Below are 101,488 nucleotides of genomic sequence, written 5' to 3'. Positions count from 1 at the left end.
TCGAGGATGGTCAGCTCGATGTCGAGCTCTCCTCTCCAGAGTTCATCGTGGTCGCACTCGGCCAGCGGTTTACGAAACGAGTTGATGTGATTACGTCCGGTGTGCCAGGCTTTGTCGCCAGCGTCGATTGTGATGCCTTGGTTAACGAACCAGGCGCGGATGGTGTTTTTGGTCTTGTTAATTCTCCGGTCAAGCGTCTTGCGATATTTGACGAGAGAACGGAATTCCCGGTGTTTATGCGACGGAGTGTGGACGGCTTTGAGTTCTCCCATGGCAGCCATGCGAGCGAGTTTGAAGGCGTCGTCACGATCGGTTTTGCGTTAGACGTTGGCCCACCGCCAAGCTTCCTCGTTGGTGCTGCAGACGAGTGTTTTCAGTCCGTGACTTTGAGCCAAGTCATTGATCCAGCCCGAAGGGGCACAAGCTTCCATGACGATGAGGTCAGCTTTCGCATCCTTGAAGATACTGGCGATGGATTCCCGGTTGGTGGGCGTGGTGAGGAACTTGGATTTTCTGGTTTTGGAGTTGAAGAAGCAGGCAACGGAGTTGAATTTGCCGAGGTCCAATGCGAGAATCTTCATTGTTGAATGTCCGTGGTTTTGGTGGGTGGAGTGAATGTGACCGGCAGCCGCACGCCGCCGAGATCACGGGTCCGAGTCGCCAGTCATTTTGAACGAATGGCTCCCACCCATCAAACCTCGGACTTACATGGATTCTTTCGCCGACTGAAATCATGAGATCCCGTTGGTTTTACCTTGCCGGCATTGCGTGCCTTGGCGGCCTCACCATATATCTCGCCCAACCGCCGAGCGAGACGGTGATTGTCGACCGACCAAACACCGAATTCGACCGTGATGCAATGATGTCATCGCCACATCCCGTCGTGCATGCATTACGCTCAAGCACATTGCAGATCGGAAGCTCCGAAGAACAACTTTTGGCGATTCAAGATCCGCTTTGGCAACAACACTACGGACGGTACCGCATCTTCGGCTACGATCCTGAACGTTCATACGACTACACGGTCGTTTGCACGTTGGATGGCAAGGTTGCATCTGCCGGCACCGGCAGCTGCCTCTGGCGTTGGCAGTTCTTCGACAACATACCTTTGGACATAATTCATGCACGCCGCGCACTTGATCGCTACCGAGCAATTGTCGCGGACGACCCCGCGATGGCTGAACCATTGGCATCCAGCTTTGATTCGGTGTACGGTACACTCAGGATGGACCTTGATGCCCAAGGCGGCGAACCAAGCGTTCGACCGGAGACCTCGAAAACGTCTTCTGGTGATGGTTGATCGTCCGCTCGGTCCCGGTCAACGCCGCCGTTATTCGACTTACTGCATCAGACCTCATCGACGCGACAGCTGGAACATATGCCAATCGTTTTACCCGAATCGAATGACAGCGAATCGGAATTCCACGCATTCCGTAAGAAGGTGTTCTGCGCGGCAGAAGATTCAATCGGTCTTTTTACGCTGCCAATCAGTCACCACGAGAACGGCAAACTACAGGAAATCCGGACAGGATTTCTCTTGAGGCTCGGAGACATGCGGTTTCTAATAACTGCGGGGCACGATATGCGTGAGCACTACGAGGCCGGCAAACCGCCTTACGCTGTTTTTCCAGATGAAAAGATCCAACCGGCTCTGATACTCGCTGAAGACCCTGGTTTTTTAACCACAAAAGATTCCCGCGAGGATCTTACTGTCGTTCGATTGCGCGACGAAACCGTGAAGTCATTGGAAGGTCACTACGATTTCTGTCGGCTCGATCAAATTGATGCCCACCACATCAGCCAGAGACCGCCTAGCTTGTATCTCCTTTATGGCTACCCGGTAGCTCGGATTCAAAAAGACGCTAATGATAAACTGGTTGCAAACACGTGGAAATATTTAACTATCCCGTACCAGCACGAGATCCCTGAGATTGCTAACGAAAACCCCGAGTATCATGAGTTCTACTCCTACGATCGCGTCACAAGAAGCGACGAAGGCGTCCAGGTTGACCCCAACGGACTTTCCGGATGTGGGATATATTTCTGTGGTATGCCACAGACTCACCAGCCCTTCTCTCACGAGTACTTTCGCTTGGTCGCCGTGCAAACGTCTTGGAATCGCACACGGCAGTATGTGAAGTCAACTTCTGTCAGGGTGGTTCTCACGATAATCTGGAAGTACTTCTCTGATTCTAGAGACATACTGAGGATGCACGGTTACCAGTTTTGATTTCCCCGCTTTCTCGACGCGCTGCACACATGCGAATAACAATACCGTGCACTGGAGCGGCGTGTCAGGAGTTTTGACAATGGTTAATTTCCCGTCGCCGCCCAGTGACGGCTAGCGTTCTGCCAATCATGACCAAAGTATTCGTACTTCAGCACGAGCATGAAATTTGCGGTCGCGAGCACGCCAAATTCATCGGAGTGTACGCGACGAATGACGATGCGGAAGACGCTATCGTTAGACTGCGTATGCAACCAGGTTTCCGCGACTGGCCTGATGGGTTCTCGATTGGTGAATACGAACTTGGGGTTGATCACTGGGTTGAGGGATTCATTACGGCCGTAAATATACTGATTCCTTCTCGAACGAGTGCCGGAGAGTACTACACCGCTGGTTCGGTTTGGTACCCTGGGGATGTTTACGAGATTACCGACATTGACGCTCCTCAACGAGCCAAGTTTGACGTCGGCGATTTCGTGCGATGCATCGAAAAAGCTGTGCCTGAAATTGGCGATCGCGTGCTTGTGGCCTACGAGGCTGTCGAGGAAAAGGCAGAACCAAGGGATGCACGTGAGTCGCCGAGTTGAGTTTATTGAAGTGGTTGATCGTTCGCGGCGACCACGTGATCCCAAACGTTATCCGACTGAAACGCCACGAATGTCATGTCGTTACGCCCCGATAAAGTGTCCGGCACAATCACGTGCGTATTTGGCATCGCTCTCATCTGCTTCGCGTCGTTTGGCTTGATGATCGTCGCACTGCAACGCGTGATGATATCTGCCATGCCACCGATGCCTCAAAACCCCAATGGGGCATCGGTTGCCGACGCAATGCGTGCGATCCACGGCGTTTGGTTCATCTATCTCCCAATCATGATCGTGGGCGGAATCGTTTACGCTGTGTCCGGTTTTTACGTTCGGCGCGGATCTTTTGCCGCACGACGCGTCGCTCAGGCCAATGCGATCGTCGGCTATATTTGGGTCGTCGCGTATTCAATCAGTTGCTACCAAATCATTGGCCCACCGCCGGATGTACTGCCCGAACCTGCAAGCACGGTATTCCAATGGTTTTCGATTATCGTCGGCGCATTGATCGGCGCGGCATTTCCAACCGGCTTGCTCTACCTCCTCAGCCGTCCTCAAAATCAAGGCGCGAAGATGGCACCTGAACCCGCCAAACAGGCATAAGGATGAGAATCAACGAATGGATAGTGAAGAGTCTACTTGAATGGAACGCGGATTGCCGGATAACCAATCGGTGAACGTGCGGACTGGCAAGGTCTTGAAGACTAGCGGGTGTGAATCCCGCCTGAGTAACTGTTAGCCACAGGCTCAGTATCGAGTTTTGCAGGCGACGTATAGACATCATCGGTTGAAGTCGTCGCTTGAAGCGTACACAGAAAGGTAGTGAGGATGAAGCGATCGTAGGTGGCCCTGCGACGCTGAATGGATGTTAGCCTCGAAATTTGGTAACTGTCGGATTCTGCCCAAGGCTTGTGCATTCCTGAAGGCAACATCGCTCGCAGCGCTATCGGCAAGCTGCTAGCGGAGACCCGGGGTCGGCGGCCCATTCGCACTACACATCAAGTCAATCAGGCAACCAGTGAGACCCTGAAGTTCTTGACCGTTTTAAGCCTTCCAACTTGAGCGATCGAGTATGTCCTAGAAGTGGAATAAGCGACGAAGAAAAATGACATTCAGGGAGTCGGATGACCGAAAAGTACCGTTGAAACTTGAACACCAATCAAGTGGAATGAAGCCGGGTAATACCGGTGCAGGGAAGGCGGTCAGGATTTCACGCGATCTAGACTAGGCATCGACCGTACTCAGTGACGGCCCCTCGGTGTTAACTCGGCTGTATCGCAGTTTTTCTCGTGTGATGGGAGTTCGGAATCGCACAGCGATGTTTTCTCTACGCGCATGCCCCCGCGTGGATCGACAACGATTGAGTGTTACTGCCCGTTTTCATGGGTGATACCAAGTGAGATCTGGGAGCCGGATGCTAGAAAGTGGCACGTCCGGATCTGAGAGGGGCCGAGGGTCAATGCGGCAGGGTTAGAATATTGTGACACCACCGCAGGAAACTGGTGGCGAACAGGGAACACAAACCCTAACCTAAACCAAAGAGACCTCGGTCTACTCGCCCGAAGTCGCGGAGCCGGGCGTTTTGAAGTGGAGGATCAACCGTCGCCGCCGGCTGATCGGTAACGTTCTGGCATTGAAGAAATCGTACTCGTACTCAAGCGAAGCCGGTACTCGTACTCGAAATGGGGCACCGATGACCGAACCAATCTTCGACCACGATCGACTTGATGTTTACCGACTGTCGATCGAATACGTCGCTTCATCGTTCGCCATCGCGAAGGAGTTAAACGGACTTCATCGTCATGCCCGCGACCAATGGCTTCGCGCCGCACAATCGATTCCGCTGAACATTGCCGAAGGCAATGGCAAACGCAGCCTCAAGGATCGAAATCGATTTCTCTATATTGCCCGCGGATCGGCATTAGAAGGCGCTTCGATTCAGGATGTGCTCTTCGCAACGGACGGGCTTGGTGGCGAACAACACGGTGAATTGAAACGAACGCTCAAACGGATTGTTTCGATGCTGACGCGACTGATCACCCGCGCTGACGCTGTCTCCGAATCCAGCGCACAGTACAATGCTGCTGCTGAGTACGAGTACCGCGATGCTGAGTACGAGTACGAGTACGAGCACGAAGTACAGCCAGAACCAAGAATTGCACCGAAAAACGCGGCGCAGTTGTTCTCCGAATCAATGTCCACCGCGCGTCCTCGGTGAATTCAAACGTTATCCGACTGGCGATGATGACTTGATGCAATCGTGCCGGCGATTCACACGGTTTGCACGCGTGATGGAACCGGCGTTTGTTTTCCAGCGTTCCTTGTTGAGGCAAGCTTCAAATCGCTGTCGCAAATGCATACGTGGTTGACCAAATGGCAGAATGATTAGGTGGCAAAATGATTGACGCGAGCTGATTTGTCATTTTGCCTCACATCATTTTGCCTACAAATTTCTTCTTTGTTTTTGCGGTAATCAACGGATTTGCCGGCGGTCGTTGCGCTCGCTATGATTGGATCAACGTCAACCGTCGTGGTTAGCGACATCCCACTACCGCAAACCGGGGAACCATGCGATGGTGACGGAGCGGCGGCATCGTTTTTCCAGAGTGGTCCGTCACCGTTCGCCGCCAGAATATCGCTCCCGTTACCCGGCTGAAGCCATCGCATGACAATTCATGACTCTTGCCGTGCGGGCGACGTTAAAGCTGTCCGATCAATGGTCTTGAGCGACCCTTCGCTGGTCGATGCAGACGACGCCCACAACTGGCGACCAATCTTTCATGCCGCGATTGGGAAGCACGCGGATGTGGTCCGATTTCTACTCGAATCTGGTGCCGATATTTCCGCCCACGACGGTGACGCACTACACTACGCTGCGGAAGTTCCGGAGAATACCGACGTCGTTTCCCTACTTGTGTCGTATGGCGCGCTCGATCCACACGTTCGCCCGTCTTGCGATGTGTCACGCCAACTTTTGGCGGCGATCTTTCTTCGCGATGCCAACCGTGTTCGCTCTTTACTCAAGCGTCATCCTGGCATCGCGACTTGCCCCGATGGACGTGGCGATTCCCCGATCCACCACGCCGCGCGAAACGGAGACGTTAGAATTGTGCGACTACTCATTGAATACGGTGCTGGCACCAACGAAAATAACACACGCGGGCATACTGTACTTTACTGTGCTGGTGGACATGGCCATCTAGAAACTGTTCGATTGCTGATTCACTTTGGGGCTGACCCAAGTGTTCGCTTCACACATGACGGCAAGAACTTAGCCGAATGGCTCGCGCAGTATCCGGATGACGAACGTCTCGTTCCCATTGCTGAATTGCTCGCTAAAATGCCGGAAAGCGGATAACCATGCGATGGTGACGCAGCGGCGTGGCCGCCGTTTTCGTCTGCTTGCAAGTTCACTCCCGCCGCCCTGTGATCGGCGACGTTATGGCAATCGAAGATGCCTCATACCCTTTCGCCGTTCAGTTTGTCACTTTTGGTCTACGCGGTTGGTTGCATGGAACACACACCACCTTCGGATTCATTTCGCGTAGCGATTGTCACCTCTGAGAGCATCGACATCGCGAAAAGTGAGGCATCCTCGCGACTGAAACCGGCGTTTGTTTTCCAGCGTTCCTTGTTGAGGGAACCGTCAATTCGCTGTCGCAATTGCCCCCGCGGTCGATCGATTGGCAGAATGATTAGGTGGCAAAATGATTGACGCTCGCTGATTTATCATTCTGCCTCACATCATTCTGGCAACACATTTCTTCTTTGTTTTTGCCGCTACAGGCGGATTTGTTGGCAGTCGTTGCGCTCGCTATGATTGGATCAACGTCAACCGTGGTGGTTAGCGACATCCCACTACAGCAAACCGGGGAACGATGGGGTGTTACGGAGCGGAGGTGGCACGCCGTTTGGTCTGCTTGCAAGTCAATCGCCGCCGCCCGCAAAACTCTAGCGTTATTGCTGCCTGTGGTTGCTCGGTTGATCGCCAAGCTTCGTGATACTTGCAATCGGTCGATTACAGGGCTCCGTGTCTGCCGCGTAATCGCTTGCCGCTGTCAAGCGACGCTGGGCGAAGCCTCACGGCAAAGGCATTCGTGTGTGATTAGCGAAGATTAGTGTTCTTTCTTGCTGGAACACTAATCGCCACTCATAAACACTAATCGTTGCGCGGTCTTGCCAACGCAGGAATTCCAACACAGCGCGATGCGCCTGCAAATAACGCCGACTCATGAACCTGCTCGGTCAATTGTTGCTCGGTCTCGCTTGGGGCAGTATTCTGAACGTGCGCGAGATCGGTTCGATTGGCGAATCGTCTATCGAACAAGCCCATCGCAAGAACCAAGGGGCGAACCAAAGATGACGCTCTGACGTTGCTGAATTGGTAAATTTTGGGCAGCAACTTGGTTAACCCAGCATTCTGCTATTGAGGTACACAGCCATTGTCATTCGCCAAAGTCGCCCAGCTAATTTGGGCCGCATTCTTCGTTGCTACGATTGGTCTTCGAGCGTTTGCATCGGGCAGCTTCATGGGTGTCGCGTTTGGCGCGATCTCCATCGCATACCTTGCCGCAGCCTTGGCCTGCTTGACGAACTCAAAAGCCGGCTGGATCGTCGCACTCGCCGTACCGATTCTGCCGTTGCTTCGATGGACACCAATGGTTGTAATGAACTTTTGGATGTACTTTACCGGTCACGAGCTATACAAGGATTCGCCCGCGACGATCTTCATTGTCGCAATCAATGCGATCATGTTTGTGCTTCCGGGTTTGCTGATCTACCTATGTCTGTTTCTTGATCGGAAACGATTGCTTTCCGTGATTTTCCCGTCGGTTACAATCGATGAAGGTGGCGAATCGCCAGCCTCGATTGCAATCGAGCCGATCGGTCCGGTCGATCCGAATCCCTACGCTCCACCCCACACGTAGCGCCGTGCAATGAGCAAAACCAAACGGTGCACCGCAGATACGGCCGTGCTAAACTTGGCCATCACCGCGTTAACCGCCCGATCGCGGTGACCATCAACGTGCTGCGACTCACGACAACGCAACCGAGTTGTGCAATCGCATGAGAATCAGGCCGCAGTTTTCCCTTCGATCTGTTTTAGCCGCGACATTGATTATCGCTGTGCTGATTGCGTCGTGGCGAACTTATGAAAACTGGGGTTACGAGCGTCATCTTGCGGTTGAAGCCGTCCCATCCCCAAGTGCGATCATGGACTCGACATTCCAGATTGCGATCGAATACCGAAAGCGATTCTGGTTTCTGCCCGGGGCCGAATCCGTCTTAGTCCCCGTGGACCGTGACTCCATCCAACGCATCCGGGGCGATGCGTTGGCTGCTTACGACTGGTCAGTCGATGACCTTGCGGGAACGACTTACTATTTCAGCTCCGACCATACTCCTCCGCCGGGATGGGACGGGAGTGATCCGTTCGACTTTCACATCCCTGAGGACGGATGAGAGAGCAGGGCGGGCGGACAATCATCGGTTGTTGCTGAGTGGCGTCAGCGAGGCAATCTCTGCTTGCAAGTCGACCGTCGCCACCGCAAAAGCGTCTCGCTATCCCATTCAAGTCGTTGCCATTGACCCACAGCCGAATCCGTGCGATCCACCGCGTCCTATTTATGACGCAGCCACCAGGCCAATGGCGAGGCGATTCTTCTCGCCCAAACGCGGCCCTTCGATCGTCATTGCCGTTTCCGCATTGCTGGGTGGCATCAAAATGATGGGTAGGTGGCACGATCAGGTTAGCATCAAGCACAGCTCCGTGACGGGCATGTCTTGGGAACGGGCACGTCTTGCGAACGGGCACGTCTTGCGAACGGGCGACAGTCAAAAAGCATCGATGGAAAGGATTACGATTATGAAATGGGCCTGCGAAACGAGGGCCGAGGTGCAGTCCCGCGTGGGGTGCGGTTCTTTGGGCGGTGGCGCGTCAATCGTCACTTCTAAGAAAATCGGCAGGAAATGGAACGCGGTCGCATTTGGTGACTTCTGGCTATGCTAGAATCGCAGCGAACAACGGGATGCACCAGTGCGACGGTGGCCCGCGTCAATGAATGGCAGAGACGAATGCCGTCGCTTGGTGAACTTTGTCGTTTCGGCCTTGAGTCTAATCCAATGATCAATCGCACACTTCGTCTCGCTGTTTTCCTCGTGCTTCTTAGTGCCGTGCCAGTGTACGCTCAGGAACGCTCAGTGCTCGATCAACATTTCGTCTTCGGCAACTTTCGAGTTCTCGATACAACCACGGGACCGTCATCGATTCCCGATGACGACATCGATTCGTCTGGCGTACCTGACCGCGCTGAAGATATCGTCAAGCAGATGGACGCGACACACAAGCTGTTTTGCGCTGTTTTCGGATACACGATCCACTGAATTGCGAACGCGACGCGGGGGTAAACTGCATTCAGGTTTCGATTCGCAATCGCGAGGAATGTGACATCGGCAATGGCAAGGTGTATGACGAGGCTGAGCGAGCAAGGAAAATCCCTGAAGGTCGTCCAGATGGTCGCGCACTCATCGTTGCGATTGGCAGCCACATTGACGCGAAGGCGAATATCCCCCCTTCACACGAAATATATTACTTAATCCAATACGCCTCAACCTATTTCAAGAACCGATGGTTTCTCGAAGGCCCGGCACGCTGGGCGGAACACGCGTTAGGCGCCGATGGGTTCGGAGAGTGCAAATACTCGCCACGTGGCCCTTGGACTCAGGCCGAACAGCACTTTCGGGTACTGTTCGAGCAATCCTATGACGCCGAACACGTATTGTGGAATCCCATTGCGGTCGCGACCGATTCAAAGAGGATTTTGCCACGAAGTAAAGAACTACGAGAAATCGCCTCGATGCGATACTCGCATGGACAGCCGATTTTGCGAGACATGAATCTGAACGGCATCAAAGTGATGAGGGACATTCTCGAAGAACTTGGTCGAATGGATGACATTGCCTTTGAGAAACTTGGCTACGAGAGTTGGAGCGAAGACAACCAGCGATCTGACAGTAATTCGCGTTTTGCTTATGAGGCAGTGATGGAGCCCTTCGCCGCCACAATCGACGCGTAGGCCCGTTCTCGGCACAGTAGAATGAAGCGAGCGGAACGATGCCACGCAGCAAAGCGCGTCGTCGCGCGTTCACATACAGAAACTCAATCTGCCGTCCATCGGTGATGGCGCACGTTATTGCAATTAGATGCTCTGGCCTATTGTCCTGCCGTTTAAGATTACAGCGTGCGTCTTGCTTGCGGTGGTCTTTCTTGCAACGCTTGCTGCCCCGCTTGCAAAATGGCGACGTGTACCAACATTCATTGGCATCACGCTAATATCGCTTCTCGCCTTCGTTCCATCATGTACGGGGATCATGGAAGTTCTCGACACCAAACGTTTTGGTGTCTTCGACTACGAAACGTTCGATGAAGTTGATGACTTTCGCGTCGAACGTTACTTGCCACCCGATGCCACAAACATCACGGTCGACAAGTATGCTCAAGGATTCAGAGCACGGTTCAAAATTTCACAAACGAATCTTGACGCCTACTTGGACCAAGTATGGCGTTCGTACGGTGACCAATCGGTTGTAGAGCGTGGTGAGATGTCGGCGATGAGAGTTGTGGACGAGGAGTCTCATGATCTTTACTACGGTGATCTTGGTTGGGCCCACCTTGGTGACGCGACCGAGGTTTACGGCCCAATGGCTCGAAACGGAGCGGGTTTTACCGTATGGTTTAGCCCTTCGAAAGGCATCGCGTACCAGCGTGGAAGCTATTGGTGATGCACTGTCACCCTGCGATGGTGCCAGTGCGGTGGTGGGCGCCGGGATTGATCCTTCGCTTTTTTTACCTGACCACTTTTTGCCCTCCATGACGCTCCGTTTGTTCGGGTTGAACAGGAGGGCACAGAGGGCACAGAGGACACGGAGACGCTGGTCAATTCTGCTCCGTTCCCTCCGTTTTCTCCTGTTCATTCAATTCTTCTTGCGGCGAACAGCCCGTGCTCGAACGTGCGCGCACAAACATTGCGCTGCCGATCGAACTCGGGTGTCCATTTGGTGTGCACTTGTTCTGGCGGTGGCTCGCCTGCTCGGACCGTGTGACCACCGAAGTTCACGCTGTCCATTGAGTGGAACGGGGGCTGAGATTAGTGTTCATTAGTGCCGATTAGCGATTCGTGTTTCCGGATGATTTGCACCACTAATGAACACTGGTAATCACTAATGGCTGCGCCCGAACTTGGCCCATCTGAATTGATCAGGCCTCGGTTTCTTGAGGTTCTTATTTGAAGTCACGGTTTGATTGGTGCTTATTCGGATTGAACAGGAGGGCACAGAGGACACGGAGACGCTGGTCAATTCTGCTCCGTTCCCTCCGTTTTCTCCTGTTCATTCAATTCTTCTTGCGGCGAACAGCCCGTGCTCGAACGTGCGCGCACAAACATTGCGCTGCCGATCGAACTCGGGTGTCCATTTGGTGTGCACTTGTTCTGGCGGTGGCTCGCCCGCTCGGACCGTGTGATTACCGCCGTTGACGCTGTCCATTGAGTGGAACGGGGGCTGAGATTAGTGTTCATTAGTGCCGATTAGCGGTTCGTGTTTCCGGATGATTTGCACCACTAATGAACACTGATAATCACTAATGGCTGCGCCCGAACTTGGCCCGTCTGAATTGATCAGGCCTCGGTTTCTTGAGGTTCTTATTTGAAGTCACGGTTTGATTGGTGCTTATTCGGATTGAACGGGAGGGCACAGAGGACACGGAGACGCTGGTCAATTCTGCTCCGTTCCCTCCGTTTTCTCCTGTTCATTCAATTCTTCTTGCAGCGAACAGCCCGTGCTCGAACGTGCCCGCACCACGGTTGCGCCGGAGCCTGATTTGCCTACCACTGCTGGGCAATCGCCGCTCTGGGCGCTCCGGCGGCGGTTGATTGCAAGAATGGTCGACGCGGTATCGGCGATGACGTGAAGGGCTGCGGGAAATGGAATGGAGTGAGTGGCGAGATGTGGGGCTGCCGCCGCCAACGGTTCTCGGCGTGCTACTTCAGTTTTTCACGCAGCTTGACTAGGCCATCGAGGTTTTCCTTGAGTGCAACTTCCGCGTCCACTCCGCTGCGATGGTCGATGATTCCGATCGGGCCACGATAGCCCGATTCGGCGAGTTGTCGCATCATCGTCAACTCGTAATCGCCGCTGCCAAGGGGCAAGATGCGTGCCCCGCCGCCATCGTAGTCGGCATCTTTCCAGTTCATGCCGTTGAGGTTAACGGCATACAGATGAGGCATCATTTGCTCGAGAACCTGAGGGAAGTCTTTCATGTGCTGATGTCCGCGATGGAAATTCAGCACGGTTCCGATCTTGATCCCCGTGTTCTGACGGACACCCTCGATGACAGCCAATTGAACGTCGAGCGTCCCGAACCACGATCCGTAGTTGTAAAGGGCCAATTCGCAGCCCGCTTTGTCGACATATTTCGCGAGGTCGGAGAACGCGGCGATCAGTTTTTTGTTGCGTTCTTCATCCGTGGTGCTCTGGAATGATCCACGGCCGAACATGGCCCAGATCTGAGGTGTTTCTCCCCGTCGCTGCAGCACGTCGAGGATCTGTTTCACATGTGCTTCTTCGGAAGGTGTTTCCGTTTCAACGACGACGTAGACCGAGGTCACTTTGATGTTGCGTTTGGCATACGCGTCCATCTGCTGTTCTAGAATGGGAACGTATTTCTTGAACGCTTCGAATCCCGCCTTCTTAAATCCAAATTGTGCCACCATCTCGGCGCGTTCGTCGGGAGTTCGCTTGACCGAATCGGTGAACATGACCAACCATGCGGTCAAGTTGTCAGTCGCGTAAAGCGATTCGGCCGCCGTCGATGAGGAGGCTCTCGATTCAGCGGGCTTGGCACTGGCGGGCTGTTCTTGCGCATTCGCTACTCCTTGATACACAAACAGGCAGAGCGTCATCGTGGCTGCGAAGCGGAGTCGGTCGTTCATCATTCGAGAATCTTTCAATGGGTGCGTAGCAGGGTGGTGGGGGGAGCGAACTTGCCGAATTCAGCGAGACGTCCGATCGTAACATCCGCTATTTGTCGTCTTCCTTTGCTTGCAGTTGCGCGATCCACTGAGTAAGTGCAGCGACGGCATGGTCGTCGGTCTTCAGTCGACCGATCGGTGGCATGCGATAGCCGCGTTTGTCGGACGTGACTCGCAACAGCATCACCGAACGGTCTGGCTTGCCCGGCGCGATCAGCTTGACGTCCGAGAGCCCCATATGGTTCAGAGGCTTCGCATCGAGAACGCCCAGGTCGGAGAGTTCGGCAGCATAGTCGGCAAACCAGTTGGCGTTGACGCCTCCGGTCGTGTGGCACTGGCTACAATTGCTGGCTAGATAGGAACGAACGCGTTTGTCCAACGACACCGATTGATCATCGAGCGGGTACAGCCGATCGTAGTTGTCGATCGTGTCTTCGTGCAGCGGGGTACTAAACAGACCGAGCTGGTTGAGCGTGCGTAATTGGTTGTCTGACTTGCCCGTCGATGGGTAGTGGAACTCGCGATTGAGTTGTCGCGTGTTGGGGCCCAACACATACCCGGAGGCATGCGTATGGCAGGTCATACAGTCCTGGGGGCCGGGAAAGAACCATGGCTGTCGATTGCCATCGTCGAATTCCAGCTCCGCCTCTTGCCCCATCGCAACGAGGTCGGCGTCGTCGTTTGACTCACGCCAGCGATAGGTGACGCCATAGATCGTGTGATCCTGTTTGACGACGGTCAACCGCGTCTCGACCCGTTTGCGTTGTTCGCCAAGGGCGAAGTGCTTCACGAAGACCGTTCCCGCCGGGTAGGTCCACGGCTCGCTCGGATCAAATTCGATGGTCGTCCCCTCAGGGACAAAGACCCAACGCTGCTTCAACGCACCGTCGGACCAGAGTGGCGAATTGACGTCGTATCCAATCGCTCCGGGGGCCAACGTCATCGAGGCGACGTCTTGAAACGCTCCCGTTTGGGAGAGCGTTTGCGGCAGGAAATCGCGTTCGTTACGCGGCATCTTCAGGTAAGGCTCTGCTCCGCCGCGACCATTGAGGCCGTACGCCTTGGCGTGGCGATAGAGCGCCGACTTTGGTACCGGCGCGAGGGAGGAGGCGTCTGGACTACGCATCTGTAGGCTGCACGAGCCCGGCTCGCCACGTTCATCGAGCTTAAGTGTGAACGCATGTTTGCCCGGTTCTAGTGGGATAAAGCCTGTGCTTGAACTTGCGCTGTTGAACACCTGCGATCCGCCGATCGAGAAGGTCGCGGACATGGGGGCCGATGCGATCGCTGACTCAGGATCCGACGCGGAGAATTCATAGACGCCCGGTTCGTCCACATCGAGATAGCCGCTGAAGACAATGGCGGCATTGGATGGCGGGACCAACTCAAACGCGGGGGCAGTGCCAGATTTTGCCGACTGATTTTCGAGTGAAGTTGTATATTCGACTCCCGCAACGAAACCGTCGATGACTCCGGGTTGGTAGTCCGCAGGACGGGAGGCGAGCGTCTTGACTTGGAACTTCCGCTCCGCGGGAGGCTGTGTTCCGTTGTCGGCGATCACAGTGGCGGTGAATGTGCCGGCATGACTGGGGCGCCATCGGATTTGGCCCGTTTGGCGATCGATCTGCATCCCTTCGGGAGCGTCCCGCAGGGCGAAGCGGACATTCGACTGGCTATCAGTGCGAACGCTTGAGTGATAGTCGGCGCCGATGAATGCAACGGAGGTCGGCATCTCGGTAATCACGGCGGGATGCGCATCCGCATCGACTTGAAGAAACAATGGTTGGGTCGTGACCGATTTGCCATCGTTGTCGGTTGCCCGCGCTTGCACCTCGTATCGACCTGCGGCTGGTCGTTTCCAACTCGCACTCCACAGCGTCTTGTCGCTAGCTGACTTTGCACAGCGTTGGGCTTTGCCGTTAACCAAGAGTTCGACCTTAGAGACGTCGCCATCGTAATCTTGTGCATCGATGCGGAAGTCGACTGTCGCATTGCGTCCATAGACCGCACGGTTCTCCGGAGTTTGGATCACGATCGAAGGCGGGATGTTTCCCCCCAACGGCTTGAGCAACTCGATGCCCCCTTTGATTCCACCGTCTCCGCGGCGGCGGCCAAAGTTGGCGACGTAGATCCAGCCCTGCTTGGTGACAAACAGATCCATGACGCCCTGGAAAACGATCGGCTCGTTGTCCTCGCCCTTGAGAAACTCATGAAAGCCTGTGAAGTTTCCATCTTTGTCTAATACAAAACGTTCGATGCCGGCCAGATTCACTCCCTCAGCCCCCTGGGCGTAGAGGTAGCCAGCAACGAGGTCGCCGTTGAGGTATTCGTCGATTCCACTGATACAGTGATTGCGCCGCGTCCCGATCATCAAACTGAGATCAAAGTTCGGCAAGGGCATCGTGCCGACCGGGTACTCAGGGATCTCAAACGGATCGACCTCGGCCGTTGGGTTGCCGCCATAAGAGACCCATTCCTTGCGAAGTGGGTTGGCGTGGCCGTAGTAGGCGCCTGGTTTCAGACGGGCAACCAAGTCCGGCGGGCCGTCGGAGACCACTTCCTTTTTGATCGGACCGCCGACCAAGAGAGGCCCGCGGGGCGGATCGTGAATGGTTACGTAGTATTCACCATTGGTGTGGTGGACGATGCCGTGAGGGTTGCGTAGTCCAGTAGCAACCAGCTGAATCGGTGCATCGCCCCCCTGCATTTGTGCCAACGTGTAATCGCGTGGTGAAACCGCTCCCTTCGAGAAATCGGGATGTTGCAGATCGATCTCCAACACGGCTGCGGATTGGTTGTCCTCGGTGGTTCCCCAGAATGTCCGCCCACCTTGATTGGCGTATAGTTTCCCCTCGGGCGTGAAGACAAGGTTATTCATTCCATGGTTGCCACCGCGCCCGAGAAAGTCGAGAACGATCGTGTTTTCGATCACGGGATCGGGTGCGCCGATTGGTTTGACACGAATGCGATTGAGATGGCCGCGGTCATTCAGAACGGTGATGTAGAACGTGAGTTGGTCGGGCGTCGATGATGGATCAAAGACGAAACCATTCACCGGTCCGGGAAGCATCAGCAAGCGTTCTTCGCCAACGACATGTCCTGTGACGGGATCCAGTTGGTATCGCCAAACTTCACCGAGATGTTCCTTGACCATCTTGCCTGTGCCATTGTCACGCATCTCACGGCCACCGGAATTGGTCGTCGTCGCATACAGATGGCCGTCGGGGCCGATCGTCACGGTGCTGTGACTGTCGCGTTGCACGAGATTCTCAACGGAGAACCGGGGGAAAAACTCGTTTGCATTGGCTAAGCCCTCAAGTAGCAGCAGGATGATCGTTGCCAGTCCAGGAATGAGGGCGGGACGCAAGCGATCGAGTAGAGTTTGCATGATGACGTACCGTGATGGTTCAGTTGATCATTTGTCGAGTGCAGGGACGCATCGCGTTAAGACATGTTAAATCGAACCGTTGGCGTACGCCAATTTTGTAATTCAAGAGTGTCAGGGCAAATGCGTGTTTGACTTTGAGGTATCCGCCGCACCGCATTAGCGTCCGGTTTCGCTGGGAACCGTGAGCGATCGTTCCGCGGTTGATTTACAATGTTCAGGTTATCCAAAGGATCAGGGCGGAGGGCGGAGTTCTACCCTGATCGCAAAGTCAACATCGGGTTCACGACTACCCTTGGTTAGGGAGCGGGAATTCGTAGTTGATGGTGTAGCTGTCCTCGGTGATTTCCACTTCATCCTTATGGACAGGGAACAGCCGTTCTCCTTCCGGTACAAAGGGGATTTCGACGCCGGTGTAGCCCGATACCTTCACGGTGTGATGGCCAAAGACTGGCCCCTTACCGTCGGAATCGTAATAGCCATCTTTAATCACGAGGAACACCTGCGGGCCGCTGGTTCCTTTTTCGGAATTCGGCCTGTACTCGATCGTGCCCACCGGTACGGGTTCGCCTTGGAAGGTTACATACCCGGACACATCGGCACGCTCAGGACCGCTGTTGCCACCGCAGCCCAAACAGGTCAGCCCCAGCAAGGCCAATGCAACCGCCTGAGCTGGCATGATTCTTTCTAGTCGTATCATTCTGAGGCACCTCCAACTGGCAACCCGTCCGCTCGCGTTCCCGTCGTTTGATACAGAGTGATGTCCATGTTTTCCGACCGGAAACTGACCGATCCGTCGACCATCGTAAACAGACATCCTCCGGGATGGTAACTGCCAAACACACGTTGCATGTGGGCGTGTGATGGCGTTTGACCCGGCGCCATCGAAGGATAGAAGGTGTTGATCTGGTCGCGGGCGGTGGCACAGATCGCGGTCTGCGGCACCGAGTTCCAAGCCATCCCAGCGGAGCCCCAACCTAGATAGTTGTCTTGGCCTGGATCTTGGCCTCGGGAACGTGGGTATTTGGTCTCTCCTAACAGAAACGTATTGGAGGTTCCGTCGAGGACGTGCCCGATATTGGTTTTCGAACCGAGATACAGCACGCCGTCGTTATCCAGACCACGGACACCCACGCTGTCCAGATCGCCGAGGTTCCAACACGTGTACTCGACACCGCCGGAGACTCCTAGGTAGTTCAGCAAGTTGTCTTGCTCGGAATTCCGTGGGTCCGAGGGGCATTTAAATGCATCGACCGACGTCAACCAGACCGCTTCGTTCTCGCGTCCGCCAGCCCAACTCGAGTGCAAGGCCCAGTTGATCGCATAGTTTGAGTCGAACTTTTCATAGAGGGCGCCCTGTTCCAGGAACGGCAGAATCATTGCTGTCCACGGACTGCGACCAATCCGGTCACCCGCTCCGTGATTCGTCGTGAAGCAGTTGCCTCGGCCGGTTCCGGTCAACCTGTCTTCGATGTGGTGTGCCCAGCCCATGGGGAACTTACGATGCGTATCGTGGTAGTTGTGCAGCGCCAAGCCAAGTTGCTTCATATTGTTCATGCAACTCATTCGCCGGGCGGCCTCGCGTGCCGATTGCACCGCGGGCAGTAACAAACCGACCAGGACTCCAATAATCGCGATCACAACCAATAGCTCGACGAGCGTGAACCCTCTTTTTCTAGGGCGTAAGCGACACATCATTGATCTCCCTCTATGTTAACAGAACAGAAAAAATAGCGTGCGATCGACACTAGCGGCGATCGCAAATTATCGTGGGGCTTGGGGCGAGCGGATTAGCCGAAACTCGCGGGGTGCTTGCCGTTCGCAATGCGATGCCTCGGCTTGCCGCTAGTGAACGATTCACTTTGGCTGCTAAGTTGCAGTTGCGAGAATCGCTCGATCATTTCCGTGATGGCGGTTTCCGACGGCAATCGCTCCATCGAACTGGCGCCATAGAATCCGTGTATTTCGGGAATTCGGTCCAACACGTACTGAGCGTCTTCGGGAGTTGCAATTGGACCTCCATGACAAAGCACGATGACATCATCGCGAACCGATCGACATGCCGCGGCAATCTCTCGCACCAGAGGCACACACGAATCGAGGGTTTTCGCGGTCCTGGCTCCGATCGTGCCATTGGTGGTCAGCCCCATATGAGCGACAACAATATCGGCCCCCGCCTCCGTCAAATGGCGCGCTTGCTGAGCGTCAAACGCATAGGGCGTTGTCAACATGTCCTGTTCGTTGGCGGCGGCGATCAAATCCACCTCCAAACTGAAGCTCATGCCTGTCTCTTCGAGGTTTTCGCGAAACACACCATCGATCAACCCGACGGTGGGAAAGTTTTGGATCCCCGCGAACCCCATCTCGCGAAGCTCTTTCAAAAACGGATCTCGCAACAGAAACGGATCGGTTCCGCAAACGCCCGCGAGAACCGGCGTCTGCTGAACAATCGTTAGCACCTCGCAGGCCATCTCCTTAACGATTTGATTGGCGTTGCCGAACGGGAGCAGACCGGCCAGCGAGCCACGTCCGGCCATTCGGAAACGCCCGGAGTTGTAGATCACGATCAGGTCGGCCCCGCCGGCTTCTGCGCATTTGGCCGAGATCCCGGTGCCAGCTCCGCTGCCGATGATTGCTTGGCCGGCGGCAATTTTGTTTCGCATGCGGGCGAGAACGGTCTTTCTTGTGTATGTCATCATGAGTGTGAGTTTCCAGATAGACGAGAGGTGTAAATGAAAAAATGGGCTTAGCTGACCCGCCCGCAGTCAGGTCGGAGCGACTCTCAAAAGGGAATCAGTGACGAAGGTTTCTCCGCTGACATCCCTGAGTTTGTAGACAGAGAGAAACAAAAACTCTGTCGATCCAAGGGTGTAGCAAGAGCTGTACCATTTGCGAGCAGAAGTCGCACGGTGCTTGTTTCGTCCGTAAAAACGAACGCGATTCATCGAAAAAAAACAAAACACCTCTTCGGTGGACTTCTGGTTGGATACTTGAGTGTGTAATGTAACCACCATGTATCCAGTTCGCGGTCGAGGTGTTTGATGTCCGACTTTCGAAGCAGGCTTGAAGAATCACGAACCGGCGCACCGCTCTTGATGGTTGTGCCTGGGTCGGGATTGATTGCACGGTGTGCTGTGGAATCGGAGGCCGATGCGCTGATGGTGCTCAATGCGGGGATCTACCGCTCGATGGGGACGGGAACGCTCGCGGCCTTCCTACCCTATGGCAATGCTAACGATCAGACGGTGGAGCTGCTGAAAGGGCAGATGTTGCCTCGCTCGGGCGATCTTCCGATCATTGCGGGAGTATTTGGCGTCGATCCGACTCGTCCGATTCGCGACCGTTTGCGAGAACTACAGGATCTAGGCGTGATCGGCGTCGTGAATTGGCCCGCGATTGGTTTCATCGACGGCGAATTTCGCGACCAACTGGAGCGCGAGGGCCTCGGTGTCGAGGCGGAGGCGGAGATGCTGGGTATTGCCCGCGAGATGGGGTTCGTCACCTTTGGGTTTTCTCTTTCGGTCCAAGAGGTCCAACGCTTCGTGGCCGCCGGCGTGGACGGTTTGATTCTTGACGTCGGTTTAACGCGATCCAGCGACGATTTCCGTGCCAAGCGGGATGACGTTCATCGAGCGATTTCGGAGCTCAACAAGCTCTCGGCAGCCGCGGATACCCGTCCCGAATGTGTCAGGGTTGCATTTGGTGGTCCGATCACTGCGCCAACGGAATTGAGCGAAGTTTTCCGCCACTGCTCGATCCACGGCTTTGCGGGTGGATCGGTCTTTGAACGGTTGCCAGTACAAGACATCGTCAATACCACGCTGCGCCGGTTCAAAGGTGTTGCTTCGAGCGCCCGCGCCGGGGGTGCGAAAACATTTGGTGGCATGGTGGGGCAAAGTCCCGCGATGCGTCAGGTGTTCGACATCATCAATCGCGTGGGGCACCAGGACGTTACCGTCTGTGTCGAAGGTGAAACAGGAACCGGCAAAGAACTGGTCGCCGGAATGCTGCACCGACTGAGTTCGCGGGCCAACCATCCGTTGGTCACACTCAATTGCGGTGCGATTCCCTCGACGTTGTTGGAAAGCGAGTTGTTCGGGCACGAGCGTGGCGCGTTCACCGGAGCGGAGCGGCAGCGTCCGGGGAAGTTCGAGCTGGCACATGGTGGCGTGCTCTTTCTCGACGAGATCGCCGACCTCAGCCCGCAAGGGCAGGTGGCGTTGTTGCGTGTGCTTCAGCAGAACGAGGTGGTCCGCGTCGGGGGCGATACGACCATCCCCGTGGACGTGCGGATCGTCACCGCATCGAACCGCCCGCTCTCCGCGATGGTCGACGCAGGGGACTTTCGCGCCGATCTGTACTATCGGCTGAGTACAATTACGGTTCGGCTGCCTGCACTCCGCGAACGCCTGGATGATATTCCGTTGCTGGTCGAGGCCTTTTTGGCAATTCTGCGAACCCAACTCAATCGGCCGATCGCGGGCATCTCGTCTCGATTCGAAAAGAAGCTGCGTCAACATTCCTGGCCGGGCAACGTTCGCGAATTGGAACATGTGCTCAATCGTTGTGCGATTCTCGAAGACGGAACGCATCTGGAGGGATGGTCCTTTGAACCCCATCCACATCTACGTTCGACAGCGGACGACGCGGACGGTCCGCTCCCATCAAAACAGGAGCAAGCCCAACGTGCACTCCGAGATGCCGACGGGAACGTGACGCGGGCCGCAGCGGCGCTCAACGTGACCCGCAAGACGCTCTACCGTTGGTTGGACCGCAGTAGCAAGTCCTCCGCACCGCCGACGCCCTAGAACACTCCGCTGGCAGCTGCAGCTTCTGACTCGGCTCCGAGACCCGCATAAAGCTCAACCAATTGTTCACAAAACCGGGTGTCGTTGATGTGGTGCGGCAAACGCACGATACGACAATTCGGATTCGGTTCCAGGCGGGTTTCCAATTCTTCGAATAAGGCCGCATCGGCTTGCGGATCGTAGAACGGTTGTCCCGGCGAATCCAGCATCGACAATCCCTGCTCGGGGATTGCCAGGATCAACGGCGCCGTGGCGTGAATGAACTTTGCGGCCATCCAGCGGGCGATTTTCCGATTCTCCTCTACGGTCGTCCGCATCAATGTGACCTGTTCGTTGTGAACGTGCAGCCGACGGTCTCGGAACTGAGTCGGCACGGTCTCCTGGGAACCGAAGTTCACCATATCGAGCGCCCCCAGGCTGACGACGTACGGGATACGTTTTTCGATGATCGCATCGAAGCGTTTGGGACCCGCCGCAAACACGCCGCCGACCACTTCATCGGCGACCTCGGTGGTGGTCACGTCTAGAACGCCTTGAATCATGCCGTTTTCGACTAGCCGCTCCATTGCCCGCCCGCCCGTACCCGTCGCGTGAAACACGAGACAATCGACCCCGCACTGCTCCATCCGCTGCCTCACATCGGTCACGCAGGGCGTCGTCACTCCAAACATCGTCATCCCTACGGTCGGGCCCGCGTCGAAGCTTGTCGTAGCGGATTGAACCATCCCGGAGATGGCATGCGCTGCATTGGCCAAGATTTTTCGCGAAACCACATTCAATCCGGCCACATCGACGACCGAATACATCATCGTGATGTCGCTGCAATCGACGTAAGGTGCCGTGTTGCCGCTGGCCACCGTCGAAACCATCACCTTCGGTAGCCCGATCGGCAAGGCACGCATCGCCCTGGTGACAATCGAGGTCCCTCCGCTGCCTCCAATGCCAATGACACCACTGACTCGCCCGGCAGCGCATTGAGTCGCCAGAAACTCTTGTAACGCAAAGCCCATTGCCGCAACCGCTTGCCCGCGATCGCTGTGTTGAGAAACCAATCCCGACTCCGCGGTGACCTCGTCACGCGTGATGTCTGGCGTAATCGTCGGCGACAACTGCGTCCCCACATCGACCATTTTCACTTCGATGCCAACCGACCGCAGGCACTCTTTGACGTAAGCCAACTCCTCTCCTTTCGTGTCCATCGTTCCAACAGCATAGACAGCAGCAGTCATGATCGGCTCCATAAAATGGCAACATGAAATTGCGTTCAAATCAAACAAATAAGAATGAATCAGCTGGCAGGCCCCCACCACAAGTCCGTTAATTCGCTGCAATGCGTTAATTCGCTGCAACGCAATGTTTGGATGAATCGAAGCTGTGAAACCAGGTATCCAAACAGACGATTGCACCCAACTAGACAAGAAACACTAGTGGTTGCATTCGGAGTCCACACGATTGAGGGGAACCACAGCCTAGCGGTTCTGAATCCACATTCAAGCATTTTTGTTGACTTCATTGCACAGCTAACAGGTATGACGCCGAGGTTCAAATCGTTGGAGAGACACTCGCCGAGTGAGTGAATGAGCTTGGGAGTGAAAAGAGGATGGGAGCTGAATGGCGCGTAGGTAAGCGGCGCAATTGAACCTGGTGTGGCAATCGCTTGTATCTGGTTCAACCGGTAGCGATGGTAAATGCCAGTGGTTTGCGATCAGCACCTAAAACGTCAACATGAGTTTGAAATCACAGTGAAGTTCCGTTGAAAGGGTGTTTGAGAACATCTCTTTTTCAAGGAGACGGCACCGTGGATGGCGAGTATGCCGATATTCCAAACGACCTGCACTGAAAATTGCTGTTCTCGAACGCCGCTGAACGGGATCTACGGTTGTTGTCGGCGGAAGTTTTGGAGATCAGGCGGCGTGCTGTCTCTTGCCGTTTAGGTTCGTCGTCGGATTGGGCAAGTGGAATTACGTTCATCAAGAACGGCTCGCGTTCCGGGACGCAGCGACGGAGTGTAAATCTCAGCCACACTCAGCTTCCCTGATCCAATTCCCTGATCCAAATCCGACAGCCTAGCCTGACTGCTGCGAAGCGTGTTTCCAACACCCTTGCCATTTCCTAAGCTTCTCATTCGGTGCCGGGCTCTTTTGATTGGTGCGAAGAGCCTAACAGCGAGAGCGGGTTCACACGCGTTTGTAACGGTAGATCCACGGGACCGCCCAAGCGTTGAGATTCAAACACGGCCGCAATCATTTCGATGATGTTGCGACCGTCTTCCGCTGAACAACGAGTTTTGGATTCGGTTTCGATACTCTGAATCAGATCCTTGATCGCGGCGATGTGGCCGCCTTCGTAGTTGCCGTCGGTTCGAGGTTCCGGTTTACCGATTCCCGCGGACGTAATCGTTTCCCAAGACTTGCCCGTGCGAGCAGGTGACCAGCTTCCGTCTCGCAGAACGTAAGCCGGTTTCAGATAGCCGCTGTACATTTCTAGAATGCCGCGCGAACCGAATACCTGTAACCCAAATCGCGATGGTTGCGTGCCCATGCCTTGGCGAGACGCGAAGTGGCCGTAGACTCCTCCGGGATACTGAAAACGCGCCTGCACGTTGTCACCCGCCAACAGACCCACGCCCTCTTTGCCTTCGACGGTATCCGCTTTTGTCACGGCGTGGTCCTTCGTTGTGACCACCGCCGAACAGGACACGGCAGTGTTTCTAGCCAGGCTGTTCATCAGACCGAAGAGATGCGACCCCAACACCCAGAGGTCTTCACCGCCGCCACGATGGTCTTCTTTTCCACGTCCGCGAATTTCCAATATGTCACCGATCGCGCCTGCTTTGATCGCGGCCAGCGATGCGTCTAGCACGGGGGAATACTGACTGACATGAGCAATCCCAAGTTTCAAACGCCGTGTCTGCATCGCTTGCACGACTGCGTCACATTGAGCCAGTGTGGCGCAGAACGGTTTTTCCATATACACGTGGCAGCCCGCTTCGGACGCAGCCATTAGCATTTCGTGACGCTGGTCAATCCAGCGCGGGCAGATGCCGACAATGTCCGGTTTTTCTTTGGCCAGCATTTCGTGGTAATCGGCGTAGTCGTGTGGAGCCGACAGTCGTTTTTGAGCCGCCGCGCGACCGGCGTCGTTGGCATCGGCTACGGCGACGATTTTGATGCCGGGAACTTTCGTGAACGCGACATCGAGACCATGCCCATAGTCGCCTCGGCCTGTGGCCCCGATGATCGCGGCTCGGTAGGTTTTCATCGGTCGGCTGGGCTGAGCGGCGACTCCGTGGATGGCAGTGGTCGCGATGTTGCTTGCCAGCGTTGTGGCAACGGCTGTGGAAGTACGCTGCAGGAACGTGCGACGAGACGGATGAAGCATAAGGATTCTCCGGCGGGTGATTCAGGTGTGAGATCGATGATGCGTCCAAGCTACCAGTAGGTACCGGTGGGTTCCATGGCTGCGGGGGTGGTCTTGCCCTGTGCGATCGAATCGGCAAGACCCTGTAAGTTATCAGGAAAACAACCGAAATTGCGGACATTCGTGTCAGCGTCACTTTCCTCCGGCACCGCAACAAAGGGTGCGTTTGCGTTAACATTGGGCTTCAACACTATGCCTCCCATCGCCCAGAGGAAATTCCCTTTTGAAGCATAACCACCAGGGCGGTCGACGACGCGATTGAACGTGCGCGCGATTTCGCATTAGCTCATTGCGTGGAATTTTATTACACAGCCAAGCACGGCAGTGGGCTAATGTTGCCGAGATCGAGCTAAGCAGCATGACACAACCGTGCGTCACAGGTCGGCGCAGCGGAGACGTCGAAACGCTACAAAGTGAAACAACGACGTGGGCACACGATGCCAGTGTCCAACAGCGCTCGGTCGATAGGCAAATGCGAGACGACGACGACCGCTGCAAACCCAACAACGTGTACCCTGAACTCCACCCCCTGCAATCCTAAACTCGAATTTGAACAATGCCCTCGGCATCAATGACGCGGTAGGGCTTACGACGACTTGGACGTCGGGGCGTTTAGTGAAGGTGACGATCGAGATCGTGGCCATCGGCGCCTCGACCTGGACCTCCGATGATCACGACGCGATAGGTTTTCATCGGTTCACTTACGTTAGTGGCATCAAACGGTCGGTAGCGTCCACGGTTCGCGATATTCGGGACGTGTTCGCAAAGCATTCGCTTCATCGTCGTTGACGAACGTTTCGGTTGTGGCGTCCATTTGCAGAGTCCGTCCGACACGTGCGGCGATATTTCCCGCATGGCACAGTACCGACGCAGGATGCCCGACGGTTTCCAGATCGCAGTATGGTTTTTCGCGTGATTTGATACAGTCGATGAAATTTTGTACGTGCGGCTTCTCGTGGCTGTCGCCGGTGCCTTCGGCCAGCACTTTGCCACCACGACCATGAGCCACCCAACTGCGGTTTCCAATCGTGATCGAACCCTGGTCGCCAAACACCATGGCCCCTTCGGATTGTCCCAGATAATGATACGGCACCCAGACTCGCATTTCGTACGTCAGCATTTTTGAATTTCGTCCATTGTCGCCATCCGCAAATTCGTACGTTACCTGCATGGTGTCGGGGAACTGCTGAGCATCATCGAAATACCACTTGCCGCCATGAGCCGACACTGACGTCGGAAGTCCCACAGGCCGTTCCTTTTGAGCGCGACAGGCGGCATTCAGCAGAGCGACCGCCATGTCGAGTCGATGCACGCCGTCGTTGCCCAGATCGCCTGTGCCATAATCGTATAACCAGCGCCAAGTTCCGTGAAAGCGATTGCGATTGAACGGACGTTTGGGAGCCGATCCCATCCACATGTCATAGTCGACTCCGGCCGGGGGCGTTCCATCCGGCGGAAAACCGATGTTGCCCTGCTTGCTGCTCTCCCATGCTTTGGCGACCAAGCAGCGCCCGAGTGCTCCGGTTTCGACAAATTCAATGGCGGATTGCAGTCGCTCGGTAGAACGATGTTGAGATCCCATTTGCACGATGCGGTTGTGCTTCTTCATCGCGGCCACCATCGTCATGCCCTCGACGATGTTATGACTGTCGGGCTTTTCGACGTACACATCTTTGCCGGCCTGACAAGCCAGAATGGTGGGGATCGCGTGCCAGTGATCAGGCGTGCCGATGACCAGAGCATCAATGGAATCATCGTCGATCAATCGTCGGAAATCACTTTCGGTGCGAATCGATCGACCCTGGTTCTTTTCAGCCGTGGCCAGGCCTTTGGGGATGCGCGACGGATCGAGATCCGCGATGGCCACGACTTCCACATTGGGGTTCGAAGAAAATGTGCTGATCAATGAGTACGCTCGCCCACCAGCACCCATGATGCCGACACGAACGCGTTCGCTAGCCTGAGCGGTGCCGCCGTGCGTGGAAGTGGTCGCCAGCGTTGTGGCAATGGCTGCGGTACTACTCTGCAGGAAGGTGCGGCGAGACGGTTGCGGCATAATAATTCTCCGGCGGATGATTCAGCGGTGCTGTTGGCGATGTAAACATGCTAACAATGGGACTGTTGCCGCCGCAACCAGAAAGAGGGGGGCGGGAGCTAAAGAAAGCAAAGTCCCCGGGCCAAACGAGTTGTGACCCAGAGACACCGCTGTGAGCTGGGGAGGGATCTCTTCGCCGGGGGCAGGTTTTTAGTTCTCAGGGTCCGCGTGCATGCGATGCTGCCGATTGCTTGACATGATTGTCTTGATCGTTCGCGGCGAGACATTGCCCGACAAGACATTGCCCGGCGAGCTAAGTTCGACGCGCTGTCACGGTGGGTAAGGCCGAACCGAGTGGAGTGATTCGCCACTAAGGGACTCGAAGTAGCCAGAGTCCTCGTCGCCGGAGTCCTCGTTCAAGCCTGAGACTTCGACGCAAAACGAATGTGACAACGACTTTGTGCTTGCCTCTATTTGATTCTCCGGGAACAACACGCATCGCGTCGCTCCCGTGCCATGCGGTGATGGGGCAAAACGATGAGCCTGTCCTCAATCGTTTACGACAATATCTTGTCGCTTTTTAAGCCTTCCATACCTGTTTTCGCCAATCAACCACACCTGCACCTTGCCTGCGTCCTGAATCAGATCGGCGGGAATCACAATTTTCCCATTCTGCTGGTCTTGCTCGGAAACGAAGACATTATGTTCATCATATCCGTTTGTTTCGTTTTTCAGGTACACAATAATGACCTTCATGTTGACCGCACTGAATTTTATCTCCCACGGTTTCCTCTTGGAAACCTGTTCGGCTGGCATGCTGAAATCGAGATCGCAAACGGAAAACTCACACGCCTCGCTCAGTGAACCGTCTTGCATCACGCAGTGGGCCGTGTAATCGGCGCACGTCTCAAACGAACGCTCGATCACACCCTTGCCGGGATGGTTGATTTCTTCAACAACCGTGTCTCCCCGCTTGATCACAAGCGACTTGACGCCGAGTGCGTCTTTGTCGATGACGTTGAACTTAACCGGCTGGCCTTTGTGGTAGGCAACCCAATCCCCACGGTCGAGAAGTAAGACGCGGTTGATGACCGGCGTCGCGGAATCGTCATCGTAGTTTGGAAACAAGAATGACTCGGCTTTGTTGTTTTCACGCCAAGCGTCGAGGTTAGTGATTCGATACAGCTCTCGTCCACGTGCAGCGATATGAGAATTAAATTTATTAGCAGAGCGATTGATCTCTCTGGTGGTTTGAGGCCAACTGTCTTCAACCCGGACGTGGGTCACTTTGCCATCGCGATTCTTGGTGATGCCCGTTACGAGTTCGATGTGAGACCCGCCCGAAGGTGTTGAAGGTGGCGTGTAGATGAGGTCTCCTGCCTTGGCGAATTGAGCCGACTGCGGTTCCACCAAGGAGATGCCATCGCGAAACGGCGGACCATGAAGGCGGCTGACATACCAATTGCCGCATTGCAACGCATAGCTGGTATATGAGGAGCACACCGCTCCGTAGTAGCACTCTGCATTGGTTACCTTACCGGACAGGTTCTCGGTATACAGCACGCTCTGAGGATTCTCGACGGCGGCCAAGAATGTTTTCAGGAAGATGTCAAATCCGATGTAACGGCCTTCCGCCTTGACGCTCGAATACGGGATTCCGGTGTACTCAGTGCCTTTCTCGAAAAATCCTGCCCTCTTCGGCATGCCTTCGACAACAGGCGTCCATTTAACTCGCGACATAATCTGTGCATATTCAACCGCCTTTTCCTGCCAGACCGGTGAAGAGCTCTCCGTTCTCGGCTCTCGGGTGGTTTCATCCGCGGATGAAGAACCTGATAGGCCGACAATACCGACCAATGACATGAGCAACCAAGCATGACGACCGTGGACCGTGTTCATTGAGTCAATCCTCTCATCTTTCTAATGCGCTAAATTACGTTAAACAGTGCGACGGGAGATCGGAGCAAGACTTTGGATGGGGTGAGCCTCACTGAGTCTTATTCCCCTGGCGGTTGCTCACTCGTCCCCGCGACGCATGCAACCTGATGGCAAGCGATGTCGCATTGGGGGATGTCGCATTCGACTTCGAGTTGAACCGAGCCACGCTCGCGTCCATTGTAACTCAATGCGTAAGCGAGTGAGCCCCCCGGGGGCGTTCAGTGAGAACTCCGTTGTGAACCTCAGAGTTTAACACGGCGCCGCATCAAAAATTTGATTCTGCCGAGTAAGATTTGTAACTGCCCCATGCACACCGAGGCTTCGAATGCAGGTCAAGCGGTTTGGTCTGAGTCAGGTGCACTGTCATCGATGATGGTTTGTCGGTCTGGCGAAAATATTAGGCGGACGTCCGAATCTTTGCCTTCGTTTTTGGGCCTCGGCGCCCTTTGTGTTGAAACAAGAACACCGTTAGCGCAGAATGCTGCGGAGAGAGGGAGCGAAGAGTTACGCGATCGAGGATTTGCTGGTATGCTGACGGACGGCAAACACAATTGGGAGAGGCCGAGTTGGTAACTTCCGTAAAATGACGGGCCAGTCGTATGCACCCGAGCGGCGAATTTGGGTGTTTTGAGTTGGAAGGGCAATTGTCGCCGCCGGTTGACCGGTAACGCTACTTAGCAGGAATCATCGCGTGAACGACTGGCGGGAATGGTTGCGATCACTAGTGTCCATGGGCGACTGCGATACGTTTCCTCTGCTGGTATTCCATGCCAATCCACCCGCCAACGAGCCGTGGCCGTCAGATCTGCCAGCGTCGCCAGCGATCCGTGATCTTTTCGCGATATGTGATGGCGGCTTTTTCGGCGACTTTAACTGGTTTGGGCTCTCGCCTCAGTTGCCCGAAAGAGAACGTCTAACGCTGCAAAATGCATACTGGCATGAACAGCTTTCGGGTTACTATCCCGATGGAACGTCGCCGCTAACGAGTGGCCAACATTTGATTCTTGGCAACGATGCTTCAGGATCTCCGCTGATTTGGGATCAGATAAACGATCGCGTGTCGACCTTTTACTTCAAAGGGGGAGACTGGGAACCGATCGAATCATCATTCGAAGAATTCATGGTGGGGCTGTTCTTCCCCGAAACCGTTGAAGAGAACGACTTTTGGCACGAAGCGTTATCGCAATTGAAAGAACAAGCAAAATAGTGATGCGGTCAGCCATAGCGGCCGACGACGCGGGTTGGGGAATCAATGGTTCAATTGGCGGCGGCCTGGTTACCGTGTTTCGTTCGGGCTGAGGATAAGTTTCGTGATCCAGTCGTGGCGTTTGAGGTGCGTGCATCGCTGATGCGTTGGCGACATCGACGGACCGCTCGAACGATTTGCTTCGGTACCATTTCCTTCCTCAGGATCGGGCACCGCGATGTTTGCGGTTCACACTGCATGTGGCCGAGTCCGATTTGCCGCTGCAAATCATCGGCATGATCGATTGGCGAATCGGCATTTTCGGTCGAACCAATCGATTCGCAGCATCAATCGTCGAAACGGTATCGGGAACGATCGCTGCGAGCGAGCTGAACAGGAAAAAGCAGCGTCAGCTGAGCTTGTTCGGCGAACTCCACTCGGCGGTCTTTGTTTGTTGCGGTTCAAAGCGGTGGGCGAAACGCCGTGCGGCGGTTGTTGCGCGGTCGATGATCCGGTGGTATGCTAATGGGCGACGAGACCGGACGCGAATAGCCGACTCTGTTCACTCCGCGAAGGCCAGCACCACGTCATGCCCAGGAGGGCGGTTTGCTGTGTTTTCTCCAATGGAAAGTCAACTATCGGTCCCCGCTGAACCGGGGCATGGGCCGGGGCATTCTCCGATTGAGATTGTATGACGGATAACCCGTTCGCTCCGCCAAGCGATGACACAGACCGCGGGTCGATCCCAGCGCCGGCTCGCATTCCCAAGACTCGACTGGAGCTTGCTGGTCAAGCGAGCGTTTGCGGGTGCCTCGGTGGCGCGTTGGTCGGAACCTTCGGGTTTTTGCTCGCTGTCGCTGCGATCGAACTTCTGCTGACACCACCTTTCAAATCGCCGCCGAACTACGGGCAATTCTTCATTGTCGTGATCGGCGTTGGGTTTTACGCCTCGCTTTTCGGTGTCTGCCTGGGGGTGGTTCCCTATGTGACCTGGCTGGGCTACCTACCATTACACTTCCTTGGGCTCTGGCTGATTTGGATGATCGACAAGCAATTCTTTCTGGAGGTGGAATGGACCGAGGCACCGATGGTCGCGATGTTCTGTGTCTTTCTGCTCCCGACACCGGTCGCCGTGTGTGTTGGTGGATGGGCCGGGCGTTACGCTCGCATCCCAGGCAGTGGGACTCAAGCAGCGACACTTAAGTGAAGGTTGGCTTGCATCGGGGGACACTCGGGGTGGAATTTGTAATGAGGGGTGTTTGGTCGCGTGGTGAGGGCCGTAAGTCTCGCTTCAGCCAGCGGCGACGCAGGGCAGGGTGCCGACAGTGGCGTTTTCGTGATGGGAAGGTGAAGACCGCCTGAGTGCCGATCACTTCAGCACCCAACGTCCCCTCTTGATCAAAAGAGTTTTTCCAAATGCAAACCAAGGTTTCACCAAAGCGTGAGTCATTGGTGACCCCGTCAACGCACCGGGTAAAGGGTTCGGCGGGTCGACATGGAGAGTCTGCTTGAGCAGGTGACCACATGTACGAAGATCGTGGCGCAAGCAACCGCCGTCTTCGCAGCGACGCAGCGCGAGTTGGTGCGGCTTGGTTTCGGTCTGGCCCTGCTAGCGGTTGCTACCTCCACCGCACCCGATCCCGAATTCTTCGAACGCTCACTGAACGGGAGCTTCGCCAAAGTCCCGGTCCGGCTGATCCGCCGACGGGGTGCCCAACTGCCACCGGCAGCCGAGGATTTACATGCGACTCGTGCTCGGAAGGTTCCGTTCGGATTAATCGTGCTCCGGGTAACAGGATGAGGCTGCGGCGGGGATCGCGGTAGGGATGGCCGTCGCTGGCGCAGCCTCCGCACCGATCCGTACGCGAAGGATTGTTTTATCCGGATGCTGATGACCGTTCAGCGTAAAAACGATCTTTTGGATAGGGTGCAGAATCTTCGGCTGCGGTCAGTAGCGATCAACGATCCGGTTGCTTCGCTGCCAAGTCCATGCCGCCCGACCCTTTTGAGTGCGACGACGCAGTCCGTGAAGCCTGAGTTTGGTAACCCCGGTAACGAATGGATCCAACCGAGTTTCGTTGTGAGGCATGGTGTGGGAAGCCAGCCACGAATTGGCGTCCGTCAGGGTTGTTGTGCTGCGGTTATCCGATTGGGTGGCCGGTACCAAATTTCGCGGGTAGAATCTTTGCGGGTGTTGATTGGCGTTCGATTTAAATCAACAAGACCCAAAGCGGTCACGTTTGAGCGCACGGTCGATCCGACGATTAAGAAGTCGGAGCGATCGCATTTGGTTATCCCGCGTCGCTTGCGACCACTGCATTGGCTTTACCATGGCTTACGTTGCCGTTTTTCTATACATCGTCTCCATCATCACGACTGCGGGCGTGACATCATTGGCCGTGGACGGTGCGATTCCAAGCCTTGGTTTTAACGCCGTGATGTGGAGCCTGATTATGATTCCCGAGCACTTCTGGATGATTCCGCATTACGAAAATACGCCAGACATCGGTGACCGCCCCTTGCCTTGGACCTTTCGACTTGGCTTGTCGCCTTCGTCCACTGTCTTTGTTCTCTCCTGTGCTCTAGGGTTGGTGCATACACTGGTAACGTACTTCCTGTTTCGCACGTTCACTACGGCGCTGCAGTGGGCAGTGCCTAACGTCATCTGCAGCGTGATTGTGTTTGCCATGCTGATCGTCATTGGCATCATCATTGGGCAATCCTCGGCGATTGCGAATCGAGAAATTGAAACGGAGTCGGAAGCACCACATTCACCGAAGCGTCGACGCATGCGATAAGCCCGTGATCTCGCTACGATTGGTGAGATTGTTGTCCGTTTGAAGATCTCGATCGACGGTGCTGTCTGACGTTATCTTTGGTGCCGTCGCAATCAGGCGTTTGCGTCAGTTAAATTTGGGAACCGTGGCTAACGCCAATACGGCTAATTTGCAGAAAAGAAGGTTGCCGATTTGCTTCGGATTCGCGTTGCAATAGCCGTACTGCAACGGTTGCTACGAGGGCGATGTTGGCGCGTTTGAAGGCGGGCGTAGCCGTTTACCTTGCAGCCAGATTCCGATCGCCGCCAGGGCGATGAACGCAGCTGCGGATACGGTGGGTGATAGGCCTAATGCCGTGATGATCGCTCCTGCACCTACCAGGCTGGACAAGATGATCACGGCCCAGTCCATCAATGCCGCAGCGAGGATCGCGCCAATCAAACCGCCGATACCAAACCAAAGCAAGGGGTTGTCCAAGCTACCCGTCGCCGCCGCTAGGCTCAGTGCGAGGTAGCCGCCGGCGTAGAGTCCTGCCAACGCGAATCCGACTCGTTGCGCCAACATGGCTAACAACGCTCCCAAAATCCCGGTCGCAACCGCCGCCAAGACCCGTATGATTTCGGTTTGCTCCGATAACATCGCAGCGCTCAATTGGGCTCCGACGAGAAATCCTGCAATCGCCACAAATAACCAATACAGTCTGCGACCCCAAAACAGTAACACTGTTCCGAACAGGATATGGATGGCGGGCATGTGATTGACTCTCATATTGGGTTGGATCGGTGCAGGAACCGCGAGTCGAGCTGGGCAACTGGCGTTACGAAGGCAAATTCCGCGTCTACAAACATTGCTGGCCGGAGCGGATCATTCCTAAGGAGTTCAGGCGGTCCTAGGGACGCGATGATCGTGATGGTCCATTTTGTCACATGTAATCAAAACACGCCCGATTTGTGACCAGCATCGCTCGCGGTGAAAGGGGAGGCGAGAGTCATTCGAGGTGATCCGCTTTCGCTTGATTAGGCGTTGCGACGGTTGTATCGACCTAACGCGGGAACCATGGCGAATGCGAACTGGCTTAGCGACGCAAAAATGAGCTAGTTGAAGCAATCGACGCGTTTGGTACGAGCGTTGCTTCCAAAATAGAACGTCATTCTTTGAAGTTGCGTTGCTGTCACGTGTTTAAGCAAATCATAACCCGAAGCGTCAGGGAGGGGCTGAGTCAAGAGCGAGATTCACTCTGTTAAGCTTCTCGCAATGAGGAGCTTACGCTTCGGGCCATGATGAACGGGCAACTTCAAAGACAGCAGCCCAGGGCATGGACATGGCCCGAGTTCACGTTGGCCAAAGTTCACGTGGGCCCGAGTTTCTACTGCCCCCGAGTATTGTGATTTGCAGGTTCTCGTTTCGAAGGCAACGCGACTACGAGAGAGCATTTTTCGTATCGCAAAAACGACAAGTGCGTTGCCGACTACCGGCGAGTAATTGCAGGGACGACGGTCGGGCACCGAGGGATCACCATGAGCTGAGTTTTTTCCCGTTTCACCCTTTTTGTCTGCAAAGCACCAATACCATGAATGAGTCCACTTCCACACCCACGACGTCACATTCAAGCCGAGGCACAAACGAGATTGGAGAATTAATCGTTCACGAACTGCAGCACCTACGTACGACGTGGTACCTACTGTTTTTGCTGGGAATCGTCTTGATCCTTTGTGGTTTGCTTGCGGTGACGTTTCCCATGTTCTCGACGCTAGGTGTCGTGATGGCGCTAGGCATCGTACTGCTGTTTGCGGGATTGGCGACCATCATCACTTCGTTCATCACCGGGAAGTGGAGTGCGTTTTTGGTGCAATTGTTGATGGGGATTTTCTATACCGTGATCGGTTTGATGATGGCGGAGTCCCCGCTTAACAGCGCGGCGGCGTTGACTTTGTTGGTCGCCTCGTTTGCCATCGTGGGTGGGGCGTTTCGCGTCATTGCGGCTCTGAATTATCGTTTTTCGCAATGGGGGTGGATGTTGTTAAGCGGGTTGGTTTCGGTGTTGTTCGGAGTGGTCGTCATTCGCCATTTCCCCGAAGCCTCGCTGTGGTTGATCGGTTTGATGCTTGGGCTCGATTTGATCTTCAGCGGCATCCACTGGTTGATGCTGTCGCTAACGATCCGGTCCTTACCAGCCGAACATGATCGTCTGCTTTAAGGCGAGTGTGTCGTAACGCCAAAGGTGCATTTTGTTCATGGGATCCCTTGGGCTCGGTTTCTCTAGAGCATTTTAGATAGATTGTAGGGCTGATTCTCACCGGCCGGCTTGTGATTGGCGAGCTTGTGGTTGGCCGCTGGGAACCAGCCCTACATCTCAATTCAATGATTAATCTGCTCTAGAGATCGGCTCTATCGCCGTTGCGCCACGCACGGGTTTCGCTCCGCGCTGCAAAAAAAAAACGCCACCGCTAGGGTGGCGTTGAGAATGGCACTTTTCGCGTGGATCACACGTGGATAGGTCGCAGAGACCGAGTCGTTCGCTCAGTTCTTAGCCGCTTTGACTTGCCGATGCACTTCGTTAACGATGTTGTTTTCGATTTCCGGCGCCCAATGAGCGGGCAGACCGTAGTAGACCATCGATCCGCCCCCCTCGTAGCCCCCTTCGGCAAGAACGCGCCGCGAAGGGATGTAGGCCATCACGTCATTGGCGTACCCAGCGACCCAGGTTTGTGTGCCGCCCAGCTCGAACTTCAGTCGATTGGCGTAGTCGACGACCACTTCGCCGCCCAGCGAAACGAATTGGACCGCATCGCCAATCGACCACACGCCGACGGGATAAGGGTACGTCGGACTGAGTGGTGTTCCACCATCGATTTGCTTCAACAGCATCTTCGCTCGTGAAACCTCGTACTTATTGGACGATTCCGCGTTGCGTTGGATTTCTTCACGGTTGGGTAACTCGGCCAAGGGCAGGTCGATTTCCTTCAGTGCCGTGGTTAACGTTCCCGCAACCGGCTGCATCTGGGAGGTCAGTAGAACGGCATCGACTGCGTTCGCAAGCCGTTGGCCATAGTGCTGTGCCAATTCAACCGTTCGGCGTGGCAGTGGGTTCTGGTCCGCGCCACAACCGGCAAAGAAGAGAGCCACACAATCGGGGTGATTCTCTTCCAATGCCATTTGAGCGAAACCAGGGTAATCGCCCGACCATTGATTGAAACTCAAGACGGTCGCATGGCAAGCGTAGCCGAACAGGACTGCGGTCAATTTGCCTTCGGCGTTGCGAGCGGCCAAGACGGGGACATCATGGTCCGACGGACCTTTTAAGGTTCCCGCGACGCGCGATTGTGGCACGGTGGCTTCCGGGACATTTTCACGACGATTGACCGCGAAGGTTGCCGTCCCACTGCCCCACGACAATTGGCTGGGTTCAAGTTTATCGATCGCTTCGCCAACGGCGGTCACCATTTTGGTTTGCAGTTTCTCGACCCATGCGTCAACCGCTTGCTGTTGTGGCGGGCTAATGGCCAGGTAGTGCAAGGGGGCCAAGTTGAGTCCGACGACGGGGCCGGTGTGCGTGTGAGAACAGCAGATTGTAATTTGTTCGCGTGACAGGCCGTACGCTTTTTGTAATGAGTTGCAAACGGTTTCGCTCAGCGTGCGATCGATGCCGACGAGGTCCAACGTCAGCACGACGCCGCGTTGTCCGTTGGCATCCTCTAGGACCAGCGCCTTGGCCCACAGGTCCGTCAATTTTCCTTCGGATGGCTTGTTGCGACCGCCATAGCCGGCCATCCAAAGAGGCTCGTCAGGAGTAATCGTGATTTTCGCGGCGCCGACCTTCCAAGTGGGTTCGCCGGAGTTGGCCGTGCCAACAAACTCGCTCCCACTGAACAATACCGCAATCGCCGCCGCAAAAAAAAGAAGTCTATGCATGAATTCATTCCAAGGTTGGGTTCTGGTTACTGCTGCACTCGACCTGATCTCACGGCGCGTTTGGCGAGCTCGCTCGAGTTTGGATCAGGCGAGGGGGAAACGCAGCAAGAGATTGGTTTCCCCGACAGTATAAACAGATTTCAGCGAGACGTTTTCATTGGGAGTTCCGCTTGTGCGTTTTGGAGCTGCGCAATCTTGGTTGCTCAGGAACTCACATCCCGTCGCGCCCGTGAGGGACTGAGTCAAGCGGGGGGATTCCCTCGCTTATACGTTGGGTCATGAAAAACACGCAACTTTAAAACGGATGCGTCGCGATGGAGATGACGTTCAACGATCCCCAGAATTTAGCGAGCGGAGCGACGTATCCGTGCACCGGGTGTCGTGTTAGGAGACGCCGTAAGCCAGCATGGCGTCGGCGACCTTGATGAATCCGGCGATGTTCGAGCCTTGGACGTAGTTGACGATGTCATCGTTTTGGCCATGCATCACACACTTGGCGTGGATATCACGCATGATGGTCTTCAACTTGGTGTCGACCTCTTCGTGGTTCCAGGACAGACGTAACGCGTTTTGGCTCAGCTCTAATCCCGAAACCGCGACGCCGCCGGCATTGGCTGCCTTGGACGGACCGTACAGGATCTTGGCCTTCAAGAAGGCGTGAGTCCCGTCGAGTTCGGTCGGCATGTTGGCACCCTCGCTGACCGCCTTGACGCCGTTTGCGATCAACACCTTGGCGTCATCCAAGTTGATCTCGTTTTGGGTGGCACAGGGAAAGGCGACGTCACAAGGCACCGACCAAGGGCGCTCATTGGCATGAAAGGTGACGCCTTTGAAGTGCTCGGCGTACTCCGAGATGCGGCCACGGCGCACCTCTTTCAGATCCTTGATGAACGCAAGCTTTTCAGCGTCGATCCCCGCTGGGTCGTGCACAAAGCCCGACGAATCCGACATCGTGATCACCTTGGCGCCCAATTCGTTGGCCTTTTCGACGGTGTAGATCGCGACGTTACCCGAACCGGAGACGGTACAGATTTTTCCTGTCAAACTATCGCCGATATGGTTGAACATGTTTTCACAGAAGTAGACGCATCCGTAACCGGTCGCTTCGGTTCGGACGAGGCTGCCGCCAAACGTCAGTCCCTTGCCAGTCAGAATTCCGGCAAAGCGATTCTCTAGTCGGATATATTGGCCAAACAGATAGCTGATCTCTCGTCCGCCCACCCCGATATCACCGGCTGGGACGTCGGTATCTTCGCCGATATGGCGATGCAACTCGAGCATCATCGCTTGGCAAAATCGCATCACCTCGCGATCGCTTTTTCCTTTCGGGTTGAAGTTCGCCCCTCCTTTTGCGCCACCCATCGGGAGGCCCGTCAGGCTGTTTTTAAAGACTTGCTCAAAACCGAGAAACTTCAGCACGCTAAGCGTTACGTTGGAGTGGAATCGCAATCCACCCTTGTAGGGACCAATCGAATTGTTGAATTGAACTCGCCATGCTCGGTTGGCGCGAATGTTGCCTCGGTCGTCTTCCCAGGTCACGCGAAAGGTAATGATTCGGTCGGGCTCGGTCATCCGTTCAAGGATTTGAGCGTCGCGGTACTTGCGATTTTCCAAGACGTACGGCATCAACGTTTCGACGAATTCATTAACCGCTTGTTGGAATTCGATTTCCCCTGGATTGCGGCGTGCAAGCCCTTTCATGAAGCGATTGGTTTCTTCGCACGATTTAGTCGGCAATACGTTGTTGGTCATTTTGTTGGGATCTCGGTGAGGTTGTCTTGTGTGAATGGAGTTGGCCGATCTTTGTGCGTCTTATTCCGAACCCGTTTCGTCTACGTCCATTCTCTGATCGCTGCGGAGGAGCATGCGGATAATCGGCTCGACGGTGAAGGGAGGTCGAGCGGGACTCAAACTTCACGAGGTGATCGGAGATCATGACCGACGCGGGATGGGGGTGGCTACGAATGGGGCTCTGGGATCGCCAGCCGCCTGCGTCCGGCGGATCTCAGTGTTCTCCAGCACCGACGCAGCGGAGATCGGGAGTGATCGGGCGGAAATGCGAGTTTCCTGCCAATACCGGTCTTGTTCGGTGGAGCGCTCTCGACGGCGGGAAACTCATTTCGCATTAGCTCGTTAGGTTCGTTAGGGAGGTCGGGAAGCGATGATTCTCTCGCTCTTTGGAGTTGCAACGTCAAGTATCGAGGCGGCCCAGGTATCGAGGCGGCCCAGGTATCAAGGCGACCCAGAAAGCGAGCATCAAACCAGTTGAAATTTGCCGCGAGCCCAGGTTTTTCATCACCCGCAGTGTAAGCGAGGGACGCTTCCTAAAACTCCTCGCTTACGCTTCGGCGTTATGATTTTGATTTCGCACATCATGCAAACGTGGTAACGCTTTTCGGAGTAAACGCTTCAGACGATTCTGGATCATTCGGATGCCATATCCGGGCTAGCCACCGTTACGGAAATCCATTTAGCGGATTCCAATCGGGACTGACTCTTTCATCGTTCCAGCGTCTCCCGTCGGAGCAAAAACAACGTTAGCCGCGATAAGTCTTCGTCACAAAACGAGTTAACGCCAGTCCAATGATAGAAATCAGGGGGGCGAATGGGGTGATCGCGATCGGATTGTGCCGATCGTCGAGCTTGCGTGTGGCGGAGGGCGATGTCGTCGAGTGAAAAAGAGAGAGGGGGCTGCGGCAAGTCGTTGTGGGGAGGCAAAAAAAAACGCCACCGCGAGGGTGGCGTTGGGAATCGTTCATTGCGAATCGTTTATTGCGATGGCGAAGCTACGCGTGGGAAGCTTCCGGCGTCTCTCGCTTTGTCAGCAGAGAAACCACGACCAAGGCAACAAATGCTAACGGGATCGTGACGATGCCGGGTTGAGCGAACGGCACGATTGCATCCGCGCCGTCCCATCCGAAGACCTTCTCGTAGGTGTCCGCCGATAGCAGAATCCACCCCAGCGAGCTGAGCATGCCGACGATCACGCTGGAGATGATGCCTTCCTTGGTCGTGCGTTTCCAGAACAACAGCATCACGAGTGCGGGCAAGTTAGCACTGGCAGCGACGCTGAACGCCCAACCGACCAGATAGCTGACGTTCATTTCTTTGAATGCGATACCGAGTAGGATCGCAATCAAGCCCACGAACACGGCTGCCAGCTTCGCGACGCGAACTTGCGTGTGTCCGCTCAATTCGATGCCCAACACGCCGCCGATCAAATCGTGAGCCACCGCACCACTACTGGCCAAGATCAATCCGCTGACCGTCCCAAGTACGGTGGTGAACGCGATTGCCGAGATGATGGCGAACAACCATTGGCTTATACTGCGTGCCAAGAGTGGGGCAGCCATATTGGTGTCGGTCAAATCGAGTGCATTGCTGGTCATCGCTCCGAGACCGAGATAGAGCGTCAAGACATAGAAGAATCCGATGCTGGCGATTCCCACAATCGTGCTTTTACGAGCCGCCGATCCATCTTTGACCGTGTAGTAACGAATCAAAATGTGGGGTAGCGATGCGGTTCCGCAGAACAGCGCCAACATCAACGACAAAAAGTTAATGCGGTCGGTCGGTTGGCCTCCGCGAATCCCGGAAAACATCGGGTGCTCTCCCGGTCGCAGAACTTGCGTGCCCGCGGTCGGCTTTTGAAAGTAGACCTTGGTCGTCGCTCCGTCGGGATGACGGATCACCTCGTTGCCCCACAGCACAATCTCACTTTTAGAGAGGGTCGTGAAAAACGAAATGGGACCGAGGGGAGTCGAGGCTTCGTAGTCCGACGGAAGTTTGGAGATATGTCCAATCGGTAACAGTTGACGTTGTCCTTCGCTCGCACCGAACGGCAATCCATCGACGAATTGTTCTCCATTGACGGAGGTGGAAATCGCTTGAGCCTGACGCAACATCACTTGATTGGGGTTCTCGGCGGAGGCTTCGACACGAAAGATCGTGAATCCGCCTTCGGAGTTCGCAAGTCGTACGAACTCGGGGTGCTCAGCCCATGCGTCGGTTGCCGGAATCGTATCGCGGCCCTCAATCTGGGGCGCTGAAACAGTCGCCGAATCGATCGGCCCGATTGATTGCAGTCCGCCATCGGACTCCACGAAGCCTTGCCTCAACAGCATCACCACCAAAATCGCACTGAAGAAGACCAACAGCGATCCTTTGAGGAATTGAACCCAGGTGGTCGAAACCATGCCCGCCGTCACGACGATCACGATTACAACGACGCCGACCATCACGACGCCGACCCAATGCGGAAATCCTAGCAGTGGTTGGATTAACGAACCGGCCCCGACCATTTGCGGGATCAGATAAAAAATGCTGACGGCCAACGTGCTGATGCCGGCGGCAAGTTTAATTCCGCGTGAATTGAATTGGGCATCCAGGGCGTCGGCAAACGTGAATCGACCGAGTCGTTTCATCGGCTCGGCGATTACAAAGAGGGCCACGATCCAACCGGCTAAGTAACCGATGGAATATAGAAAACCGTCGTAGCCATAGGCGGCGATCATCCCGCAAATGCCTAGAAACGACGCGGCAGACAAATAATCGCCCGCAAACGCGACCCCGTTGATGAACCAGGGGATTTGTCCGTGTGCGGCAAAGTAACCTTCACTGGAGGTTGCTTTACGCCCCAGAAAGAAACTAAGTCCGACGGTGACGACGACGAAGGCGAGGAAAACGAAGACTGCGATCCAGGAAGGGTCATAAATCATTTCGACGCTCCTTCGCTTGATTCGTTGTTGGCGGTTTGGTCGGTTGCAGCGTCAACGATCGGTTCATTGCGACACATCACTCCGTAAAGCAGTGCCATCAAGATCGCTGCGATGATCAAACCAAATCCGTAAACGATCGCCAGGTTCAGTCCTGCGACGACAATCGTTTCCATTTGGGACGCGTTAAATGCATTGATGAACACGAACCCGGCATAGAGAACCAAGTAAATAACGAACAACACGATGCCGAGTCGTGAGTTGTACTGGCGCGCCTCAGTGGGCACGTCCGGCTTGGGCAAAGGATGAGGCATGGGCTAAGAAATTCAAGAATGAAGAATGAAGAGTGAAGGAGGGGGGGAAACGCTGCCGCAGTGGAATTCGCGAGGCCCATCTTAACCGCTCCTTCATCGCGTGTGTGGTCGCGGGTGGGCATTTGCAACCGAACTCCACTGCAACTCAATCAAAATTAATCTTCACGCGTAAACCGTCGTAGCTCATCGCCACGCCTGCGGGCAACTGACTCGTTGTTTTTTCGTGGTCCAGATCGTGCGAGATATGGGTTAAGTAGGTTTGCGCGGCACCGACCTTGGTCGCCATGTCGATCGCCTCCTGCAAACTGAAGTGCGTCGGATGAGGCGTATGGCGAAGCGCTCCAACCACGAACGTTCGGACCCCGCGCAGCCGCTCGAGCGAAGAATCGGGAATACCATTGGTATCGGTACAATAGGCAAAATCACCGATGCGGAATCCCAGCACATGGAATCGGGGCCCGTGGGTCATGGGGATCGGCGTCACGCGGACCCCCAACACCTCGAACGGAGCCTCGTCGATGTTGCAAAACTCCAGCTGGGGAACCGCGCCAGGGTGGGTGGGCTCGCGATGGGAGAAGGCGTAATCAAACGAATGCCGAATCCGCTGTTCGACGCGGGTTTGGCAGTATAGGGGGACTGGGTGCCCAAGCCGGAACGGGAAAAGTCGCAGGTCGTCCAAGCCAAACAGGTGATCGGCGTGTTCGTGGGTAAACAAAACGGCGTGGATGAGGGAGATTTTTTCCCTCAACAATTGGGTCCGCAGGTCGGGCGGGGTATCGATCAAGATGGTTCGCGAGCCGTGCTGAGGAGCGTTGGGATCGACCGCCGGATCGTGGTCCGCGATGGCCGCGGGTAAATGGACGGCAATGGCACATCGGGTGCGGTTATTGCGGGGTGAATCGCTTGTGCAGACGGCGCATTGGCAGCCCAATGCAGGCACGCCGACGCTGGTTCCGGTGCCAAGAAAAACGACTTCGGCTTGACGCGGATTTTGGCTAGCATGCCGGGGCGGAGTCGCTTGCTGCGAGGTGTCGTTAGAGGGGGTCGGCGGGTGGGAAGGATTGGCCATAGTGGCTGAACTTCTCAGCGATTCGGAAAGCTGTCAATAAGCCCCTTGGCTGGAGAGGGCTGTTTCTGCGATACTCTCATGCTTGGCTGATAGAAATCAATGTGTTTTCGTGAGCCGCAGGCGATCGCCTCGGACCTTCCTACACAATCTTGGTGCCTCGTCGAGGCCCGTGGCTAACGCCATCGGCTCCGTTTTTTATCAGCTCAATATTGAGCCAATCACGTTAATCGTCATCAAAAAAGCAGGAAGACTGAATGTTCAAGAATTTTTCTCCTTGGTTACTTGGAATCAACGGCCGTCAAAGTGAATTAATCGAGTTGGCGTTGACCTACGGGTTCCGTGGAATGGATGTCGATATGGCCGACATGCTCCGTCGCTCGCAACGGACCAGCTTGGAAGACGCGACCAAGTATCTGCGTGCAGCCGACATTAAAATTGGTGGCTTCGATCTCGGTGTCAATTTGGACGCGGACGACGACACGTTTACCGCCCAAGTCGCGACGCTTCACCCGATGGCTGAAATCGCCAAGGAATTGTTGGTCAAGCGAGCGTACCTGCGTTTGCCCGTGGCTACCGACCGCTTGCCGTACCCAGAGTACTTCGAGACTCAACGTGCTCGTTTGAACCAAATCGCGGAAGTTTTGGCTCCTCGCGAAATCCGTTTAGGCGTTTCGTTCTCCGCGGGCAAGGAATTGGCCGAAGGCAAAGAGTTCGAATTCATTCGCGATGTCGAAGGCTTTATCGCGTTGGTCAGCAGCATTCCTGCTGCGAACATCGGCTACATCATCGACACGTTCGATTGGGTCGTGGGCAAGGGCACGCTTGAGCAATTGACCAGCATCGATGCCGAGAAGATTGTTGCGGTACGTTTGGGATCGGTTGCCAGTGACGCCACCGTCGAAACCGCCAAGACGACCGATCGCGTGTTGCCAGAAAAAGAAGGCGCATTGGCTCACGTCAGCGTGGTCAGCCATCTGAAGTCGGTTAGCTACAGTGGTCCGGTTTGCCCGACCGCCTCGTCGTCGCGTTACAAAGGGCAAACCCGTGAAAACACGGTTCAGAAGGGCCAAGAAGCGATCGATTCGATCTCCAAGGACGCGGGCGTTCACGTCGCACCGTTGCCAATGGATTTGATCGAAGACGTTCCTTACGAGCCAACGCCAGCGATCTAAGTGTGGCATTCGGGCGGTTTAGCAATCGCTCCGCCACATCAAAACGTCATCGAACAAGGCCAGAATTCGCATCCGCGGTTCTGGCCTTGTTTCGTTTTGCCAAGAGTGTCTTCGAAATGGATGTGGGATGTAGGGCCCGTTCCCACCGGCCAATCACAAACGGTTCGGCCCGAACCGGCCCTGCGATCTACTCGCGGCCCTGCGACCTATCTTAAAATGCTCGCTGCCGCGTCGTTTTCAGTGCCGCCTCTCGGATCACGTTACCCGTCATTCTCCGTCTTCGCCGCTGTCGGTCTTCGGCGCTTGCGCTCGCTTCTGCAACACCTCTTCGCTTGGAGCAACGTTCGGATCTTGCTGAGGGGTTAGTTTCGGTGTGGGCGCGTCGGTCGGCACGGGGATCGGTACCAAGATCAATCGTACCGGGGTGCCGCGTTCGGGCACCCGGCCCTGGAATGGTTGGAACATCAAGGAGTCGGCATCGGCGCTGCTCGCCAGCGAAAGGTCCATCATCGCGGTGCTGAAGTTCGACACACAAATCATGTCGCCACCGTCGGCGCGATAATATTCGCGGCCATCCTCTTCATCTTTGTAGAATCCGCTGCCTGCGAAGACCCAATCCGCTTCGACCGCTTCCTTGGTGTCCACGTTTTGAACCCAACGACGGGCATCGGTGACGTGAAATTTGCCCTGCTTGTCATGCCAACATGCCCAAACGCGAATGGTTTGACCGGTCGGAGGCACGAAACTGGGATTGAACATCGCCGTCGTTCCGGATTGGGCCCCGATGGCGAGCAGTGCGGCGTGGACTTCACTTGATTTGGCAACCACTGCGACAATCGATTCGTGTTCCTTGCTTCCCACCGGACAGGCAAACATTTCCAAGGCGCCGCGATCCATCGCGATATACCCATCGATGTAGACGCGATTCAAATTGCGGTCGACCCACAGCAATGATTCCTTGCTTAACCGTTTCGCTCCGGCGGGCGGCAATAATTGTTCGCTCAAATATTGCCTTGGTGACTTTTCTTCCTCTTCGGCCACTGGCTCGGCCGCGTCGGCGGGCGATGGGGACCGGTTCGCCTCGTCATCGGGAGGGCTTGTGGACATCACGGAATCGTCCTGCTTCGCTTTCGTGTCGACCCTTGGCAATTGCCGGGGCTCGGTCGGCGGCGGTGCCTGTGCCTGGGGCTGTGCCTGGGGCTGGGGCGTCGTGGAGGGAGCAGGGGGCGAAGTGGGCGGTGGGGTAACCTTAGGGGCGGGGGAAGGCACCGCACTGAGCTCCGGATTTGCCGTGTTTTCAACGGTTGCCGTGTTTTCAACGCTGGTGACGCCCGTGGTAGGATGGGGTTGCGGTGCGGGCACGGCGTTGGGGGATTCCGCATTGCGGCTGCACCCGACCCCCATCGTGATGGCCAACAAGAAGAAGGGAGTCAATCTGCGGGAGAACATAGCGATTACAGTCATGCGGCGTCGGTCGAGTCGATTGGGAAGTGCTAGCGTCAAACGGCTGAATGAGTAAGGTATACAGCAGCCGAATCGAGGCATGAAAAACGATACTTCTAGCCAACGCATTATACCCCATGTCGACGAAAATCACGGAGGCCGAAAACGCCTTGAACAAGAAACCAGCCCCCCGCGGTCAAGCGGCCTTGAACCAAGCCGAGGCTCAAACGAAGTCATCGTCCATGACCAAGATAGCTGTACCGGACGACGTCGTCAGGGGTGTCGATCATGACGGCGGCGAGAGGCTGCCAAATGGGGATCGTGTATCAGAGGCGAATTGGGAAACACTCTGCAAAAAGTTCGCCGAGCGTGGTGAAACGAAGTCGGCAAAAAAGGTGTTCGGCCCCGCCGCGGTGGCTGGAACCGTCTATCGATGGGGGCTCGCCACGTCGATCGAAACTGCGGTCGATCCGGTGCGCCAAGGGCTGAGCCAAATGGCGTGTGACCAACCGCCTCGGCGTCGCGGTTCGACTCGCCCGGTCGATTGGGTTGCGGCCACGGCGGAAATGATTGTCCAACTTGATCATGGGGATCGGTCCGTGATCTCGTGCCACGATGCGATCCTTTGGGCTGGCGCGATGCCCATGCTGAGTCAACATCTTGAGCCCGCACTTTGGTGGGAGTTGCTCGGATCGTTGCAACAGTTCCGCGAAGGGGTGCTCCAGACGCACCGGCCCGATTCGCCCGCCCATTTGATCGTCGGCGCGGAGCTTGGTTTGACGCTCGCCTGGAGACTAGCCGATTTGCCGTCGTGCAAACGGGCTCAAAAATCGGCCATCGATGCGCTCGCGCTGTGGTGTGATCACGAGGATGAAGCGATCCCCGCGGTGTTGGCCAAACCCGCCGCGACGCGACTGGTCCTCGGTTCGCTACTCCGTTGTCAAGAACTATTGAAAGCGACTACGAAGAAGACCTTTTTGAAGTCGTGGACGTCCATTGGCGACCAATTGGCCACTTGGGTCGCCGCGATGACGACGCATCACGGTACGTCTGCGTTCAGCCCGCTGACGCGTAAAGAGGTCAAAGACGATCGGGGCCAAGGCGGCTTGCTCGAGTATGCCATGGCGTTTGATCCCGAGACCCTTCGCCCGGCGACTGAAGCCGCACTCGGGCTCAGTCATAGCGGTGGACGGTTGGCTTGGGAGGTTTGTTTGCCTGATGCATTTCATCACTGCGAAGATGCCAAGCTTGCGATCATGCTGCCCGAATGGGATGTGCGTCGTGGGCGTACTCACCTGAGTTACCGTGGCGAACATAACGAGCTCGAGATCTATGCGGGGCGAACGCGAGTGGTATCGGGGACCGTGCAAACGTCGATCGAGATCGACGGAGTCGACCAACAACCCTCGGGCGATTGGTCGCTGGTTTGCGAGTACACCGATGACGACGTGCACTTCATTGAAATCGAGCAACCGTGGACAGGCGGCGTTGTGCTGCAGCGGCAGCTGATGTTGATTCGGGACGATCGTTGTTTGATGATGGCCGATGGGGTGCTGCCGTGTCAGGACTCGGAATCGGATGCCGCAACTCCGCTAAAGTCGATCCGCTACTCGACTCGGATTCCGGTCGCTGCGGGCATCTCGGCCGAGCTCGAAAATGAGACTCGCGAACTGTTTTTGAGTGACGGCCAGCCTCGCGCGTTGGTGATGCCTTTGTCGGCATCGGAATGGCGTATTGGTCCGACGACGACGAAGCTTTCGGCAAGCGAAGATGACCACTTGGTCTGGACGGCTCAGGGCAATGGGGCGCTCTACATGCCACTTTGGTTTGATTTGCAACAGCGGCGATTCCGGCGCAAGCGGACGTGGCGACAATTGACGGTCGGCGACGAGCGTCGCTTGTGCGATCGGCATGAAGCGGTGGGATTCCGCGTCCAGGTCGGGTCCGAACAGTGGATGATTTATCGTTCGCTCGGCCAACGCCGCTGCCGAACGGTTCTAGGCAAGCATTTGATCGCAGATTTCTTTGCCGCACGCTTTGACACCGGCGAGGGAGACTACGACGAATTGGTAACGGTGGACGATAGCGAGGCGAACGATGATTGAGGACCAAATGCGTACGCGTCTGGCGGAAAATTGGAAATCGGTTGTCGATGACGTGCAAGCCGCAACGACGGCTGCGAAGCGGCCGTCCGACTCGGTCCAAATCATTGGCGTTAGCAAGTACGTTGACGCGGAAACGACTCTCGCCCTGGTCGAGGCGGGATGCCATCAGCTCGGAGAAAACCGTCCGCAAGTGCTGTGGAAAAAGGCGGCCGAAGTGGAGTTTCCCGATCAGGTCCAATGGCACTTGATTGGCCATCTGCAACGCAACAAGCTGCGGCGATCGATGCCATTTCGGCCGTGGATTCACTCGGTCGACAGTGAACGATTGCTCCATGCGATTGTCGAAGAAGCAAGCGTTCTCAAGCAGCCGACTGAGGTGTTGTTAGAGGTAAATATCAGCGGCGAGCCCGATAAGACGGGTTTGATGCCCGAGGCGATCGAGCCGATCCTAGAGCGTCACCTTGCCGAGCCAGGCAATGACGTTGTCAAAGTGCGGGGGTTGATGGCGATGGCCGGTTGGGGCACGGATTCCGAGTCGGCCCGCCGCCAATTCGCCGAGACGCGCCAACTTCGTGACGAATTGCAACTTCACACCGGTGTGGCACTGCCTGAGTTGTCGATGGGGATGAGCGGCGATTTTGCTGTCGCGATCGCCGAAGGGGCGACCATGGTACGGATCGGGTCCCGATTATTCGAAGGGGTGCTAAACGCCTAGTCAGGCGTCTTGCCTAACCCGATGCGTTAACGAGAGACCGAATCAAGCTTGATATTCGTTCGCTTGTCCTTCGGGTTAAAAAACGCGACTACAAATCGTCCGCATCGGCTGATGATTTTGATCCGTACATCATTCGCGAGTCGCTGAGGGCAGCTCTGAGCCATGATGTGGGATCCGAGTTGTTGCTACGTTCGCCCGACAGTGGTCCACCATCGGGCGACGATCGCTACATCAAAAGGAGCACGCTCTAGGGCATTTCTCCGATCAACTTTCCATCGGCGAGGTTCCAAATTAGCAGGTGGCCGTTTTGGCCGCTCGCTAACACCTTGCCGCCATCGGGCGTGACCCGTGTGGTATACAGAAAGTCGTTCGGCGCCTTGAAGGTTCGCACAACGCCTCCATTGCTGGTCTTCACCAAACGGACTTCCCCGTGGGATCCGGCTGCAGCGACTTGATCGGTCGCTTGGACAAAATCCAGGGCCGAGATCTCTTTCGGAAAGCCGCCAACGGTACGCGTTGATTGGCCGGTTTCAGAATCCCAGGCCTTGATCGTTTGGTCGGCGCTGGCCGAGACGATGTTGCTGCCATTCTGTTGCCATGCAACCGCCAACACGTGGTGAGTGTGGCCTTCGAGGGTACGGATTTGGGTCTGGGTGGCGATGTCCAACAAACGAATGGTCTTGTCAGCCGATGCCGAAGCGAGCATCGTGCCATCGGGTGAAAAGTCGAGTCCGAGTACCGTATCGCTATGGATCGAGCCGAAGTCGCGAAGCAGTTCACCGGTTTCAACGGCAAAGATTTTGATTTCGCCGGAGCGACTTGGTGCCCCGCCTCCCACTGCTAACGTCAATCCGTCGCGGCGAAAGTCGAGTGCCGTCACTCGGTCGGCAAACGTATCGGAGTCCATCGCACCAATCGTGCGTTCAAGTTGCCATGTGAATGCCGTCGACACGATGGTTGCGGTGGATCGCTGTGAAAAACCAACGAGTTGATCGGCAATGATGGCCACATGGTCATGCCCGATCCCTTGGCGGGATCCCAGCGGGGTTCCGGTGCCCGCACTGTACCAGCGAAGTGAACCATCGCGATGAGCGGTGGCGACGTTGTCGCCATGAAAGTCTACGTCGATCACACCGTTGCTGGCTGCGTTGCTGTGCCCAAGTTCCGCGGCGGCGATCTTGGTAAGGACTTCGCCGTGTCGCGTTTCAGAGGCGACAATCGCTTGATGCTTGGGAATGCTCGCAGCAGCGAATTGCTGTGCACTGGTGGCCGATGCGAGCGCTTGTTGGCGATTAGCGAGGTCGCTCTCACTTTTTGTCTTGGCTGCTTCGGTATCGGTGACCGCTTTGTTTTGCGCCACTAAATCCTTGGTGGATTTTTCGCTCAACGCCTTCGCATCGACCGCTTTTTTCATCGCGGCGTCCAATTCGGCTTGCAGCTTGGTGACTTGAGCTTCCGTGGCCGTTTTTTCAGCTTGCTTCGCTGCGATCTCCTTGGCCACCAAATCCAATTTTGCTTTCGCATCCTGCAGTTGCTTGGTCGCAGCGGCGATCAAGGCTTCGGCTGCTTTCACGTCCTCCTTCCCGGTTTCCGGAGTCGTTTCCACGTTGGCTTTCGCGGGCTCGCTCTCGCCCTCTTTAGCTTCAGCGGCTTTGGCTTCTGCGGCTTTGGCTTCTGCGGCTTTGGCTTCTGCGGCTTTGGCTTCAGCGGCTTTGGCTTCAGCGGCTTTGGCTTCTGCGGCTTTAGCTTCTGCGGCTTTAGCTTCTGCCGCTTTAGCTTCTGCCGCTTTTTTCGTCGCGGCGTCTACTTCGGCTTGGGCCTTGGCGACTTCGGCGTCGGCGGTCACCTTCGCTGCTTGTTGTTCGGCGAGTTGTTTTGCCACTAACTCGACTTTTGCTTTGGCTTCCTGCAATTGCTTGGTGACGGTAGCGATCAAGGGTTCAGCGGCCGCGGCGTCTTCGTTGGCCTTTTTTAGGGTCGCTTGGGTCGTGGCCACAAGTGCCACAGCATCCGCGTGCTTCTTGGTTGCGGCCGCCAACGCTTCGGTGGCTTCGTTCTTCGCCTGGGTGACTTTGGCGAGCGCCTCGTTTTCGGTCTTCAGCAACGCTTCAAGCGTCGCCGTTTTTGCGTTCAATGCCGCGACGATTGCGTTTTGCCGGACGACATCCTGGTCCGCTTGGTTTAGACGCAATTGCTGTTTGCGGGTGCCCTGCATCGTGATCAAGGCTTTGCCATCGGCTAGATTCCAGCTTCGCGTCTTGCCGTCGCGTCCTGCTGTGGCGAGTTGCGTGTCGTCCAAGGATACGGCCAATGCCTCGACTACCGCACCATGATCGATTTTGCGGACGACGGTGTTTGCTTTGGGATCGACCAAGAGGACTCCGGCTGATTCGCTGGCAATTGCAATCAAGGTCGGCGTGGCCGCAATCGCGGTGGCGTCGGCAATCGCGCCGACCGATTCGTGGACGGGAGTGATCTTCCAGACCGATTCGGTGGCGGCGCATTGATAAGCGCGAACCTGCTTCGCAGATGTCAATGTCACCAAGGTCGATGCGTCGCGAGCGATCGCCATCTCTGCGATCGACGTGTCCGTTTGTAACTCGCAAACGATGGCGCCGGTTGTGCCGTTCCAGACGGCGAGGTGTCCGTCTTGTCGCGCCACGAACAATCGCTCGTCTTCGCCTGCGGTGTTGGCCCAACCGAGCGAAGTGACCAATCCAGCGGGGCTCGTCAGGGTGTGTTGTTTCTGTGGGGCGTTTAAGTCCCAGATCTCGACGTCACCAATCGCATTGACGAAAGCGGCTCGAGTTTGATCCTGCGAGATCGCGATCGGTCCGCTCGCGTTTGCCAACGGAGAGGGAGGCTGTGAAACGGGTGCAGGGGTGCGTTTCCAAATGCGGACCGTACGGAAACCTCCTGTCGCGATACGGTCTCCGTCGGGCGAGAAGGCAATCGATTGGATCAGGTCGACGTCGGCGATTCCGCCATCGACCGCGAGATCGGCCAGCGAGGGGTCGGATAATCGAGCCACCTCGGTGGTCGATTGCAGGTCGACGATTAGGACACGGTTGGCACGTGCGACGGCGGCGATGCGATTGTCAGGGGACACATCCATCGCATACGTCGCGCGAATCGAAGCGGGAATCGGTTGCCAGACGATTTTTTCGCTGGCGCTCGCATCCGTGCCTGTGGCTCCTTGCTCGATCCACAAACGAAGCAAGGCAAGCTCTTCAGCGGTCAATGGCGATGCACCGACGGAATTGTCGGGCGGTGGCATGATCGGATCTTCTTCGCCGCTGGCCCGCGTCCACAACGAACTCGACTCGAGGTCCTTTGGCGTCGCCCCCGGCCCGCTGTCGCCTCCGGCATGGATCGACGCTAACGTTTCGAGCACGAGGCCGCCTTCCGCTTCCTGTTGGTGGTGGCACGCCAAACAGTTGCGTTTCAGGATCGGCATCACCTGAGTGGCGAAGTCGACCGGTTTGACCGGCGATTCCTCGGCCAACGATGTCGAAGTGATCGCCAGCGAGAGGATTGCAAACGAGAGCACAGAGGAAGGTCGGATCATGGCACAACGACTCGAAACGTCACTAGATTGGTGGGGATAAAGACGGTCAATGTTTGTTCAGCCGCAGCCTTTTTCGCAGCTTCCACTCGCTTATCGGCCTCCACGATGGCGGCCTTGATGGCATCGAGATTTGCCGCTTGGGTGGGATCATCGTGAAGCGATTGGAGCTGAGCGCGAGCTTCTTCGGCCTGGGCCAGCGATTGCGGGTTGGGCCGAACCTTTATTTTAGTTTCTGCCATTAGCGAGAGCGAGTAAATTCCGGCGGGCGTCTTCGCGCTCGTTTGGATCGTGCAGGTGGCCTCGGATTGGTCGGCTGGAACGGTCACCTCCGCGATCGTCACACCGGGGGGCAAGGAGATTGGCCGCAAGACGCAGGCGTCGTTGCCCCCTTCGCGACGCGTCAATTGGATTCCGACTGACAGCGCCTCAGCGACTTTGACGTCTGCCACGCTAGCGTCGCCCAATCGCATCGTTAGCGGCGAAACGTCTTCCTCAGAAACCGCCACGACGACCTCGGATGTGATCCGCGAACGGATCGAATCGCGTCCGCCGCCGCGAGCGAGCTGTAACGTGGTGGCAACGGCGGTTTCCGTGATGGTTTTGTCGACGTTGTGACCTACCACGCGAATCGACGTGACACCGCCGGCGGCATCCTCAGCGGCTGATAACGTTAAGTCCGCTTGAGTTTGATTCGCAGCAATCGTGACCGGTTCACAATGCACGCCGGCGGGCAAGTTTTCCGCCGAGACTTCGATGGATCCGGTCCATCCATCACGCCGAAGCGCAAACACGCGGATGTGCTCTGCTCCGCCACGAAACAACTTCGAACCATGAGGTTTGGATTGGTTGTTGTCTTTATGCGGATAGACACGGTAAGCCACCAAGGTGAATCCCGGATTGGGCTTACCAACGCGAAGCACAAACCACTGGTCCTCACGCAGGGAGGTTCCGATATCTAAATCTTGAACCGTCAATCGATACGTTGCGGTGGCGGGCGCGGTGAAGACCATCGAGGGGTCCTTGGTACGCAGCGATACCACTCCATCGGTTTCAACTTGGCTATCGTCGACTCGCGTGACGGGGTGATACGTGACCGCACCTGCTTCGTCACGGGAAATCCGATCGACGATGATCCGCGCATCGGTCGGTTGGCCTAAGCGGTCTGAAATGACGTCGATCGCAATCGATTCGGATTCGGTGACTTCGAATTCGAAGGTGTTGACTTCGTTGGCCGAGGCGAACCACCATGTCGCTTGATGCGGTAGGTCGATGCGTTGCGGCATGTCGGTGTCGGTCCGCCCCGGTTGGGGATCGGAAACGACGTTCAGTGCGGTGGCGGCGTGAGGAAATGCGAACGCGGCATGGGCTTGATGTTCGGGGTTGGCCAATTCGGGGGTCGATTGAACCGACAATTGGTAAGCGTACGGGGGACCCGAGCGATAAAGGAATTCACGGACCGCGAGCACGTATTGCCCGGCCGGTTGATCGGTGATGACCATCTCGGGATCAAACCCGTCGGCTCCCCGTGCCGACGCGACGACTTTCCCTGCGGAGTTGTAAAGTTTGCATTGCCCAATCATCGGCGAGTCACTGGTTTGTGATCGGTAACAAATCGTGGTCGATGGGGCAGCGATTTCGACAGCGTAATAATGGATCGCGTTTGCCAACGACGTCGCATGCACCCAGGTGTCCCGAGGCAGGGGAGTGGGGACGCTGCGATCGTGGCTGATCGTCGCGTTACCGATCGGCAGTGACGTGACCCAAAAGGTGCGAGGATTCGAGACACCATGCCTGCCAACGGCGCGGACCTCGTACCGTCCCGGCGAAACATCCGCAGCGACCGTGACGTGGAAGTTTCCGTATTTTGGGGTCGGCTCAAGCAGCGGCGCAGGAGTGGCTGGCTCGACCGATTGGATCGTGGCCGTGATCCCAGGGTGAGAAAACCAAAGTTGGTCCACTTCGTCCATGTTCTCGCCGGCGACCGACACGCTAGCCTTTTGCCCGATGGTCGCAAGTGGCGGATCGATGGTGCGCAATTCAATCGCCAGGAACTGGGCCTGAGCGATCGAGGCCATGCATAGCCAAGCGAGACTAAGTCGAACGATGAAGGAAGGCATTGAGGTGGGGGAGGGGCAGAGGGAGAGGGGGAAAGAAGCTCGTGGCTAGTGGTTGAACAAAAACTCTTTGGAATTGACTAACGACCAAAGGATGTCTTCGAAGGCTTCTCGGCGATTTTCTTTGCTGCTCAAGTAGCCAAGCATGGCTTTCCGTTCCGTATCGGTTGCTTCGCGACTGAACGCGAGCGTGTATAGCTGCTGCAATTTTGCTTCATCCGTCAGATCACCATCGACGGCTAGTTTGGCGGCCCGGGCCGCATCGTTCCCCAGTTTTTCTTGGATTTCGTCCGAGTTGATCAGGTGCAGACTCTGAGCCAAGTTGGCCTCTTGGGAACGTTCGCACTCACATGCGGTCACAGAGTCGGGGATGCCAAACACACTAAGGAAATACGAATCGAACTCGGTATCGGGCAGCGCCACCGCCCTGGTTCCCGCGGGCATTCCGGCGAACTTGGTTTGGTTACCTGAGACATCGTCAATCGCGTCTAACAACACTTCGGCCTGCAGTCGTTTGGGATAATAACGCGAGTAACTGCGTCGATCACCAAGATTGCCTGCGGCCGGCTCGCTACTGAGCCCATAGGTTTTCGACAACACGATCAGACGAATCAGAGCGCGTAGATCAAAGTGGGACTCCACAAACGATGCCGCCATCGCATCGAGCAGTTCCGGGTTGGAGGGAGGGTTGGTGATCCGCATGTCGTCTTCGGGCTCGACCAAACCGCGACCCATGAAATGTTTCCAATAACGGTTCACCAACGCGCGGGCAAAAAAGGGATTCGCCGGATCGGTCATCCATTGAGCCAAATGGACTCGAGCATCTTCGCTTGGATCGATGGCAGCGGATTCTGCGTCGAGTCCCGCGGCGGTCAGCGGTTGGCCGGTTTTGGGGTGAGGTGACGTAGCGGCGCCGACCTCCGCAATGAAATCAGGCTCCAACGGCTCGCTGCCCGCCTTCTTGGTGACGGTGGCAAAGAAGGCGGAGAGTTGAGCGTAATCCGCTTGGCTCCACTTTTCGTAGGGGTGATGGTGACAGTGAGCACAGGCGACACGTTGCGCCAAAAAAAGTTGTGCGGCGTCTTCGACGCGACTGCTCTTGTCGGGCACTTGTTGGAACCAAACGACCGGAGGATGGTTCGCGACGCTCCCGGACGCGGTCACGATCTCACGAACAAATTGGTCATACGGTTTGTTTTCGGCAATGCTGTCGCGGATCCATTGATGGAACGCGATCGTGGCGAATTCCAGGTTGCCACCTTGGCGTTTGTTGCGCAGAATCGCGTTCCATTTACTGGCAAAATAATCGGCATGATCCTCGCTGGCCAGCAATTGGTCGACGAGCACCTCACGCTTATTCGCACTTTGGTCGCTGTTGAACTGAGAGCTTTCCTCAGGCGTTGGTAAACGGCCTGCGATGTCGAGCGTTGCTCGTCGCAAAAAGGTCGCGTCGTCGCAGGTTTCCGAGGCGGGAATCCCCAGCGATTGAAGCTTGGCAAAGACGTGAACGTCGACGACGTTGGCTGGCTGCGGTGTCAACGACTCCGGCGACGACTCGATCGTTTGAGGGATATCCGCACGGAACACCGTGACGTGCCCTTGGTAGCGAGCCATCACGGCGACATCACCCACGTGCTTGTTCAAGGTCACTTTGCCTTTGGCATCGACCTCGGCCATCTCGGTATCGTTGGCCTCGTAGAGGGCCGCGCGTGTTACATCTTCTCGCGCGCCATCAGAATAGACGGCGACGACGGACAATTGTTGACTGGCCCCTGGGGCCAACCGTCGATGAGCGGGCAGCACTTCGATCGACACGACCGAGGGTTCCTTTCCGTCACCAAAGTTCGTTCCTTGGGCGATCCAGCGGCGCATCACGCGATACTCGTGACTGTCCGCCTCGAGACGTTGTCCGCCGCCGTGGGGTGAGGCGTTGATCGCTTTGAGCAACAGCAAGCTTTGGTCGGGGATTGCGGGTGAAATTCGACGTCCTCGGGACTCGCCAATCAAGTGCTCGTAATCTTCACGCGGCTCAAAACCCAACAAAGACAACTTGAACCCATTTTGGCCCGCCGCCTTGCCATGGCATCCGCCGCCGTTGCAGCCGAGCTTGGTGAAGATCGGAACCACTTGCCCCGGAAAGCTAACCGCTTGATCTTCGCTCATTCCGCTGACCGTGAATGTCGCGTTGGAGGTCGCGCCCGAGGCATGTTTGGCGGTCAGGGTGGCTTGTCCATCGGCGATGGGAATCACGAACCCATCACGATCCACACTGAAAATTCCGGCCGGTTCTACGGAGTAGACGACGTCGCCGGTCACATCTTCATCGGTGCGATGAACTTCACCGGCATGGTGTCGTGAGACGACCAATTGGATCCGTGCATCACGCCCAAGCAGCGTGCGATCGGCCTCCGCATTCTCGATGCTCAGCGATTCACCCGCAAAGGAGCGAGGCAGGAAGGTGAGGATGCCAAACGCGATAATAAGCCCCGCGGTGGCGCGAGATCGCGTCGCCCCGCGATCCGAATCGGCGGTGGAGGAGTTCCGCCGGCACGCTGGATCAATTCGTAGGATCGTCATTAGATCAGCTCACCTATCGGCTCGTGGTCGACTAAGAACTGGGGACGCCCGGTGGGGTCGATTAAGGTTGTCGATGCGGTATCGAGCCCGAGATTATGGTACATCGTGGCGACAATCTCTTGCATATGAATGGGGCGTTCGCTCGGTTCTTCACCCAAGCGATTGGTCGCTCCGATCACTTGTCCGGTCCGCATCCCGCCGCCGACTAAGAATGCGGAATTGACGCGAGGCCAATGATCACGCCCCGCGTTGGCATTGATTTTGGGCGTGCGTCCAAACTCGCCCCATACCGCGACGGTGACATCGTCGAGCATTCCTCGCACCGCGAGATCTTCGATCAGAGCACTGAGGCATTGGTCGAGTTTGGGGCCATGGTCGCGGACCAAATCGAAGTTGGCACTGTGGGCGTCCCAGCGTCCGTAGCTCAAACTCACCACCCTCGCGCCCGCTTCGACCAAACGTCGCGCGATTAACAATTGGTCGTTGACGGTAGGAGAACCATCGTATTGGTATTGATACGGTTTGCCGTCACCGTATCGCTCGACAAGCTTGGGGTCCTCTTTTGACAAATCGAGTGCATCGACCAACTTGCTACTGGTCAGTACATCGAGCGCTCGTTGACCGAAGGCGTCCATCCCTTCCATCGCTCCGGTGACATCGATGTCGCGCCGCAGGGTATCGATTTCACCGAGCAATTTTCGTCGGTCGGCGAGTCGGTCCAAGGTGATCCCACCAAGCGTCATGTTTTTCATGCCCGGCCCGTCGGGTTTAAACGGCGCGTACGCCGCGCCAAGGAATCCGGAGGAACCCGAATCCGACCAAGGCACGTGACGGGTCCGAGCGGCGAGCCCAATGTTTGGAGGAACGGATGCATCCACGGGACCTAACAATTTAGAGACCGCCGCGCCCACGGCCGGACGTCCGCCGATGCTCTTCAAATCATTGTGGTTCCAACCGGTCATGCATTGGAACGCGTCGTGACCGCCGCTACACCCGACCACGCTGCGCAGGATTGCCGCCTTGTCCATCATGCCAGCGAGTTTGGGAAATACCTCGCAAATTTCGATCCCCGAGACATTCGTCTTGATCGCCTTGAAGTCGCCTCGCACCTCGCTGGGGGCGTCGCTCTTGATGTCCCACATGTCTTGGTGCGGGGCGCCGCCAGCGAGGAAAATATTGATCACCGCTTTATGCGAATGAGATTTTCCAGCAGCCGCCTCGGCTCGCATCAGGTCGGCCAGCGTCAAACTGCTGCCCCCCATCGCGAACGCGCCGACTTTTAAGAAGCCACGCCGAGACACGCCATCGCAAAATGCGGCGGAGCGATCCTGACTTTGCTTGCCCACTTTCGCGGAGCCATATTTCGGGCCAAGTATTGACAACATCATGAGCCAATCGACCTGCGGTAGGATGGAGGAAGGCAACCACGGTTGTAGGAAACCGCGATGGTAATGGGAGGCGAGAGTCCCATTCTATCCGAGCAAGGGGAGAGAAAGCAACTCAATTGTGGGGGGGGGGGGCCAGAGGGCAGCAAACGCTGGCCTTATTCGCTGGGCCGTAGGGCCAGCGGACTTGCCAAATCGGACTCGCTTTCGGGACGCATCGGGAAGGATAGGCGTGGAAGATGTGGAAGATCTTGTGAATACGGTTGATTCGTCACCACGATCCCGCGGGCAACGCGGACATCCGCCGTAGGGATGCGCTGCACCACCTGCGGTCATCCGTCAAAGCGATTCTTGTTACCCCCGCTTCGGTGTTACGCCCCTTCGGACGTGCCTTCGTTTTGGCCCGTCTTATCTGATGTCCCGATGTTTGCGGCCTGATGTTGGCGGCCTGATGTTGGCGTTATGAAAGTTTTGTTTGCGTTATGACAGTTTCTGCGGGGGGCGGTACGCACGGCCGCCGGCGAGTCTTGGCTGACGCCTTCGGTTTCCAGCGTATTTGTGGACAATCAACCGGTATGAAACGTTCATGGACTTGGTTGGGCAGGAGATTGGTTGGGGAAGGGGAAGCTCGTCCGTGCCCAATCGATCGGATTGAAACATCGCCCCGTTTCAGTGAATTGCAGCTCCGAGGGAGTGAAGTCGGCAATCTCAAGCGATTCGTTAAGTAACACGCCGACGCCGTTGTGCCATGAAGCGGGCCCGATCGGCGAAGCGACGGGGCACTCAGCGCTGCCGACGAAGCGAACGCTCCGCAGCGGACGAAGGAAAACCGATTCAAACGAGTGAAACAGGCGTTAAGTGCAGTGAAAACGCTGCTCCAAGCGAGCGTTTACTACATTCACCGGAGGCTGCGTTTGCGTATTTCGTGCTGATTTTAGTGGCCTGTATTTGTTTCCAACGCGGTACTTCGGGGGGAAACCGTTGGGGCGTGATTGGCAACCCTAACGGCCATCCCCCTGAACACTAAGTGGACTTCGCAGCAGATCTCGCGTACCATAGTGCTAAGCAGGTGGGAGCGAGAGGGTGGCCCTGCTCTGTCTCCACACACTTCTTCTCGTTCATTCGTTTTCAATCGCATGCGATGCGTGAGCGACGTTCAAATGCAATCAACCAAATGCAATCGACGTCGTGACTCTCTACAAAGCGTTTCTTGGTTGCACGGTTAGGCGAGCTCGGATGCTCATTCATTTTTGAGCCACGTTGCTCGTCAAACGAAAAGTAGCGAGAAATATGAGCGAGAATAAATCGACCACCTCCGCGGCTCAAGCCAATGGCAATATTTGCCCAATGTGTGGCAAACGAGCCTATTCCAAGGGTGGTATCCATCCCCAATGCGCCGTGTTGCAAGCCGACGCGGCACGCACCGAGGAGTTGAAGGCGCAGCGAAAATTGGATGCGGAAACGCCCAAAGAGTCATCGTGGTCCAAAAAGAAGTGCCCAAAGTGTGCTAACGAGTCGCATGTTCGCAAGAAAGTTTGCGATTGTGGACACGCCTTCTTTTAATCGGGCTCGAATTTCATTTAGCCGGGGCTGGAGTCGGGGGGGAGGAATTCTCTCAAAAAGGCACCCGCCTGAGATTGGTAGCCTGAGATCGGCTGAAATGCTCGATACTTGTTCGCCCCCGTTGTCGCGGGTAACATTCTCCGCATGAACGAAGACAATCTGAAGAAACGTCGCCTTGCCTTGCGCAACCTAGTGGTGATGGCGTTTGCGGATGGATCGCTTGGCGAACGCGAAGTGAATCTCGTCGCCGACCGCTGCGCCGACCTCGGACTTAACGAACTCGACCTGCAACAGGCGGTCGAATTCGGACTTCGTGACGAGGCGGTGCTGGAACTGCCCAGCGACAAGGAGCAACGTGGTGAGTTGTTGGCGGATTTGATCCGCATGATGGCTGCCGATGGGATTTTGGACGAATCGGAAAAACGGTTGTTCGCGCTGACCGCAGTGAGGATGGAGTTGACCGACAAAGAGGTCGACGAAATCATCAGCCGTACGCTCGAGAATCACCGTAATCCCAAGCATCCGTAATCCAAAGCATCCATCGTAGAGCAGTCTAAATCTGTGGCTCGCATTCTCATTACCTCAGGCCCGACGCGGCAATACCTTGACCCGGTTCGCTATCTGACCAATGCGTCCAGTGGTCGGATGGGGGCGGCGCTGGCCGCTGCCGCAATCCACGCCGGTCACGAGGTGGTCATCGTCTCGGGACCGGTCAGTGTCGCGTATCCCGCTGCGGCGACAGTGATCCCCGTGATCACGACCGACGAAATGCTGGTCGCGGCGGTAAACGCATTCGAAGATTGCGATGGAGCCATCGGTGCGGCTGCGCCGTGTGACTACATGCCCCATTTGGTGCTGTCGCAGAAAATGGCCAAGACCGGCGAACCACTGAAGCTGGAATTGATCGAAACCGCCGACGTCGTCGCGACGTTGGGGCAAACCAAACGCCGCGATCAATGGGTCGTCGGATTCGCATTAGAAACCGAAGATCGTCGCTTTCGCGCCACCGTGAAGCTGGAAACCAAGCACTGCGATCTGATGGTGAGCAATGGCCCCCAGGCGATCGATTCCAATCAAAACGACGTGGAATTGCTCGACGCCAAAGGCAACGTAATCGCTGAGATCCATGGCGAGAAAGAGTACGTTGCTAAAGAATTAATCCGACACATCGGTGAACACGTGACGTGTCGAACGTGAATGAAGTTTAACCCCTCCTTTGCCAGACGCGAGGCTGAGGATGGAGTCTCGAATAACGAATTAGCAATGACCGATTTATCTACCACTCTGGGCCGTTTGACCCTGAAAAACCCCATTATGGTTGCTTCAGGAACGTTCGGCTACGCGCGCGAGATGGAAGGCATCGTCGATATTCCTCGACTCGGTGCCGTCCTGCCAAAAACGATCACCGCCGAACCGCGAATCGGCAACGCGCCGTGGCGAACGGTCGAGACCTCTGCCGGATTGCTCAATGCAATCGGCTTGGATAACGACGGTGTCGATGCGTTTCTCGAAAATCATCTCCCCTATCTGAGAACGCTCGAAACTGCGGTCGTTGTTAGTGTGGCCGGACGGACGCAGGACGAGTTTGTGTCGCTCGCCGAACGCATCGGAAACGAAGCGGGGGTCGCCGCTGTCGAATTGAATTTGTCCTGCCCGAATGTCAGTGGCGGAATCGATTTTGGAACCGACGCGAACTCCTGTCGCAACGTCGTCGAAGCGGCACGGCGATCATGCAAGGTGCCGATTTTGGCGAAGTTGACGCCCAACGTCACTCGCATTGCCGACATCGCCCAGGCCGCTTCCGATGGCGGCGCCGACGCGGTTTGTTTGATCAATACCGTGCTCGGGATGGCCATCGATTGGCGGCGCCGCAAACCGATGCTCGGTAATGGCATGGGCGGGTTGAGTGGGCCTGCGATTAAACCGATCGCGCTGCGATGTGTTCACCAAGTTGCCTCCGCAGTGAATATTCCCATCATCGGGATTGGCGGGATTGCGACGATCGACGACGTGATGCAATTTTTAGTGGCGGGCGCCAGCGCCATTCAAATCGGCACGGCAAACTACTATGACCCGACCGTTTCAACCCGCTTGGTCGACCAATTGCCCGCCGCCCTGAGCGAGCTTGGAGCCACCGGCGTCGCCGAAATCGTGGGAACACTGGGCAAGTGACCCAATTGGGATCCAGCGGATCCCTCCATCGCACGGGGAACGAAGGTTGGGGTGCAACGCGTTAGGGTTGCATCCGTGTCCCCGAGAGGAACGGCTTGCCCAGCGAGGAGGATGTATCCCCCACTCCATGTGGCCGTGCGATTTCCCCCGAGACATGACGATTTACGGTGGTGGCAGGTCCGGTCCCCCCGTGAACAAGGTCTGGCAAGATTCGCCCGTGAATGTTGTGATGTCTTGACTACCACATCGAATATGACGGTTAAAACTTCTCGAAAAGCGTTGTTATCGTCATTTAGGGGTGGTTTGAACCGAAAACTTCAATGCAAGCATTGCCTCAGGACGACGTTCGCTATCCTAGAGGGATGTTTCGAGTATGCTCGAAATACTTGTTTGTAATAACTCGACCCTCATTCGCTAGATGTTTCCATTCGAGGGATGATCGCATGAAAAGTGATTCCAAAGCTGGGGCCGTCTTAATCAACTATGAACCTTCTTGGCGGTGATGCGCAAGTGGACCTGAAAGAATTCTTTGGCAAGCAGTCGCCACCGAGAGATCATTATGTCTCGATTCTAAGGTTCTGGGCTGAGCAACGTCCCCATGAGCCTGCGTTTCTTTTCACCGACGTAGAGTCGTCGGAACAGACGATTACGTATTCGGAACTGTGGGAAGAAGTTCGTGCGTTGGCGGGATATTTGCAAGATCGTTGCCGCATTCGCAGTGGCGACCGGATCTTGTTGTTGTATCCGCCTTGTCTCGAGTTTGTGATTGGCTTTTTCGCTTGTCACGCCGCGGGCGCGATCGCTGTCCCGGCCTATCCGCCGCGGCGCAATCGCAAGGCGTCGCGAATTCGTTCGATCGTGGTCGATGCCGACACGCGTTGGGCGCTTTCGACAAAGGCGATTGTGGAGCAGTTGTCGGGAGACCAAAAGCACGACGATTTGGTCGGTTTGCAATTGCTCGGGACCGACGATCCCGCTTGCCGGTTGGCAGAAAAGTGGCGGATGCCAAAGATCAATCGTGACTCGCTCGGAGTGTTGCAGTACACGTCGGGTTCGACCGGTTCACCCAAGGGGGTGATGTTGACGCAGGGCAATTTGATTGCCAACAGCGAGTTGATTCTGCAAGCGTTCCAGCCTCGGGCCGACGTGATTGGCATGTCATGGTTGCCGACATATCACGACATGGGCTTAGTGGGCGGCATTTTGATGCCGATGTTCATTGGCCGCCGCGACGTTTTGATGAGTCCGATGACCTTCCTGCAGCGGCCCGCGCGATGGTTGCAAGGCATTTCGAAGTACGGCGTTACGATCAGTGGCGGTCCTAATTTTGCCTTCCAATTGTGTGTCGACAAGATCGCGGACGAAGAGATGGAAGGGGTCGATCTTTCCAAATGGGAGATCGCATTTAACGGCGCTGAACCGATTCGGATCTCGACCATAGATGCATTTTCGGAGCGTTTTGCCAAGTTTGGTTTTCGCCGTGAGGCGTTTTTGCCCTGTTACGGGATGGCGGAAACGACATTGCTTGTCACCGGCGGACCGATCGAAACTCGACCTGTCGTGACGACGTTCAACGGCAGCGCCTTGGATGCGAAGAAAGTCGAGCTTGTCGACGAGAACGACGTTTCGGCGCGGCGATTGGTCGGTTGTGGACGAGTGTTGCCCGAAGAAACGATCGTGATCGTTGATCCCGAGACCCGCATGCCGCTGGCGGATGACCAGATCGGCGAGATCTGGATACAAAGTCCATCGGTCGGACAAGGGTATTACCAACGCGGCGACGCGACTGAGGAAACCTTTTTCGCCCGCACGGCGGACCACAAAGGTCCGTTTTTGCGATCGGGTGACTTGGGCTTTTTGTGCGAGAACCAACTTTACGTTTCGGGTCGCTTGAAGGACATGATCATTGTCCGCGGGGTGAATCGTTATCCGCAAGACATCGAAGAAACGGTCGAGCACGCCAGCGACGCGGTGCAAGCCGGTTCGGTTGCCGCCTTCGCAATGGAGTATGAGGGACGCGAACAATTGGTAATCGTGGCGGAAACGGTTCGCTTGCGAGATCTCGATTGGGATGCACACCTTCAGGCGATTCGCCGCGCCGTGACGTTAGATCACGAATTGCCACCCGACGCGGTTTACCTGGTTCGCAATAGCAGCGTTCCGAAAACCAGCAGTGGCAAGATTCAACGCCATGCGTGTCTGCACGCGGTTCGCGATGGCGACATGAAGATGATTGCCAAATGGGTGCGTTGGGAAGAGGAAACGACTCACGACGACGGCGTGCTGCAACCGATGATGCAAGCCGCTGCGGCGGGCGGCCGGACCGGCAAGATCAACCTGGACGATCTCAACGATTCGGTGGTCGAAGCGATCAAGCAACACATTCGCCAAGTCGCCGGTGAGCGCGCCCGCGTGCTGGACATCGATACCAATATTGTGTTGGATCTGGGGCTCGATAGTCTCGAACGTCTCGAAATCGCACGGAACATCGAACGCACCTTCGGGGGCCGCTTTCCCGAGCAAGTGCTCGACGAAATCGAAACCGTCGGGCAAACCGCATTAGCGATCCAGCGTTACTTGCCGCCCGGCGGCGAAGTTCGTGCGGTGGCGTTTTTGGACAGCGGTGAATTCCCCGTCGGTGCCTCTGCCGAAGCCAAGGCCTCGTTGGGTGGATACGCCAACGCCGTCGCCGCGGTCGAGCCCGAGGACGATTTCTCGCAGTTCGCTGAATACCGTCGACTGAAAACGACCATTCAGCAAATGCAGATGACCGGAGTGCCGAACCCGTACTTCACCGTGCATGACAACATCGTTCGCGATACAACGATTATCGACGGAAAAGAATACATTAGCTTTGCTAGCTACAATTACTTGGGTCTGAGCGGTCATCCACGCGTCACCGAGGCCGCGGCCGATGCGGTTCGCAAGTACGGGACGAGTGTTTCGGCAAGCCGGTTGGTGTCGGGTGAAAAGCCGATCCATCGCGAGCTTGAAAATGCAATCGCCGAGTGGGTTGGCGTCGATGCCTCGATCTTGATGGTCGGCGGCCATGCGACCAACGAAACGACGATCGGCCATTTGGTGGGGTCGGGCGACTTGATTCTGCACGATGCCTTGGCACACAACAGTATCGTCCAAGGGGCGTTGTTGTCCGGCGCACGCCGACGACCCTTTCCCCACAATGATTTCGAAGCTTTGGATCGGATGTTGACCGAAATGCGATCGCAGTATCGCCGAGTGTTGATCGTGATCGAAGGCGTCTACAGCATGGATGGCGACTTTGCGGACGTGCCTCAGTTTGTCGAAGTCAAGAAAAAACATCGCGCGTTGTTAATGGTCGACGAGGCGCATAGTTTTGGCACGATGGGTGAAACGGGACGCGGGATCGCCGAACATTTTCATATGGACGCCCGTGATGTCGATATTTGGATGGGAACGCTGAGCAAGTCCGCTGCGTCATGCGGTGGCTACATCGCAGGAAGTTCGGCATTGATTGAGCTACTGAAGTACACCGCGCCCGGATTTGTGTTCAGCGTGGGGATGCCGCCGGCCCAGGTGGCAGCGGCGTTGGCCTCGATCCAAACCTTGCGAGATGAACCCGAACGCGTCGTCACACTCCGCAAGCGCAGTGAATTATTTTTGTCGCTGTGTCGCGAAGCGGGGCTCGATACGGGCGATAGCGAAGGGACGCCTGTGATTCCGATTATCACCGGTAACTCAATGGTCGCACTGCGATTGTCGCATCGGCTGAAGGGGGACGGGATCAATGTGCAACCGATCTTGTATCCGGCGGTGGATGAATCGGCGGCGAGGTTGCGGTTCTTTATCACTTCGGAGCACAGTGAAGAGCAAATTCGGTTTACGGTCGCTCGCACCGCAGCCCATTTGTCCGAACTCGGGTTTGATCGCCAAGTCGTCGCAGCGACCAGTTAAAGGGACGCGAGAGTCGCAGACTTTCGATGGGTGTCCACCCAAACGGTAGGGAATCCAGGGGCGGCAATGGACTCCATCATTGGTTTCGTACGTGTGAACACCCGGTTTGCACTTGCGACGCCAATCGTGTCGCTTAGAATCAGGTGATAGCGACGATGTTTGGAAATGGCGATTTTGGCGCTCGTTCGGGCGAGTTCCTCCAGACATTTTGACTCGCCAAAAATTCAACTGAGGAGACTGCATTGCTTACTGAAGCGACAATCGAGAAAATGTTTCGTACATTGATGAACGATCCAAACCGTAGCGAAGAAAACTTCGACAAGGCCGAAGAACTGCTCGAGGATGAGCTGCGTGCCGAGAGTCCACTTCGACATCGCTTGAGTGTCGAGCTCGAAGAACTGCGCGTGGCCGCAACCAAGAGCTAAGTAGCGATACGTTCGCACGCGACTGCGTTTTAGACCGGCCTCGCTTTGTCGCTTGGACTGGCTGGTCTCTTGGACCGTCTGGCCTGTCGGTTCTTGCCATTCGCCAATCCAGAAGTCCAGTCCAGGCAAGTCCAGGCCACGCAAGACCTGACCAGTCCAGTCCTTTCGGCCCCCGTGGACGGATTGCAATCACTTTCCCAACCGCTGGCGAATCTCGTCCATTCGGGCTCGCAGCGTCTGTTCAAATCCTCGGTCGACTGGTTCGTAATACTTGCGATCCACGCCGAGGTATTCTTGTGCCGCAATCCCCTCTTCGGCATCGTGGCTGTATTGATAACCTTCGCCATGGCCGAGTGATTTGGCGCCTCCGTAGTGGGCACAGCGAAGATGCTTTGGCACCGGTACGACTTGTTTTTCTCGCACGTCCTTTCTCGCCGCGCTGATCGCCGCGGTTGCCGCATTGCTTTTGGGAGCCAAGGCCAAGTAGGCCACCGTTTGGCTTAACGTCAATTGGCTTTCGGGCAGCCCCACAAACTCACATGCTTGCATCGCGGAAACCGCAATCGTCAACGCCGTAGGATCTGCGTTGCCAATATCCTCGCTTGCCAAGATCACCAAACGTCGACAGAGAAAGCGAATGTCTTCGCCGCCTTCGAGCATGCGTGCCAACCAGTACACGCTCGCGTCGGCATCGCTGCCGCGGATACTTTTGATTAACGCACTCGCCAGATCATAGTGATCGTCGCCCGTCGCATCGTAACCACTCAATCGGCTGCCGATCGACTCGACGATCGTTTCACGCGTGACGGTGGGATTCTTGTGCCCGCTGCTGCGAACGGCGATTTCCAGCGTCGAGAGGGCGCGACGGGCATCCCCTTCGCACGCTTCGCTCAAATACGCGATGGCATCCTCATCGACTTGTGGCGATACATCACCGAGCCCGCGTTCGCGATCCGTCAGTGCTCGTTGGATCAAGCTGCGGATCTCGTCGGGAGTCAATGATTCGAGTCCAAACAATTGGCTGCGAGAAAGCAATGCTCCGTTGACGGCAAAATACGGGTTGCTTGTCGTCGCACCAATCAACGCCACAACACCTTCCTCGACATCGGGCAAGAGTGCGTCTTGTTGACTTTTGCTAAAGCGATGGATTTCATCGACGAACAAGACGGGACGGGCACCCCCGGTGGTGACAATGTCGCGCGCCCATGACAAGACTTCACGCAACTCCTTGACGCCACTCGTCACCGCGCTGACCATTCGTAATTGGCTGCCCGTTTCATGCGCCAACAAATGAGCGAGCGTCGTCTTGCCGGTCCCCGGCGGGCCGTAAAGAATGATCGACCCGAGTCGCCGCGCATCGATCATTCGACGCAGTAGTTTCCCAGCGCCCAAGATTTGGTGCTGTCCGATAAACTCGCTGAGTGTTTGAGGACGCATGCGGGCGGCAAGCGGTTGAGCCAATTTAAGGTTATCCTCTTCGGCATCGGCAAAAAGGGAACGACTTTCAGGCATAATGAAGGAGCTCTGCGTTGGAACCGAAATTAGGAAAACGAACCATGTTGGTTGCTGTGACAATCACTCTGACCATCTCGCTAATCTTTATCGTGGCGGCATTGTCGAAGATTGACAACTGGAGTCGCGATCTGAACGAAAATTCCGCAGCGGTCGAGACCACGGTTTCCGAACCGATCACGGCGGTGGCGTCCAAAATCGATCATTGGGCCGACAACGCGAGCCGTTGGAAAATTGAATCAAAACGCGAACTCGAAGGAGGGTGGGAGTATCGGCTCACTCGCACCACCCCCCTGTTCCGGTTTGTCGACGATGTGAAGGTGCGGCTAGCGAGTTCCGATAGCGGGACCACGGTCAAGGCGGAGAGTCAATCAAGGCTGGGGAAAGGCGACCTCGGCCAAAACCCGCGGAATCTAAACGAGTTGCTCGGTGCTATCCGCGGCAGCGGTTCCTAACGCATTTTTAATTTTGATGTCGCTAACGTCGCCCGATGGGGGGACCACGTTCCCAGGCACGCCGCTACGGCTTGAATCCCACGTCATGTATCAATGGGCTCGAACGTTTGATCCCCCTTAAGAACCCGGGGGGGGGGCAGGGCGTAACGGAAGTTGCCAAGACTTTCGCGGTTCGGCGCAGTGAAGGCGGCTCACCGGCGAGTTCTGATAAGCGGAAATCAAGCTGCGGCGGAATGCTAGCCTGCGAGTGAAATAGCGTCGACTCGCTGGAATCGCGTTACACCTTGACCACGAAACACCTTGACCACGAGACGGCTTGTTGACGAGATGGCTTGATTCGCAAACGCAAAGGAGGGGCTCGAGTTCCGACGTTGCCTTCCCGCTACAGTGAACTACACGCGGCAACGAATCTCTCTTTTGCAAGCCTCTGAGATGCATGATAAAACGTTTTTAGTCGTCGGCGGCAGTCACGGAATCGGTTTGGGGCTGAGCGAGCAATTGCTTCAGCAGGGAGCCTCGGTCGTTGTGGTTTCTCGCACGCCTGGAGAACTCGACCGTCTCGATGCGTCGCTCTTGCCGCGTTGCGTGCATCATCGTGTCGATGTGACGACTGACGAGATCGATGCGATCGAGTTGCCCGCACGGATCGACGGGGTGGCGTATTGTGCTGGGTCGCTGCACTTGTCGTCGCTGCGGATGACCAAGTTGGAAACGGTGCGCGACGATTTTGAATTGAATGTGGTCGCGGCGCTAAGAATCATGCAGCGTGTTCTGCCTGCGTTAAAAGCGGCGGAGACGTCGAGCGTGGTCTTGTTTAGCACCGTCGCGGTGGGACGGGGAATGGCGATGCATACCTCGGTATCGGCGTGCAAGGGCGCCATCGAAGGGGTCATGCGAACCTGGGCCGCAGAGCTTGCACCGAACATTCGTGTCAACTGTGTTGCACCGGCATTGATCGACACTCCGCTCAGCGCACGATTGCTTGCGGGGGATGCGAAACGCAAAGCGATGGCGGCGATGTATCCGCTGGGACGGATTGGATGCGTACAGGATGTCGCTTCGATGGCCCGTTTCTTGCTCTCCGACGAGAGCAGTTGGATCACAGGCCAGGTCGTTGGGGTGGATGGCGGTATGTCACGGGTGCAAAAATAGTATCCCATCCGTTTCCCCCTGGCCCTGGAACATTTCTCTGGGAAAACATAACTCGAAGCGCCAGCGCGGGACCGAGTTGGAGTCTGATTTTTCCTCGCGGATGCAGCGGGTTAGGAAAAACAATCAACTTCAAAATGGGAAAACAGGATAGCGAGGGACGACTCGGTTTGAACGTTGCCGAAAAAGCTCGGTGGTTATCAATCCCATCGCAACAAGAATCAATCGTGCGATGAATCATTGAGGCGATGAATCATTGGGGCTCGCTCTATGACGAGCACCGCGAGAGTGTTTTCGCCGTCGGGCGTCGTTGCATCGCAAAAATCGCGGGCGAGACCCCAAGCCCGTACCACTAACCGTTTTGAACCTTTGAGTTAGCGGTGTGAGGTGATCGCCGAGCGGAGGATGTCGGAGAAGCGGAGGATGGCGTCCTGATTATCGCTTGGCGAACACTCGTTTGAGTTCATCCAGGCTGGTCAGTCCCCGCGCCACCGTCAACACCGCTTCGGCTTGTAACCCGCGATGTCCCTCGGTTCGGGCAATCTTGTTCAATTGACCGATGTCGCGAGTCTTCATCACGGCGGCTTTCAATTGATCGCCTGGCATCAGCAGTTCAAAAATTGCGATGCGGCCGATGTACCCACGCCCTTCACAAACGTGACAGGGGGTGATCGGGGCCGGTTTTCCTTGCTCATCAACCTGTTGTTCGATTGGCGGGGGAACAAACGGTTGGTACAACATCGCGACTCGGCCCTGCGGAATGCCGAGCTGGGTCAACAGCTTTGCCGGCGGCTCAAACCCGACTTTGCAATGGTCACATAACCGACGAACCAATCGTTGGCTTAGAACCGCATTGGTTAGCGACGCTACTTCTTTTGCCGAGGATTGATACTTCGAAACAAATTGCACGTACGCTTCCATCGCCGAAGACGCATTCATTCGCGTCATCACGCTCTTTTCGGTGTTCGCGACATGGTGCGCGGCAACGGTCATCACGGCGTCATCGGGCAACTCGGGGAACATCAACACGTCGGGTTCACGCAAAATCATTTTGTTGACCAAATCGATCAGCGTTAATCCGGTGTCGCCGCCGTAGAAATTGGGATTGATGTTGATGATGTCCGGTTCTGGCTTGGACTGTTCTTCAAACGACTGAAAGTCCCGGATCAAACGATCCGACGCGTTGACGGTGACCACCCACGTTGTCGTCAAACCCTCACTCTTGGGGGCCGTCACCAAAACGATATTGCCACTGGTATCAAGCTTCTCTTTGAATGCCGCGTACATCTTGTCACGCATGCCAAGGTCGGCGAGTTTTTCAAACGGAACGTTTTCGGATTCGAGTCGTGCCAGTACACGTTCGCCGGTCGGGACGCCCTGAGTCTGTAGCGTCAACGTGATTTTTTCTTTGGCAACCTTCAAGCCGAGCTTTCCGGTTTGCGCGCTGCGGCGATCGGCCGGGTTCAGCAAACAGAGCTGCTTCAATGCATACAGCATGGCGTCACCGGTTTCGCGATCCAACGCCGGCAATTGCTCCCAATTGCCATCGATCTGGTAACGCATCGCGCAAGCGGATTGCGAAAAATCCATCAAAATGTGCGTGGCCCGCGATTGGACCGCGTGCCCTAATTGACCACCCGCAATTTGATATCCAACCCCCTGGCGGGTCGAGATCAGCAGGGCTTGGGCTTCGTTGCGCTCCTTGATTTGCGGAACGAATTCAACGGGGGAAACCGTTTGCCAAAGTTGAACGGGCTCTTCTGATTTGGCCATTAGAAACGTTTAAAGTGAGAAGGTGAATTGAGAAGGGGAAAGGTATAGTCAATCAGGCAGGCGGTCGCGATGCGGATCAATCCGAACCAAGGGCCTTCCGCAGCCGTCAAAAGCGTGCGATGTCTGACGATGCGGATCGATTCATGTTTTCGCGACCCGTCTTGGGGGCGATGGATCGAGCGTCAACGAATTGCGATTCGTGACGCGTGAGTTGCGAAGTGACGCAGCAGAGGAAGGTTTCCTGGGATCAACAACGATTGCCGCAACTTCAAAAACACGTGAGGTAGGGCTAAATGATACCAGGCGCTTTAACATCGATGCCCTTGAGGGCCATTTTTAAGGCCTCCTTGTTCGGCGCGACCGCAAACGCCGTGGGGCGATCGATCAATTCGTCATCGATCAATTGCTTCAAGCTCATCGTAAAGTCTTGCATTCCGTCTTCCGCCCCAATGCGAATCGCATCAGGCAGTTTATTGTCCTGACCCTCCAGTACCAATTTGCGAATCATCGGGTTAAAGGTCATCACCTCAACCGTGGGAACTCGGGGGACGCCGGGGCGGATCGACTTGAGCAATTTTTGCGAGATGATTCCCTTCATGTTGAACGCAATGGCCGAGCGGATGGCGTTGTGCATCTCTTCGGGGAACAAGTCCAAAATACGACCGATGGTTGTCGATGCACTGGCCGCGTGAATTGTGCCGAACACCAAGTGCCCCGTTTCCGCGGCATGGATCGCCGTCATGAATGTTTCTTCGTCGCGAAGTTCCCCTACCAAAATGATGTCAGGGTCTTCACGAACCGCATGCTTCATTCCAATCGAAAAATCCTTGACGTCCTGACCAATTTCTCGCTGGTTGATCAGACACTTGTCCTCGGTGAACATGAATTCAATTGGATCCTCCAGCGTTAGGATGTGCTTGCGGTAGATGCTGTTGATGTAATTCAGCATCGATCCAATCGTGGTACTCTTACCGGATCCTGTCACACCCGCGATCAAGACCATCCCTTGTTCATGGTGACAGAGGTGCTCGACCGAGTCGGGCAAGAACAGCCCTTTGAAGTCAGGAATCCAATTACTGATCCGGCGTGCCACCAAACCGATGCTGCCGAGCGCTTTGAGCATATTGATACGGAACCGCCAATTCACGCCATCGACGACACATTGATAGGAAAAGTCAGCACCGCCCTCTTGTTCAAAAATCAGCAAATTGCGGTCATCCATCATCGGGATCAGCAGGTTGACCATTTCTTCGTTGTCAATCGGCGGACGATTTAACGGTTTTAGTTCACCCCGCACGCGAATCATCGGCGGTTGCCCCGTTTTCATGTGCAAGTCGGATCCCTCTAACTTGACCAAGGCTCGGAAAATCTTGTCGACCTCCAGTTCCTGCTTCTCTTGCAACAACGTCGTTTTCAATCGTGCCATGACCGCTTCGCGTGAGCTGTCCAGCGGGGCGGTCGTGGTCGGTGGAGCGGAAGGTTTGTGTGACATTTGCGTGATCGATCGACAGGAATGAAAAGGGCCCAAGGGATTGAAAGCTGAGCAACACGCCGCGACGGCACTCCAGTTTACCCCTCGTGTCTGGAGTGCATTCTAGGCAAATGCCAAATCCACTCAACACAGCTATTTCTCGATTGATAAATGCAGCTCGTTCGTGTTGTGCCGAGCATACCAGCGCTCGGAATTCGTTTTCCGTGGCGACCCTGAGCCCCCCCTCAGGCCGCCAGCGTGCTGGGGTGGCCGCGAACACGTAGCCGCGAACGTGCGGGGGGGCAAAATACGACCTGATGGTCTGCTCGCAACAGCGATTGGGGGGGCAGTGATAGCTTGGTGCAACACCGAAGAGCTGGTGCCAGTCCGCCTGGAAGAGGTTGTCGCAAGCGATTTTTACCGTCATAACCAGCCCAGGCGGATGGGGGCGAATCCTCCAAGGGTGGTAATGTAGGAGGTTTTTTTGCTTTGGGGGCTTTTTTCTGTTGTCTATTTGCTATCGTCAGATAGACTTTGATAGAGATTGCACCGATAAGACAAATAGGATCGAGCCGAGGTGGCTAGAACGATCAAGATCATCCAGACACCGTGGAATCGAACAACTTCATAGTTAAGGTTTAATGATGCGTTTCACCAAGTTTTTCACACTATCCCTCTCTGCCGCACTGTTGAGTGCTGCTGTTTCGACTCCGGTTCATGCGTTCATGGCTGCTGAAGCGGAGGTTGTTGCGACGGCGGGTTCGTTGGATCTAGGCCTGATGGTCTCCGATTTAAATGAATTTGTAGCCGACGACGAAAACTCATGCGAACAGAAATTGGTTCGCGTCAACGAAGCGATTGTGGTGGTGGAGCGTCTGCTCGACGCGGGCACCAACAACGAAGTAGATGTGCTAGCGGCTCGCGATCAATTGCTGGAAATTCGCCGCAGTTTGAAGTGCAGCGACGAGTTGCTTGCTCAGCATCCGGTTGGCGACATGGTTGGTCCCCCGATTGATGGCGGTTTCGTTGATGGTGGATTGGTCGGAGGCAGCATTGTCGACGGCGGATTCGTGGATGGCGGCTTCGTCCCAGCCGGTGGCGGACATCACTTTGGCGGTCACCACGGCGGCGGCGGCGGCGGTGGCGGTGGCGGCGGCGGTGGCGGCGTAGGTGGTGGCAAGTTCGGCTTGCTCGCAGCCGGTGGCATCGCGGCGGCAATCGCCATTCCTTTGTCGACCGACGACGACAAGCCTGGCAACCCTGCATCGTACTCAGGTCTGTAGGTCGCCTTTAACGGCAACTTGCTTGAAAAAAACAAACGAAAGCCCGCTTCGTGCAATCGAAGCGGGCTTTTTTCGTTGTTTCGTAGTTCAGGTTTGCTGTGTTACGGCTACGAGATTACTCGTACATTAGGCGATAGTGAAGCGGGACTGTCCCCGTTTAACACGGACGATAACTTCGTCGATTGCCACTGGCAATGCATTTCCGCAGGCCAGCGAGACTCGAAACCAGAATCGATTGATAGCCGCAATGGATGCGAACCAGTCCCCGGAACCCTTGCCGACGGATCAGCCCACCCCATCGCAGGAGAACACGGCGCAGCCTCAGCGAGCGTCCGCAAAGCCAACGCAGCGGAAAGCCTGCTCGGTACGACCTGATTCAGCGCAAAGCAAATCGTTGGCCAGTGGGATCCAGCCCATGCGGACGACCTCCTCATCCTCGTCTCGCGGCAGTAATCGTCGAGGCCACAACCCTACGAGTGACTTTGCTCGTTGGGAATGGGGACTCTTAAATTTAGCTCGCGCGACAACGATCGCAGCATTCATTTACACCTGCTGGCGTTTTGGTGGAACGGACGTGATCGTTTGGTATCACGTTGCCATTATGTTGGCCGCAAGCATTGCGATGGCCGCAATCGTGTGGCGAAAATCCAGCCGCCAACAACCATTGCCCACTCCCGCATTGCTATTCGGGCTATTCTGCGTGACGTTTCCAATGCTGCAAACCGTTGAACTTCCTAGAGAGGTTGTTGAGTGGATCGCACCGGGTACTGAGACGGTTCTAAACGAGTTTTCATCACCGGCAATCAGCGAACTTCAGTCCGCCCGCCAGCAGTTAGCGGACCACCGTCAGAACACGTCTTCATCCTCAGTCAATCATTCTGCAACGATTAGTATCGTCCCGTCATCGAGCCAGACCCGGTTGGCATTATGGCAACTTGGATTCGTTTTTTTCGCAATCTCGACCACATTGTTCTTCACGCGTCAGTCTCGCAATGTCCTGGCATGGACACTGGCTATCAACGCGGCGGGACTGGCGTTTTGGGGGTTGGTCCAACGTGCCTCTGGATCAAACGAATTGTTGCCGGGCATGACCAAAGACTTCGTTACCTTGCCGTTCTCGACCTTTGTCTACAAAAATGCCGGTGCAGCCGCTCTGATCCCTGGACTTGCGTGTCTCATTGGGTTGATAGGGATTCAACGTCATTCCGCGAAGGGGATTCGAACGTCAAAACGGTCGTCGCGAGGAATTGATTCCTATCACCCAAGGCCCAAATGGACGGCGCCACGTTTTCTTTCACTGATGTGTTTCATCGGATTGCTAGCAGCCGGTTTATTAGCCTCGTCATCAAGAGGCGTGTGGATCAGCGGTGTGGTAGCCGGGTTGGCATTGTTCATAACAGTCCCGTCTCGCTTTTCCGGCAAGTCGTTTATGGCGGCCGCATTCATCGCAGTTTGCTGCATTGGTTTGATCGCCTTGACAGGGCTACGAAATGAACTTGTGAAGCAGTCACAACGTTTGAACATGGACCAAGTCTCGACGGACGCCCGGTTTACCCATTGGCTCGACGGCATCGAAACCGCCATCGCTCACTTGCCCTTGGGAAGCGGGCTAGGCACCTTCGGTTACGCTCATCTGCCACACCAGGAAAAGGATACAGAGCAGTGGTTTCGTGAAGCGCACAACCAATACTTAGAGATCATTGTCGAAACAGGTGTTTTTGGCGTACTAGCGATTTTGGTTGTGATCGTTCTACTTGCTAAATCCGCTGTTTTTCTAATCCGAAAATCACCAAGCCAGGAACATTTCAGTTGGGGAATCATCGGACTATTCAGCTTGGCATCGATCGTGACGCAGAGTTTCGTCGATTTTGTCGTGTTAATTCCTGGTGTCATGTTTACGCAAGCAATCCTGCTGGGATGCATGGCTGCGGTCTACACTCGAGACCTTTCGCTGAGCAAAGTGATGCGTCGACGATCGGGGCAAATTGTATCTCAAAAAGCGTCTGAATTAACGCCTGCTGAAGCCGCGCCTACGCCCCTACGTGACCGTCTGAATCGAATCGCTAATCGCCCGCTAACATGGTGCCTTGTCACTTCGGTTGTGGTCTTATTGGCTTTCATCGCAATTGACAAAAAGCTGCATACCGAGAACGTCTTAGCGAAAACTCAATTTTCGTCCGAAGAATACGAACCCAGTCCTGAAGAAATCGAATTCAACCTGCAACTTCTCTCCGATGCAATCGAACGTGAACCCAAGAGCTGGGAACTCTATCGCCGGCGTAGTTTGTGGCATTTCGCAGAGTACCGAGTCGAATTATTAAAGCAGGCGTCCGCCGACGAATCACCATTGAAATGGGAACAAACATCGCAATCCACTCTGTTCCAAAGCCTGTTCACGATCCCGCAGTCGGATCGTGACGAGTTGATTGCCAACGTTCTTGTCGTTCCTGCATTGCAAGAGTCGTTGCAGAGGGCGGTTGCTGACCAAGAAAGTACACTTCGATTTAATCCACTTAGTCCAAATGCCTATCTGTCGTGCGCGATGCTGACACCATTGATGAAACGCGACACTGCAATGTGGGAAGAGAACATTGCGAGACTTTCGCACAGTAGTCGAAGCTTGCAGTATGCCGGAGGATTGGTAGCGTACTTTGCAGGTGACCGAGACAACATGATCGATCTTTGGCATCGATCACTTAAATTTGGCGCGGAATATTATCCCGCCGTGCTTCAGCTTGCCGGTCGCAAATTGTCGCTTGAAGAATTCTTGCGGGAGATTATCCCCACCGAACGCAATGACTTAGCGGTTCGATTCGTTAGCGATGCGGGTAAATTCACCATCAATCAGCACACACTTCAACGACTTCGCAACCAAGTGCTGACGCGAATTGAATCGGATGTGCGTCTTGAGGAAGCTGAGAAAATGGCCTTGTCAGCGAGAGTGGAAGAGACGGGAGAAAATTGGGGCGAAGCCGCAAGCTATTGGAACCTTGCGGTTCGATCGCAACCGCATAACCTTGACTATCGCTATTATCATTGTCGAGCGTTATATCACGACGGCCAACTCAACGAAGCACTTGATCAAGCGACGCTTTTGCGTGCACTGGAACCCGCGACCGAACGATCTGCGAAAACAATCGAGTTGATTAAAAAGAGGTTGGAAGCGGAGTCTCGAAAAGCGCTTCTCTAGTATGGGTTAACGATACTGTATTTGGCTGCAACGCAAGGAAGGGGGGGGGGATCTTTTCCTCAATCTTCTTTTGGTGCGTTGACTTGTGCCAGTGTCCTGGAAGAGTACGCAGTTGCAACGAGCACCCGGCCATAGGCCTGCTCTTCGTCCCGTGTTCGAAACGCAGTTTTAGGGAACTTACGCGGTCTAGGTGCTGTCAAACCATTCCCTAATGCCTTCAATACTCACAGCATGCACATTCTGCACAATATGCAGAAGACGAAAAGAATAGGCCTCACTCTTTAGCGGGATCCGGATCCGCCGAGAAACATGGATGTGCGCAGTGCGTGAGTTTGCAAGTGTTGCGGTTGCGACGACTCATGTGGTGTCAACGTTCCCACTCTTATGTGATTGAATCGGGTCCACACTGATGGCAAAAGAAGTAACGAGCTCAAGGGAAGAAACTCAACTGGATTTGGATCTTATCGGCGTGATCCGACGTCGTTGGGCGTTGATCGCATTTGGATTTGGATTTGGCATTGCGCTTTCGCTGCTGTACCAGTTTACAGCGACCAAGATCTATGAGTCGAAGGTCGAGGTCCTGGTGGGCCAACGTTCATCGGAAATGACTTCTAGCGGGACCGCGTCCTCAGCCGCCGCGAGCGGCGATGCGATTGCGACGGACCAGCTTGCGACTCATATGCAATTGTTTACAAGCCGTCGTAATCTGGCCGATGCAATTGAGAACAACGGTTTGGAAAAATTAGACTCCTTCCAGAAAGCAATCAAGAAGAATACTCATCCCATCGATCACTTGCTCAACAATCTCGACGTCCAGCGTGGAGGTAAGGGGTCGGCTCGCGATGCGATGGTGATTCGAGCGACCTACAGCGATCCCAAGGCAGAGGATGCGGCGAAGGTTCTGCAAGCCGTGTATGAAAGTTACCGTAACTATGTTGAGTCCCACGGAGAGAATAGTGGGGAAGAAGCCATCGTATTGATCGAAGCAGCTCGCAAGACGCACGAGGACGAGTTGGCGCATGCTGACGATGAATATCGAACGTTCATTAGCTCCGTTCCTGTTTTGCTCGAGGGCGACACCGTTCGTGACATTCACAGAGATCGCTTGGAGAACCTTGAAAAGGAACTCAACGAAGTTCGCTCCAACTTGGCCCAACAAACCTCGCGACTTGAGTTGATTCGGACTTACTTGAATCGCCCTGAATTACTTGAATCTAACGATACCGCACATCTCGCATTGCTGAGTCAAAAAGAAGTGGAGCGGTTGCAGTTGTTCTTGGACGTAACTCGTGGGGAGGCCCAGAGCGAGGAATTCCAAGCCGAACAACCCGCTCGAGAAGAAGCCGCTCGGGCTCAGTACACTCGGCTGTTGTCACTGCTACAAACCGAACGCACTCTGGCGGAAGACTTCGGTCCGAATCATCCCTTGGTTGCGGCAACGCAGAAAGAAATCCAAGTCATTCAAGAATTCATCACCGCCAACGCACCAAGGGCAACGGCGAAACAGGGTCGCAAGCTTGATCCCAAGGAGATGCTGACAACGTACTCGATGCTACTTGAGCACGACATTGCGGAGCTGGAAAAACGCGAGCAGATCTTAATTTCTGATTCCGCCAACGAGCTACGTCTCGCCAAAGGAGTTGAAGCTGATTTTCTGAAAGGCGCCGCGTTAAAAGCGCAACTCACTCGCGCACAAGCTCGCTATGACGAAGTGATCCGGCGATTACAAGAAATTAATCTTTCCGGATCCTACGCTGGATTCTCCACCGACCTGCTGGCACATCCCGAAATCGAAAAAGAAGCAGCTTGGCCTAAGATCCCTATTGTCGTAGCTCTCGGCGGGATCCTTGGGTTGATCATTGGTGGCTCGCTTGCCGTGGCTTCCGAAATGTTCGACGCCACGTTCCGGGACGCTCATGATCTGGAATACACGCTGGGTGCCCCGGCAATTGCTCACATTCCTCGCATCGACTTGAAGAAAGTCAAGAAGGAACTAAGCAAAGAAACGATGCTCGATCCCTCGCTGGTTGCATTTCATACGCCACGTTCGCCCGAGTCCGAACTGTATCGTGTCGCACGCACATCCATGATGGTCAAAACCCGCGCATCGGGCGCGACGAAGTTGATGATGACAAGCCCTCACCCTGGAGACGGAAAGTCAACGACCATCTCGAACCTTGCAATTTCGTTCGCTCAAGCAGGCAAGAAGGTGTTGCTGATTGATGCGGATATGCGACGTCCTGTCATCGGTGGATTGTTTGGGATCGAGGCTAGCCCAGGGCTAAGTGATGCGTTACTCGAAACGTCCAAGCTGCAGGATTGCTTCCATCCATCGGAAGTAGCAAACTTGACGATCATGCCGCATGGTGTGCGAACACATAGCCCTGCAGAACTGCTTGAGTCCGGTCAGTTGGCAAAGTTGCTTGCCTACTGTGAGCGACATTTTGATGTGGTGCTGGTTGATGCACCGCCGCTACTTGCGGTGGCGGACCCGGCGATCATCGCGCCCATCGTGGACGCAGTGATGCTGACCGTACGCATTCGCAAAAACGGACGACGTCCTGTCGAACGTGCGGTTCGCATTTTGCAAGAAATCGATGTCGCCCCGACTGCGTTGATTATCAATGCGACCGAGAAGAGCGGTCAGGGGACCTATGGGTACTCCAACGGTTATTCAAGCGAAGAGTACAGCTATGTCGGGTACTACCGCGAGTATTCGTTGGAACAACCGAAAGGCGCTGTTCGATCACGACAATCGGCATTGCCGATCGATTCGTTAAAGAGTGCAAAGTCTGCGACATTCTAATTGATCGGGATGATCCATTTCCGGCCTGTTTCCTCCGATGGGGCAATACTTAACTACTGATTCCCCACGTTGATGACCTCCCCCAACGAGTTTGCCTGGTGTCTATGCAAATCGAACATACCCCTGAACTGCACTGCGACACGCCGGTCACGGAAGCGGTTTCAACGGTTGACGCCACCGTTTCGCAAAAGCCTAGTGTGGAGGAGATTTTGCGGGCTCATACGGCGGTGCGCCCGAGTCGCCGCCTCAGTGTTGCGTACGCAATGCAGTCCTTCATTACAGGGATTCCCCTGCTAATGATTGATTTAGCGGTTACGTCAAGTTGCTTAGTCACGACTGCTTTATTGGTAGATATTTATTACGTCGGGCAGCCTTTTCATCCCGGGACGTGGAACCAGCTTCCTGCAATTTTGGTTCTGCAGTGGTTATTTTTATCGCTTCATCAGCTATATCCCGGGGTCGGTGTCGGTAACGTATTTGAACTCCGAGGCCTGACTCGCGCTACCGTCTGCAGCTTTATATTATTGGCGTTACTGAACGCCTGGTTCGGGGAACTCCCGCGATACGAGTTTGCCTCGTTCGTCATCTCAGGGACGCTGGTATGTGTGCTGTTGCCGTTTGCTCGTTGGATGGGTCGCCGAGCGTTAGCAAAGACCACTTGGTGGGGACTGCGGGTGTTAGTGTTGGGGGACAGGTTTAGTGCTCTGCAAACGTGCCAAGAGCTGTCTCAAAACCTAAATTGGGGGTTTCGACCGATCGGCTATGGTTGTGATTCCGATGATCAAAAGAAGCGATGGGGGCCCGATGAGCTTTACGCTGGCCCCATTACCGACGGGGTCGAGACTGCCATTCGACACCGCGCACCGGTGATCGTCATTGCCTCAGGCGAAGCCGATCTTTCGTGGGTAATTGAGCGTCTGGCCTTCCAGTGTCCAGCGGTGGTTAGTTTTCAATCCATGAAATCGCCGCTGCTTTGTAACAACCCCTTTCAATCTCCTTGTACGTTCGCGACACATTTTAATTCGCCATTGTTAAAATTGGTTCCCAGGCTGTTCAAGCGATTCTGTGATTTGGCGATTTGTGTCCCCGCGATTCTTTTACTGTGTCCCATCGCATTTTTGATCGGCTACTTAATTCGTAGAGGTGATCCAGGGCCGGTGTTTTTTGGCCATGAGCGAGTCGGGCAGCATGGCAAGAAGTTTCGAGCCTGGAAATTTCGTAGTATGGTAGTCGATGCCGAAAATGTGCTTCAGGAGTATCTGCAGAAACATCCCGAATTAAAGGCGGAATGGGAAGCCGATCATAAGCTTCGAGACGATCCTCGCGTCATTCGAGGCATCGGAACCCTGTTGCGCAAATGGAGCATTGACGAATTCCCCCAGTTATGGAACATCGTCAAAGGTGAAATGAGTCTAGTGGGGCCGCGCCCTATTATCGAGGCCGAAATTGCGAAGTATTCCGAAGGCTATTTCGCCTATTCGCATATGGTGCCGGGATTAACAGGGTTATGGCAAGTCTCGGGACGCAACGATACGACGTATGCCGAGCGAGTGAAGCTTGACGGTTTCTACGCTAGAAATTGGTCGCCTTGGCTAGACATTTGGATCTTAGTGCGGACCCCCTATGCCGTTCTTAAGAGCGATGGGGCTTATTAGGCATACGGTCTCACTGACTTTACCGACGACATTGCTTCACCGACGGATTATCAAATAACCAATAGCGAATCATGAAGATTCTCATCGTATCCAATCTATTCGCTCCTGATTTCTGTGGTGGCGCTGCTCAATTCACGGATTTGGCCAAAGGTCTACTCCAGCGTGGCCATGAGGTCGAAGTCTTTACTGCATTTCCCTACTACCCCGAGTGGGTAAAAAAATCGGATTACGGTTTCTTCGCGTTGAAACCTGAGAGGGTCGACGGAGTGAACGTCGTTCGGCATGGGCTTTACGTGCCAGGCAATCCCTCGCGATTGGTCCCCAGGTTGTGTTATGAGTTGTCCTTCGCGGTCGTATTGTTCCGAAGTCTGTTTCGTGGTTCGCGAAGTGATGTCACGATCGTGTTTTGCCCCCTTCTCGGTGCCGTCATCTTTGCCGTTGTACGCAAGCTGTTGCGTCGCGAGTTGCTGTGGATCAATATTCAAGATATCCCAACCGACGCATCAATCGCAGCGGGGATATCAAAGCCTGGAGTGTTTCAATCGATTGCTCAATCCTTTCAACGATGGCTTTTTCGTCGCGGTAACGCAATCTCTACGATTAGCAACGCAATGCAATCACGGTTAGAGGAATTAATTGGGCCTGATCGAACTATCGACGTCTGCTCGAATTGGTTGATTTCCGAATACAAACCATTGAAAAATGACGAAAAAGTATTTGTCGCAGACGCCTCAAAAAAGACGATCGACTTACTTTACTGTGGAAACATCGGACACAAGCAAGGGTTGCTCGAGTTCTGCAGTGCACTCCACGAGACTGAAATTGATTTTCGGTTTCAAATCCGCGGCGATGGCGCTGCGATGGATAAGCTGAGGCAATGGATTAACGAAAAATCGGATCGCCGTTTTGAACTCAAGGGATTCTTGGATGATCAGGAATTTGTTTCGGCCATCGCGGCAACCGACTTGTTTGTACTGACTGAAAAGCCTGGATCGGGTTTTTCATTTATACCGAGCAAGTTGATCCCTGCGATCTCAATCGGCACGCCGTTGCTGGTGATATCCGATGCTACGAGTCCTCTGGGGCAGGAAACGATTGAACATCGGCTCGGTCTGCACTGTAGTTGGGAAGACATTGATCGGCTGCCCTGTCGTGTCTCCGAACTAAGCCATCTCAAAATGCAGACCTTTTCTGCAAATTGCTTATCACGAGCGGTCTACTACACGCGTGAGGCTGCTCTTGATCGCTACGAGACCGTGTTGAATCGCTTGCACGGATGAGCGACATATTCGATCGTACTTCGGTTCCGTTTTCATCGCTTATCTTGTTGCTGCCAATCACAACGATTCTCAGATCTGCATCTTCCTGAACATCGGATTGCGGGCAATTAGGCTTCGCTTTCGAGCGATCTCAGGTCGATGGTTTTCCAGGGGTGCGCTCTTACGAATAGACAAGCCCTTCTCAAACTACTCCCAGCCAGGAACGGATATGTTAATTGCTGAAGTCGGGTGCAATCACAAAGGCGAGATGGAGATCGCTCACGAGCTGATCAAAATGGCAAGTGTTTTTTGCCAAGTCGACGTAATCAAGTTCCAAAAACGCACCAACCGTGAATTGTTGTCGCCACAAGAGTATGACCGCCCCCACCCCAATCCCCACAATAGTTACGGGGAAACCTACGGTCAGCATCGTGACTTCCTCGAATTCGATGTTAATCAACATCGCCAGTTGAAAGAGTGGTGCGAGCACTTTGAGGTGGAATATTCGACCTCGGTCTGGGATCTCACCGCTGCGCAGGAAATGGTGCAACTGTCTCCCAAGCTGTTGAAGGTCCCTTCGGCCTGTAATGTCGATTTTGAAATGGCGGGATTTTTGTGTGATTCCTTCGCCGGTGAAATCCATGTTTCGATGGGCATGTCGACTCGCGCGGAGGAATCCAAAATTGTTGAATTCTACGAGAAGAAGGGTCGCGGAAAGGACTTGGTAATTTATGCCTGCACCTCGGGTTACCCTGTGCCGTTCGAAGATCTCGGACTCTACGAAATTAGGCGACTGATTGAGGATTACGGAACCAACGTTAAAGCCGTGGGGTTCTCGGGACATCACCTCGGAATCGCAGCGGACATTGCGGCGTTGGCGCTGGGCGCCACTGTATTTGAGCGTCACTTCACGCTGGATCGAACTTGGCGGGGCACCGACCATGCCGCCAGTCTCGAACCGGACGGGATGCGACGTCTTGCGCGTGACCTCAGGAGTGTGGGCAAAGGCTTGACCTACAAATCGGAAGAAATTTTGCCGATTGAAAAAGTCCAACGCGAAAAGCTGAAGAGGAAAGTGAATGGCTAATTCAACCGTTGCACTGATTCCTCTTCGCGGTGGATCGCAGGGAATTCCCGGCAAAAACGTCAAACCAATCGCGGGAAAGCCGCTCTGTCGCTGGTCGCTTGAAGCGGCTTGTGAGAGCTCGCTCATCGACCGGGTCTTCGTTTCGACGGACAGTGAAAAGATTAAGCAAATTGTCAACTCTTTTGAGTTGCCTATTGAGATCGTCGACCGTCCCGCTGAGTACGCGACCAATACGGCTTCCACTGAATCCGTGATGATCGATTTTGCAAATAGGATTGATTTCAAGACGCTCGTAACGATCCAAGCCACATCGCCGTTGACCACCGCGAGCGACTTGGATCGGGCAATTGGCACGCTTCGTTCCGAAGCCTACGACAGCATGGTGACGGGCGTCATTGAAAAACGATTTGTGTGGAGCCCCGACGGTAAACCGCTCAACTACGATCCCGTTCACCGTCCGCGTCGCCAGGACTGGAAAGGCACGTTGGTAGAAAACGGTGCGTTCTATATTACGCGTCGAGAAATCCTCGAACATTACCAATGCCGTCTTGGAGGCAAAATCGGTGTCTTTGAAATGGAACCCCGCACCGCGTTTGAAATCGATGAACCGGATGATTGGGCGGTTTGCGAATCACTGCTTCGACGCCGCGCTTTCGAAGGTGACTATGTCGAAGTACTACGAGGCATCCAGTTAGTCATCTGCGATGTCGATGGTACGTTAACCGATGGCGGAATGTATTATGACGCCAACGGTGAAGCGTTGAAGAAATTCAACACACGAGACGCCCATGGGTTGTCGCTGTTAAGAAACCAGGGAATCGAAGTCGCCATTGTCACGCGAGAAAACTCCGCGGTGGCTGCAGCACGAGCCAAGAAGATTGGCATCCCTATCCATCTGGGGGTAATGGACAAGGGGACGTTTTTGGCAACGCTATGTGATCAACACGATGTGAGCCCCTCAAACGTCGCGATGATTGGAGATGATTTTAACGATATTGAGATCATGCAACGATCCGCGTTTTCAGCGTGCCCGGCAGACGCAGTCAAGCAGGTCCGGCAGATTGCATCTTATGTGGCAACCCTACCAGGCGGCAGTGGCGCGGTTCGGGAAATTTGTGAAGTTCTGATCGAGAGCCGATAATGAGCCCCTCGGTTCAACCAGCACCAATCGATGTAGCCGCGAATTCGCAGAACCCCCGTTCGGCGTCGGTGGCGTCGAGCAGGGGACGCTCGGATATCCGCTCGACCGCTGCGTTTCTCGCGGCTGCAGTGCTGCGCAAATTTGGCAGCGCAGTTTGGATCCCCGTTCTTTTGGCACTTGTTTCGCCTGCGGACTTTACTCGCTATGGAATGCTGCTGGCTGCTGTCAACTTGCTTGTGCCAATGCTCAGCCTTGGTATCGTGTTCGCGCCGATGCGGCTTGCATTCGATCACCCCCAAGGAGCAAAACGCGATTCTCTATTTCGAACCACGCTATTAACCACGATTGCAATCGCGGGAATCGGGCTTTCGCTAACACTTGCAGCACTGCAAATTGCCGTCCCCTCAGACCCACTGACTCACGGGGCAATCCTGCTGAGATCCTGTATCGCGTTTCAAATCTTGGCCGCAATTCTGAGCGAATTTGCATTCTCGCTGCTGCGAGTAAAAGGGCAAGCGGTGCGTTTTGCCCTTGCAGCATGCATCTATGCATGCGCCCCCTTTTTCATTGCCCTGCCATTTCTGTTGTGGACAACTACAGAACCGCTGATCGTGATTTCCGCATCGATGGCCTCGGGGCTGCTCGGCGCGTTTCTGATCGCAATGCATGGAGATTTTCGACGCATTCTCTCGGCGGCACCCGAAGCGGGGCTATTGAAGTCATTGCTCGGTTACTCCATCCCCGTATCGTTGCATCTGATCGGACTGTGGGCAATTAATGCCAGTGGACGCTGGATTGGAACGATTAGCCAAACCTTGGAAGAGATGGCTTCGTTCACTCTTTTTTCTGCAATCGCTTCCCTGTTGATGGGCTTCCCCGTCGCGTTATTGGAAGCAAGGCTTCCTAGATACAATTCTGCATTTGGCAGACACGACTATTCCCAAGCCATCGCGATTCTTCGCCGCTGTATGGCTCTAGCGATAGCGGTAATCGTTGCCGTTTACGCAATGACTTTCATGTGTCTCTATTGGGGCGCAGATTGGTTACCGGCTCAGTACATTCCCAGCAAACTGACGCTCGGATGCTTCTGTTTGTTCAATGTTTTTCATTGCACCTACTTGATCGGCGTCAATACGCTCAGCGGATTGAAGCGAACCTCATCACTTGCTGCTTCCACGATCATTGCGGGAAGTGTTACGATCGCGGTCTCCTATTTTGGCTGCCTTTGGTACGGCGAGATTGGATTGGTCATTGCGATGGTCGCAGGGATGCTTTGCCAAGCGGCTTTAGTCAACTTGATTGCCTTTCATCTGACTTCAAAGGCGCAGGAATCGTCAAACTTACCGTCGAGACCATTAGCCCAGGATCAAATCCCTTTGGATCATGTTGATTTTCACGCGATCGTCAATGAATGCGCAGAAGTTTGCGAAGAACTTGAAGCCAAGAACCGTCACCTGCGGTCTCTTGTTGAGTTCGTGCTGAGAACCCTTGCGATGGCTTGCTCTCTTCCCGCCAAAACCCAAGACTCCCCAAGCCGGATCTGTCATTACATCCACGATCCACGACTGAGCCGTTTTGATACGGCGGAATCATTCCGTGTTTGTACTTCGCCTAAGTCGATTCGACTGTTAGCAATTCAACCGTCCGTTGTTGTGGCACTGGTTCGTCAATATCGTGGTCTGGCACGCGTCCTGAAACCGACGAGTCCTCTGGCACGGTTGACGCTTCTCGATCTCGCCTGCATCAATTTCTTGTCGGAACATCACCGAGTTCACTCGTTTCATGTCGCGGCTCATTTTCAACCGTATGTCGTGCTTTTAAGCGAACTTCGCCGCAAGAACTTTGTCGAGTCATTTACCGGTCACCAGCACGGTGCTTGGGAATTGCGTCCGCTCAAGAAGATTCAGCGACGTCTGTATTTTGATCGCTACCACTTGCTCGACAAAAGATTCGAACACTGCTTTAAGACCTATCTCAGTGGCAACCCAGATGTTGTTATCGAAGCAAGCGATCTGAGCAAATCAATCTCATGGCAATCGCGAGGGATTCCTCACGTCGCATTGGGATTTCAAGGGAAAGACTGTCCCGCAAATTGGATGATGTTGGAGATCGTCAGTAGGGTTTGTAAAAAGTTTCACATCGAATTAATCGTCTACCCACATCCCCGAGAGTCTGAATCAGCTTGCAAGAGAGTTGCCGAAATTGCCATCGTGGATCGTGTCCACCGCTACAAAGATTCGTTGGTTTTTGTCACTGCCTTCTCGACGCTTGGCCTCGAATTCGCGTTAAATGGACGCCCCGTAATTTTCGTCAACATCGATGATCGTCGCATCGTGTTTGACGAAACAGGGCTGGAAACATCCTGTGTGCAGCTAAATGCGCTTGAGGATACTTTGGCTAAATATTTGCGATAGGGACGCTCATCATGCACGAACATCACCCTTCGCAAATGCCCACCGCTAACGCGCACGCCGAGAAATTTATGATGGCTGAGAGCCGAGTCCGTAATGACCAATTTGATCGAAGCAAGAACTTTACGCGTGGTGCAAGTACCTTTGCATTCTTGATTTGGTGCGTCCTAAAATGCTTTGTCTTCCTGTCACCGCTTCCTTGGCCCTCTAGGTTTAAAGTAGCGTGCCTTCGACTGTTTGGGGCTGAGATTGGTCGCGATGTCTATATCAAACCTCGAGTCAACGTCCACTTTCCTTGGAAACTGAAAATTGGGGACTGCACCTGGATTGGCGAAGAAGTTTGCATCATTAATTTTGAGCCGGTTGCGATTGGCAATCATTGCTGCGTTTCGCAACGAGCAACTATCTGTGCGGGGAACCACGACTATCGGGATCCTGCAATGAGTTATCGCAATGCCCCAATTACCATTCGCGACGGAGTGTGGGTGGGATGCATGGCGTTTGTGGGGCCGGGGTTAACGATTGAAACCGATGCAGTCATTACGGCGGGATCGATTGTCACGGATAACATCGAGGCTTTTTCGGTCATACGGGGCAATCCTGGACGCAAAATTGCGCAGCGCTACCGAGATCAGCCGAATGACAAATAGTGAACAACTGCTTCCGATCTTAATCCACTGGCGTGAGGATAAAATGAGCACAGCGGCAACCGGCGACGGATCGAACCTGCAGCTCCCCACTCCATTGTCAGCCTGCCTGATTTCCGCTGCCGTATTCGGGTTCTTTCATCTGACAAGCCCCTTCTCGTTCGCCCTTGAATACGACTACCAAACTTGGTTTTTCCTGTTTCTAAACATCATTGCGATCTCGCTTCCCGCAATCCTTTATCGCTTCAGCCGTTACGGCGCCAAGCAGCGATCTCAGATAGGCTCCGGCATCCCAACCGACTCGTGGTTCTTGCAGCTTGGCGTTTGGCTGCTGATAGGGTTAGCACTTCTTGGGACGATTCTAAAGTGCTATGACCTCTTCGTCGCTCGTGGGTTTTCCGTAACGTCTAATGTAAATGAGCTATACGAGCAGAACTCGGAAATCAGTTCGTCAATGGCGGGCCTTGTGTCGTCATTGCTTTACCCCTTGGCGTTTCCAACGCTGATAATCTCATTGGCCCTGCATCAGTCCGCTAAACCAAGTGCTAAGCAAATCTGGAAAGTTGCTATCATCCTATCCATACTTGCATGTCTGGTTGCGCCACTGAATGCGGTCATGCTCGGCAAACGTGGAGCGGTGTTTTCAGTCACGATTCTGGCTGCGCTCGCATCTTACTATTCCGGAATTCGACTGCGAAAAAGAACGATGCTAGCGGCGACCCTAGTGGCGTTTGCGCTTTTCGTATTTTCCACGCGAATGTTAAGTTATCGCCTCGAGTATATGGGGGCATCAACGGAGGCCGCAGTTGAAGCGGGGCGTTTTACTGACCTGCTAGTAATGAGCCCCAACTATCGATCCGTTGCTAGGCACAGCGCAATGCCAGACTCGCTTCGAGCAACGTTCTACGACTGGTCCGTGATCCAAGCGTATGTTGTACACGCCGTTCCTGAATATTTGTTTGCCATTGAAAACTTTGATAGTTCCGAATACCAACACGGAAAATTCACGTTTTCCCTTGTGGCAAAATTTAGCTCGTACTTTAGCGATATTCATTATGATGCGAAGGCAACCGCGGAGGTTCCGCCACGCACCTATATCTATTCAACTCTGTTTGGTCCGCTCTTTTTCGACTTCGGTTTCGCCAGTGTACTGGTGACGTTGTCGATCGGTGTTTCGTTTGTATTTGTTTACAATTTTGCCAAGCGAGACGCCGTGCTAGTTCCTCTTTATTTGTACCTATACACCGTTGTGCTAGTCTGTCCCATTATCTGTTTCTTGAACATGTTCTATGGTTTCTACTATCTCACCGCGTCAATTTCAGCGGCTATCTTTTTAAAGTTCTGTAGTCGCATTCGTTCATTTCAGAGCATTAATCATCGGGCGATGTCGTAATCGTTGATCGTCTGAATTCAGCCGTTTCGCGACTCCGGTTTACATCGGGGCGAAGCTCGCGGGTAATAACTCGACTCACAGTTGAGCTGTGTCTCCTCAGACCTTTGCCAAAATGATGGGAGCGTCTCATTTCCGCTGTAGAAACTTCGTCTCTCGAAAGCCTTTGTCTTCCGTGTTTTGTGGTTGCCGGCTATTTTCAAATGGCCTCAGGGCAATGTTCTGTAACGGATCCAGTGGCTGCCGGCTTCGCTGGAATGAAAATGATCGCGTCAGCTTCATTTCACCGCAACGCAAAGTCGTTTGGCGTCATGTGGCGGCGGCCTTTTGCCCGTTTAATCGAAATCCCCTACTGTCGCCGCGGAGAACGAGTTTTTTCTGGTATCCATTACTGATGCAAAATTCCAGGGGACGTCATTCAACTGTTGTAGTAGTTCAATCTTGATGAGGTTTTCGATGCAACGTTGGAATTGTCTGATCGATCGCGAGTAATAGATATGTGTGAACAAGGTCGCGGATGCGTCCAGCAAGAGCTCTCTGAGATGGTAATCGGGGCTGGCTGGCATGAAACGATAACTCGAATTCTAGAGAGTGGAGTCACTCAACTTTCTGCCGGTCTTCGATTCTGATTCCTGCGGGCGAATATCGCGGTTTGCGAATGGGATGGCCCTAGCGGGTGATGTTTGCAAACGGGGCCAAAGATTGGCCTGAGAATTTAAGAGGGGCAACGGCGGCCCGGTTCGCCCGAGGGTATCTCTAGGGCCTTCGCCGTGATCGAAGAGGTGCCGTTAGATTCGGCAAATTGCCTTGCCGTACTGGCGATCAATGAGGCCGCCATGGTCGGCTTTCGTGGCTTCGGTGATCCGGCACGATCTCAGGCTCGATGGTGCGGTTTGCGAAACGGAACACTCGGTCTGGTGCCGCGTGAGACTCCGCTCCCCGTCGGCATTGATCCGTCGGCATTGATCCGTCGGCATTGATCCGTCGGCATTGATACAGCCTGCTTCGATACAGCCTGACGCACCACAGGCAATCAGTTTGCAATCGGGAAGCGGACCGGGCGGTCGACTACTTCTTAGCCAGTTTGTCGGCGTCGTCGTGGTCGGTGAAGTAGGGGTTTTCTCGTACTGGTCCCATCGTCACGGGATCCTTCGTATGGGCAGCCGGTTTGACCGATTGCGAGTACGTGACGCACGGGTTCCACATCGGAGCACCCAACGATGGAGGTGGTGCTACCGAATCGGTGTCCAAACGGCTGCGATAATTCGCCGGGGCATTGACCATCGGTGGTGCCGCAAAGGGACTGATCCCGTAGGGGCGGGTGTGGCGAGCGCCGTAGTAAACGGGCGGATTGGTGGCAAAGTAGGGCGGCGTACGGAGCGTCGTTCCGTAATGCGATCCGTAAGGGCTGTAGAATCCGTATCCTCCAAACGGAAACATTCCGTAACCGCCAGGAAACTGGGCGGAGGCGGTTCCCGATGTGGAGACAGCGGCGGTGAAAACGAACACAACGGCGACAAGAATACTTTTCATCGAAAACCTCAGCGGAACAGGATGGAGGGCTAGGACCGGCGCCACGGATCTGCGACGCTCGCAGAGGAGAAGGACAGGTTCTTCACGCACTCTTAGCGTGTGCGTTCTTGGCCTGTGCAGCCCTTGGCCCTTGGCAGCCTTGGCGCGGTACAATCCCGCGTTTGCTCACAATCCCTACGCTAATCGCCTGGGGCCCCCCTTTCAACTGATTCATTCCTACAAATCGTTAAATCCTCGCGACCCCGGACCACCGGAATCACGCGTCTAATCGCCGCCCTACTTTTGAGGTTCCGCGTTTTTCATAACCCCGAAGTGTGCCAGCGTGTTGATTCAGTCGCTCCAAACAAAATAAGGTCGTCGTTCGCCGCAGGGCTGGGAACTTGACCGGTTGGGCATTTCATCGGAGAGCGGTCGTTGGATGAGGGGCTGACGCCTTGTCGCTCACGGAGTCGCTCACGGAAATCAATTCACAGCCTCTCCGCGAAAGCGGGGTGACAGGACGTCGCTTTCGCGGAACGAAAGGTGACTATGATTAAATCAACATGCCTGGCTCGGTCCCTCGCTGACGCGTCGGGGTGTGGTTTTCTTTGGAAAACAGCGATTGGGCAACTTCAAACCATCTACCTTGAGTGACGCTTCGCCGTGAAAATCGTTTGTATTATCCATTCTCTTAGCGGCGGGGGCGCCGAGCGTGTGATGGCGGCACTCGCTTCGCGGCTTTCCACGCGCGGTCACGAGATTGTCCTGGTGACGTTTGATGATGCCCGTACCGATCGACACGAGGTCGCCGAAACCGTGCGCCGAGTCCCGCTTCGCGTGATGCGGGCGAGCCGTGGGCGAGTCGACAAAATGATGAACCTGCATCGCCGGCACAAAGCGATCCGCAAGGCGATTGCCAGCGAAAAGCCTGATGTCGTGTTGTCGTTTTGTGATCGTACCAACCTTGACGTCTTGCTTTCCACGATTGGGATGAAGGTTCCGATCGTGGTCAGCGAACGAAGCGACCCGGCTCAACAAAAACTCGGTCTGTTTTGGGAAAACATGCGGCGACGGTCCTACAAACGAGCCGCACGCGTGGTCGCATTGACCGACTCGATCGCGCAGACGCTCGCTCCGCTTAGTCCCCGTCGCGTCGTGGTGATCCCCTCGGCGGTGTTGCCTCCTCGGCGGCGAGAGATCGAGCACGAGAACCGTATTCTGCTGGGGGTCGGTCGGCTGGCACCCGAAAAGGGCTTTGACCGATTGATCGAAGCATTCTCGCAAATCGCGGATCAAATCCCCGCGTGGTCGCTGAAAATTCTTGGCGAAGGCGCGATGCGTGAAGCCTTGCAACAGCAAGCCGACGAGGCGGGGATCAGCAAGCGTTTGTCGATGCCCGGGTGGTTGCGGCCGATCGCTCCGGAGTACGAGTGTGCTACCCTCTTTGTGCTCCCAAGTCGGTATGAGGGGTTCCCCTCGGCGCTGCTCGAAGCGATGGCAACTGGACTGCCCTGCATTGCGATGAAGTGCCAAAGCGGATCGTGCGAAATCGTTGCGGACAACGAAAATGGGGTGTTGGTCGAGGACTCCGTCGAAGCGCTCGCCGCTGCGATCTTGCGATTAGCGGAAGACGAATCCGAGCGAGTGCGGCTTGGAATCGCGGCAACGGAGGTCATCGAGCGATTTGACTTTGAATCGATGGTCGATGCCTACGAACGTCTGCTCAGCGAAGTATCGCGCGCGGCCAAGTAATCGTGTCGGTTGCATTCGTATCGGCAAGGACCATCGGATGGTCGGTTCTCGTTCCAACTACCGTGCGATCCTACTACCGTGCGATCGGTTTTTGACGCGATGTCTAGCTGAGGCGGCGGTGGGCCGCAGCGAGGGATTCAGCTCATCCAGGCGTCCCATCGGGAGGGTCATTCGGGTTATAGGGTCGAGTGGCAGGCATAGCATGCCGCAGTTAGAATGTTGGCGTAAGTTCGCTGAGGACCGTTTGATCTTGTCGCGTGGAAAGGCGAAGAACCGTGAGTATCGATTCAGGCAATTTGCCAACATCGCCGTACGCGCCGCCGCAGGGACGCGGATCGCAGACGCTCGATGAGTTGCCTGCATTGTCGCACTCGGGATTCGGTATCGCCTCGTTCCTGATCTCGATCTTGGTCGGAATCGGTGCGTTCATCGTCATCCTGCTGGCCAGTTTCGCCGAAGCCTCGACGCCCGAGGGCATCAACGAAGAATCGGCACTCGCGCTGATCATGGGCTTGAGTATTTTCGGAATGGTGGGGTTGAATATTCTAGGCATCGGACTCGGCGTCGCCGGGGTATGCCAGGCTGATCGCTCGCGAATCTTTGCCATCCTCGGGTTGGTCTTTAATGGCTTAGTCATCCTGGGGGTAATCGGGCTGATGGCAGTCGGTGTCGCGATCGGTGGCTGAGCGGCGGGGGGGGACACGGCGACATGGAGACATGGAGACATGGAGACACGGAGACATGGAGACATGGCCATCACCACCCGGCGCTTGATTGAGGGAGCGGTTTGGAAGGCTCGTTCGGCGGGTTGGCCGAATGTTCGGATGATGCGAGGAAGCGTCTCACGTCGCTCGTCGTATTTCCTGCCTTTCCTTTTTCAGTTTTTAATTCTCAATTTAACTTTTTCAATTTGGCTAACCTCGCTTTCCTGTCGAGCCCGTTCGTGAACCGTTGCCTCGCGAGGCCCATTGTGAAAAGCAGGCAACTTCATACTGCTTTCCTAGCCTGCTCCTGGTATTCTAGGGCTAGCGGAGCCAATGTCGGACATGTTCCCGCAAACCCCTTATCTAGATCGTGTGCCGATCCCCTCATCGCGCGTCGATCCCCCTAAACGTGTAGAGATCTCATTCATGAGCCAAGCCACCCGCGAATTCACCGATTTGCTACTCAAGAAAGGCGTTATCAGCCTTGATCAACTCACCGAAGCCGAGGGGGTTGCCAAAACCAGCAAGATGGATGTCGGCGACGTCTTGATCCAGATGGAGTATGCGACGCCCGAAGAAGTCGCATTGGCGGTTGCTGAATTCCATAAGATCCCCTTCGTCGATTTGCGGGAGGAACGGATCTCTGAATCGGTGATCGAACTGATTCCCGAATCGGTCGCCCGCGAAAACACCATCTTGCCGTTCAGCGAGGAGGAGGATGGAACGCTCCGCATCCTGATCGCGGACCCCTTTGACTTTGCCACCATTGAAAAATTGCGGTTCATCTTGAACCGTAAAATCGAAACCGCCTTGGCCCCCAAATCGGCCATCATCGGAGCGATTAACCAGTATTACGGTCAGGTCGAAGGGGAATCGGCTGACTCGATGCTGCAAGAATTCACCGACACGGCGATCGACTTTACCGAAACCGCCGATGATGGTGACGGCGGCGGGGCGGATGAAACGGTCGATGATAGCAGTGCCCCAGTGATCCGCTTGGTCAATTTGATGATCCAAGAAGCGGTCCAGTTGCGGGCGAGTGATATTCATGTCGAACCGTTCGAACATCGCGTTCGCATCCGTTATCGAATTGACGGCGTTTTGGTTGAACGTGAAAACGTCCCTCGCCGAATGCTCGCCTCGGTGATCGCGCGGATCAAGATTCTCTCGAAGATCGATATTTCCGAAAAACGGCGGCCCACCGACGGTCGGATCAAAATCACGGTGGGGGACAAACAGCTCGATTTGCGGGTCAGTATCATTCCGACCAATCACGGCCAATCGTGCGTGATGCGGTTGTTGGACAAGGACAACATCAAGGTTGGGGTCCGCCAATTGGGGCTTTCCGAACGCGACTTCCGCAACTTCAACTCGCTGATCCGCCGCCCCAACGGCATTATCCTCGTCACCGGCCCGACCGGTTCAGGCAAGACAACGACGCTCTACGCTTCGCTCAACGCGCTCAATCGACCCGATCGCAAAGTGATCACGGCCGAGGATCCCGTGGAGTACTACTTGCCGGGGATCAACCAAGTCGAAGTGAAGCACGGCATCGGGCTCGACTTCGCTCGCATCATTCGCGCGATGTTGCGGCAAGCCCCCAATATTATTCTCGTCGGGGAAATGCGAGATCATGAAACCGCAGCGACTGGAATCGAGGCCAGTCTTACTGGACACCTGGTTTTCAGTACATTGCACACGAACGATGCGCCCAGTGCGATATCGCGAATGGTGGACATCGGTGTACCAGGCTATATGGTGGCGAGTAGTGTCATTGCGGTCTTGGCCCAGCGTTTGGTGAGGACGATTTGCCCCCGCTGTAAGGTGAGGTACCAGCCGACTGAAAGCGTCATTGCCGACTCCTTGCTGCCGCCCGAAATGGTCAAGCAGGCCGAGTTCACGCGGGGCAAGGGATGTTCGTTCTGTGGGCGGACCGGATACCGCGGCCGAATCGGGATCTACGAGTTGATGCTGGTCAACAGCAAGCTGCGTGAGTTGATGTTCAAGGGCGCCAGCACTCAGGAGCTTCGCAATGCAGCGATAAGGAACGGTATGTCAACACTTTACGCCGATGGGATGCTGAAGGTGATACGCGGCGTGACGACCTTTGAAGAGGTCTATCGAGTCGCCAAACGCACCGAACTCGAAGACATCGCCCTGAGCCATATCAGCAAAGATTTGGCGTCTTTGTAAGCGGCAATTTTGCTGGCAATCTGTCCCCGTTTCTGGCGGGGACAGACGCCAAAATTGGACGTTGTTGCCGTTCCGCCGGCCAATCGTGATCGAGCGAGGCCGCGCCGGGGGCAATACTTGCTAGCTAGCATCAAACCCCGCCGGTTTAGCGACGTCGCGTCGCGCGGACTCGTCTTGGCAGTGGGGGGGATAGGAGGCGCCGAAGGCATCGTTTTCGGCGATTTCTTTGAATGCGAGCAATCGAGTGTGATAATGGAGCTACCGCCGCGATTATTCTTGCTCTAGCGGCATCTTTTCGATCGAACTTTTTATTTTTAGATTTAGGCGTCGTCAATTTGGCAATGAAGCCATGTTGACGTAAATCGCTCCCAACGGGCTCGCGTGGCAAACAGCGAGCGTGGGGCGGCGGACCTGCCTTTCAAATTTCCTCCTCACAATTAGACATCCGCTTCATGGCCACGGTGCTCATTGACAAGCTGCTTCAGGCGGCAATCAAGCAAGGCGTTAGCGACATTCATATCGTGGTCGGTCAACCGCCGGTGTTCCGGTTGCACGGCCGGATGCGCAAGCTCGATACCAAGACGCTTGATGCGGCCGACGCGGTGGGGTTGATGAAGAGCATTACGCCGGAACGTTGTCAACGAGAACTGCAAGAGACCGGAAGTGCTGACTTTGGGTTCGCGTTTGGCGAACTGGCTCGGTTCCGTGTCTCGGTATTCAAGCAACGCGGCTTCATCTCGATGGTGCTGCGTCAGATTCCCAACGACAAATTGACTCCGGAGCAACTCGGGATTCCCGAGTCTGTCGTCAAAATGATCCACCGGCCCCGGGGATTGTTTTTGGTGACCGGGCCGACGGGTTCGGGAAAAAGTACGACGTTGGCAAGTTTGATCAACCTGCTCAACGAGACGGTGGATCACCACATCATCACGATCGAAGACCCGATCGAGTTTTATCACGATCATAAAGAGAGCACGATCAATCAGCGTGAAGTGGGCGTGGACGTGCCCAGTTTTTCCGAAGCGATTCGGCGTGCGTTGCGGCAGGACCCCGACGTGATCCTGGTCGGTGAGCTTCGCGACTTGGAGACCATTGAAGCGGCGATCAGCGCGGCGGAAACGGGCCACGTGGTGTTTGGCACGCTGCATACCAACAGTGCTCAGGGGACCGTTAACCGCATCATCGACGCGTTCCCAGGAAACTTGCAGGACCAGATTCGAACGCAGTTGGCCAGTACGTTGATCGGCGTGGTCGCGCAGACGTTGTTGCCAAAGATTGGCGGCGGCCGAGTGGCGGCATACGAGATCTTGGTGGTCACGCCAGGGATCGCCAACTTGATTCGAGAAAACAAAACGTTCCGGATCAACAGTTCGATGCAGACCGGAGCCAAGTTCGGGATGCAGTTGATGGATGACACGTTGTTCAATTTATGGCGAGACGAGAAGGTCACGGTCGAAGAGGCGTTGGGCAAGGCCCATCGTCCGGATGACTTGGCCAAGCGGATTGTCCAATTCCGGCACGGTGAGGGGGACGCCCCGATTCCGGTTCCGGAAGATGGCGGAGGCCATTAGCGGTGGTCGATCACGCGTCGGGCGGCATCCCCAGCTAGCGGACGGTGCCTCGTCGAGGCGATCGCGGGATGCGGCAGCCTATTACCTTTTTCCTTTTCAATTTCACCTTTAACCTTTCGAACCTCCACTATGGCTGCACGTCGAATCGGACAGATCCTTGTCGACCTCGGTTTTATGACCGACGAACAGCTCGAGATTGTGCTCGAAGAACAAGAGCAGCAACCGGGCGCCTTGTTCGGCAAGATCGCCCAAGACATGCAATTGATCACGGACGAGCAGTTGATCCAAGCGCTCGCCGAGCAAATGTCAATGCAGACGGTGTCGTTGGAGGATGCTGAGATTCCCGCCGACGTGCGCGGCAAGATCACCGAGACGATGGCCCAGTTGTACCGGATCGTGCCGCTCAAGTTCGACGAGGAATTGAATCGCTTGACCGTGGCGACTTGCGATCCTCAGAATCTGACGATTCAAGATGAATTGCGGACCTTTTTGGGCTACGACATCGCGATGGTGATCACGACCGAGCGTGAAATCCTGCAGTACATTACCAAGCACTTTGACTCGGATTCGGAGAGCGTCGAAAAGCTGGTCGCCGAATTGGCCGACGACGAAGAGCTGAAAAAGATGGTTTCGGCGCTGGAGACTGAAAAATTCAACATCACCGACGCGGCGGCGTTGGCCGATTCCGCGCCGGTGCGAAAGTTGTTGAACATGGTGTTGTTGTTGGCGATCAAGGATCACGCCAGCGACATTCACTTTGAGCCCTTTGAAGACGAGTTTCGTATTCGCATCAAATCCGAAGGGGTGTTGTACGAGATGGTGCCGCCGCCGCGTCACTTGGCGTTTGCGATCACGACGCGGATCAAGGTGATGGCGAGTTTGGACATCGCCGAGCGGCGAATGCCGCAGGACGGCCGGATCGAATTGATGGTCGGGGGACACCCGGTCGACCTTCGCGTTAGCGTGTTGCCAACGATCTTTGGCGAAAGCGTCGTGATGCGAGTGTTGGACCGTAGCGTGGTCAACTTGAGTCTTGAAAACGTCGGCATGGACGCGGTCACGATGGCGGCATTTCGCAAGGCGATCGATCGTCCCAACGGGATCATTTTGGTCACCGGGCCGACGGGATCCGGAAAGACGACGACGTTGTATTCGGCGCTTTCGGAGATGAACGACGTCAAAGACAAATTGATGACCACCGAGGATCCGATCGAATATGACATCGAAGGGATCATTCAAATTCCGATCGACAATGACGTCGGGGTGACGTTCGCCGGTTGTTTGCGCGCGATCTTGCGTCAGGACCCCGACACGATTCTCGTCGGCGAAGTGCGTGACTTGGAAACGGCCGAGATCGCGATCCAAGCGGCGCTGACGGGTCACTTGGTGTTTAGCACCCTGCACACCAACTCGGCCGCCGCCACGGTCACTCGGCTCAAGGACATGGGCATCCAAGCGTTCATGATCTGTGCGACCGTTGAAGCCATTTTGGCTCAGCGTTTGGTTCGCCGGATCTGCACCAAGTGCCGCGAAGAAACCAAGGTCAGTAGCAGTTTGTTGTTTGACCTCGGTTTGGATCGCAACGACATCAAGGGCAAGAAGTTCTTCAAGGGTGCCGGTTGCGACAACTGTAACAACACGGGTTACAAAGGCCGGATCGCGATGTTCGAGTTGATGATGATGAATGACACGATTCGCGAGTTGGTGATGAACAACGCTTCGACCGACGAGATTCGTGATGTCGCTCAGAAAGACGGAATGATCACGCTCAGAGAATTTGGGATGGCGTTGGTGACGGACGGGATTACCACGCTCGATGAAGTGGTCCGAGAAACCGTCGAAGAGTAGGAAGGGGTTTTAAATGATGCATAATTGTCAAAATCACAACCCGAAGCGTGAGCGAGGGACCGAGGCAAGCGGGCCTCACGAGTGGTCCCTCGCCTACGCTTCGGGTTGTGAAACACCCCGCTTTGCGGCGGGATCTTTAGCAAGATCCACTACCGAAAAATCAAGCATCGAGCGCGGATGTAGCGCTAGACGCTTAGCTTAAACGCCCTCGGGTTTTTAATTGCGTTTGCTGTTTTCTTCGTCCAAATTTCACTCCCCCTTCTAACTTCAAACTTCCATCATGCCTGTTTATCAATTCGAAGCGATGGACGCGACCGGACGAGAGATCCGGGATGAAATCGATGCTGCCAATGAAGAAGAGGCGCAAACCACCATTCGCCAGATGGGGTACTTCGTCACGAAGATCTCCGTCAAGAAACAGGCGGCGGGGACGGTCCAGGGGGGCAAGAAGAAGCGGGGCCGCTCGATCGGCGGGGTGAAGAGCAAGTACATCTGTGCGTTCACACGCCAATTGTCGATTCTGCAGGATGCGGGATTGCCGATTTTGCGGTCGCTGAAGATCTTGGAGAACAATGAAAAACCAGGCAAGTTGAAGTTTGCCTTGCAAGATGTATGCGAAGAGATCGAAGGCGGATCGACGCTCAGCGAAGCGATGGCGAAATCGCCCAAGGTGTTCAACCGTTTGTATGTCAACATGATCAAGGCGGGCGAGGCCGGCGGTGCGTTGGAAACGATTCTGCAACGCTTGGCGGAGTTCATGGAACGCGCCGAATCGCTCAAGAAAAAGGTCAAAGGGGCACTGATCTATCCTTGTGTGGTCGTCACCGTGGCCGCCTTGATCTTGACGTTCATTATGTTGTTCATCGTGCCGACGTTTGAAAAGATGTTCGAAGAGTTCGGTTTGACGTTGCCGTTGCCGACGTTGTTGTTGATCGCGATGAGCAATTACATCGCAAACTACTGGTTCCTATTGATTGCGATGCCGGTCTGTTTCTTGATCTTCGTCAAACTGGTTCGCAAATTCCGCCATGGGCGGGTTGGGTTCGACAATTTCATTTTGAAGGTCCCGGTCTTTGGCGGCTTGATCGAAAAGAACATTCTGGCTCGCACGACGCGGACGCTGGGCACGTTGATCAGCAGCGGGGTGCCGATTCTAGAGGCGATCAATATCACCCGTGAGACGGCGGGCAACGCGGTCTTTGAGCGGATTTTCACCAAGACCAATGAACAGATCCGTGAAGGTGAAGTGATCAGCAAACCGCTCGCCGAGCACAGCGAGCCGGGTTTCCATCCGATGGCGTTATTCTTTTGGGCGTTGTTTGGGATGTTCCCCGGGATCATGATTTTATCGGTGGCGGTCACCGCGCGGGGCAGCAAGATTGACGAGGCCGGGATGGTCGGCAATTTGATGATCATGTCGACCTACATGATCATCGGCGGTGGCGTGTTATCGGGGCTGTGGTATGCCACCAAGATCAAATCCAAGGTGATCAGCGACTTGGTCGTCAACATGGTCGACGTCGGCGAAGAGACCGGTGAGCTCGACACGATGCTGTACAAGGTCGCCGACACCTATGACGAAGAGGTGCGGACATTGACGGACAGTTTAACCGCGTTGATGGAGCCGATCATGATCGTGTTCCTGGGCTGTGCGGTCGCGTTCATCGTGATCAGTTTGTTCATGCCGTTGGTTGAGTTGATCACCGGACTGAGCTAGTCGTTGTTGGTTGGTTTGTCGCGGTCGGCTGCGATGCCGGCGGCGCGAGAGTGTTACACGGGCCCCTTTTTCAATCCTCCTTTTCATCTTTTGAAACGTCATGAGCAGTCACCCACTCCACGGCTCCTTTGGCAGCCCGCACCGCCACGGATTCTCGCACCGCCACGGCTTCACGCTGGTGGAGATTTTGGTCGTGATCACGATCATCGGGATCTTGACGGCGATCGCGATCCCGGCGATCAACAACGCGGTCCGCACGGCGCGGCAAACGGCGATCCGCATGGAAGTCAATTCGCTCGAACAAGCGGTGGAGAAGTACCGCGAGAAGTACGGCGACTACCCACCTGATTTTTCCGATGGAGCCGTGGTGACTCGGCACTATGCGAAAATTTTTCCACGCATATCCGCCAATGACAGCGCGCTACTACAAAACATTGTCGCCCTGCAAGCGGTGAATCCCGCTGAGGCGCTTGTGTGGGCGCTTGGTGGGTATAGCGACGATATCCAGCGTCCTTTCACGGGCCCCGGCGGACCGTTGGTGTGGACGGGCGATGGCAGCAATAACTATACCGATTCGGGGGTCAGCGATGCGGATCGGCGAGACCCTTTAAAATTTCAAATCAACAACGATCGCGTCAATTCATTTTTTGACTTCGAAGCAAGCCGACTTAGCTATAGCAAGCCCGACTCTTCCGCTACGTTAACCGGAACAAATCGTTATCTGTCTACCGATGGCAATCCATACATGTTGACCTACGCTGCCCGTTCCGAAGGGGCCCCGTTTGTCTACTTCGACTCGCGTACCTACACCAGCAGTTCAGGAGGTTTTAACGGATACTCCTCGGGATTTGGTTCCGTGCGTCCCTACATTTCGGATCAATTCGTTAACAACAATACCGGCGCCGACTACACTTCCGCCGCTGCCGCATTGGCGGCTTGGCGTTTCATGAAACCCGACACGTTTCAAATCATTTCCGCGGGGCTAGACGACTCGTTTGGCAACACACTCAGTAACAGCGGATCGCCCGTTTACTTCCAATACCCCACCGGGGCCGCGATGTCGCCATCGACGAGTGTTGATACGCCCGGTGGGCTGCTGATCACGGGGGTTTCGCGTTATCAGGAAACAACGTTCGGTTCGAACGAGACGGCGCAGTTCGACAATATCACCAATTTCAGCAATGTGACTTTGATCGACGACGTCCCCTAACGGACGCCCTGAATCGTGAATTGTTAACGATTTGACATGCAACAAGTGAACGCGGCGGTGTGCCGCAGACTCACACGGGATTGATAGGATGAAGACCAGAATTCGAACCGACCAACGCGACGCGAGCGGTTTCACGCTCGTGGAGATTTTGGTCGTGATCGTGATCCTCGGCGTGATGGGCG

The 101,488-nt window shown here is 55.2% G+C and carries 74 protein-coding genes and 1 pseudogene (1 of these 75 running past the window's edge); 48 read left to right on the top strand and 27 right to left on the bottom strand.

Going from position 1 to position 101,488, the window contains the following annotated elements; all coding sequences use genetic code 11:
- Positions 1-272 (bottom strand): annotated as a pseudogene (locus Pla52o_RS27895) (IS110 family transposase); the annotation flags it as partial.
- Positions 273-733: 461 nt separating this feature from the next.
- Between Pla52o_RS27895 and Pla52o_RS11555 the strand changes: the two are divergent.
- The 3 genes from Pla52o_RS11555 to Pla52o_RS26875 all read left to right on the top strand — a co-directional run bounded on the left by Pla52o_RS11555 (position 734) and on the right by Pla52o_RS26875 (position 2,814).
- On the top strand, positions 734-1,300 hold the full coding sequence (locus Pla52o_RS11555) for a hypothetical protein (RefSeq protein ID WP_146594785.1): 567 nt from the start codon (positions 734-736) through the stop codon (positions 1,298-1,300).
- A 78-nt stretch (positions 1,301-1,378) separates the two neighbouring features.
- Complete coding sequence (locus tag Pla52o_RS11550; protein WP_146594784.1) at positions 1,379-2,230, top strand: hypothetical protein; 852 nt, start codon at positions 1,379-1,381, stop codon at positions 2,228-2,230.
- A gap of 128 nt (positions 2,231-2,358) precedes the next feature.
- Positions 2,359-2,814, top strand: a complete 456-nt coding sequence (locus tag Pla52o_RS26875; RefSeq protein WP_197169188.1) for a DUF7336 domain-containing protein — start codon at positions 2,359-2,361, stop codon at positions 2,812-2,814.
- Positions 2,815-2,816: 2 nt separating this feature from the next.
- On the opposite strand, the gene Pla52o_RS11540 is transcribed toward Pla52o_RS26875, so the two are convergent.
- A complete protein-coding gene (locus tag Pla52o_RS11540) occupies positions 2,817-3,011 on the bottom strand; it encodes a hypothetical protein (RefSeq protein WP_146594783.1) in 195 nt (64 codons plus the stop codon).
- On the opposite strand from Pla52o_RS11540, the gene Pla52o_RS11535 reads away from it, so the two are divergent.
- From Pla52o_RS11535 to Pla52o_RS11500, 8 genes are all read left to right on the top strand, one after another.
- Positions 3,010-3,414 carry a hypothetical protein gene (locus Pla52o_RS11535; protein WP_146594782.1) on the top strand — a complete coding sequence of 135 codons (405 nt, stop codon included), beginning with the start codon at positions 3,010-3,012 and terminating at the stop codon, positions 3,412-3,414. The genes Pla52o_RS11540 and Pla52o_RS11535 overlap by 2 nt on opposite strands.
- Positions 3,415-4,504: 1,090 nt before the next feature.
- Positions 4,505-5,029: a four helix bundle protein gene (locus Pla52o_RS11530; RefSeq protein ID WP_146594781.1), complete on the top strand. Its 525-nt coding sequence runs from the start codon at positions 4,505-4,507 to the stop codon at positions 5,027-5,029.
- A gap of 447 nt (positions 5,030-5,476) precedes the next feature.
- Complete coding sequence (locus tag Pla52o_RS11525) at positions 5,477-6,169, top strand: ankyrin repeat domain-containing protein (protein ID WP_146594780.1); 693 nt, start codon at positions 5,477-5,479, stop codon at positions 6,167-6,169.
- A gap of 1,084 nt (positions 6,170-7,253) precedes the next feature.
- Positions 7,254-7,739, top strand: a complete 486-nt coding sequence (locus Pla52o_RS11520; protein ID WP_146594779.1) for a hypothetical protein — start codon at positions 7,254-7,256, stop codon at positions 7,737-7,739.
- 286 nt (positions 7,740-8,025) lie between these two features.
- Complete coding sequence (locus Pla52o_RS11515) at positions 8,026-8,274, top strand: hypothetical protein (RefSeq protein WP_146594778.1); 249 nt, start codon at positions 8,026-8,028, stop codon at positions 8,272-8,274.
- A gap of 660 nt (positions 8,275-8,934) precedes the next feature.
- Complete coding sequence (locus Pla52o_RS11510) at positions 8,935-9,195, top strand: hypothetical protein (RefSeq protein ID WP_146594777.1); 261 nt, start codon at positions 8,935-8,937, stop codon at positions 9,193-9,195.
- 80 nt (positions 9,196-9,275) lie between these two features.
- The gene (locus Pla52o_RS11505; RefSeq protein WP_146594776.1) at positions 9,276-9,887 is read left to right on the top strand and encodes a hypothetical protein; all 612 of its coding nucleotides are present in this window, start codon (positions 9,276-9,278) and stop codon (positions 9,885-9,887) included.
- Positions 9,888-10,182: 295 nt separating this feature from the next.
- Complete coding sequence (locus tag Pla52o_RS11500; RefSeq protein WP_146594775.1) at positions 10,183-10,593, top strand: hypothetical protein; 411 nt, start codon at positions 10,183-10,185, stop codon at positions 10,591-10,593.
- A 1,256-nt stretch (positions 10,594-11,849) separates the two neighbouring features.
- Here Pla52o_RS11500 and Pla52o_RS11495 read toward each other — a convergent pair.
- The 5 genes from Pla52o_RS11495 to Pla52o_RS11475 all read right to left on the bottom strand — a co-directional run bounded on the left by Pla52o_RS11495 (position 11,850) and on the right by Pla52o_RS11475 (position 18,923).
- Positions 11,850-12,803 carry a sugar phosphate isomerase/epimerase family protein gene (locus Pla52o_RS11495; protein ID WP_146594774.1) on the bottom strand — a complete coding sequence of 318 codons (954 nt, stop codon included), beginning with the start codon at positions 12,801-12,803 and terminating at the stop codon, positions 11,850-11,852.
- 85 nt (positions 12,804-12,888) lie between these two features.
- Entirely contained in the window at positions 12,889-16,227 is a 3,339-nt protein-coding gene (locus tag Pla52o_RS11490) for an Ig-like domain-containing protein (RefSeq protein WP_146594773.1), read from the bottom strand.
- Positions 16,228-16,513: 286 nt separating this feature from the next.
- Positions 16,514-16,924 carry a hypothetical protein gene (locus Pla52o_RS11485; protein ID WP_146594772.1) on the bottom strand — a complete coding sequence of 137 codons (411 nt, stop codon included), beginning with the start codon at positions 16,922-16,924 and terminating at the stop codon, positions 16,514-16,516.
- Positions 16,921-17,919 (bottom strand): DUF1559 family PulG-like putative transporter, encoded by a 999-nt coding sequence (locus Pla52o_RS11480; protein WP_449289960.1) that lies wholly within the window; start codon positions 17,917-17,919, stop codon positions 16,921-16,923. The genes Pla52o_RS11485 and Pla52o_RS11480 overlap by 4 nt, the downstream gene beginning before the upstream one ends.
- Before the next feature lie 95 nt (positions 17,920-18,014).
- Positions 18,015-18,923, bottom strand: coding sequence for a phosphoenolpyruvate hydrolase family protein (locus Pla52o_RS11475; RefSeq protein ID WP_146594770.1), 909 nt, complete (start codon positions 18,921-18,923; stop codon positions 18,015-18,017).
- Positions 18,924-19,265: 342 nt separating this feature from the next.
- Here Pla52o_RS11475 and Pla52o_RS11470 point away from each other — a divergent pair, with 342 nt between their 5' ends.
- A complete protein-coding gene (locus Pla52o_RS11470; RefSeq protein ID WP_146594769.1) occupies positions 19,266-21,032 on the top strand; it encodes a phosphoenolpyruvate hydrolase family protein in 1,767 nt (588 codons plus the stop codon).
- Here the strand turns inward: Pla52o_RS11470 and Pla52o_RS11465 are convergent.
- From Pla52o_RS11465 to Pla52o_RS11455, 3 genes are all read right to left on the bottom strand, one after another.
- Positions 21,029-22,261: a Tm-1-like ATP-binding domain-containing protein gene (locus Pla52o_RS11465; protein WP_231612268.1), complete on the bottom strand. Its 1,233-nt coding sequence runs from the start codon at positions 22,259-22,261 to the stop codon at positions 21,029-21,031. The genes Pla52o_RS11470 and Pla52o_RS11465 overlap by 4 nt on opposite strands.
- A gap of 892 nt (positions 22,262-23,153) precedes the next feature.
- A complete protein-coding gene (locus tag Pla52o_RS11460; protein WP_197169186.1) occupies positions 23,154-24,413 on the bottom strand; it encodes a Gfo/Idh/MocA family protein in 1,260 nt (419 codons plus the stop codon).
- 50 nt (positions 24,414-24,463) lie between these two features.
- The gene (locus Pla52o_RS11455) at positions 24,464-24,640 is read right to left on the bottom strand and encodes a hypothetical protein (protein WP_197169185.1); all 177 of its coding nucleotides are present in this window, start codon (positions 24,638-24,640) and stop codon (positions 24,464-24,466) included.
- 170 nt (positions 24,641-24,810) lie between these two features.
- Here Pla52o_RS11455 and Pla52o_RS11450 point away from each other — a divergent pair, with 170 nt between their 5' ends.
- Complete coding sequence (locus Pla52o_RS11450; RefSeq protein WP_146594767.1) at positions 24,811-24,993, top strand: hypothetical protein; 183 nt, start codon at positions 24,811-24,813, stop codon at positions 24,991-24,993.
- 174 nt (positions 24,994-25,167) lie between these two features.
- On the opposite strand, the gene Pla52o_RS11445 is transcribed toward Pla52o_RS11450, so the two are convergent.
- Together Pla52o_RS11445 and Pla52o_RS11440 are read right to left on the bottom strand one after the other, a co-directional pair.
- Positions 25,168-26,508 carry a Gfo/Idh/MocA family protein gene (locus tag Pla52o_RS11445; protein WP_146594766.1) on the bottom strand — a complete coding sequence of 447 codons (1,341 nt, stop codon included), beginning with the start codon at positions 26,506-26,508 and terminating at the stop codon, positions 25,168-25,170.
- 528 nt (positions 26,509-27,036) lie between these two features.
- Positions 27,037-28,386 carry a hypothetical protein gene (locus Pla52o_RS11440; protein ID WP_231612267.1) on the bottom strand — a complete coding sequence of 450 codons (1,350 nt, stop codon included), beginning with the start codon at positions 28,384-28,386 and terminating at the stop codon, positions 27,037-27,039.
- Positions 28,387-29,116: 730 nt separating this feature from the next.
- Here Pla52o_RS11440 and Pla52o_RS11435 point away from each other — a divergent pair.
- The 3 genes from Pla52o_RS11435 (at position 29,117) to Pla52o_RS11425 (ending at position 32,409) form a co-directional block, all read left to right on the top strand.
- The gene (locus tag Pla52o_RS11435) at positions 29,117-29,632 is read left to right on the top strand and encodes a hypothetical protein (protein WP_146594765.1); all 516 of its coding nucleotides are present in this window, start codon (positions 29,117-29,119) and stop codon (positions 29,630-29,632) included.
- Between the two features lie 670 nt (positions 29,633-30,302).
- A complete protein-coding gene (locus Pla52o_RS11430) occupies positions 30,303-30,818 on the top strand; it encodes a hypothetical protein (protein WP_146594764.1) in 516 nt (171 codons plus the stop codon).
- A 1,123-nt stretch (positions 30,819-31,941) separates the two neighbouring features.
- On the top strand, positions 31,942-32,409 hold the full coding sequence (locus Pla52o_RS11425) for a hypothetical protein (RefSeq protein ID WP_146594763.1): 468 nt from the start codon (positions 31,942-31,944) through the stop codon (positions 32,407-32,409).
- 213 nt (positions 32,410-32,622) lie between these two features.
- Here Pla52o_RS11425 and Pla52o_RS11420 read toward each other — a convergent pair whose 3' ends face one another.
- Positions 32,623-33,141: a TM7S3/TM198-like domain-containing protein gene (locus tag Pla52o_RS11420; RefSeq protein ID WP_197169184.1), complete on the bottom strand. Its 519-nt coding sequence runs from the start codon at positions 33,139-33,141 to the stop codon at positions 32,623-32,625.
- Positions 33,142-33,958: 817 nt separating this feature from the next.
- Between Pla52o_RS11420 and Pla52o_RS11415 the strand changes: the two genes are divergently transcribed.
- Positions 33,959-34,585: an HdeD family acid-resistance protein gene (locus Pla52o_RS11415; RefSeq protein ID WP_197169183.1), complete on the top strand. Its 627-nt coding sequence runs from the start codon at positions 33,959-33,961 to the stop codon at positions 34,583-34,585.
- Positions 34,586-34,908: 323 nt separating this feature from the next.
- On the opposite strand, the gene Pla52o_RS11410 is transcribed toward Pla52o_RS11415, so the two are convergent.
- The 5 genes from Pla52o_RS11410 to Pla52o_RS11390 all read right to left on the bottom strand — a co-directional run bounded on the left by Pla52o_RS11410 (position 34,909) and on the right by Pla52o_RS11390 (position 42,398).
- On the bottom strand, positions 34,909-36,300 hold the full coding sequence (locus Pla52o_RS11410; protein WP_146594760.1) for a neutral/alkaline non-lysosomal ceramidase N-terminal domain-containing protein: 1,392 nt from the start codon (positions 36,298-36,300) through the stop codon (positions 34,909-34,911).
- 384 nt (positions 36,301-36,684) lie between these two features.
- Positions 36,685-38,052, bottom strand: a complete 1,368-nt coding sequence (gdhA, locus tag Pla52o_RS11405; RefSeq protein WP_146594759.1) for an NADP-specific glutamate dehydrogenase — start codon at positions 38,050-38,052, stop codon at positions 36,685-36,687.
- Between the two features lie 1,034 nt (positions 38,053-39,086).
- Positions 39,087-41,018 (bottom strand): sodium/solute symporter, encoded by a 1,932-nt coding sequence (locus Pla52o_RS11400; protein ID WP_146594758.1) that lies wholly within the window; start codon positions 41,016-41,018, stop codon positions 39,087-39,089.
- The gene (locus tag Pla52o_RS11395; RefSeq protein WP_146594757.1) at positions 41,015-41,329 is read right to left on the bottom strand and encodes a DUF485 domain-containing protein; all 315 of its coding nucleotides are present in this window, start codon (positions 41,327-41,329) and stop codon (positions 41,015-41,017) included. The genes Pla52o_RS11400 and Pla52o_RS11395 overlap by 4 nt, the downstream gene beginning before the upstream one ends.
- 145 nt (positions 41,330-41,474) lie before the next feature.
- A complete protein-coding gene (locus Pla52o_RS11390; RefSeq protein ID WP_146594756.1) occupies positions 41,475-42,398 on the bottom strand; it encodes an MBL fold metallo-hydrolase in 924 nt (307 codons plus the stop codon).
- Between the two features lie 254 nt (positions 42,399-42,652).
- Here Pla52o_RS11390 and Pla52o_RS11385 point away from each other — a divergent pair, with 254 nt between their 5' ends.
- The gene (locus Pla52o_RS11385) at positions 42,653-43,570 is read left to right on the top strand and encodes a TIM barrel protein (protein ID WP_146594755.1); all 918 of its coding nucleotides are present in this window, start codon (positions 42,653-42,655) and stop codon (positions 43,568-43,570) included.
- Positions 43,571-43,837: 267 nt separating this feature from the next.
- Here the strand turns inward: Pla52o_RS11385 and Pla52o_RS11380 are convergent, their stop codons facing one another.
- Complete coding sequence (locus Pla52o_RS11380) at positions 43,838-45,034, bottom strand: YdjY domain-containing protein (RefSeq protein WP_146594754.1); 1,197 nt, start codon at positions 45,032-45,034, stop codon at positions 43,838-43,840.
- A gap of 116 nt (positions 45,035-45,150) precedes the next feature.
- Here Pla52o_RS11380 and Pla52o_RS11375 point away from each other — a divergent pair, with 116 nt between their 5' ends.
- A complete protein-coding gene (locus Pla52o_RS11375) occupies positions 45,151-47,118 on the top strand; it encodes a hypothetical protein (protein WP_146594753.1) in 1,968 nt (655 codons plus the stop codon).
- A 7-nt stretch (positions 47,119-47,125) separates the two neighbouring features.
- Positions 47,126-47,833, top strand: a complete 708-nt coding sequence (locus Pla52o_RS11370; RefSeq protein WP_231612266.1) for a YggS family pyridoxal phosphate-dependent enzyme — start codon at positions 47,126-47,128, stop codon at positions 47,831-47,833.
- 247 nt (positions 47,834-48,080) lie between these two features.
- Here Pla52o_RS11370 and Pla52o_RS11365 read toward each other — a convergent pair whose 3' ends face one another.
- Genes Pla52o_RS11365 through Pla52o_RS11350 form a run of 4 tightly spaced genes read right to left on the bottom strand, consistent with a single transcriptional unit; the run spans position 48,081 to position 57,480 of the window.
- Positions 48,081-51,401, bottom strand: coding sequence for a WD40 domain-containing protein (locus Pla52o_RS11365; RefSeq protein ID WP_146594751.1), 3,321 nt, complete (start codon positions 51,399-51,401; stop codon positions 48,081-48,083).
- A complete protein-coding gene (locus Pla52o_RS11360) occupies positions 51,398-53,518 on the bottom strand; it encodes a hypothetical protein (RefSeq protein ID WP_146594750.1) in 2,121 nt (706 codons plus the stop codon). Before Pla52o_RS11360 ends, Pla52o_RS11365 begins: the two co-directional genes overlap by 4 nt.
- Positions 53,519-53,563: 45 nt before the next feature.
- Positions 53,564-56,092 carry a DUF1553 domain-containing protein gene (locus Pla52o_RS11355; RefSeq protein ID WP_146594749.1) on the bottom strand — a complete coding sequence of 843 codons (2,529 nt, stop codon included), beginning with the start codon at positions 56,090-56,092 and terminating at the stop codon, positions 53,564-53,566.
- Positions 56,092-57,480 carry a DUF1501 domain-containing protein gene (locus Pla52o_RS11350; RefSeq protein WP_231612265.1) on the bottom strand — a complete coding sequence of 463 codons (1,389 nt, stop codon included), beginning with the start codon at positions 57,478-57,480 and terminating at the stop codon, positions 56,092-56,094. The genes Pla52o_RS11355 and Pla52o_RS11350 overlap by 1 nt, the downstream gene beginning before the upstream one ends.
- A 669-nt stretch (positions 57,481-58,149) precedes the next feature.
- Between Pla52o_RS11350 and Pla52o_RS26870 the strand changes: the two genes are divergently transcribed.
- From Pla52o_RS26870 to Pla52o_RS11320, 7 genes are all read left to right on the top strand, one after another.
- Complete coding sequence (locus Pla52o_RS26870; RefSeq protein ID WP_197169182.1) at positions 58,150-58,323, top strand: hypothetical protein; 174 nt, start codon at positions 58,150-58,152, stop codon at positions 58,321-58,323.
- Positions 58,324-58,767: 444 nt separating this feature from the next.
- Positions 58,768-59,040 carry a hypothetical protein gene (locus Pla52o_RS11345; protein WP_146594748.1) on the top strand — a complete coding sequence of 91 codons (273 nt, stop codon included), beginning with the start codon at positions 58,768-58,770 and terminating at the stop codon, positions 59,038-59,040.
- A 144-nt stretch (positions 59,041-59,184) separates the two neighbouring features.
- Positions 59,185-59,568, top strand: a complete 384-nt coding sequence (locus Pla52o_RS11340) for a tellurite resistance TerB family protein (RefSeq protein WP_146594747.1) — start codon at positions 59,185-59,187, stop codon at positions 59,566-59,568.
- A 33-nt stretch (positions 59,569-59,601) separates the two neighbouring features.
- Positions 59,602-60,237, top strand: a complete 636-nt coding sequence (locus Pla52o_RS11335) for a phosphopantothenoylcysteine decarboxylase domain-containing protein (RefSeq protein ID WP_146594746.1) — start codon at positions 59,602-59,604, stop codon at positions 60,235-60,237.
- A gap of 66 nt (positions 60,238-60,303) precedes the next feature.
- Positions 60,304-61,212 carry a dihydroorotate dehydrogenase gene (locus tag Pla52o_RS11330; protein WP_146594745.1) on the top strand — a complete coding sequence of 303 codons (909 nt, stop codon included), beginning with the start codon at positions 60,304-60,306 and terminating at the stop codon, positions 61,210-61,212.
- Between the two features lie 483 nt (positions 61,213-61,695).
- Complete coding sequence (locus tag Pla52o_RS11325) at positions 61,696-65,145, top strand: aminotransferase class I/II-fold pyridoxal phosphate-dependent enzyme (protein WP_197169181.1); 3,450 nt, start codon at positions 61,696-61,698, stop codon at positions 65,143-65,145.
- Positions 65,146-65,387: 242 nt separating this feature from the next.
- A complete protein-coding gene (locus Pla52o_RS11320; protein WP_146594744.1) occupies positions 65,388-65,570 on the top strand; it encodes a hypothetical protein in 183 nt (60 codons plus the stop codon).
- A gap of 189 nt (positions 65,571-65,759) precedes the next feature.
- On the opposite strand, the gene Pla52o_RS11315 is transcribed toward Pla52o_RS11320, so the two are convergent.
- A complete protein-coding gene (locus tag Pla52o_RS11315) occupies positions 65,760-67,082 on the bottom strand; it encodes a replication-associated recombination protein A (RefSeq protein ID WP_146594743.1) in 1,323 nt (440 codons plus the stop codon).
- Positions 67,083-67,126: 44 nt separating this feature from the next.
- Here Pla52o_RS11315 and Pla52o_RS11310 point away from each other — a divergent pair, with 44 nt between their 5' ends.
- Positions 67,127-67,537: a DUF1499 domain-containing protein gene (locus Pla52o_RS11310; protein ID WP_146594742.1), complete on the top strand. Its 411-nt coding sequence runs from the start codon at positions 67,127-67,129 to the stop codon at positions 67,535-67,537.
- Positions 67,538-67,969: 432 nt separating this feature from the next.
- The gene (locus Pla52o_RS11305) at positions 67,970-68,689 is read left to right on the top strand and encodes an SDR family NAD(P)-dependent oxidoreductase (RefSeq protein WP_146594741.1); all 720 of its coding nucleotides are present in this window, start codon (positions 67,970-67,972) and stop codon (positions 68,687-68,689) included.
- Positions 68,690-69,121: 432 nt separating this feature from the next.
- Here Pla52o_RS11305 and Pla52o_RS11300 read toward each other — a convergent pair whose 3' ends face one another.
- Positions 69,122-70,459: an ATPase, T2SS/T4P/T4SS family gene (locus Pla52o_RS11300; RefSeq protein ID WP_146594740.1), complete on the bottom strand. Its 1,338-nt coding sequence runs from the start codon at positions 70,457-70,459 to the stop codon at positions 69,122-69,124.
- Between the two features lie 289 nt (positions 70,460-70,748).
- Positions 70,749-71,951, bottom strand: a complete 1,203-nt coding sequence (locus Pla52o_RS11295; protein ID WP_146594739.1) for a type IV pilus twitching motility protein PilT — start codon at positions 71,949-71,951, stop codon at positions 70,749-70,751.
- Positions 71,952-72,571: 620 nt separating this feature from the next.
- Between Pla52o_RS11295 and Pla52o_RS26865 the strand changes: the two genes are divergently transcribed.
- From Pla52o_RS26865 to Pla52o_RS11240, 11 genes are all read left to right on the top strand, one after another.
- Entirely contained in the window at positions 72,572-73,213 is a 642-nt protein-coding gene (locus tag Pla52o_RS26865; protein ID WP_197169180.1) for a hypothetical protein, read from the top strand.
- A gap of 75 nt (positions 73,214-73,288) precedes the next feature.
- Positions 73,289-73,588 (top strand): hypothetical protein, encoded by a 300-nt coding sequence (locus tag Pla52o_RS26860; RefSeq protein WP_197169179.1) that lies wholly within the window; start codon positions 73,289-73,291, stop codon positions 73,586-73,588.
- A gap of 40 nt (positions 73,589-73,628) precedes the next feature.
- Positions 73,629-76,403, top strand: coding sequence for an O-antigen ligase family protein (locus Pla52o_RS11280; RefSeq protein WP_197169178.1), 2,775 nt, complete (start codon positions 73,629-73,631; stop codon positions 76,401-76,403).
- Between the two features lie 469 nt (positions 76,404-76,872).
- Entirely contained in the window at positions 76,873-79,209 is a 2,337-nt protein-coding gene (locus tag Pla52o_RS11275; RefSeq protein WP_197169177.1) for a polysaccharide biosynthesis tyrosine autokinase, read from the top strand.
- 104 nt (positions 79,210-79,313) lie between these two features.
- Positions 79,314-80,864: an exopolysaccharide biosynthesis polyprenyl glycosylphosphotransferase gene (locus Pla52o_RS11270; RefSeq protein ID WP_231612320.1), complete on the top strand. Its 1,551-nt coding sequence runs from the start codon at positions 79,314-79,316 to the stop codon at positions 80,862-80,864.
- A 71-nt stretch (positions 80,865-80,935) separates the two neighbouring features.
- Positions 80,936-82,144: a glycosyltransferase family 4 protein gene (locus Pla52o_RS11265; RefSeq protein WP_146594734.1), complete on the top strand. Its 1,209-nt coding sequence runs from the start codon at positions 80,936-80,938 to the stop codon at positions 82,142-82,144.
- A gap of 208 nt (positions 82,145-82,352) precedes the next feature.
- A complete protein-coding gene (locus Pla52o_RS11260) occupies positions 82,353-83,210 on the top strand; it encodes an N-acetylneuraminate synthase family protein (protein ID WP_146594733.1) in 858 nt (285 codons plus the stop codon).
- Positions 83,203-84,351 carry an acylneuraminate cytidylyltransferase gene (locus Pla52o_RS11255; RefSeq protein ID WP_146594732.1) on the top strand — a complete coding sequence of 383 codons (1,149 nt, stop codon included), beginning with the start codon at positions 83,203-83,205 and terminating at the stop codon, positions 84,349-84,351. Before Pla52o_RS11260 ends, Pla52o_RS11255 begins: the two co-directional genes overlap by 8 nt.
- Before the next feature lie 170 nt (positions 84,352-84,521).
- Positions 84,522-86,765: a hypothetical protein gene (locus Pla52o_RS11250; protein WP_146594731.1), complete on the top strand. Its 2,244-nt coding sequence runs from the start codon at positions 84,522-84,524 to the stop codon at positions 86,763-86,765.
- Positions 86,766-86,776: 11 nt separating this feature from the next.
- Positions 86,777-87,412 (top strand): WcaF family extracellular polysaccharide biosynthesis acetyltransferase, encoded by a 636-nt coding sequence (locus Pla52o_RS11245; RefSeq protein WP_197169176.1) that lies wholly within the window; start codon positions 86,777-86,779, stop codon positions 87,410-87,412.
- Positions 87,402-88,802, top strand: coding sequence for a hypothetical protein (locus Pla52o_RS11240; RefSeq protein WP_146594730.1), 1,401 nt, complete (start codon positions 87,402-87,404; stop codon positions 88,800-88,802). The genes Pla52o_RS11245 and Pla52o_RS11240 overlap by 11 nt, the downstream gene beginning before the upstream one ends.
- Before the next feature lie 1,065 nt (positions 88,803-89,867).
- Here the strand turns inward: Pla52o_RS11240 and Pla52o_RS11235 are convergent.
- Complete coding sequence (locus Pla52o_RS11235) at positions 89,868-90,332, bottom strand: hypothetical protein (protein ID WP_146594729.1); 465 nt, start codon at positions 90,330-90,332, stop codon at positions 89,868-89,870.
- Positions 90,333-90,974: 642 nt separating this feature from the next.
- Here Pla52o_RS11235 and Pla52o_RS11230 point away from each other — a divergent pair.
- From Pla52o_RS11230 to Pla52o_RS11195, 8 genes are all read left to right on the top strand, one after another.
- On the top strand, positions 90,975-92,063 hold the full coding sequence (locus Pla52o_RS11230; RefSeq protein ID WP_146594728.1) for a glycosyltransferase family 4 protein: 1,089 nt from the start codon (positions 90,975-90,977) through the stop codon (positions 92,061-92,063).
- Between the two features lie 275 nt (positions 92,064-92,338).
- Entirely contained in the window at positions 92,339-92,749 is a 411-nt protein-coding gene (locus tag Pla52o_RS11225) for a hypothetical protein (protein ID WP_146594727.1), read from the top strand.
- 444 nt (positions 92,750-93,193) lie between these two features.
- Positions 93,194-94,960: a GspE/PulE family protein gene (locus tag Pla52o_RS11220; RefSeq protein ID WP_146594726.1), complete on the top strand. Its 1,767-nt coding sequence runs from the start codon at positions 93,194-93,196 to the stop codon at positions 94,958-94,960.
- 452 nt (positions 94,961-95,412) lie between these two features.
- Positions 95,413-96,531, top strand: coding sequence for a type IV pilus twitching motility protein PilT (locus Pla52o_RS11215; RefSeq protein ID WP_146594725.1), 1,119 nt, complete (start codon positions 95,413-95,415; stop codon positions 96,529-96,531).
- A gap of 129 nt (positions 96,532-96,660) precedes the next feature.
- A complete protein-coding gene (locus tag Pla52o_RS11210; RefSeq protein WP_146594724.1) occupies positions 96,661-98,379 on the top strand; it encodes a GspE/PulE family protein in 1,719 nt (572 codons plus the stop codon).
- Positions 98,380-98,659: 280 nt separating this feature from the next.
- Positions 98,660-100,096, top strand: coding sequence for a type II secretion system F family protein (locus tag Pla52o_RS11205; protein WP_146594723.1), 1,437 nt, complete (start codon positions 98,660-98,662; stop codon positions 100,094-100,096).
- A 100-nt stretch (positions 100,097-100,196) separates the two neighbouring features.
- Positions 100,197-101,306, top strand: a complete 1,110-nt coding sequence (locus Pla52o_RS11200; protein WP_146594722.1) for a type II secretion system protein — start codon at positions 100,197-100,199, stop codon at positions 101,304-101,306.
- An 88-nt stretch (positions 101,307-101,394) separates the two neighbouring features.
- A protein-coding gene (locus tag Pla52o_RS11195) for a type II secretion system protein (protein WP_146594721.1) crosses the window boundary here: on the top strand, positions 101,395-101,488 show its 5' portion. It continues 1,145 nt past the right edge of the window; only the first 94 of its 1,239 coding nucleotides appear in the window; its start codon is at positions 101,395-101,397; its stop codon lies off the right edge, out of view.

This window comes from Novipirellula galeiformis (genome assembly GCF_007860095.1).
Taxonomy (GTDB): Bacteria; Planctomycetota; Planctomycetia; order Pirellulales; family Pirellulaceae; genus Novipirellula; species Novipirellula galeiformis.
The sequence above is the reverse complement of the archived record's forward strand: the minus strand, read 5'-3'. Positions and strand labels throughout refer to the sequence as shown.

What these genes read in the sequence shown, in the direction of transcription:
- Pla52o_RS11390 (WP_146594756.1), bottom strand. Translation starts at nt 42,398, where the DNA reads ATGGCCAATCCTTCCCACCCGCCGACCCCCTCTAACGACACCTCGCAG.
- Pla52o_RS11360 (WP_146594750.1), bottom strand. Translation starts at nt 53,518, where the DNA reads ATGCCTTCCTTCATCGTTCGACTTAGTCTCGCTTGGCTATGCATGGCC.
- Pla52o_RS11270 (WP_231612320.1), top strand. Translation starts at nt 79,314, where the DNA reads ATGCAAATCGAACATACCCCTGAACTGCACTGCGACACGCCGGTCACG.
- Pla52o_RS11445 (WP_146594766.1), bottom strand. Translation starts at nt 26,508, where the DNA reads ATGCCGCAACCGTCTCGCCGCACCTTCCTGCAGAGTAGTACCGCAGCC.
- Pla52o_RS11530 (WP_146594781.1), top strand. Translation starts at nt 4,505, where the DNA reads ATGACCGAACCAATCTTCGACCACGATCGACTTGATGTTTACCGACTG.
- Pla52o_RS11415 (WP_197169183.1), top strand. Translation starts at nt 33,959, where the DNA reads ATGAATGAGTCCACTTCCACACCCACGACGTCACATTCAAGCCGAGGC.
- Pla52o_RS26865 (WP_197169180.1), top strand. Translation starts at nt 72,572, where the DNA reads ATGATGCGTTTCACCAAGTTTTTCACACTATCCCTCTCTGCCGCACTG.
- Pla52o_RS11465 (WP_231612268.1), bottom strand. Translation starts at nt 22,261, where the DNA reads ATGACTGCTGCTGTCTATGCTGTTGGAACGATGGACACGAAAGGAGAG.
- Pla52o_RS11260 (WP_146594733.1), top strand. Translation starts at nt 82,353, where the DNA reads ATGTTAATTGCTGAAGTCGGGTGCAATCACAAAGGCGAGATGGAGATC.
- Pla52o_RS11380 (WP_146594754.1), bottom strand. Translation starts at nt 45,034, where the DNA reads ATGACTGTAATCGCTATGTTCTCCCGCAGATTGACTCCCTTCTTCTTG.
- Pla52o_RS11295 (WP_146594739.1), bottom strand. Translation starts at nt 71,951, where the DNA reads ATGTCACACAAACCTTCCGCTCCACCGACCACGACCGCCCCGCTGGAC.
- Pla52o_RS11410 (WP_146594760.1), bottom strand. Translation starts at nt 36,300, where the DNA reads ATGCATAGACTTCTTTTTTTTGCGGCGGCGATTGCGGTATTGTTCAGT.
- Pla52o_RS11210 (WP_146594724.1), top strand. Translation starts at nt 96,661, where the DNA reads ATGGCTGCACGTCGAATCGGACAGATCCTTGTCGACCTCGGTTTTATG.
- Pla52o_RS11205 (WP_146594723.1), top strand. Translation starts at nt 98,660, where the DNA reads ATGCCTGTTTATCAATTCGAAGCGATGGACGCGACCGGACGAGAGATC.
- Pla52o_RS11330 (WP_146594745.1), top strand. Translation starts at nt 60,304, where the DNA reads ATGACCGATTTATCTACCACTCTGGGCCGTTTGACCCTGAAAAACCCC.
- Pla52o_RS11525 (WP_146594780.1), top strand. Translation starts at nt 5,477, where the DNA reads ATGACAATTCATGACTCTTGCCGTGCGGGCGACGTTAAAGCTGTCCGA.
- Pla52o_RS11235 (WP_146594729.1), bottom strand. Translation starts at nt 90,332, where the DNA reads ATGAAAAGTATTCTTGTCGCCGTTGTGTTCGTTTTCACCGCCGCTGTC.
- Pla52o_RS11450 (WP_146594767.1), top strand. Translation starts at nt 24,811, where the DNA reads ATGACACAACCGTGCGTCACAGGTCGGCGCAGCGGAGACGTCGAAACG.
- Pla52o_RS11470 (WP_146594769.1), top strand. Translation starts at nt 19,266, where the DNA reads ATGTCCGACTTTCGAAGCAGGCTTGAAGAATCACGAACCGGCGCACCG.
- Pla52o_RS11555 (WP_146594785.1), top strand. Translation starts at nt 734, where the DNA reads ATGAGATCCCGTTGGTTTTACCTTGCCGGCATTGCGTGCCTTGGCGGC.
- Pla52o_RS11245 (WP_197169176.1), top strand. Translation starts at nt 86,777, where the DNA reads ATGCACGAACATCACCCTTCGCAAATGCCCACCGCTAACGCGCACGCC.
- Pla52o_RS11540 (WP_146594783.1), bottom strand. Translation starts at nt 3,011, where the DNA reads ATGGCAGATATCATCACGCGTTGCAGTGCGACGATCATCAAGCCAAAC.
- gdhA (WP_146594759.1), bottom strand. Translation starts at nt 38,052, where the DNA reads ATGACCAACAACGTATTGCCGACTAAATCGTGCGAAGAAACCAATCGC.
- Pla52o_RS11535 (WP_146594782.1), top strand. Translation starts at nt 3,010, where the DNA reads ATGCCACCGATGCCTCAAAACCCCAATGGGGCATCGGTTGCCGACGCA.
- Pla52o_RS11310 (WP_146594742.1), top strand. Translation starts at nt 67,127, where the DNA reads ATGTTGGTTGCTGTGACAATCACTCTGACCATCTCGCTAATCTTTATC.
- Pla52o_RS11315 (WP_146594743.1), bottom strand. Translation starts at nt 67,082, where the DNA reads ATGCCTGAAAGTCGTTCCCTTTTTGCCGATGCCGAAGAGGATAACCTT.
- Pla52o_RS11305 (WP_146594741.1), top strand. Translation starts at nt 67,970, where the DNA reads ATGCATGATAAAACGTTTTTAGTCGTCGGCGGCAGTCACGGAATCGGT.
- Pla52o_RS11510 (WP_146594777.1), top strand. Translation starts at nt 8,935, where the DNA reads ATGATCAATCGCACACTTCGTCTCGCTGTTTTCCTCGTGCTTCTTAGT.
- Pla52o_RS26875 (WP_197169188.1), top strand. Translation starts at nt 2,359, where the DNA reads ATGACCAAAGTATTCGTACTTCAGCACGAGCATGAAATTTGCGGTCGC.
- Pla52o_RS11495 (WP_146594774.1), bottom strand. Translation starts at nt 12,803, where the DNA reads ATGATGAACGACCGACTCCGCTTCGCAGCCACGATGACGCTCTGCCTG.
- Pla52o_RS11395 (WP_146594757.1), bottom strand. Translation starts at nt 41,329, where the DNA reads ATGCCTCATCCTTTGCCCAAGCCGGACGTGCCCACTGAGGCGCGCCAG.
- Pla52o_RS11490 (WP_146594773.1), bottom strand. Translation starts at nt 16,227, where the DNA reads ATGCAAACTCTACTCGATCGCTTGCGTCCCGCCCTCATTCCTGGACTG.
- Pla52o_RS11425 (WP_146594763.1), top strand. Translation starts at nt 31,942, where the DNA reads ATGGCTTACGTTGCCGTTTTTCTATACATCGTCTCCATCATCACGACT.
- Pla52o_RS11325 (WP_197169181.1), top strand. Translation starts at nt 61,696, where the DNA reads ATGAACCTTCTTGGCGGTGATGCGCAAGTGGACCTGAAAGAATTCTTT.
- Pla52o_RS11515 (WP_146594778.1), top strand. Translation starts at nt 8,026, where the DNA reads ATGGACTCGACATTCCAGATTGCGATCGAATACCGAAAGCGATTCTGG.
- Pla52o_RS11240 (WP_146594730.1), top strand. Translation starts at nt 87,402, where the DNA reads ATGACAAATAGTGAACAACTGCTTCCGATCTTAATCCACTGGCGTGAG.
- Pla52o_RS11280 (WP_197169178.1), top strand. Translation starts at nt 73,629, where the DNA reads ATGCGGACGACCTCCTCATCCTCGTCTCGCGGCAGTAATCGTCGAGGC.
- Pla52o_RS11200 (WP_146594722.1), top strand. Translation starts at nt 100,197, where the DNA reads ATGAGCAGTCACCCACTCCACGGCTCCTTTGGCAGCCCGCACCGCCAC.
- Pla52o_RS11220 (WP_146594726.1), top strand. Translation starts at nt 93,194, where the DNA reads ATGAGCCAAGCCACCCGCGAATTCACCGATTTGCTACTCAAGAAAGGC.
- Pla52o_RS11400 (WP_146594758.1), bottom strand. Translation starts at nt 41,018, where the DNA reads ATGATTTATGACCCTTCCTGGATCGCAGTCTTCGTTTTCCTCGCCTTC.
- Pla52o_RS11440 (WP_231612267.1), bottom strand. Translation starts at nt 28,386, where the DNA reads ATGAACACGGTCCACGGTCGTCATGCTTGGTTGCTCATGTCATTGGTC.
- Pla52o_RS11370 (WP_231612266.1), top strand. Translation starts at nt 47,126, where the DNA reads ATGCGTACGCGTCTGGCGGAAAATTGGAAATCGGTTGTCGATGACGTG.
- Pla52o_RS11215 (WP_146594725.1), top strand. Translation starts at nt 95,413, where the DNA reads ATGGCCACGGTGCTCATTGACAAGCTGCTTCAGGCGGCAATCAAGCAA.
- Pla52o_RS11355 (WP_146594749.1), bottom strand. Translation starts at nt 56,092, where the DNA reads ATGACGATCCTACGAATTGATCCAGCGTGCCGGCGGAACTCCTCCACC.
- Pla52o_RS11350 (WP_231612265.1), bottom strand. Translation starts at nt 57,480, where the DNA reads ATGATGTTGTCAATACTTGGCCCGAAATATGGCTCCGCGAAAGTGGGC.
- Pla52o_RS11265 (WP_146594734.1), top strand. Translation starts at nt 80,936, where the DNA reads ATGAAGATTCTCATCGTATCCAATCTATTCGCTCCTGATTTCTGTGGT.
- Pla52o_RS11485 (WP_146594772.1), bottom strand. Translation starts at nt 16,924, where the DNA reads ATGATACGACTAGAAAGAATCATGCCAGCTCAGGCGGTTGCATTGGCC.
- Pla52o_RS11345 (WP_146594748.1), top strand. Translation starts at nt 58,768, where the DNA reads ATGAGCGAGAATAAATCGACCACCTCCGCGGCTCAAGCCAATGGCAAT.
- Pla52o_RS11385 (WP_146594755.1), top strand. Translation starts at nt 42,653, where the DNA reads ATGTTCAAGAATTTTTCTCCTTGGTTACTTGGAATCAACGGCCGTCAA.
- Pla52o_RS11460 (WP_197169186.1), bottom strand. Translation starts at nt 24,413, where the DNA reads ATGCTTCATCCGTCTCGTCGCACGTTCCTGCAGCGTACTTCCACAGCC.
- Pla52o_RS11550 (WP_146594784.1), top strand. Translation starts at nt 1,379, where the DNA reads ATGCCAATCGTTTTACCCGAATCGAATGACAGCGAATCGGAATTCCAC.
- Pla52o_RS11255 (WP_146594732.1), top strand. Translation starts at nt 83,203, where the DNA reads ATGGCTAATTCAACCGTTGCACTGATTCCTCTTCGCGGTGGATCGCAG.
- Pla52o_RS11375 (WP_146594753.1), top strand. Translation starts at nt 45,151, where the DNA reads ATGTCGACGAAAATCACGGAGGCCGAAAACGCCTTGAACAAGAAACCA.
- Pla52o_RS11340 (WP_146594747.1), top strand. Translation starts at nt 59,185, where the DNA reads ATGAACGAAGACAATCTGAAGAAACGTCGCCTTGCCTTGCGCAACCTA.
- Pla52o_RS11500 (WP_146594775.1), top strand. Translation starts at nt 10,183, where the DNA reads ATGGAAGTTCTCGACACCAAACGTTTTGGTGTCTTCGACTACGAAACG.
- Pla52o_RS11430 (WP_146594764.1), top strand. Translation starts at nt 30,303, where the DNA reads ATGACGGATAACCCGTTCGCTCCGCCAAGCGATGACACAGACCGCGGG.
- Pla52o_RS11475 (WP_146594770.1), bottom strand. Translation starts at nt 18,923, where the DNA reads ATGATGACATACACAAGAAAGACCGTTCTCGCCCGCATGCGAAACAAA.
- Pla52o_RS11480 (WP_449289960.1), bottom strand. Translation starts at nt 17,919, where the DNA reads ATGTGTCGCTTACGCCCTAGAAAAAGAGGGTTCACGCTCGTCGAGCTA.
- Pla52o_RS11365 (WP_146594751.1), bottom strand. Translation starts at nt 51,401, where the DNA reads ATGATCCGACCTTCCTCTGTGCTCTCGTTTGCAATCCTCTCGCTGGCG.
- Pla52o_RS11420 (WP_197169184.1), bottom strand. Translation starts at nt 33,141, where the DNA reads ATGCCCGCCATCCATATCCTGTTCGGAACAGTGTTACTGTTTTGGGGT.
- Pla52o_RS11300 (WP_146594740.1), bottom strand. Translation starts at nt 70,459, where the DNA reads ATGGCCAAATCAGAAGAGCCCGTTCAACTTTGGCAAACGGTTTCCCCC.